96 protein-coding genes and 3 pseudogenes are annotated in these 103933 nt (G+C 60.3%); 44 read left to right on the top strand and 55 right to left on the bottom strand.

What is annotated here, in order from left to right; all coding sequences use genetic code 11:
- Positions 1–114: 114 nt before the first annotated feature.
- Entirely contained in the window at positions 115–1056 is a 942-nt protein-coding gene (locus tag ACIPIZ_RS13650) for a class I SAM-dependent methyltransferase (RefSeq protein ID WP_253482891.1), read from the bottom strand.
- Between the two features lie 199 nt (positions 1057–1255).
- On the opposite strand from ACIPIZ_RS13650, the gene ACIPIZ_RS13645 reads away from it, so the two are divergent.
- Positions 1256–1669 carry a response regulator gene (locus ACIPIZ_RS13645; RefSeq protein WP_064390613.1) on the top strand — a complete coding sequence of 138 codons (414 nt, stop codon included), beginning with the start codon at positions 1256–1258 and terminating at the stop codon, positions 1667–1669.
- A 69-nt stretch (positions 1670–1738) separates the two neighbouring features.
- The gene (locus ACIPIZ_RS13640) at positions 1739–2407 is read left to right on the top strand and encodes an HAD family hydrolase (RefSeq protein WP_401165702.1); all 669 of its coding nucleotides are present in this window, start codon (positions 1739–1741) and stop codon (positions 2405–2407) included.
- 122 nt (positions 2408–2529) lie between these two features.
- On the opposite strand, the gene ACIPIZ_RS13635 is transcribed toward ACIPIZ_RS13640, so the two are convergent.
- Positions 2530–3189, bottom strand: coding sequence for a methyltransferase family protein (locus ACIPIZ_RS13635; protein WP_401165700.1), 660 nt, complete (start codon positions 3187–3189; stop codon positions 2530–2532).
- 172 nt (positions 3190–3361) lie between these two features.
- The gene (locus tag ACIPIZ_RS13630) at positions 3362–4258 is read right to left on the bottom strand and encodes a LysR substrate-binding domain-containing protein (protein ID WP_401165698.1); all 897 of its coding nucleotides are present in this window, start codon (positions 4256–4258) and stop codon (positions 3362–3364) included.
- A 113-nt stretch (positions 4259–4371) separates the two neighbouring features.
- Between ACIPIZ_RS13630 and ACIPIZ_RS13625 the strand changes: the two genes are divergently transcribed.
- From ACIPIZ_RS13625 to ACIPIZ_RS13615, 3 genes are read left to right on the top strand one after another with little or no spacing between them, the layout of a single operon-like run.
- Complete coding sequence (locus ACIPIZ_RS13625) at positions 4372–5424, top strand: aldo/keto reductase (RefSeq protein WP_401165696.1); 1053 nt, start codon at positions 4372–4374, stop codon at positions 5422–5424.
- Positions 5421–6218 carry an SDR family NAD(P)-dependent oxidoreductase gene (locus ACIPIZ_RS13620; RefSeq protein ID WP_401165694.1) on the top strand — a complete coding sequence of 266 codons (798 nt, stop codon included), beginning with the start codon at positions 5421–5423 and terminating at the stop codon, positions 6216–6218. The genes ACIPIZ_RS13625 and ACIPIZ_RS13620 overlap by 4 nt, the downstream gene beginning before the upstream one ends.
- A 23-nt stretch (positions 6219–6241) precedes the next feature.
- Positions 6242–6652, top strand: a complete 411-nt coding sequence (locus ACIPIZ_RS13615; RefSeq protein ID WP_105708726.1) for an SRPBCC family protein — start codon at positions 6242–6244, stop codon at positions 6650–6652.
- A 127-nt stretch (positions 6653–6779) separates the two neighbouring features.
- On the opposite strand, the gene ACIPIZ_RS13610 is transcribed toward ACIPIZ_RS13615, so the two are convergent.
- A complete protein-coding gene (locus ACIPIZ_RS13610) occupies positions 6780–8174 on the bottom strand; it encodes a HAMP domain-containing sensor histidine kinase (protein ID WP_064390606.1) in 1395 nt (464 codons plus the stop codon).
- On the bottom strand, positions 8152–8835 hold the full coding sequence (locus tag ACIPIZ_RS13605) for a response regulator transcription factor (RefSeq protein WP_064120914.1): 684 nt from the start codon (positions 8833–8835) through the stop codon (positions 8152–8154). Before ACIPIZ_RS13605 ends, ACIPIZ_RS13610 begins: the two co-directional genes overlap by 23 nt.
- Before the next feature lie 307 nt (positions 8836–9142).
- On the opposite strand from ACIPIZ_RS13605, the gene ACIPIZ_RS13600 reads away from it, so the two are divergent.
- The 5 genes from ACIPIZ_RS13600 to hcnC all read left to right on the top strand — a co-directional run bounded on the left by ACIPIZ_RS13600 (position 9143) and on the right by hcnC (position 14054).
- Positions 9143–10072, top strand: a complete 930-nt coding sequence (locus ACIPIZ_RS13600; RefSeq protein ID WP_401165691.1) for a hypothetical protein — start codon at positions 9143–9145, stop codon at positions 10070–10072.
- Positions 10073–10298: 226 nt separating this feature from the next.
- The gene (locus ACIPIZ_RS13595; protein ID WP_064390604.1) at positions 10299–10838 is read left to right on the top strand and encodes a hypothetical protein; all 540 of its coding nucleotides are present in this window, start codon (positions 10299–10301) and stop codon (positions 10836–10838) included.
- Between the two features lie 243 nt (positions 10839–11081).
- Positions 11082–11396: a (2Fe-2S)-binding protein gene (locus ACIPIZ_RS13590; protein ID WP_064390603.1), complete on the top strand. Its 315-nt coding sequence runs from the start codon at positions 11082–11084 to the stop codon at positions 11394–11396.
- Entirely contained in the window at positions 11393–12802 is a 1410-nt protein-coding gene (gene hcnB / locus ACIPIZ_RS13585) for a cyanide-forming glycine dehydrogenase subunit HcnB (protein WP_122660804.1), read from the top strand. Before ACIPIZ_RS13590 ends, hcnB begins: the two co-directional genes overlap by 4 nt.
- Entirely contained in the window at positions 12795–14054 is a 1260-nt protein-coding gene (gene hcnC / locus ACIPIZ_RS13580; RefSeq protein ID WP_401165688.1) for a cyanide-forming glycine dehydrogenase subunit HcnC, read from the top strand. The genes hcnB and hcnC overlap by 8 nt, the downstream gene beginning before the upstream one ends.
- 135 nt (positions 14055–14189) lie before the next feature.
- Here hcnC and ACIPIZ_RS13575 read toward each other — a convergent pair whose 3' ends face one another.
- Entirely contained in the window at positions 14190–15998 is a 1809-nt protein-coding gene (locus tag ACIPIZ_RS13575) for a monovalent cation:proton antiporter-2 (CPA2) family protein (RefSeq protein ID WP_253482919.1), read from the bottom strand.
- Between the two features lie 262 nt (positions 15999–16260).
- Here ACIPIZ_RS13575 and ACIPIZ_RS13570 point away from each other — a divergent pair, with 262 nt between their 5' ends.
- Complete coding sequence (locus ACIPIZ_RS13570) at positions 16261–17175, top strand: LysR family transcriptional regulator (RefSeq protein ID WP_105708732.1); 915 nt, start codon at positions 16261–16263, stop codon at positions 17173–17175.
- Here the strand turns inward: ACIPIZ_RS13570 and ACIPIZ_RS13565 are convergent.
- Positions 17165–17932 (bottom strand): substrate-binding domain-containing protein, encoded by a 768-nt coding sequence (locus ACIPIZ_RS13565; protein WP_105708733.1) that lies wholly within the window; start codon positions 17930–17932, stop codon positions 17165–17167. The genes ACIPIZ_RS13570 and ACIPIZ_RS13565 overlap by 11 nt on opposite strands.
- Positions 17933–17944: 12 nt before the next feature.
- Positions 17945–19237 (bottom strand): MFS transporter, encoded by a 1293-nt coding sequence (locus ACIPIZ_RS13560; protein WP_105708734.1) that lies wholly within the window; start codon positions 19235–19237, stop codon positions 17945–17947.
- 427 nt (positions 19238–19664) lie between these two features.
- Here ACIPIZ_RS13560 and ACIPIZ_RS13555 point away from each other — a divergent pair, with 427 nt between their 5' ends.
- Positions 19665–19970, top strand: a complete 306-nt coding sequence (locus tag ACIPIZ_RS13555) for an RcnB family protein (RefSeq protein WP_105708736.1) — start codon at positions 19665–19667, stop codon at positions 19968–19970.
- 587 nt (positions 19971–20557) lie between these two features.
- Here the strand turns inward: ACIPIZ_RS13555 and ACIPIZ_RS13550 are convergent.
- A pseudogene (locus ACIPIZ_RS13550) lies at positions 20558–20752 on the bottom strand (diguanylate cyclase); the annotation flags it as partial.
- Positions 20753–20915: 163 nt separating this feature from the next.
- Between ACIPIZ_RS13550 and ACIPIZ_RS13545 the strand changes: the two are divergent.
- Together ACIPIZ_RS13545 and ACIPIZ_RS13540 are read left to right on the top strand one after the other, a co-directional pair.
- A complete protein-coding gene (locus tag ACIPIZ_RS13545; protein WP_401165684.1) occupies positions 20916–21254 on the top strand; it encodes an FKBP-type peptidyl-prolyl cis-trans isomerase in 339 nt (112 codons plus the stop codon).
- A 30-nt stretch (positions 21255–21284) separates the two neighbouring features.
- Complete coding sequence (locus ACIPIZ_RS13540; protein WP_064390592.1) at positions 21285–21695, top strand: hypothetical protein; 411 nt, start codon at positions 21285–21287, stop codon at positions 21693–21695.
- 217 nt (positions 21696–21912) lie between these two features.
- Here the strand turns inward: ACIPIZ_RS13540 and ACIPIZ_RS13535 are convergent, their stop codons facing one another.
- Complete coding sequence (locus ACIPIZ_RS13535) at positions 21913–22290, bottom strand: DUF6124 family protein (RefSeq protein WP_401165682.1); 378 nt, start codon at positions 22288–22290, stop codon at positions 21913–21915.
- Between the two features lie 589 nt (positions 22291–22879).
- On the opposite strand from ACIPIZ_RS13535, the gene ACIPIZ_RS13530 reads away from it, so the two are divergent.
- Together ACIPIZ_RS13530 and dmeF are read left to right on the top strand one after the other, a co-directional pair.
- A complete protein-coding gene (locus tag ACIPIZ_RS13530; RefSeq protein WP_064390590.1) occupies positions 22880–23155 on the top strand; it encodes a metal/formaldehyde-sensitive transcriptional repressor in 276 nt (91 codons plus the stop codon).
- A gap of 12 nt (positions 23156–23167) precedes the next feature.
- Positions 23168–24084, top strand: a pseudogene (gene dmeF / locus ACIPIZ_RS13525) (CDF family Co(II)/Ni(II) efflux transporter DmeF).
- Here dmeF and ACIPIZ_RS13520 read toward each other — a convergent pair.
- Positions 24081–25184: a cytochrome P450 gene (locus ACIPIZ_RS13520; RefSeq protein ID WP_401165680.1), complete on the bottom strand. Its 1104-nt coding sequence runs from the start codon at positions 25182–25184 to the stop codon at positions 24081–24083. The pseudogene dmeF and the gene ACIPIZ_RS13520 sit on opposite strands and share 4 nt — an antisense overlap.
- A 78-nt stretch (positions 25185–25262) precedes the next feature.
- Between ACIPIZ_RS13520 and ACIPIZ_RS13515 the strand changes: the two genes are divergently transcribed.
- From ACIPIZ_RS13515 to ACIPIZ_RS13505, 3 genes are all read left to right on the top strand, one after another.
- Positions 25263–26024 (top strand): helix-turn-helix transcriptional regulator, encoded by a 762-nt coding sequence (locus ACIPIZ_RS13515; protein ID WP_150648387.1) that lies wholly within the window; start codon positions 25263–25265, stop codon positions 26022–26024.
- 162 nt (positions 26025–26186) lie between these two features.
- Positions 26187–27407 carry a putative DNA modification/repair radical SAM protein gene (locus ACIPIZ_RS13510; protein WP_401165678.1) on the top strand — a complete coding sequence of 407 codons (1221 nt, stop codon included), beginning with the start codon at positions 26187–26189 and terminating at the stop codon, positions 27405–27407.
- Complete coding sequence (locus tag ACIPIZ_RS13505; RefSeq protein ID WP_401165675.1) at positions 27404–28228, top strand: TIGR03915 family putative DNA repair protein; 825 nt, start codon at positions 27404–27406, stop codon at positions 28226–28228. The genes ACIPIZ_RS13510 and ACIPIZ_RS13505 overlap by 4 nt, the downstream gene beginning before the upstream one ends.
- Before the next feature lie 284 nt (positions 28229–28512).
- On the opposite strand, the gene ACIPIZ_RS13500 is transcribed toward ACIPIZ_RS13505, so the two are convergent.
- From ACIPIZ_RS13500 to ACIPIZ_RS13480, 5 genes are all read right to left on the bottom strand, one after another.
- Complete coding sequence (locus ACIPIZ_RS13500; protein ID WP_008086978.1) at positions 28513–29532, bottom strand: branched-chain amino acid aminotransferase; 1020 nt, start codon at positions 29530–29532, stop codon at positions 28513–28515.
- Between the two features lie 233 nt (positions 29533–29765).
- The gene (lpdA, locus tag ACIPIZ_RS13495; RefSeq protein WP_401165673.1) at positions 29766–31139 is read right to left on the bottom strand and encodes a dihydrolipoyl dehydrogenase; all 1374 of its coding nucleotides are present in this window, start codon (positions 31137–31139) and stop codon (positions 29766–29768) included.
- Between the two features lie 7 nt (positions 31140–31146).
- A complete protein-coding gene (locus ACIPIZ_RS13490) occupies positions 31147–32418 on the bottom strand; it encodes a dihydrolipoamide acetyltransferase family protein (RefSeq protein ID WP_150648391.1) in 1272 nt (423 codons plus the stop codon).
- Positions 32419–33477 (bottom strand): alpha-ketoacid dehydrogenase subunit beta, encoded by a 1059-nt coding sequence (locus tag ACIPIZ_RS13485; protein WP_064390582.1) that lies wholly within the window; start codon positions 33475–33477, stop codon positions 32419–32421. It abuts the gene before it with no gap.
- A 1-nt stretch (position 33478) separates the two neighbouring features.
- Positions 33479–34714, bottom strand: a complete 1236-nt coding sequence (locus ACIPIZ_RS13480) for a 3-methyl-2-oxobutanoate dehydrogenase (2-methylpropanoyl-transferring) subunit alpha (RefSeq protein WP_064120886.1) — start codon at positions 34712–34714, stop codon at positions 33479–33481.
- A gap of 185 nt (positions 34715–34899) precedes the next feature.
- Here ACIPIZ_RS13480 and bkdR point away from each other — a divergent pair, with 185 nt between their 5' ends.
- Entirely contained in the window at positions 34900–35388 is a 489-nt protein-coding gene (gene bkdR / locus ACIPIZ_RS13475; protein WP_008059350.1) for a Bkd operon transcriptional regulator BkdR, read from the top strand.
- A gap of 87 nt (positions 35389–35475) precedes the next feature.
- On the opposite strand, the gene ACIPIZ_RS13470 is transcribed toward bkdR, so the two are convergent.
- Positions 35476–36339, bottom strand: a complete 864-nt coding sequence (locus ACIPIZ_RS13470) for an MBL fold metallo-hydrolase (RefSeq protein ID WP_401165670.1) — start codon at positions 36337–36339, stop codon at positions 35476–35478.
- Positions 36340–36430: 91 nt separating this feature from the next.
- Here ACIPIZ_RS13470 and ACIPIZ_RS13465 point away from each other — a divergent pair, with 91 nt between their 5' ends.
- The 3 genes from ACIPIZ_RS13465 to ACIPIZ_RS13455 all read left to right on the top strand — a co-directional run bounded on the left by ACIPIZ_RS13465 (position 36431) and on the right by ACIPIZ_RS13455 (position 38996).
- Positions 36431–36772 carry a helix-turn-helix transcriptional regulator gene (locus ACIPIZ_RS13465; protein ID WP_016775194.1) on the top strand — a complete coding sequence of 114 codons (342 nt, stop codon included), beginning with the start codon at positions 36431–36433 and terminating at the stop codon, positions 36770–36772.
- Between the two features lie 169 nt (positions 36773–36941).
- Positions 36942–38186, top strand: coding sequence for an FAD-dependent oxidoreductase (locus tag ACIPIZ_RS13460; RefSeq protein ID WP_401165667.1), 1245 nt, complete (start codon positions 36942–36944; stop codon positions 38184–38186).
- Between the two features lie 9 nt (positions 38187–38195).
- Positions 38196–38996: a sulfite exporter TauE/SafE family protein gene (locus ACIPIZ_RS13455; RefSeq protein ID WP_105708747.1), complete on the top strand. Its 801-nt coding sequence runs from the start codon at positions 38196–38198 to the stop codon at positions 38994–38996.
- Positions 38997–39112: 116 nt separating this feature from the next.
- Here the strand turns inward: ACIPIZ_RS13455 and ACIPIZ_RS13450 are convergent, their stop codons facing one another.
- The 7 genes from ACIPIZ_RS13450 to ACIPIZ_RS13420 all read right to left on the bottom strand — a co-directional run bounded on the left by ACIPIZ_RS13450 (position 39113) and on the right by ACIPIZ_RS13420 (position 45478).
- Positions 39113–40393, bottom strand: coding sequence for a TRAP transporter large permease (locus ACIPIZ_RS13450; RefSeq protein WP_064390576.1), 1281 nt, complete (start codon positions 40391–40393; stop codon positions 39113–39115).
- Positions 40393–40920, bottom strand: coding sequence for a TRAP transporter small permease (locus tag ACIPIZ_RS13445; RefSeq protein ID WP_105708748.1), 528 nt, complete (start codon positions 40918–40920; stop codon positions 40393–40395). The genes ACIPIZ_RS13450 and ACIPIZ_RS13445 overlap by 1 nt, the downstream gene beginning before the upstream one ends.
- Positions 40921–40995: 75 nt before the next feature.
- Positions 40996–41967, bottom strand: a complete 972-nt coding sequence (locus tag ACIPIZ_RS13440; RefSeq protein ID WP_064390574.1) for a TRAP transporter substrate-binding protein — start codon at positions 41965–41967, stop codon at positions 40996–40998.
- Between the two features lie 60 nt (positions 41968–42027).
- Complete coding sequence (locus tag ACIPIZ_RS13435) at positions 42028–42921, bottom strand: SMP-30/gluconolactonase/LRE family protein (protein ID WP_401165664.1); 894 nt, start codon at positions 42919–42921, stop codon at positions 42028–42030.
- A gap of 30 nt (positions 42922–42951) precedes the next feature.
- Positions 42952–43776, bottom strand: coding sequence for an NAD(P)-dependent oxidoreductase (locus tag ACIPIZ_RS13430; protein ID WP_105708750.1), 825 nt, complete (start codon positions 43774–43776; stop codon positions 42952–42954).
- A gap of 200 nt (positions 43777–43976) precedes the next feature.
- Positions 43977–44126, bottom strand: coding sequence for a hypothetical protein (locus ACIPIZ_RS13425; protein ID WP_162531853.1), 150 nt, complete (start codon positions 44124–44126; stop codon positions 43977–43979).
- Positions 44127–44191: 65 nt separating this feature from the next.
- Complete coding sequence (locus tag ACIPIZ_RS13420; RefSeq protein ID WP_064390571.1) at positions 44192–45478, bottom strand: OprD family porin; 1287 nt, start codon at positions 45476–45478, stop codon at positions 44192–44194.
- 316 nt (positions 45479–45794) lie between these two features.
- On the opposite strand from ACIPIZ_RS13420, the gene ACIPIZ_RS13415 reads away from it, so the two are divergent.
- Both ACIPIZ_RS13415 and ACIPIZ_RS13410 read left to right on the top strand, forming a co-directional pair.
- Positions 45795–47450, top strand: a complete 1656-nt coding sequence (locus ACIPIZ_RS13415; protein ID WP_064390570.1) for an MFS transporter — start codon at positions 45795–45797, stop codon at positions 47448–47450.
- Positions 47447–48589 carry an HlyD family secretion protein gene (locus ACIPIZ_RS13410; protein WP_064390569.1) on the top strand — a complete coding sequence of 381 codons (1143 nt, stop codon included), beginning with the start codon at positions 47447–47449 and terminating at the stop codon, positions 48587–48589. The genes ACIPIZ_RS13415 and ACIPIZ_RS13410 overlap by 4 nt, the downstream gene beginning before the upstream one ends.
- A 115-nt stretch (positions 48590–48704) precedes the next feature.
- Here ACIPIZ_RS13410 and copD read toward each other — a convergent pair whose 3' ends face one another.
- Positions 48705–49562, bottom strand: coding sequence for a copper homeostasis membrane protein CopD (copD, locus tag ACIPIZ_RS13405; protein ID WP_401165660.1), 858 nt, complete (start codon positions 49560–49562; stop codon positions 48705–48707).
- A gap of 3 nt (positions 49563–49565) precedes the next feature.
- Positions 49566–49928 (bottom strand): copper homeostasis periplasmic binding protein CopC, encoded by a 363-nt coding sequence (gene copC / locus ACIPIZ_RS13400; protein ID WP_122660788.1) that lies wholly within the window; start codon positions 49926–49928, stop codon positions 49566–49568.
- A 138-nt stretch (positions 49929–50066) separates the two neighbouring features.
- Here copC and ACIPIZ_RS13395 point away from each other — a divergent pair, with 138 nt between their 5' ends.
- The gene (locus tag ACIPIZ_RS13395; RefSeq protein WP_038365564.1) at positions 50067–50687 is read left to right on the top strand and encodes a TetR/AcrR family transcriptional regulator; all 621 of its coding nucleotides are present in this window, start codon (positions 50067–50069) and stop codon (positions 50685–50687) included.
- A 444-nt stretch (positions 50688–51131) separates the two neighbouring features.
- Here ACIPIZ_RS13395 and preA read toward each other — a convergent pair whose 3' ends face one another.
- The 3 genes from preA to hydA form a co-directional block, all read right to left on the bottom strand.
- Positions 51132–52406 carry an NAD-dependent dihydropyrimidine dehydrogenase subunit PreA gene (gene preA / locus ACIPIZ_RS13390; RefSeq protein ID WP_223027691.1) on the bottom strand — a complete coding sequence of 425 codons (1275 nt, stop codon included), beginning with the start codon at positions 52404–52406 and terminating at the stop codon, positions 51132–51134.
- On the bottom strand, positions 52407–53774 hold the full coding sequence (locus ACIPIZ_RS13385) for an NAD(P)-dependent oxidoreductase (RefSeq protein WP_401165658.1): 1368 nt from the start codon (positions 53772–53774) through the stop codon (positions 52407–52409). It abuts the gene before it with no gap.
- A 159-nt stretch (positions 53775–53933) separates the two neighbouring features.
- Positions 53934–55373: a dihydropyrimidinase gene (hydA, locus tag ACIPIZ_RS13380; RefSeq protein ID WP_401165656.1), complete on the bottom strand. Its 1440-nt coding sequence runs from the start codon at positions 55371–55373 to the stop codon at positions 53934–53936.
- Positions 55374–55999: 626 nt separating this feature from the next.
- On the opposite strand from hydA, the gene ACIPIZ_RS13375 reads away from it, so the two are divergent.
- Both ACIPIZ_RS13375 and ACIPIZ_RS13370 read left to right on the top strand, forming a co-directional pair.
- Positions 56000–57484, top strand: a complete 1485-nt coding sequence (locus ACIPIZ_RS13375; RefSeq protein WP_105709145.1) for an NCS1 family nucleobase:cation symporter-1 — start codon at positions 56000–56002, stop codon at positions 57482–57484.
- Between the two features lie 136 nt (positions 57485–57620).
- Entirely contained in the window at positions 57621–58904 is a 1284-nt protein-coding gene (locus tag ACIPIZ_RS13370) for a Zn-dependent hydrolase (protein WP_401165654.1), read from the top strand.
- Between the two features lie 133 nt (positions 58905–59037).
- On the opposite strand, the gene ACIPIZ_RS13365 is transcribed toward ACIPIZ_RS13370, so the two are convergent.
- The 9 genes from ACIPIZ_RS13365 to ACIPIZ_RS13325 all read right to left on the bottom strand — a co-directional run bounded on the left by ACIPIZ_RS13365 (position 59038) and on the right by ACIPIZ_RS13325 (position 69020).
- Entirely contained in the window at positions 59038–59247 is a 210-nt protein-coding gene (locus ACIPIZ_RS13365) for a hypothetical protein (RefSeq protein ID WP_064390561.1), read from the bottom strand.
- Between the two features lie 205 nt (positions 59248–59452).
- Positions 59453–60841 carry an amidohydrolase family protein gene (locus tag ACIPIZ_RS13360; RefSeq protein WP_401165652.1) on the bottom strand — a complete coding sequence of 463 codons (1389 nt, stop codon included), beginning with the start codon at positions 60839–60841 and terminating at the stop codon, positions 59453–59455.
- A 13-nt stretch (positions 60842–60854) separates the two neighbouring features.
- On the bottom strand, positions 60855–62222 hold the full coding sequence (locus ACIPIZ_RS13355) for a nucleobase:cation symporter-2 family protein (protein WP_401165650.1): 1368 nt from the start codon (positions 62220–62222) through the stop codon (positions 60855–60857).
- 228 nt (positions 62223–62450) lie between these two features.
- Positions 62451–63512, bottom strand: coding sequence for a CobW family GTP-binding protein (locus ACIPIZ_RS13350; protein ID WP_401165648.1), 1062 nt, complete (start codon positions 63510–63512; stop codon positions 62451–62453).
- 104 nt (positions 63513–63616) lie between these two features.
- Positions 63617–64240, bottom strand: a complete 624-nt coding sequence (locus ACIPIZ_RS13345; RefSeq protein WP_122854554.1) for a UbiX family flavin prenyltransferase — start codon at positions 64238–64240, stop codon at positions 63617–63619.
- The gene (locus ACIPIZ_RS13340; RefSeq protein ID WP_401165646.1) at positions 64237–65622 is read right to left on the bottom strand and encodes a UbiD family decarboxylase; all 1386 of its coding nucleotides are present in this window, start codon (positions 65620–65622) and stop codon (positions 64237–64239) included. The genes ACIPIZ_RS13345 and ACIPIZ_RS13340 overlap by 4 nt, the downstream gene beginning before the upstream one ends.
- A gap of 246 nt (positions 65623–65868) precedes the next feature.
- Positions 65869–66774, bottom strand: a complete 906-nt coding sequence (locus ACIPIZ_RS13335; protein ID WP_064390555.1) for an amidohydrolase family protein — start codon at positions 66772–66774, stop codon at positions 65869–65871.
- 4 nt (positions 66775–66778) lie between these two features.
- On the bottom strand, positions 66779–67708 hold the full coding sequence (locus tag ACIPIZ_RS13330) for an amidohydrolase family protein (protein ID WP_008081962.1): 930 nt from the start codon (positions 67706–67708) through the stop codon (positions 66779–66781).
- A 406-nt stretch (positions 67709–68114) separates the two neighbouring features.
- On the bottom strand, positions 68115–69020 hold the full coding sequence (locus ACIPIZ_RS13325; protein WP_401165643.1) for a LysR substrate-binding domain-containing protein: 906 nt from the start codon (positions 69018–69020) through the stop codon (positions 68115–68117).
- Positions 69021–69138: 118 nt separating this feature from the next.
- Here ACIPIZ_RS13325 and ACIPIZ_RS13320 point away from each other — a divergent pair, with 118 nt between their 5' ends.
- The 7 genes from ACIPIZ_RS13320 to ACIPIZ_RS13290 all read left to right on the top strand — a co-directional run bounded on the left by ACIPIZ_RS13320 (position 69139) and on the right by ACIPIZ_RS13290 (position 75371).
- Positions 69139–69603: a (2Fe-2S)-binding protein gene (locus tag ACIPIZ_RS13320; RefSeq protein WP_064119992.1), complete on the top strand. Its 465-nt coding sequence runs from the start codon at positions 69139–69141 to the stop codon at positions 69601–69603.
- Positions 69603–71816, top strand: a complete 2214-nt coding sequence (locus tag ACIPIZ_RS13315; protein ID WP_401165641.1) for a molybdopterin cofactor-binding domain-containing protein — start codon at positions 69603–69605, stop codon at positions 71814–71816. The genes ACIPIZ_RS13320 and ACIPIZ_RS13315 overlap by 1 nt, the downstream gene beginning before the upstream one ends.
- Before the next feature lie 6 nt (positions 71817–71822).
- Positions 71823–72713, top strand: a complete 891-nt coding sequence (locus ACIPIZ_RS13310; protein ID WP_064390552.1) for a LysR substrate-binding domain-containing protein — start codon at positions 71823–71825, stop codon at positions 72711–72713.
- 197 nt (positions 72714–72910) lie between these two features.
- On the top strand, positions 72911–74407 hold the full coding sequence (locus tag ACIPIZ_RS13305; RefSeq protein ID WP_064390551.1) for a helix-turn-helix transcriptional regulator: 1497 nt from the start codon (positions 72911–72913) through the stop codon (positions 74405–74407).
- A gap of 137 nt (positions 74408–74544) precedes the next feature.
- Entirely contained in the window at positions 74545–74802 is a 258-nt protein-coding gene (locus ACIPIZ_RS13300) for a DUF1652 domain-containing protein (protein WP_064390550.1), read from the top strand.
- A 177-nt stretch (positions 74803–74979) separates the two neighbouring features.
- On the top strand, positions 74980–75192 hold the full coding sequence (locus ACIPIZ_RS13295) for a hypothetical protein (protein WP_146117574.1): 213 nt from the start codon (positions 74980–74982) through the stop codon (positions 75190–75192).
- A gap of 35 nt (positions 75193–75227) precedes the next feature.
- Positions 75228–75371, top strand: a complete 144-nt coding sequence (locus tag ACIPIZ_RS13290) for a hypothetical protein (protein ID WP_177430999.1) — start codon at positions 75228–75230, stop codon at positions 75369–75371.
- A 3-nt stretch (positions 75372–75374) separates the two neighbouring features.
- Here the strand turns inward: ACIPIZ_RS13290 and ACIPIZ_RS13285 are convergent, their stop codons facing one another.
- The 3 genes from ACIPIZ_RS13285 to ACIPIZ_RS13275 form a co-directional block, all read right to left on the bottom strand.
- The gene (locus ACIPIZ_RS13285) at positions 75375–76481 is read right to left on the bottom strand and encodes a Gfo/Idh/MocA family protein (RefSeq protein ID WP_105709158.1); all 1107 of its coding nucleotides are present in this window, start codon (positions 76479–76481) and stop codon (positions 75375–75377) included.
- A gap of 218 nt (positions 76482–76699) precedes the next feature.
- Entirely contained in the window at positions 76700–77467 is a 768-nt protein-coding gene (locus ACIPIZ_RS13280; RefSeq protein ID WP_253482979.1) for an SDR family oxidoreductase, read from the bottom strand.
- A gap of 23 nt (positions 77468–77490) precedes the next feature.
- Entirely contained in the window at positions 77491–78558 is a 1068-nt protein-coding gene (locus ACIPIZ_RS13275; RefSeq protein WP_116031230.1) for a phosphotransferase family protein, read from the bottom strand.
- Between the two features lie 190 nt (positions 78559–78748).
- Here ACIPIZ_RS13275 and ACIPIZ_RS13270 point away from each other — a divergent pair, with 190 nt between their 5' ends.
- On the top strand, positions 78749–79144 hold the full coding sequence (locus ACIPIZ_RS13270) for a DUF4280 domain-containing protein (protein WP_064390546.1): 396 nt from the start codon (positions 78749–78751) through the stop codon (positions 79142–79144).
- A 233-nt stretch (positions 79145–79377) separates the two neighbouring features.
- Here the strand turns inward: ACIPIZ_RS13270 and ACIPIZ_RS13265 are convergent, their stop codons facing one another.
- The 10 genes from ACIPIZ_RS13265 to tssB all read right to left on the bottom strand — a co-directional run bounded on the left by ACIPIZ_RS13265 (position 79378) and on the right by tssB (position 91041).
- Complete coding sequence (locus ACIPIZ_RS13265; protein ID WP_064390545.1) at positions 79378–79920, bottom strand: toxin-antitoxin system YwqK family antitoxin; 543 nt, start codon at positions 79918–79920, stop codon at positions 79378–79380.
- A gap of 12 nt (positions 79921–79932) precedes the next feature.
- Positions 79933–81942 (bottom strand): type VI secretion system tip protein VgrG, encoded by a 2010-nt coding sequence (gene tssI / locus ACIPIZ_RS13260; protein ID WP_064390544.1) that lies wholly within the window; start codon positions 81940–81942, stop codon positions 79933–79935.
- Between the two features lie 55 nt (positions 81943–81997).
- Positions 81998–82561 carry a hypothetical protein gene (locus ACIPIZ_RS13255; protein ID WP_401165637.1) on the bottom strand — a complete coding sequence of 188 codons (564 nt, stop codon included), beginning with the start codon at positions 82559–82561 and terminating at the stop codon, positions 81998–82000.
- A 58-nt stretch (positions 82562–82619) separates the two neighbouring features.
- Positions 82620–85160 carry a type VI secretion system ATPase TssH gene (tssH, locus tag ACIPIZ_RS13250; RefSeq protein ID WP_401165635.1) on the bottom strand — a complete coding sequence of 847 codons (2541 nt, stop codon included), beginning with the start codon at positions 85158–85160 and terminating at the stop codon, positions 82620–82622.
- Position 85161: 1 nt separating this feature from the next.
- Positions 85162–86187 (bottom strand): type VI secretion system baseplate subunit TssG, encoded by a 1026-nt coding sequence (tssG, locus tag ACIPIZ_RS13245; protein ID WP_122854544.1) that lies wholly within the window; start codon positions 86185–86187, stop codon positions 85162–85164.
- Positions 86151–87944, bottom strand: coding sequence for a type VI secretion system baseplate subunit TssF (gene tssF, locus ACIPIZ_RS13240; RefSeq protein ID WP_105709166.1), 1794 nt, complete (start codon positions 87942–87944; stop codon positions 86151–86153). Before tssF ends, tssG begins: the two co-directional genes overlap by 37 nt.
- Positions 87928–88371 carry a type VI secretion system baseplate subunit TssE gene (gene tssE / locus ACIPIZ_RS13235; protein WP_105709167.1) on the bottom strand — a complete coding sequence of 148 codons (444 nt, stop codon included), beginning with the start codon at positions 88369–88371 and terminating at the stop codon, positions 87928–87930. The genes tssF and tssE overlap by 17 nt, the downstream gene beginning before the upstream one ends.
- Before the next feature lie 15 nt (positions 88372–88386).
- Positions 88387–88884, bottom strand: a complete 498-nt coding sequence (locus tag ACIPIZ_RS13230) for an Hcp family type VI secretion system effector (protein WP_064390538.1) — start codon at positions 88882–88884, stop codon at positions 88387–88389.
- Between the two features lie 102 nt (positions 88885–88986).
- Positions 88987–90468: a type VI secretion system contractile sheath large subunit gene (tssC, locus tag ACIPIZ_RS13225; RefSeq protein ID WP_064390537.1), complete on the bottom strand. Its 1482-nt coding sequence runs from the start codon at positions 90466–90468 to the stop codon at positions 88987–88989.
- A gap of 30 nt (positions 90469–90498) precedes the next feature.
- A complete protein-coding gene (tssB, locus tag ACIPIZ_RS13220; RefSeq protein ID WP_064390536.1) occupies positions 90499–91041 on the bottom strand; it encodes a type VI secretion system contractile sheath small subunit in 543 nt (180 codons plus the stop codon).
- A gap of 226 nt (positions 91042–91267) precedes the next feature.
- Between tssB and ACIPIZ_RS13215 the strand changes: the two genes are divergently transcribed.
- Genes ACIPIZ_RS13215 through tssA form a run of 5 tightly spaced genes read left to right on the top strand, consistent with a single transcriptional unit; the run spans position 91268 to position 98775 of the window.
- Complete coding sequence (locus ACIPIZ_RS13215; RefSeq protein ID WP_038366227.1) at positions 91268–91717, top strand: hypothetical protein; 450 nt, start codon at positions 91268–91270, stop codon at positions 91715–91717.
- 46 nt (positions 91718–91763) lie between these two features.
- Complete coding sequence (tssK, locus tag ACIPIZ_RS13210) at positions 91764–93095, top strand: type VI secretion system baseplate subunit TssK (RefSeq protein ID WP_122854607.1); 1332 nt, start codon at positions 91764–91766, stop codon at positions 93093–93095.
- Positions 93096–93113: 18 nt separating this feature from the next.
- Positions 93114–93878, top strand: a complete 765-nt coding sequence (locus ACIPIZ_RS13205; RefSeq protein WP_064390534.1) for a DotU/TssL family secretion system protein — start codon at positions 93114–93116, stop codon at positions 93876–93878.
- The gene (locus ACIPIZ_RS13200) at positions 93875–97696 is read left to right on the top strand and encodes a type VI secretion system protein (protein WP_401165631.1); all 3822 of its coding nucleotides are present in this window, start codon (positions 93875–93877) and stop codon (positions 97694–97696) included. The genes ACIPIZ_RS13205 and ACIPIZ_RS13200 overlap by 4 nt, the downstream gene beginning before the upstream one ends.
- The gene (gene tssA / locus ACIPIZ_RS13195) at positions 97693–98775 is read left to right on the top strand and encodes a type VI secretion system protein TssA (RefSeq protein ID WP_064390532.1); all 1083 of its coding nucleotides are present in this window, start codon (positions 97693–97695) and stop codon (positions 98773–98775) included. Before ACIPIZ_RS13200 ends, tssA begins: the two co-directional genes overlap by 4 nt.
- Here tssA and ACIPIZ_RS13190 read toward each other — a convergent pair.
- The 3 genes from ACIPIZ_RS13190 to ACIPIZ_RS13180 all read right to left on the bottom strand — a co-directional run bounded on the left by ACIPIZ_RS13190 (position 98772) and on the right by ACIPIZ_RS13180 (position 101010).
- Positions 98772–99740 carry a 2-hydroxyacid dehydrogenase gene (locus ACIPIZ_RS13190; protein WP_401165628.1) on the bottom strand — a complete coding sequence of 323 codons (969 nt, stop codon included), beginning with the start codon at positions 99738–99740 and terminating at the stop codon, positions 98772–98774. The genes tssA and ACIPIZ_RS13190 overlap by 4 nt on opposite strands.
- 139 nt (positions 99741–99879) lie before the next feature.
- Positions 99880–100404: a cysteine hydrolase family protein gene (locus ACIPIZ_RS13185; protein ID WP_253483000.1), complete on the bottom strand. Its 525-nt coding sequence runs from the start codon at positions 100402–100404 to the stop codon at positions 99880–99882.
- Positions 100405–100626: 222 nt separating this feature from the next.
- The gene (locus ACIPIZ_RS13180; protein ID WP_401165626.1) at positions 100627–101010 is read right to left on the bottom strand and encodes a tautomerase family protein; all 384 of its coding nucleotides are present in this window, start codon (positions 101008–101010) and stop codon (positions 100627–100629) included.
- Between the two features lie 248 nt (positions 101011–101258).
- Between ACIPIZ_RS13180 and ACIPIZ_RS13175 the strand changes: the two genes are divergently transcribed.
- The 3 genes from ACIPIZ_RS13175 to ACIPIZ_RS13165 all read left to right on the top strand — a co-directional run bounded on the left by ACIPIZ_RS13175 (position 101259) and on the right by ACIPIZ_RS13165 (position 103218).
- Complete coding sequence (locus tag ACIPIZ_RS13175) at positions 101259–101411, top strand: hypothetical protein (RefSeq protein WP_401165624.1); 153 nt, start codon at positions 101259–101261, stop codon at positions 101409–101411.
- A gap of 110 nt (positions 101412–101521) precedes the next feature.
- Complete coding sequence (locus ACIPIZ_RS13170) at positions 101522–101704, top strand: hypothetical protein (protein WP_064390528.1); 183 nt, start codon at positions 101522–101524, stop codon at positions 101702–101704.
- A gap of 233 nt (positions 101705–101937) precedes the next feature.
- Positions 101938–103218, top strand: coding sequence for an HAAAP family serine/threonine permease (locus ACIPIZ_RS13165; RefSeq protein ID WP_064390527.1), 1281 nt, complete (start codon positions 101938–101940; stop codon positions 103216–103218).
- A gap of 219 nt (positions 103219–103437) precedes the next feature.
- Here the strand turns inward: ACIPIZ_RS13165 and ACIPIZ_RS13160 are convergent.
- Positions 103438–103933, bottom strand: a pseudogene (locus tag ACIPIZ_RS13160) (aconitase family protein); the annotation flags it as partial.

The following is a 103933-nucleotide window of genomic DNA, read 5'->3' as shown; positions in this document are numbered from 1 at the left end:
CAACCCCCTGGTTGGTTTGAGCCTGCTCGCGATTGCGGTCTATCAGTCAAATAAGTGCTAACTGACACACCGCTATCGCGAGCAGGCTCACTCCTACAAGGGATCTTCGGGGTGTCAGGGAGTGCGGTGGAAGATCAGGGCCTTGAGTCCGCTTTCAGGATCGACATCCGCAAACTCCGGCGGATTCTGCAGCCGCTGCTCAAAGCGCAACCCCGGCGCTTCCTGCGTCACGCCATCAATCAGAAAGTCCGAACCGAACGCCGGGTCGTTCATGCAGGCCAGCACGGTGCCTTGCGCCGTCAGCAATTCCGGCAAGCGGCGCAGCACGCGCTGGTAATCCTTGGTCAGTAGAAAACTGCCTTTCTGGAACGACGGCGGGTCGATGATCACCAGATCGTACGGGCCGCTGTTGATCACTTTGCCCCAGGATTTGAACAGGTCGTGGCCGAGGAAACTGACCTTGCTCAAGTCGTGGCCGTTCAAACGGTGATTGTCGCGCCCGCGACTCAAGGCTGCGCGGGACATGTCCAGATTGACCACATGATCGGCGCCGCCCTCGATCGCGGCCACGGAAAATCCGCAGGTGTAGGCGAACAGGTTCAACACACGCTTGCCGTTGGCCTGCTCGCGCACCCAGTTGCGACCGTAGCGCATGTCGAGAAACAAACCGGTGTTTTGTTTGAGGCCCAGATCGATCCGGTACTGCAGACCTCCCTCGACGATAGTCATTTCGTCGATCTCGGCGCCCAGCAGCCATTCAGCCGTGCTTTGCGGCAAGTAACGATGCTGGATCAACAACGTGTGCGCGCCGCACTGCTGCCACTCCGGTGAACGGCTGATCTCCAGCAGCAAGCGCTTGAGGTCGTCCAGTTGCTCGGGCAGCGGTTCCTTGAACAACGACACCAGCACCACGCCTTGCAGCCAGTCCACGGTCAACTGCTCCAGCCCCGGCCAGCAACGTCCGCGCCCGTGAAACAGGCGACGGGTTTCGCTCGGTGCCGCCGCAAGCGCAGGCAACAGATGGGCGTGGAGGGTGGCGAGGGCTTCAGGGTTCATCGGTCAGGGTCGGCAAACAAAAGGGCCGGCATTTTAACCACAAATGCGCCGTTGCGAACGATTGCCGCTGACGGGCAAAAGCGCCGTTTCGCAAAAGACCTGTATCAAAAATGAATTTCTGTAGAGCCCGCTGCTCATACCAGATAAGCAGCGGATTCAAGCCGCTAAATCGTTAATGCAATTCAGGGAGTGCAGTTTCATGTGCCCAACACCGACGGCGGACGCGCACCTTCCTGACGGATTGATTCTGGTGGTTGAGGATGATCCGTTGATTCTGGAGTTTCTCTGCGAAATTCTTCAGGAGGAAGGTTTCAAGGTCGAGCCGCACACCAGTGCTGACGCCGCATCGCTTTATCTGGAGCAACACGCCCAGCAAGTGGCGTTATTGCTCACCGATATCACCATGCCCGGCACCCTCAATGGCGCCGATCTGGCCAACCTGGTCGGTGACCGCTGGCCGGACAAGCCGGTGATGGTCATGTCCGGCTATGAAACGCCGGAGACCTCCGGGGTCAAGCATTCGGTGGCGTTTATCAAAAAGCCTTGGGCTATCGGCCAGTTGCTCGACTGTGTGGACAGCGCGTTCAAGTCCAAGGCCCCGCGCCTGCACTGACACGTTGGGTGAATCGGCCCGGCAAGTGCTACATTGCTGGCCCGGTTTCTAGCCAAAGGATGCGACGTTTTGTCTGCTCACGATTCTGTTTTCGATCGCGCATTCGGCGCGTTCCTGTTCGACATGGACGGCACCGTCCTCAACTCCATCGCCGCTGCCGAGCGCATCTGGTCCGCTTGGGCGGTGCGTCATGGCGTCGATGTGCAGACGTTCCTGCCGACCATCCATGGTGCGCGTGCCATCGACACGATCAATCGCCTGAACCTGCCCGGCGTTGATGCCGAGGCGCAAGCGGCGTTCATTACCCAAGCGGAAATCGAAGACGTTGAAGGCATTGTCGAGATTCCCGGCGCAGCGGCGTTTCTCGACAGCTTGCCGAAAGAACGCTGGGCGATGGTGACCTCGGCGCCACGGGATCTGGCCTTGCGGCGCATGGCGGCAGCGGGGATTCCTGCGCCTGCGGTGATGATCACTGCGGAAGATGTGCAGGCGGGCAAGCCTGATCCGGCCGGCTATTTACTGGCTGCCAAACGTCTTGGCCTGGAAGCGCGTGATTGCCTGATTTTCGAAGACGCCACGGTCGGCATTCAGGCTGCCGAAGCGGCCGGTGCACCGCTGATGATCATCACCACCACGCATCAGCATGCGCTGGAAACGGTGCATGCGACGTTGGCCAGTTATGCTGCGGTCAGCGTCAAGATCGATAGCGACGGTCAGCTCCACCTGCAAAAAAACTGACACAACACAATCCCTTGTAGGAGTGAGCCTGCTCGCGATAGCGGTGTGTCAGACACACAGATTTGACTGACACATCGCTATCGCGAGCAGGCTCACTCCTACAGGGTGACGGTGTTCGCAAATCAATAAACCCCAGGCACCAAACGCCAACTCCTCGCGCAATAAGCGTCGTACTCAACCCCAAACTGCGCACGCAGCAGCGCCTCTTCGGAACGAATCCGGGCAATCAGCGGAATCAAGGTCAGCGCCGCCAGCAACAGCCCGACCACCGAACGAAACGCCAGCGCCCAGCCCACGGCATTGATCACCAATCCCAGATAACTCGGGTTACGCAGGTGCTGATAAATGCCCTCGGTGACCAACCGATGCCCCGGCTGAATCGCCACCAAGCCACTGAAACGCCGCCCCAGCACAAACACCGGCCACAATCGCAGCGCGCCGCCGACGATAAACAGCAAAGCGCCGAGCCAGCGCACGCCTTCACCACCGAAGGTCCAGACATTCACCCGGTCGCAGTAGGCCGGCAAGAATCCGCTGACCAGACCAATCACGCCAAAGGCCGGAATCACCCAGCGATTGGCCCGGTCTTCACGCTCGCCAGCACTAAGGTTGACCTCGCTGAACAGTGAAGCGATCACCATGGCCATCGTCGCCAGTGCCACGATCACCAACGAACCGTGGGAAAAGAACATCGCCACACCGCCAATGCCCCACACCGCCAGACCCAGCCAAGCGAGGGTGGCGAGGACTGCGACGACGGTCATTTGCGCAGACATTTTCATGGTCAACTCTCGGCTGGGTGCGTATCCGTTGAGTGTAGAACGCCCGAGGGCAATGGTTGTGGCTGCTGGCCTCATCGCGGGCAAGCCCGCTCCCACAGGGATTTGCGGCGTACACAAAGTTCAGGCTCACCCATGAACCTGTGGGAGCGGGCTTGCCCGCGATGAGGCCCGTTCAGTCAGCGGAAATCTCATTACCTGTCAAAACGGTGCGGAAAGTCTCGACCAACGGCCGCAAATTGACCCGGTGCCACGCCGCCCACAATGGCGTGGTCAATGTCAGCCACGGCACCTCACGCAACACCACTCCCGGCGGTGCGTTATGGCTCAAACCTTTCTGGATCATCGCAATCCCCAACCCCGACGCCACCAGCCCCAGCGCGGTAAACGGCTCGGTCGCCTGCATGCGCACATCCGGATTGAAGCCCGCGCGGATGCACGCGCTGACAAACTCATCGTTGGCATCCTGACGCGGCTGCACGCCGATCCATTCCTGCTCGGCCAGATCCTCGGGGCTCAGCACGCTCTGCTGGGCTAACCGATGATGCTCCGGCAACGCCAGCAGCATCGGATCATCCAGCACCTGAAGGCTCAGCAGATCAGGATCGTCATCGGTCGGCGGCTCACTCACCAAGGCGATATCGAGACTACGCTGTCGCAAGCCTTCCAGTTGCTCGGCGGAACTGAGGTTGTACAACGCGACGTGCACATTCGGCCGATCGGCGCGCAGCACGCGCAAGGCATTAGGCAAAACTCCGGCGTGCATGGCGTTCTCGATATAGCCGATGCACAGGCCGCCTTCTTCACCGCGACCGAGGCGTTTGCCGAGGGATTCCAGGCGATTGGCGTGGGTCAGCAGGGCGCGGGTTTCAGCGAGGAAGGTCTGGCCGTCGCGGGTCAGGCGAATGCGTTGCTGGCTGCGCTCGAACAGGGTCAGCCCGAGGCGCTCCTCGAGCTGGGCGATTTGTCGGCTCAGCGGCGACTGGGAAATATGCAGCCGTTCGGCGGCGCGGCCGACGTGTTCTTCCTCGGCGACTACAACGAAGTAGCGCAATTGGCGGATGTCGATCATGTCAGACCTATAGGGACTCAAGTGCTGCAGATTATGTCTTGGACGGTCTCGGTGCCGCAATCTAGGATCTGCTCAACGGTCACGCAGACCCAGAACCTATCGAGGAAAAACCCATGAGCTTGAAAGACAAATTGCCCGGCCAACTGGGCTTCGGCACCGCCCCGTTGGGCAACATGTTCCGCGCCATTCCGGAAGCGGAAGCGCAAGCCACCGTGCATGCGGCCTGGGATGCCGGCGTGCGTTACTTCGACACTGCGCCGTTTTACGGATCCGGCCTGTCGGAGATCCGCCTCGGCGAAGCACTGAAGCAATACAAGCGCGACGACTACGTGCTCAGCAGCAAAGTCGGTCGGGTCATTCTCGATGAAATCGAGGATGCCGCCGCCCGCGATCTCGGCGAAAAAAGTGGTGTATTCGAACACGGTCGCCCGAACAAGATCGTCAACGACTACAGCGCCGACGCGACCCTGCGCTCCATTGAAGACAGCCTCAAGCGCCTGCAAACCGATCGCCTCGACATCGTCTGGGTGCACGACATCGCTCAGGACTTCTACGGCGATCAATGGCTGGAATACTTCAACCAGGCGCGTACCGGCGCGTTCAAAGTGCTGACCCGCTTGCGCGAAGAAGGCGTGATCAAGGGCTGGGGCCTGGGTGTGAACAAAGTCGAGCCGTGTGAACTGACCCTCGATCTCACTGAAGCGCAACCGGATGGTTTCCTGTTGGCCGGTCGCTACACGCTGCTCGACCACGAACGTCCGTTGCAACGCCTGATGGATGCGGCGCTGGCCCAGAACGTTGAAATCGTCGTCGGTGGCCCTTATAGCTCAGGCATCCTCGCCGGTGGCGCGCACTTCGAATACCAGAAGGCCAGCCCTGAGATCATCGCCAGGGTGGAACAGATCAAGCGCATCGCCGCGGTCTATAACGTCGATGTAAAAGCTGCTGCACTACAGTTTTCGCTGGCCAACCCAGCGGTCGCGGCGGTGATTCCCGGTGCAAGCAAACCGGGGCGGATTGCTGAAGATGTCGCGGCGTTGTCGGCGGTCATTCCTGCCGGTTTCTGGCAGGCATTGCGTGAAGCGAAACTGGTTTCTGAACGGGCGCCGTTGCCGGATCAAAAGATCGCAGCCTTCGGCAGCTCCTACATGGGGGGTGTGCAATGAAGATTGACTTGGGTGGCAAACTGGCGATTGTCAGTGGCAGTACGGCGGGCATTGGTCTGGGTATCAGTCAGTCATTGGCTGAGGCGGGGGCTACGGTGGTCGTCATTGGCCGCGACACCGGCAAGGTCGAACAGGCGCTGGCGAGCATTCGCGAGAAAGTCCCTGGCGCGCAATTGCGTGGGTTGGCTGCCGATCTGGGCACTGCAGAGGGCGCGCAGAAACTGTTCGCCGCCGAATCGCGCGCGGACATTCTGGTGAACAATCTTGGCATCTTCGACGCTGTCGATTTCTTCGAAGCGCCGGACAGCGAGTGGACGCGTTTCTATGAAGTCAACGTGATTTCCGGCGTGCGCCTGGCGCGGCATTACGTGCCGGCGATGGTCGAGCAGGGTTGGGGCCGGGTGATTTTCCTGTCCTCGGAATCCGGTGTGGCAACGCCTGCCGACATGATCAATTACGGCGTGACCAAAAGCGCCAATCTGGCGGTATCCCACGGTTTGGCCAAACGTCTGGCTGGCACCGGTGTAACGGTCAATGCGATCCTGCCGGGGCCAACCTTCACCGATGGCCTGCAAGACATGCTCAAGGATGCCGCTGCCGAGTCCGGGCGCAACCTGCGCGATGAAGCCGACGCCTTTGTACGCAAGGCCCGCCCGACCTCGATCATCCAGCGTGTCGCGGACGTTGAAGAAGTTGCGCACCTGGTCACCTACATTGCTTCGCCGCTGTCCTCAGCCACCACCGGCGCAGCCTTGCGCGTCGATGGCGGCGTGGTCGACAGCCTGACGATCTGAATTCCCGAGAGAGACGTTTATTTATGCCTACAGCATCCGCAACCATCGATATTCCGGCTTCGGCCGATCAGGTCTGGCAATTGATCGGCGGCTTCAACACGCTGCCCGATTGGCTGCCCTTTATTCCCAACAGTGAACTGAGCGACGGCGGCCGCGTGCGCACGCTGCAAACCGCTGACGGCGGCGTGGTGGTCGAGCGTCTGCAAGCGTTCGATAACGCGGCGAAGACTTACAGCTATTCGATTGAACAGGCGCCGTTCCCGGCGACGGATTATCTGGCGACGATCAAGGTTGAAGCCCAAGGGCAGGGCGCACGGGTGACGTGGTCGGGGCGGTTCAACGCCAAAGGTGTGAGCGATGAGGAAGTGGTGGCGCTGTTCAGCGGCATCTATCAGGGTGGCCTCGAGGCACTGCGCGCCAATTACCCAGCCTGAGCTGATGATCGTTCCCACGCTCTGCGTGGGAATGCAGCCCGGGACGCTCTGCGTCCCTTTCAGAGCCGAACGCGGAGCGTCCGTTGAGGCATTCCCACGCAGAGCGTGGGAACGATCATGTCGAGGATCAGGAGTTCTCGATCAGGCTCTGCCGGCAATCGAGCAGCAGTTTCGCTCCACCGAGATCACTGCTGCCGACTTCCAGACTGAAGCCGTGCAAGCTGACAATCGCGGCGACAATCGACAGCCCCAAACCAAAGCCCCCTTGCGGCTGCCCACCCTCGGCGCGATAAAACCGCTGGAACACCGCCTCACGCTCAGCCTCGGGAATCCCCGGCCCGGAGTCGTGCACTTCAATCCGCGTCTGCCCACCCGCGTTTACACCACGCAACATCACCGTGCCGCCCGGCGGGGTGAACTTGATCGAGTTGCTCAACAAATTCGCCAACGCTTCGAACAACAGCGCCCGATCACCATTCAGCGCTGGCAACGTCTCCGGCATGTTCAAGTCGAAACGCAGTTCGCCTTCCTCGGCCAGCGGCAGGTAAAACTCGTGCAGCTCTTCCAGCAATTGCACCGGATCGAGTTCGACAAAACCTGAGCGGCGCTGCCGGTCCTCCAGCTCGGAAATCCGCAGCAACCCGCGAAACCGCGCCATCAGCGTGTCAGCTTCGGCCAGCACCAGATCCAGTTGCGCCGCTTCCTGCGAGCCTTCGCCGGCCTGTTGCTGCATGCGGTAAAGCTGCGCGCGCAGGCGGGTCAGTGGCGTGCGCAAGTCATGGGCGATGTTGTCGCAGACGCCTTTGACTTCATTCATCAAGCGCTCGATGCGTTCGAGCATGGCGTTGACAATGGCGGCGAGCATGTCCAGTTCATCGCGGCGATTGGACAGCGGCAAGCGGTGCGTCAGATCGCCGGCAACAATCGCCTGCGCGCTGGCCTGAATCGCGCGAATCCGCCGCAACGGCCGGCGTCGCAGCAAATGCCAACCGGCAATCCCCGGCAGAATCGTCAGCGATACGCCCCAGAACAACGCGTGCAAAATGATCCGCGTCACCGCGAACAGCGAGCCGTTGTCGCGCAACAACACCAGCCAGCGACCGTCGCGGGTTTGTGTGGCGACGGCGTCGCAGCTGTCATTGGGCAGGGTCGGGTCGTCGGAGTTGGCGCAATCGGCGAGCATGTGGATCTTGCCGTCCAGCGGCAGCCCCTCGGGGATCTGCTGCAACGCGCCGCCGAGGTAAACGCCGTCGGCATCGAACAAGCCATAGGCGTCGATGCCGCGAATGTCGAAAGTCATGCTGGCGGCGAGGGCGTCTTCCAGCTGTGCGCCGCGAAAGTGCGAAAACAGGTGCTGACGTTGCATCAGCGAGTGTTTGGCGAGGTTGTCGAGGTAGCCGGAGACCTCGTAATACATGACCCCCATGAGGATCGCGCTCCACGCCACGAACAGCGAACTGTACAGCGCCAGCAAGCGGCTGCTGGAAGAGCGCCAACCGTCAGACGGGTTCGGCAATGACATAACCCGAGCCCCGTACCGTGCGGATCAGCGGAACATTGCCCGCCGCGTCGATTTTCTTGCGCAGGCGACCAATGTGCACGTCGATCAGGTTGGTGCCGGGGTCGAAGTGATAGCCCCAGACTTCTTCGAAAATCATCATCCGCGAGAGAATCTGGCCGCTGTTGCGCATCAGGAATTCCAGCAGTTTGTATTCGGTCGGCAGCAGCGTCAGGACTTGCTCGGCACGCCGCGCCTCATGGCTGATCAAGTCGAGTTCAAGGTCGGCCACCTGCAACGTTGTCGCTTGAGTGGCGCCGCTGTTCTGTCGACGCAGCAAGACTTCAACCCGTGCGGCCATTTCATCGGTGGCGAACGGTTTGGTCAGGTAATCATCGCCGCCGGCCCGCAAACCACGTACACGCTCGTCGACATCGGAAAGGGCGCTGATCATCAGAATCGGGGTGGCCACGCCCATGGTGCGCAGGGTGGTGACGATGGCCAGGCCATCGAGTTCGGGCAACATGCGATCAAGGGTGATCAGGTCGTAGTTGCCGCTGACAGCGCGGTCGAGGCCTTCGCGGCCATTGTCGACCCAGTCGACGTCGAGCCCGTGGCTGCTCAGTTCGGCGACGATTTCCCGGGCGGTCACGGCGTCGTCTTCGATGGTCAAGATACGAGTCATAGGCAGGCCTGTTGATCGGTTCAAACGGAATGGCTGCATTTTGCCAAGAAAATCCGTTGACGCTTTAAATTAACTTTCATGTTCACCTGTCACAAACGCAAATTTCGAGCGTGATGGGTATTCGAGGCCAATGCATAAAACCCGCTGTTATCCGGCAGTTGTTGCAATTTGCAAGGTTTTCGGAAGTTCATTCTTTATAACTAGCTGAAATTAAACGACTTATTTAATTCTCGCGACTGGCACGGTCACTGCAATTCCTCTGATGACGAGTTGTAACACCATTTTTCATGCCTGGAGCAGAACAACAATGAATAGATCCCCTGATGGGTTTTATCCCGCCGTTGAAGAGTCGAGCAGCGTTTCGGGCGTGTCCTGGGGCGCGATTTTCGCAGGTGCTGCGGCTGCCGCAGCCCTGTCGATGATTTTGGTCCTGCTCGGTTTCGGTTTGGGTTTCTCTGCCGTTTCACCGTGGGCCGGAGAGGGCGTCAGCGCCAAGGGCCTGGGCATTTCAACGATTGTCTGGTTGGCGGCGACGCAGATCATCGCTTCCGGTATGGGCGGCTACATCGCCGGTCGCCTGCGGGTGAAGTGGGCGAACATGCACGGTGACGAGGTGTATTTCCGCGACACCGCGCACGGCTTCCTCGCCTGGTGTGTGGCGACGCTGGTCACCGCAGTGCTGGTGGTCGGCTCGGTCAGCAGCGTCATCAGTGGTGGTGTGCAGGCCGGTGCCAGTCTGGCTGGCGGTGCAGCCGGTGCCATGACCCAAGCGGCCGGTACTGCTGCGGCGAACACCGACAGCAATCAGTACGGTTACTACATCGACAGCCTGTTTCGCGATGACCGTCCGGCCTCCGTCAGCGATGACGCTGCGCATGGCGCCGTGGCCCGGATCTTCGCGCAAAGCCTGGCCAACGGTCAGCTCAGCGCCGAAGACCGTACCTACCTCGCGCAGTTGGTTGCCCAACGCACCAACCTGACTCAGGCCGACGCCGAACGTCGTGTCGATGAAATCTACGCGCGTACTCAGAAAGCCCTGGCCGACGCCAAGCTGAAAGCTCAGCAAGCCGCCGACACCGCTGCGAAAGTCGCTGCCTGGACCTCGCTGTGGATGTTCATCTCGTTGCTGGCCGGCGCGTTCTTCGCCAGTTTCGCGGCTACTTTCGGCGGTCGTCGTCGCGATGCGGTCGAGTACGTTGAAGTCGACACCTACACCACGACCACTCCAGTCCGTTAAACAAGGAGCATCACCATGCGCTCACTACTGCTGTTTTTCCTCGGCGTACCGATCCCGATCATTATCCTGATCGCCCTGTTCGTGCACTGATTGCTCCATTGAGGCCCATGCCTCGGCCGCTTCCACCTTCGGGTGGAAGCGGCTTTTTGCTTTCTGACGGGCAACAAGGCGAGAATCCGCGTCGGCAACGGGTCGGCCGTTGTGCGCATGTTTAAGGATGAATACGTTGGACAGGCAAGCAATCAAACGACGAGTCGTCGAAATGCTCGAGGGCGGGCATTCCAGGAGCGAAACCTTCAAGGCGCTGTCGGGCGGCAAGGTCAAGGATCGAGTGCTGGCAGGCTGGATCGGCGGGCGTCGCGATCCCGTCCTCAGAAAACGCCACGCCGTTAAAGTCAATATCCTGGTCGCGCTGATGGGCATCTGGGGACTGCTCGGGGGGATAGCCGGGCTTGTGCAAATCAATGACGGCGGCATCGTTATGGCGGTGGCCATGGTGTTGATTGTCGGCGTGATTCCGCTGTTGTTTGCATGGGGCTTTTATCAGGGCATCGCGGTGGTTTACACAATCTACATCACCTTCACGATCAGCCAGATTCCTCGAGAGTTGGCAGGCTTCAGTGAAGAACCCGTGTCGACTCTGCTCGGCGTGGCTTTCATTCTGGCCATGGTGTTCTACGCCGCCTGGGTCAAATCGCTGCTGTTCCCGGACCTCGCTATGATCGGCCCGAAGAAGATCAAAGGGCAGTTCGTCTTCGCCAATTGATCGTTGGACAATCCAACCGCTTTCACTGGCCTGGATCAATATTTCGTCCGGCGATATCGCCTACCGTAAATGATCCAAGCCTTTGCCGCGGTATCGACTACATTGCCTGTACGCGCACCAGGTTGCGCTGACGGAGTACCGCAGTCAGACCCTCAAAATGCATTAGAACAACGGGTCGGCACGGTGTAGTGCAGCAAGGAGCTGGCGCAAAACTCCACTGAAATTTTCACGGAAGATCATTCAATGCACTGCCAAGAAAGAACCTTCGATATCCAGCCCTTGGCGCAGGCGGATATGACTGTCCACATCAACGGTCAAGCGGTCAGCGCTGCTATCGGCGAAACCGTCCTGAGCGTCATTCAATCCCTCGGCGTACGCCAGATTGCCCGCAACGATCATGACCAGATCAGCGGCGCCTATTGCGGTATGGGCGTGTGCCAATGCTGCCTGGTGAAAATCAACGGCCGGCACAAGCGCCGCGCCTGTCAGACCGTGGTACGCGACGGCATGCGCATCGAAACCCAGGTCAACCGCATCGTTGCGCAGGAGGTCGTATGAACCTGCAACCGGTGATTGTCGGCGGTGGCCCGGCGGGAATGGCAGCCGCCATCGAGCTGGCACGCCACGGTGTGCGCAGCACCTTGCTTGAAGAGGCTTCGCGCCTCGGCGGGGTGGTCTATCGCGGGCCACTGCGTGACGGTGTGCAACTGGATTACCTCGGTCCGCGTTACTCCGAAGCGCTGGGCAAACTGCACGGTGAGTTTCAGGAACAGTCGGGACTGATCGACGTGCGCCTCAACCATCGGGTGGTCGGCGCCGAAGGTACTCGCGCCCTGGTAGTGCTGGACGGTGACGAGCAACTGCGCGAGATCGAATATCCGCAATTGCTGCTAGCCGCCGGTTGCCACGAACGCAGTGTGCCGTTCCCCGGCTGGACGCTGCCGGGCGTCATCATGCTTGGCGGTCTGCAACTGCAAATCAAAAGCGGCGTGGTCAAGCCGCAAGGGCCGGTGATCATCGCCGGCACCGGGCCGTTGTTGCCGTTGGTGGCGACGCAGTTGCATGCCTCGGGCGTCAGCGTCGCGGGCGTGTATGAGGCGTGTGCGTTCGGCAAGATCGCCCGTGAGAGCCTGGCGTTGCTGAACAAACCGCAGTTGTTCCTCGACGGCTTGAGCATGCTTGCCTACCTGAAATTGCACGGCATCCCGATGAATTACGGCTGGGGCGTGGTTGAAGCCCATGGCGAGGACGAACTGAAAAGCGTCAGCGTCGCGCCGTACTCGGCCACGTGGGAACCGGACATGAGCCGCGTCGAGCGTTTCGAGGCCAAGACCCTCGCGGTCGGTTACGGCTTTATTCCGCGCACCCAACTGAGTCAGCAGATGGGCCTGGATCACGGCTTCAGTGACGACGGTTATCTGCGCGCCAACGCCAACCTCTGGCAGCAAAGCAACGAGCCGCACGTGCATTTGGCCGGTGACATGGGTGGGATTCGCGGCGGTGAAGCGGCGATGCTTGCCGGCAAGATCGCGGCGACTTCGATCCTGCTGCAACGCGGTGTCCTCGAAGAAGAACTGGCCCGCGTGCGCCGCGACCGTTATCTGGGCAAACTCAGAGCCATCGTGCGTTTTCGCGCCGCCGTTGATCGCTATACCGAGCGCGGTGTCGGCCAGACCGCTTTGCCCGCCGCCGACACGGTGATCTGCCGTTGCGAACACGCCACCCGTGCCGACATCGATCTGGCGCTGGAGCAGGGCGTGCAAGACATCGCCAGCCTGAAAATGCGCACCCGCGTAAGCATGGGCGATTGCCAGGGGCGCATGTGCGTCGGCTATTGCAGCGACCGGTTACGCCAGGCCACCGGGCGCAAGGATGTCGGTTGGCTGCGCCCGCGTTTCCCGATTGATCCGATTCCTTTTTCCGCGTTCCAGTCCGTCGGCACGGAGGCCGCTGCCCATGAGTAAGTTCTATGACGTGATCATCGCCGGTGGCGGCGTGATCGGGGCGTCCTGCGCCTATCAATTGTCCAAGCGCAAAAACCTCAAGGTCGCGCTGATCGATGCCAAGCGCCCCGGCAACGCGACGCGTGCTTCGGCCGGTGGTTTGTGGGCGATCGGTGAATCGGTCGGCCTCGGCTGCGGGGTGATTTTTTTCCGCATGATGTCAGCCAACCGCAAGCGTGAAGCCCAGGGCGCGGCGGTGGCGGTGGACGCGAGCACGCCACACATTCTGCCGGAGTCATTCTTTGATTTTGCTCTGCAGTCCAACGCCCTGTACTCGGGGTTGCACCGCGAGCTTAAAGAACAGCACGGGATGGATTTCAAGTTCGAAAAGACCGGGCTGAAATTCGTCATTTATGACGATGAAGACCGGCTCTACGCCGAGCACATCGTCGGCTGCATTCCGCACCTGGCCGATCAGGTGCGCTGGCTCGATCAGGCGGCGTTGCGCGAGTCTGAACCGAGCGTCAGCCATGAAGCACGCGGGGCGCTGGAGTTTCTCTGTGATCACCAGGTCAGCCCGTTTCGCCTCGCCGACGCCTACATGGAAGGCGCGCGGCAGAACGGCGTCGACATTTTCGTCAACACCAACGTCACCGGCGTGTTGCACCATGGCAGCCGCGTCACTGGAGTGCAGACGGCCGAGGAGGGCGTGTTCCACTGCAAGACCCTCATCAACGCGGCGGGCGCGTGGGCGGCGGATCTGAGCGAGTGGGCCAGCGGCATTCGCATTCCGGTCAAACCGGTCAAGGGCCAGATTCTGTTGACCGAGCGCCTGCCGAAAATCCTCAACGGCTGCCTGACCACCAGCGACTGTTACGTGGCGCAGAAGGACAACGGCGAAATCCTGATCGGCAGCACCACCGAAGACAAAGGCTTCGACGTCACCACCACTTACCCGGAAATCACCGGGCTGGTGCAGGGCGCGGTGCGCTGCCTGCCGGAACTCAAGGATGTGAATCTCAAACGCACGTGGGCGGGGTTGCGTCCGGGTTCGCCGGATGAATTGCCGATACTCGGGCCGATGCGTGGGGTGGAGGGTTACCTGAATGCCTGCGGCCACTTCCGTACCGGGATTCTGACTTCGGCGATTACTGGCGTGCTGCTGGATAAGCTGGTCAACGATGAGCCGCTGCCGCTGGATATCACGCCGTTTTTGGCGGATCGGTTTGAGGTGGCGCCGGTCAAACAGGAGCTGGAACTGGAACTGGTCTGACCTTGGCAAGATGATCGTTCCCACGCTCCGCGTGGGAATGCCTCAAGGGACGCTCCGCGTTCCAGCTTGCGAATTGGAACGCAGAGCGTCCCGGGCTGTATTCCCACGCGGAGCGTGGGAACAATCGGGTGTGGCTCAGGTGTTGCGTGATTCTTCTTCCAGTTGATCGGATTCGAACAACCGCGCCAGTTCCGCCCGGGCTTCCTGGGCGGTTTGCAGGACTTTCGCCGCATCGTCGTAAATCGCGTGTTGCGCCTCCAGCACCTGTTCGTCGTGGTGTTTGAAACGCTTGATCCGCGCATCGGCCTGGGCCTGGGTCAAACCGAGGCCAACCAATGTGCGTCGGCTCATTTCCAGACTTGAGTAATACGTTTCCCGAATCGCTTCAGCGCCCACATCGACCAACCGATGCACATGCTGACGGTTACGGGCCCGAGCGATGATCTTCATGTGCGGATAAAGCTTGCGCACCACCTCGGCCGTTTTGATATTGGTCTCCGGATCATCCGTGGCAATCACGAAATATTCCGCCTCGCCGACCTTGGCCGCGTTGAGGATTTCCGGGCGCATCGGGTCGCCGTAGAACACCGGCACACCGCCGAAACTGCGCGACAGTTCGATGGTTTCCACCGAGGTGTCCAGCGCGACGAACTTGATGTTCTGCGCCCGCAGGATACGCGCGACGATCTGGCCCATCCGGCCCATGCCGGCAATCACCACGCGTGGGGCTTCGGTGTCGATCTCACGGTATTTTTCCGGCACTTCCACCGGCTGCACTTTCGGGCTGACCAGTCGCGCGCAGATCAGCAGCAACAACGGCGTCAGCGCCATCGACAGGGTGATGGTCAGCACCAGCAAGTCGTACAGACGCGGCTCGAACAGGCCTTGATCGCGACCGATCTTGAACACCACAAAAGCAAACTCACCGCCGGCCGCCAACACGATGCCAAGGCGAATTGCACTGACCTTGTTCAAGCCACCCGCCAGGCGTCCGACGACAAACAACAGCGGCAATTTCAGCCCGATCAGCAGCAGTGTCAGCCCCAACACGGTGATCGGCGCACTCAGCAGCAGACTGAGATTCGCACCCATGCCCACGCTGATGAAAAACAGCCCGAGCAGCAGGCCCTTGAACGGTTCGATCTGCGCTTCCAGTTCATGGCGATATTCCGAATCCGCCAACAGCAAACCGGCAAGAAACGCCCCCAACGCCATCGACACGCCGACCAGATCCATCAGCCACGCCGTGCCGATCACCACCAGCAACGCGGTGGCCGTGGAGACTTCCGGCAGACCGGTTTTCGCCACCACGCGGAACACCGGACGCAACAGATAACGTCCACCAACCACCACCACGGCGATGCCGCCGAGCACTTGCAAGGCGTGATTCAGATCTTCGGCGGTGCTGGTGGTGTGATTGCCACCCGCGAGCATCGGCACCAAAGCAATCAACGGGATCGCGGCGATGTCCTGGAACAGCAGAATCGCAAATGCCAGACGTCCATGGGGGCTGGTCAGCTCTTTTCGTTCGGCGAGGCTTTGCAGACCGAACGCCGTGGACGACAAGGCGAGTCCGAGGCCGAGCACAATCGCGCTGTTCAACGGTTGGCCGAACACCGACAACGCCAGCACGCCGATCACCGAAGCGGTCAGCAGCACCTGCGCCAGACCGACGCCGAATACCGATTTGCGCATCACCCACAAGCGTCGCGGCGACAGTTCCAGACCGATGATGAACAGCAGCAACACCACGCCGAGTTCGGAAATGTGCGCAACGCTCTGTGGATTGCCGATCAGGCCCAGCACCGACGGGCCGATGATCACCCCGGCAAACAGGTAACCGAGCACCGCGCCCAGTTGCAGACGTTTGGCCAAAGGCACGGTGAGCACGGCCGCGAACAGAAACACGACGGCGGCTTGCAACAGATTGCCTTCATGGGGCATGGGGGAACTCCTGACAACGGTACGGCGGGGGGTGACAAGGATAAGGGCTACAGCGACTTTTCATCCACCGAAGATCCCCTGTAGGAGCTGTCGAGTGCAACGAGGCTGCGATCTTTTGATCTTGCTTTTGCCTTCGAAGAAGCAAGATCAGAAGATCGCAGCCTGCAGCAGCTCCTACAGGGAATTTTCGTTGTTTCTGTGATAATTGGCATCAATTGGTTACATTTATAACCCCTGCGTATCAATTTTTCTGAGTCCCGCCATGGCCATCAACTTCGACCTCAACGACTTGCAAGCCTTCCGCGCCGTGGTCGAGCAGGGCAGTTTTCGCAAGGCTGCCGACACCGTGCGCCTGTCGCAACCGGCGCTGAGCCGGCGCATCGAAAAACTCGAAGACGCCCTCGGCGTGAAGCTGTTCGAGCGCACCACACGCAAGGTCAGCCTGACCCAGGCCGGACGCGGTTTCATGCCGAGTGTCGAGCGCTTGCTGGATGATCTCGATATCGCCCTGCTGGGGATCAGCGAGGTGGCATCGACGCGGCTGGGCCACGTCACCGTCGCCTGCGTGCCTTCGGCGGCGTACTACTTCATGCCGCGGGTGGTCGCCCGCTATCACCAGCAATTCCCGCGGATCAAGGTCAAAGTCCTCGATTCCAGCGCCCACGATGTCTTGAGCGCGGTGGTCAATGGCGAGGCGGATTTCGGTTTGAGTTTCTTGGGTACGCAGGATGCCAAAGTCGATTTCGAAGCGCTTGTGCAGGAGTGCTATGTCGTCGCCTGTCGCCGCGATCACCCGTTGGCCGGGCGCAACAGCGTGACGTGGGACGAGTTCTATCAGCAGGATTACATCTCGCTGGACAAGACCTCAGGCAACCGCTTTTTGCTCGATCAGGCCTTGAGCACCGTGGTGCCGCAGCGGCAGAGCATCTGCGAAACCAAACATGTGACGACGATGATTGGTCTGGTCGAGGCGGGATTGGGAGTGGCGGCAGTGCCGTTAATGGCGATGCCGGGGCCGGATCATCCGATCCTGACACGTATTCCGCTGACCGATCCGCAAGTGATGCGCAGTGTCGGCATCATCAAGCGCCGGGGCCGTACGTTGACCCCGGCGGCACTGGAACTGGAGCGGCTGGTGGTGGAAATGAAAGTCCAGCCGCCAACGATCAACGCTTGACCGAATCCAGCCCGGTGGCCTGCACGTCAGGTTGCGCAGCCGGTGCGGCGAGGTAGGCGAGCAGGGCTTTCGCCTCTTCCGGATGTTGCGCGCCGACCGGAATGCCGGCAGCAAAACGCGTCACTGACTGCACCGATTCCGGAATCTTCGCGACGAAGCTCACGCCCGGCACCGGTAGCAGTTCGCTGACCTGCTGGAAGCCCAGTTGATAGTCACCGGTGGCAACCACCGAGCCCACCGGGACTTTCGCAATCATCTTGGCCTTCGGTTTCAGTTGATCTTCGATGCCCAGTTTCTTGAACAACTGCTGCTCGATGTACACGCCGCTGGCGCTGTCGGAGTAGGCCACCGACTGCGCGTCGAGTAAGGTTTTCTTTAGATTGTCGACGCTGCTGATGTCCGGTTTCGGCGCACCTTCGCGCACCACCAGGCCGATCCGCGAATCCGCCAGTTCTACACGAGAAGCCGGGTCGACCTTGCCTTGCTTGATCAAATCATCGAGGGCGTAGCCGACCATGATTACCACGTCGGCGTGTTCACCGCGTGCGAGGCGATTGGGGATCGCTTCCGGTGCCTTGCCCATCGACGGACCGAGTTGGGTGTCGAGGGTGTTGCCGGTGGCGGCAGCGAATTTCGGCCCGAGGATTTTGTAGGCGGCGGTGAAGCCACCCGACGTCATCACGTTCAGCTGTTCAGCGTGTGCCAGGGTGCTGAAAGCGCAGAGGGCGATGGCGGCGAAGTTAAAGAGTTTTTTCATGGTCATGGTTCCTTATGCTGCGACCGGTTGCAGACGGCCGCCTGCGCGGCGATAGAGGTACAGCGTGGCGCACAACGCGCACAGCGCACCGATGCTCATCCAGTAACCCGGCGCGGCTTTGTCGCCGGTGTACTGAATCAGGAAGGTCGACATTGCCGGGGTGAAACCGCCGAAAATCGCCGTCGCCAGGCTGTACGCGAGGGAGAAACCGGCCACGCGCACTTCCACCGGCATGATCTCGGTCAGCGCCGGAATCATCGCGCCGTTGTACAGGCCGTAGATGAACGACAGCCACAGCAGCGACAGCAACATGTGGCTGAAGCTCGGGGCCTGCACCAGGTACGACAGCGCCGGATAGGTGGTGGCCAGTGCCAGCAGCGACATCGCGATCAGCACCGGACGACGACCGATGCGATCAGACAACATGCCGCCAATCGGCAACCAGAAGAAGTTCGACACACCCACCAGCAAGGTCACCAGCAGCGCATCGGACGTGCTCAGGTGCAGCACGGTTTTACCGAAGGTCGGCGCATACACGGTGATCAGGTAAAACGCGGTGGTGGTCAGGGCGACCATCAGCATGCCGCCAAGCACCACGGCCCAGTTCTGACCGAGGGTGCGGAACACTTCGCCCATGCTCGGACGGTGTTTGCGCGCGGCGAATTCTTCGGTTTCCGCCAGATTGCGACGCAGAAAGAAGATGAACGGCACGATCATGCAGCCGACGAAAAACGGAATCCGCCAGCCCCAATCGGCAATTACGTCCGGCGCCATCCACGCGTTCAATGCGTAGCCCAGCGCAGCGGCAACGATGATCGCCACTTGCTGACTGGCTGACTGCCAAGCGGTGAAGAAGCCTTTACGGCCCGGGGTGGCGATCTCGGACAGATACACCGAAACCCCGCCCAATTCGGCACCAGCGGAGAAGCCTTGCAGCAGGCGCCCGATCAGCACCAGCGCTGGCGCAAAGAGGCCGATGCTTTCGTATCCGGGCACCAGCACAATCAATATCGTACCGCTGGCCATGATCGACAGCGTAACGATCAAGCCCTTGCGGCGGCCGACATCATCGATGTACGCGCCGAGCACGATGGCTCCCAGTGGACGCATCAAAAAGCCTGCGCCGAACACCGCAAAGGTCATCATCAGGGAAGCGAACTCACTGCTCGCCGGAAAGAACACCGCCGCGATCTGCGTGGCGTAAAAACCAAACAGAAAGAAGTCGAACTGTTCGAGGAAGTTACCCGAGGTGACCCGGAAAATGGCACCGGCCCGCGAGCCGCCGTGTGGGATTGAGGCTGTCATAACAAAGGACTCCACCGCTTTTATGACGTGCGCCACGGAGAGGCAGCGCACGGTTCTTATTGAGGCGGATGGTGGCCCAGCTGTAACAGGATGTTAATTGCATTATTGGCATGCATTGATGTGCAAAGCGGATCAATGTGCTCGACGCATGCTTTTTGTAGGAGCCGAGCTTGCTCGCGAAAGCGGCGGGTCAGGCAATGACGAGGTTGAATGTATCGGCCCTATCGCTGGCAAGCCAGCTCCCACAGGTTTTCGGGGTGCCCGCAACTTTCGCTAACACCCTGGCCCCTCGTGGGAGCTGGCTTGCCAGCGATGGCGGCCTGACTGACGACTACAATCCCCGAGCCCTCCCAGGCAAAAAAACAAGGAATGATTCCCGAACCATACAGTCCGAGTTCAGGTATCACACATCAATGGAGGTTCACCGATGAACAGCAAAACCCTAATCGCCAGCCTGGCCCTCGTTGCCGGCATTGCCGGGATCAGCCCACTTGTTCAAGCGGCGCAAACCTCAAGCGAGCCCACCGTTCAATCCCCGGTCAGCGACCGCGAACTCAAGGTCAACGACCGCGCCCCAGACATTTATCAACGCAGCGAAAAAGCCATCGACTGGAAAACCAAAGGCCTGAAAAAACCGGTTGATCAGGCGCAGTGGGTGCAGATCAATGACCAGTACGTCATGGTGATGATCACCAACGGGACCATTGTCGAGATGCAACCGGTTCCGCGTTGAGTCTCCAGCGCTAATTGGCCATGGACGGATGATTGCAATCGAGCGCCGTTCGGGTAAAACCCTTGGGGCGTTTCGAGTGGCTGCAAGTCAGGAGCAATCGGTTGGACAAGAAACCGCTTTATCGCAAAGTAAACACGCGCACTTGGGGTGTTCGACGTAATGAATCGGTCGCGCATTATCGCGATCAGCGCAATACCAAGACCGAGAGTCGCCGCGAAGCATCGCGAGGTTCAATGCATCCAGGCAAACGATACGGGCTGGATTACACGCCGCTGTTCCGGTTCTTGTTGTCCCGGGTGGGTGGCCATTGGGATCGGATTTTCAGTGAAGCGGTGTCTCGCCTCGATCATCCCGATCCACTGTTCTGGATGGTTGCCATTCGGGAAGATGAGCGCAAGGACATCGTCCGATTGGGCGAGTCGAGCTACTTCAGTGGCCTGTACGTCGATGAAAAGAACCATCTGCAAATCGTCAATCCCGACTTGAAGGCCGAGAACATGACGCCGGGTTGCCTGTGCTGCACTCACACCTTCAACGGCGTTCCATTTGGCCAGCCTGCGAATTGAACGGGCCATTCCAACCGCTGTGCGGGCAAAATACTGGCTGCGCTTGAACCGCTCGGCGTCAGCATCCTGATGAATATTCCGACCTTCAGCGGCGCGGCTCAACAATTCGCGGTATTCGGCGAGTTGCCGGCGCAAACCGCGTTCGCGCCAAACCAGTAGGGCAATCACGGCCAGCATGATCGTACCGGCGGCAAGGCCGATCCAGAGCTGAATCATTTAGGCGCTGCCTGCATGGCGAATCGATCCGTGAAGTAGTGGCGGTTGGCTATGTTAATGCTTCATCACTCAAAGCGGATACAGCGTTGATCTGCGCGTGCGGGTTGCCAATGACCGGCAATTCTGGGAAAACGGCGGCCTGCTGAACAATAGAGTGAATGTTATGAATGATGAACTGCAGGTAATCGATCTTCAGGTGGGCGAAGGCAAAGCCGCGGTCAAAGGCGCGCTGATCACCACCCAATACACCGGCTGGCTGGAAGACGGCAGCGAGTTCGATTCTTCCTACAGCCGAGGCAAACCTTTTCAGTGCGTGATTGGCACTGGCCGGGTCATCAAAGGTTGGGATCAAGGGCTGATGGGCATGCAGGTGGGCGGCAAACGCAAACTGCTGGTGCCGGCGCATCTGGGCTATGGCGAGCGAACGATGGGCAAGATTCTGCCGAATTCGAATCTGCTGTTCGAGATTGAGTTGCTGGAGGTTTTGACGCGGGAGGATTGATCACCAGGATATCGTTCGGGAGCCGGGTAAATGGATGTTGATCAGATTATTTACAAGGCAGTCGCGTGGCTGAGTCTGGAGCATGAAGGGCGGCGAGGTCCGATTCACAACATAGAAATCCTGTTGATGGGGCTCGGCTGTATTTTCGCAATGTTCGTATCGAAAAGTGCCCTGGCAAAACGCAAAGCTTTCACGGCCAGCACTGCACAGACCTTGAAAGTGGCAACCCTGAAGGCGACGTCCTTTACCGAGAAAAGTGGACGGCAGGTCAAAATTTCAGGCGTATTGCTTGAGGAAAGTGACGCCTACATCGTCAAAGTGACGCATGAGGATGAGGAGGGTGAAATCGAATCATCCAGTGATTCACTCTCTACGCTGGAAGACGTCGAAGCTTATCTCAGGGCCCATACGCCGTTCATCCTGGCGGATTTTCGGCGGTGAATGCGCAACTGCTTTCGCGAGCAGGCTCGCTCCCACATTGGCATGGCGGTGTACTCAAATGCTGTGAGCAACCGCGAAGCTGTGGGAGCGAGCCTGCTCGCGAAGAACGATTACGCGGTCGATCAGGCTGCGTGCGCCATTTCGGCCAGTTCATCGAGTTGGGCGAGGGCGGTGACGGCGCAGGCGACAACCTGTGCATCTGTTTTGTTGGTCATGGTCATTGCCTCGGGTCGGGTTCGAGTTTGTCGAGGGCGCGGTTGACCGCGAGCTCGCCGAGCATGACCACTTGCTGGATGCCTAGCAGGGTGTTGCGGTAGGGCGTTTCGAGCAGGCCGGCGAAGTCGCTGAGCATGATGCTGGCCGAGGCCATGGATTCGCAGGCGTGGGCCAGCAGGGATTCGGTGTCCATGTCCGGGGCGACGAGGAACATGGTGCTGGGCGTTCGCTGGGGTGGGGCGGGAGGTTTGAGGTAGTGGTCGAGGGCACGTTCGGCGGCCTCGTTGAGTTTTGTCGGGTCGAGCGTGGAGTAGGGGGATACTGGATCTGATTCGGTTGTGGCATCCGCTTCTGGCGGATTTGGCGTTACTTTTAACATTTCGGAGGTTTCCAAAGTGATGCTGACACCACCTCGCGACTAAACCAGAAGGTGGCAGCTATGCACAGGTTAGTCGACCGGAAACCCACCCAAACCGGCGCACCCGAAGGCGCCCTGCGCACAGCTACCATTGAGTGAGGTACCGAAATACCTACTGTCTGGAATGTTATGCAGTTTGAATAGATTACCGAGCGACTAAACCCGATCACTGAACATTCAGTGACGCGAACCAAGCTACCGGCAGCCCTCAAACCGCACAAGCCGGCGGATTCTGGCGTAGTTGTAGGCAAAGGCGCAAGGCGCTGTAGCCCGCACGATGATGCCGAAATGATGCTGCGTTTTTCCGGCCGCCAGCGCCGACCCCATAACTTTTCGACACCACAAATACCTGTGGGAGCGGGCTTGACCGCGAAGTGGCCGGCACATCCAGCAACTCTGCAGTCAGGTACGCCGCCTTCGCGGGCAAGCCCGCTCCCACAGGGGGGGAGTTGTTCCCAAAACCGCTTCCAACCCTGAACACCTGACCGGTCTTGCCATTGTCGAAGCCATCGATGATCATTCTCGCCATATAGGGGTAAGGGGTATAGGTATGTCGCACATTCACCAACACAAAGACGAACTGCTCAACCGCGTACGGCGGATAGCCGGGCAGGTGCAGGCGGTCGAGAAAGCGCTGGAGGGTGATGCCGATTGCGCCAAGACGCTGCATCTGGTCGCGGCAATTCGCGGTGCGGTCAATGGGCTGATGGAGCAATTCATCGAGGCCCACGCCCGCGAACACGTTGCCCTTGCGGGCCTGCGCGACGACGAACGCGCACAGGGCGTTGAAGAATTGCTGCAAGCCATCCGCCGTTACTCCAAATAGAGCGCAGACATCATGACTCTGACTCCGAAAGCTGAACACTTCAGTCACGACCACCAGTTTCTCGGCGCTTCTCACGATGAAAATGGCCGCCGCACCTTGTGGGTCGTCGTGCTGACATTCGTGATGATGATTGCCGAGATCGCCGCCGGTTACGTCACCGGTTCGATGGCGCTGCTGGCCGACGGTTTCCACATGGCCACCCACGCTGGCGCGTTGGGCATTGCCGCGGCGGCGTACGGCTTCGCCCGGCGCAACGCTACAGTTTCGGCACCGGCAAGGTCGGCGATCTGGCCGGTTTTGCCTCGGCGATGATTTTGGGGCTGGTCTCGTTGGGCATTGCCGGTGAGTCCGTTTTGCGTTTGTTCCAGCCCACCACGGTGGCGTTTGGCGAGGCTACGGTGATCGCGATTGTGGGCCTGGCGGTGAACCTGATCAGTGCCTTCCTGCTGATGGGGCCTCACGGTCATGACCACGGCCACGCGCATGCTCATGGCCACGATCATCATCACCATCACGACAACAACCTGCGTTCGGCCTACGTCCATGTACTGGCCGATGCCTTGACCTCGGTGCTGGCGATTGCCGCGTTGCTGGCCGGGCGTTATCTGGGTTGGGTGTGGCTGGACCCGGTGATGGGGATTGTCGGTGCCATCGTCATTGCCAAGTGGGCGTACAACCTGATGCGCGACAGTGCTGCGGTGTTGCTCGACGCCACCGATGAGCCGGTGGCTGCAGAGATTCGCCAGCTGCTGGAATCCTCCAACGACGTGCGCATCAGCGACCTGCACGTCTGGCAAGTCGGCCCGCAGGCGCGGGCGGCGATCGTCAGTGTGGTCGCGGCAGCGGATGTCACGGCGCAAGCGATTCGCGAGCGGTTGGCGCCAGTGCATGAGCTGGCGCATCTGACCATCGAGCTGCGTAACGCTTAAGCCGTGGCTTCGCTGAACATCGGGATGCGCCCGTTGAGAGACGGGCGGTACTGCCAGTGCAGCCGGTTCGGGTCGACGCCGTGAGCGAGGAGTTCGCTGACCGTCGCACTGGCGATACTCATCGCCAGCAACTGCCCCGGGCAATGATGCCGGCCACTGCCAAAACTGAAACTGCGCCGATTCGTGCGCTCCAGCAAAAACGCGTCGGGCTGTTGATTGAGCGCCGGATCGCGATTGGCCGAGGCCAGCAGCACCAGAATCACATCTCCAGCCTCGACCCGAACGCCATCAATCTCACAAGCCTGAGCCACAAACCGTCGGGTGTTTTGCACTGGCGGGTCGAAACGCTGCACTTCGGCCAACAACGCCTGCGTCGGTGCGTCGCGCAACTCAGGTTGCCGTCGCAACGCCAGCAGCGCGTTGCCGATCAATCCCGCAGTGGCTTCGTGAGTCTGTGAACAAAGCCCGATCAGATTGGCAATCAACGTTTCTTCAGCGCCGTCAAATCGCTGCTTGATCACCGTCAGCAACGCGCTATCCGCTTGCGCCAGCAACTCGATGAAATAATCGCGCAACCGCTCCGCCGCCGAATGTGCGGCCATCAGTTGCAGGTCATTGCTCAATGGCGACAGGCAGGTGACGAAGTCGGCGGTCAGCTCACTGACGGCTCGACCCTGTGCCGGGGTGAAGCCGAGTAGCGCCGCAACCACGCACACCGGGCCGCGAAACATGGCTTTATACAGGCCGTCGGTGTTTACAGTGATCAGTCGCGCGGCTACCAATGCTCGTACTTGGGCCTCATCAATCAACTCAAGCGCAGGCTCGATCGCCGAACGCGGGCAGCGCTGACGCTCGCCATCATTCATCCGCATCAATTGCCCGAACACCTCGCCCGCCATGCCCGAAGCAATCGCCGTGGGCACCGGTTCCTGCGCCGGACGCACCCGGCAATCGGTATGCGCCAGCACCGCACACACCGCCCGGGCACTGCTGGCGACCCACAGTCTCAGTTCGTGATGAAACGTGAATCCGCCCTGAGCACGCAGTCCGGCGTAATAAGGATAGGGGTCGGCATGAGTCGCAGCGCTGATCGGGTCCATGGTTCGCAGCCTTGTCGTCGAGAAAGTGATGCGAGTATCGTCAGTGCTCAGCGGCGATGATTCGTCGGGGAGCGAAATATGCACGCAGAACATCAAGACATCGGCGTCTCGCAGGTGGCTGCCGCCATCGCGGAGCCGGCGCGAACGAAAATCCTCTGCTCGCTGATGGACGGCCACGCGCGCACCAGCACCGAGTTGGCGGCCATCGCCGAAGTCAGCGCGTCTACCGCCAGCGCGCACCTGGCCAAGCTCAAGGATCTGGCGTTGGTGCGCCTGCACGTGCAGGGTCGTCATCGTTATTACAGCCTGGCCGACCAACGCGTGGCCCAGGCGCTGGAAGCGTTGATGGTGATCGGCCAGAGCGCCACACCGACCTTCAAACCGCACACGCCGGATCGCCTGCAATTCGCCCGCACGTGCTACGACCACATGGCGGGGACGCTGGCGGTGTTGCTGCATGACCGTTTGCTCGAGGCGGGGTGGCTGGACGAGTCGGACGAGCAAGCGTATTGCTTGAGCGACAGTGGCGCGGCGTTGTTCGAAGGCTTGGGCATTGAAGTGCGGGATTTGACTACGTTGCGGCGCAAGTTTGCCTGCCCGTGCCTGGACTGGAGCATGCGCCGCCCGCATCTCGGCGGATCGCTGGGGGCGGCGCTGTTGCAAACCGCGTTGAAGCGCAAGTGGCTGACGCAGGATCTGGACAGTCGGGCGTTGGCGTTGACCGTGGTGGGGCGCAGGGAAATCGCCGTGCGGTTTGGCGTTGAGTTGGCGAATGAAAATGGCCAGATCAAAAGATCGCAGTCTGCGGCAGCTCCTACAGGGCGGGTGTACACCCGATGAAAATCGGGTGCATCCGATAAATCCCGATCCCGAATCTACGTAGGAGCTGCGGGACGCTGCGATCTTTTGATCTTCGCTCTAAGCCGACGAGGGGTCGTGCCCAACCTTGTGCCCACGTTCGTGACGCTATACTGTATATCCAAACAGTAAAGAGCCCGCGCCATGCAAATCATCGACAAGCTGAGCATCCTCGCCGACGCCGCCAAGTACGACGCGTCCTGTGCGAGTAGTGGCGCGCCCAAGCGCAGCTCCGAGGGCAAGAGCGGGCTGGGCTCGACCGATGGCATGGGCATCTGCCACAGCTACACGCCGGACGGGCGTTGCGTGTCGTTGTTGAAAATTCTGCTGACCAATTTCTGCCTTTACGATTGCCAGTACTGCGTCAATCGCCGCTCCAGCGACGTACCGCGGGCCCGCTTCACACCCGAAGAGGTGGTGACGCTGACCCTGGATTTCTACCGGCGCAACTGTGTCAGCGGGCTGTTCCTCAGCTCCGGGATCATCCGCTCGGCGGACTACACCATGGAGCAACTGGTGCGGGTGGCGAAGCTGTTGCGCGAAGAACATGAGTTTCGCGGCTACATCCATCTCAAGACCATTCCCGACGCCGACCCTGCACTGATTGAGGAGGCGGGGCGTTACGCCGATCGGCTGAGCGTGAACATCGAACTGCCCACCGATGCCAGTTTGCAAACCCTGGCTCCGGAGAAAGACATCGCTTCGATCAAGCAAGCGATGAACACAATTTACACCGGTGTGCAGACCGTTTTGAACGAACCGCGTTCGGCGAAGTTCGCCCCTGCCGGGCAGAGCACGCAACTGATTGTGGGCGCCGATGACACTGACGACAGCACGATCTTGCACAGTGCTCAGTCGTTGTACGGCAACTACCGCTTGCGTCGCGTTTACTATTCGGCCTTCAGTCCGATCCCCGACAGCCCGAAAAGCGTGCCACTGGCCGCGCCGCCGCTGATGCGCGAGCACCGTTTGTACCAGGCCGATTTCCTCCTGCGCAGCTACGGTTACCGTGCCGACGAACTGTTCAAGGGGCCGGGCAATCTGGCCTTGGACATCGACCCGAAACTGGCGTGGGCGTTGCAGAATCGCGAGGTGTTCCCACTGGATCTGAACCGCGCCGAGGCGTCATTGATCGCGCGTATTCCCGGCATTGGTTTGCGCACCACCGAACGTCTGGTCGAGCTGCGCCGACAACGCAAGATCCGCTACGAAGATGTCGCACGCATGCGCTGCGTCCTGGCCAAGGCCAAACCCTTCATCATTACAAGCGACTACCATCCGCAGCAGGCCGAGGTCACCAGCCACTTGCTCTATCAACAATTACGCGACCGGCCGATGCCGCAACAGATGGGATTGTGGGGATGATCAATCTCGACTGCGACGATATGTTCGACACCTGGCGTCAGCAGGCACGCTGGCTGCTCAGCCATGAAGTCGATCCGAGCCTGGTGAGCTGGGCCTCGGAAGGCGTGGGCGATCTGTTTGCCAGTGATGCCCCTGTGCCTGAAGGGCAAGGTCCATTTATGGCGAAGATCCCGCGTGTACTGCTCGAAACGCTGGAGCACGCCGCGCAATACCGTGGTGATCAACGCTGGAGTCTGTTGTACGAAGTGTTGTGGCGCGTCAGCCACGGTGATCGCACGGCAATGATGGCCGGTGACAAGCTGGGCAGCGAGTTGCAGCGGCGAATCAAACAAGTGCGCCGCGAAGCTCATCACCTGCATGCGTTTGTGCGCTTCATTGAACGGCCGAAAAACAGCCAAGGCCCGCAATACGTGGCGTGGCACGAACCGGCTCACGACATCCTGCTCAGCGCCAGCGAGCATTTCGTCGGGCGCATGGGCCAGCATCGCTGGCTGATCGCCACGCCGCGTGACGGGGTTTATTACGATGGCGAACAACTGATCCATCAGCGTCAATGCCCGCTGGAATGGCAGCAACTGGCGCAGAACGTCGACGATCCTCACGGTGATCTGTGGCTGACTTATTACAGCCACATCTTCAATCCGGCGCGGTTGAACGAGAAGGTCATGCAGGGGCATTTGCCGGCGCGGTTCTGGAAAAATCTGCCGGAGGGGGAGTTGATTCCGGGGTTGATTACGCAGGCGCGGATGGGCAAGCAGCAGAATGGGCAGGCGAGCGGGATTGCCAACCGTGCAGGCAAACGGATTGCCTTTAAGAGCTAAAAGCATACCCTCACCCCAGCCCTCCCGAAACGTCGGACCGCCCATAGGGAGAGGGGGCCGACCGAGGTGTTCTCGCGTACTACATTGACCTGAACGATCAAGTCGAACTCAGGTTTTGAAAAGCACAAAAATCGGCTCCCTTTCCCCCTCGCCCCTCTGGGGGAGAGGGCTGGGGTGAGGGGGAAAGGATCGCCAGCACGCCACACATATCCCGCCAAACGCCACAAAAAAAGCCCCCCACCAATCACTCGGTGGAGGGCTTTTCTACATCAGCAGCCGTCAGATCAAACCTTGACGATCCAGCCCGCTGGCGCTTCGATGTCGCCGGTCTGCACGCCCGTCAGCTCTTTGTAGAGCTTCTGGGTCACTGGGCCGACTTCGGTTTCGCTGTGGAACACGTGCAGATGGTCGTTGTAGCTGATGCCACCGATCGGAGTGATCACTGCCGCAGTACCACAGGCACCGGCTTCCTTGAAGTCCGACAGCTTGTCGATCAGCACGTCGCCTTCAACCACTTCCAGACCCAGACGGGACTTGGCCAGTTCGATCAGCGACAGGCGGGTGATGCCTGGCAGAACCGACGGCGAGTTCGGGGTGATGAACTTGTTGTCGTGGGTGATCCCGAAGAAGTTGGCCGAACCGACTTCTTCGATCTTGGTGTGGGTCATCGGGTCCAGGTAGATCGCGTCGGCGAAGTTGGCTTTCTTCGCTTTCGAGCCCGGCATCAGGCTGGCGGCGTAGTTGCCACCGACCTTGGCGGCGCCGGTGCCTTGTGGGGCGGCGCGGTCGTAGCTGGAGATCTGGAAGTTGTGCGGGGTCAGGCCGCCCTTGAAGTAGGCGCCGACCGGAATGCAGAAGATCGAGAAGATGAACTCGGGTGCAGTGCGCACGCCGATGTTGTCACCCACGCCGATCACGAACGGACGCAGATACAGCGCGCCGCCGGTGCCGTATGGTGGAATGAAGCGCTCGTTGGCGCGAACCACGGCTTTGCACGCTTCGATGAACTGCTCGGTGTCGACCGTCGGCATCAGCAGACGCGCGCAGCTGCGCTGCATGCGCAGGGCGTTCTGGTCCGGGCGGAACAGGTTGATCGAGCCGTCCTTGCAACGATAGGCCTTCATGCCTTCGAAGCACTGCTGGCCATAGTGAAGGGCAGTCGAGCCTTCGCTGATGTGCAGCACGTTATCTTCGGTCAGGGTGCCTTTGTCCCACTCGCCATCGCGAAAGTACGACAGATAGCGTTTGTCGGTCTTGATGTAGTCAAAACCCAGCTTGTCCCAATTGATGCTTTCGTTACCCATGACACCCTCTATCACTGAACAACCGTCGAAACGGTTCAAGGCTTCTGACGTTTTTTGGATGGGCACAACAATACTTCATTCTTGAGCGGTTTCGCAGCCCGGACTATCGGATGACAGGCAGATAAATCGCGTTGTTCTCAAGAAATCGCGAGCAGGCTCACTCCTACAAGGGAATGCATTCCAAAATGTAGGAGTGAGCCTGCTCGCGATGGGGCCATCATTGCCACCCTCACTCACAGGTGGAGTGCATGGCCAAGGGCACGCAACGCCGCTTCCTGCACCGCTTCACCCAAAGTCGGATGCGCATGAATGGTGCCGCCGATGTCTTCCAGCCGTGCGCCCATTTCCAGGCTCTGCGCAAACGCCGTCGACAATTCGGAAACACCCACGCCAACCGCTTGCCAGCCGACAATCACATGGTTATCCCGACGAGCGACCACGCGCACGAAGCCGCTTTTCGACTCCAGCGTCATCGCCCGGCCATTCGCCGCGAACGGGAAACTGGAAACAATGCAGTCCAGCCCCGCAGCTTTTGCCTCGTCCGGTGTCTTGCCGACCACCACCAGTTCCGGGTCGGTGAAGCACACCGCAGCAATGGCAGTCGGGTTGAATTCACGGGTTTTGCCGCTGATCAACTCGGCAACCATTTCGCCTTGGGCCATGGCGCGGTGGGCCAGCATCGGCTCGCCGCTCAGATCGCCGATGGCGTAGACGTTGCGCATGCTGGTCTGGCAGCGGCTGTCGATCTTGATCGCCGAGCCGTTCATGTCCAGATTCAACGCTTCAAGGTTCCAGCCCTGGGTATTCGGTTTGCGACCGACGGCGACCAGTACCTGATCGGTTTCCAGGTTCAGGGTTTCGCCCTCTGGGTCGCGCACCTGCAACGTGCCGTCGAAACCCAGCACACTGTGTTTGAGGTACAGCTTCACGCCCAGTTGCTTCAGCGCGTCATGCACCGGTTGCGTCAGTTCAGCGTCGTAAGCCGGCAGGATACGATCCTGCGCCTCGACCACGCTGACCTCTGCGCCGAGCTTGCGATAGGCAATGCCCAGCTCCAGACCGATGTAACCACCGCCCACCACCACCAGACGTTTTGGCACGGATGTCGGCGCCAACGCTTCGGTGGAGGAGATGACCGGCCCGCCAATCGGCAGGATCGGCAGATTGACGCTGGTCGAACCGGTAGCGAGTACCAGGTGCTCGCACTGGATGCGCGTGTCGCCGACATCAACGGTTTTGCCGTCGATGACTTTGGCCCAGCCATTGATGACCTGAACCTTGTTCTTCTTCAACAGTGCAGCGACGCCGGTGGTCAGGCGATCAACGATGCCGTCCTTCCACTCGACGCTTTTAGTGATGTCGAGCGTCGGCGCGGAAACGCTGATGCCCAGTGCCGAATGCTGACTGTGATGCCGGGTCTGGTGAAACTGCTCAGCGACATGGATCAGCGCTTTCGACGGGATGCAGCCGATGTTCAGGCACGTACCGCCCAGCGATTGGCCTTCGACCAGAATGGTTGGAATGCCCAGTTGCCCGGCGCGGATCGCCGTCACATAACCGCCGGGGCCGCCGCCGATGATCAGCAGCGTAGTGTTCAGAGATTGCATGCGCGCCTTACTCCACAAACAAAGTGGCAGGTTGTTCGATCAGGCCGCGAATGGCCTGGATGAAGAGTGCCGCGTCCATGCCGTCGACCACGCGGTGATCGAACGAGCTGGAGAGGTTCATCATCTTGCGGATCACCACCTGGCCTTTGACGACCATCGGCCGTTCGACGATTTTGTTGACGCCGACAATCGCCACTTCCGGCAGATTCAGCACCGGCGTGCTGACGATGCCGCCCAGTGCACCGAGGCTGGTCAGGGTGATGGTCGAGCCGGACAGCTCATCGCGACTGGCCTTGCCATTGCGTGCGGCGCTGGCCAAACGGGAAATCTCGGCGGCGCTGTCCCACAGGCTGCGCGCCTCGGCGTGACGCACCACCGGCACCATCAGGCCGACATCGCTTTGCGTGGCGACGCCGACATGCACCGCGCCGAGGCGGGTGATGACTTGGGCTTCGTCGTCGTAACGGGCGTTCATTTGCGGGAAGTCGCGCAGGGCGACGACCAAAGCGCGGACGAGGAACGGCAGCAAGGTCAACTTGCCACGGCTGGCGCCGTGTTTTTCGTTCAGGTGTGTGCGCAATTCTTCAATCGCAGTGACGTCGATTTCTTCGACATAACTGAAGTGCGCGGCACGCTGGGTAGCGTCCTGCATGCGCTGGGCGATCTTGCGGCGCATGCCGATGACTTGAATCTGTTCTTCGTCGTTGCGCTGGGCGTAAGCAGCGGCCACCGGCGCCGAGGCGTTCGACTGACCTTGCGCCAGATAGGCTTCAAGGTCTTCGTGCAACACCCGACCGGCCGGGCCGGAACCGCGCACCAGACGCAACTGAATACCCAGATCCAGCGCATGTTTGCGCACGGCCGGCGAGGCGAGCGGACGTTCGTCTGCTTCGCGGGCAACCATCGGGCCTTGGCAAACCGCAGCCGGACGCAACGCGGCTGGAGCAGGTTTGCTCTCAACAACGGTTTCAACTTTCGGCGCAACCAATGCTTCTTTAGCCGGCGCAGGTGCGGCGGACTCTTTCAGATTACCGGCACCTTCAACCTCAATGCTGATCAGCACACTGCCAACCGCCATCACTTCACCCGGCTGGCCGCCGAGGGCAATCACTTTGCCGTGCACCGGCGAGGGAATATCGACCATCGCCTTGTCGGTCATCACGTCTGCCAGCACCTGATCTTCAACGACCAGATCGCCCACTTTGACGTGCCACTGCGACAGTTCTACTTCTGCGATGCCTTCGCCGATGTCCGGCATCTTGATAACGTGCGTGCCCATTCAGACCTCCATAACCCGTTTCAACGCCGCGCCCACTCGGGACGGCCCTGGGAAATACGCCCACTCTTGCGCGTGCGGGTAGGGGGTGTCCCAACCGGTGACGCGCTCGATCGGCGCTTCCAGGTGATGGAAGCAATGCTCTTGCACCAACGACACCAGTTCGGCGCCGAAACCGCAGGTGCGGGTGGCTTCGTGAACCACCACGCAGCGGCCGGTTTTCTTCACCGACTTGACGATGGTGTCCAGGTCCAGCGGCCACAGGCTGCGCAGGTCGATGACTTCAGCGTCGACACCGGATTCTTCGGCAGCGACTTGCGAGACGTACACGGTGGTGCCGTAAGTCAGCACGGTCACGTCCTTGCCCGGCCGCGTGATCGCGGCAACGTCCAGCGGCACGGTGTAGTAACCGTCCGGAACCTGCGCTTGCGGGTGTTTCGACCACGGCGTTACCGGGCGGTCGTGGTGGCCGTCGAACGGGCCGTTGTACAGGCGTTTCGGCTCAAGAAAGATCACCGGGTCATCGTTTTCGATGGAGGCGATCAGCAGGCCTTTGGCGTCATACGGGTTGGATGGCATCACGGTGCGCAAGCCGCACACCTGAGTGAACATCGCCTCGATGCTCTGGCTGTGGGTCTGACCGCCATAGATGCCGCCACCGCAAGGCATGCGCAGGGTCATTGGCGCGGTGAACTCGCCGGCCGAGCGATAGCGCAGGCGCGCCGCTTCGGAAATGATCTGGTCGGAAGCCGGGTAGACGTAGTCGGCGAACTGAATCTCGGCGACCGGACGCAAACCGTAGGCGCCCATGCCGACGGCCACACCGACGATGCCGCTTTCCGAGATTGGTGCGTCGAACACCCGCGAGGTGCCGTACTTGGTCTGCAGGCCTTCGGTGCAACGGAACACGCCGCCGAAATAGCCGACGTCCTGACCGAACACCACCACGTTGTCATCACGCTCAAGCATCACATCCATGGCCGAGCGCAGGGCCTGGATCATGGTCATGGTGGTCGTGGTCATGGCGGTTTCCAACTGAATATTGTTGTTGTGGTCGTTCATGTCAGATCCCCAACTGCTGACGCTGGCGCTTCAAGTGCTCCGGCATCTCTTTGTAGACGTCTTCGAACATGGTCGCGGCGCTTGGAATCTGGCCACCGGCGAGGGTGCCGTACTGTTCGGCCTGTTTCTGCGCGGCAATCACTTCGGCTTCGAGTTCGGCGCTGACGGCGGTGTGTTCTTCTTCCGACCAGTGACCGACCTTGATCAGGTGCTGTTTCAGGCGCGCAATCGGGTCGCCGAGCGGGAAGTGGCTCCAATCATCGGCCGGACGATATTTCGACGGATCGTCGGAGGTCGAGTGCGGGCCGGCGCGGTAGGTGACCCATTCGATCATGGTCGGGCCGAGGTTGCGGCGGGCGCGTTCGGCAGCCCAGGCGGATGCCGCGTAAACCGCGTAGAAATCGTTGCCGTCAACGCGCAGCGAAGCGATGCCGCAGCCGACGCCGCGTCCGGCGAAGGTGGTGGCTTCACCACCAGCGATAGCCTGGAAGGTCGAAATCGCCCATTGGTTGTTGACTACGTTGAGGATCACCGGCGCGCGATAAACGTGAGCGAAGGTGAGGGCGGTGTGGAAGTCCGATTCGGCGGTAGCGCCGTCGCCGATCCACGCCGAGGCGATTTTGGTGTCGCCCTTGATTGCCGAGGCCATGCCCCAGCCCACGCCCTGAATGAACTGCGTGGCGAGGTTGCCGGAAATGGTAAAGAAACCGGCGTCCTTGACCGAATACATGATCGGCAACTGACGGCCCTTGAGCGGATCGCGCTCGTTGGACAGCAGTTGGCAGATCAGGTCGACCAGTGGCACTTCGCGGGCCATCAGAATGCTTTGCTGACGGTAGGTCGGGAAGCACATGTCGTCGATGTTCAGGGCCAGGGCCTGAGCGCTGCCGATGGCTTCTTCGCCAAGGCTCTGCATGTAGAACGACATTTTCTTCTGACGCTGGGCGACCACCATGCGGTTGTCGTAGATGCGCGTCTTGAGCATGGCGCGCATGCCTTTACGGAGGATCTCGACCGGCACGTTCTCAGCCCATGGGCCGAGGGCGTTGCCCTGATCGTCAAGCACGCGAATCAGCCCACGCGCCAGGTCGGCGGTGTCGGCAGGTTCTACATCGACGGGAGGTTTGCGCACCGTACCGGCATCGGTCAGATGCAGGTAGGAAAAATCGGTTTTGCAGCCTGGACGGCCCGAGGGTTCAGGGACGTGCAGACGCAGCGGTTCATACGCTTGGGTCATGGCTTCTACGCTCGATCTTGTGAATTTCTTGTAGTGAGCTGGCAGTCATTCTTCGGTAGAAGAAATCTTGTCCTACAACAATCATAGGCCCGGGCAAGAAGAATATTTATCTCTGTTTCGTTGCGCTGGAGACGATTTGCAGATAGAAATTCTGCATAAACATAAAAAACAGGTGGTTTTGTCTCATGCGCAAACTGGACCGTACCGATATCGGCATTCTCAACAGCCTTCAGGAGAACGCGCGCATTACCAACGCCGACCTCGCGCGCTCGGTGAATCTGTCGCCGACACCATGCTTCAACCGGGTCAAGGCGATGGAAGAATTGGGGCTGATTCGCGAGCAGGTCACGCTGCTGGATGCCGACCTGCTGGGGCTGCACGTCAACGTGTTCATTCACGTCAGCCTGGAAAAGCAGGTCGAGGAAGCGCTGCAGCATTTTGAGGAAGCGATTTCCGATCGCCCCGAGGTGATGGAGTGCTACCTGATGGCCGGCGACCCGGATTACCTCATCCGGGTCCTGGTACCGACGATTCAGTCGCTCGAACGCTTCATGATGGACTTCCTGACCAAAGTCCCGGGTGTGGCGAACATCCGTTCCAGCTTTGCGCTGAAGCAGGTGAGATACAAAACTGCATTGCCGCTGCCGGCAAACGGTTTGACGTTGGGGACGTGAAGATCAAAAGATCGCAGCCTGCGGCAGCTCCTATAGGGAAAACGCGTTCCAACTGTAGGAGCTGCCGCAGGCTGCGATCTTTTGACGTTAAAGCTTGTTGATCGGGATTTTCAGATAAACCACGCCGTTGTCTTCCGCCGCCGGCAGATTCCCCGCGCGCACATTGACCTGAATCGCCGGCAGCAGCAGCGTCGGCATACCCAGCCCGGCATCTCGCTTGGTGCGCATTTCGACAAACGCTGCCTCATCGATCCCGTCATGCACATGAATATTGCTTTTGCGCTGCTCGCCGACCGTGGTCTGGCACTGCGAGGCGCGACCCTCGGGCGGATAATCGTGGCAAACGTAGAGTTTTACGCTGGCGGGGAAGGCCAGCAGTTTGTGGATCGAGGCAAACAGCTGATGGGCATTGCCGCCGGGAAAGTCGCAGCGCGCCGTGCCGACATCGGGCATGAACAGCGTGTCACCGACCAGAATCTGCTCGCCATCGATCAAATAAGCCATGTCCGCCGGAGTGTGGCCGGGGACGTGCAGAGCGGTGGCTTTAAGGTTGCCGATGCGGAACGACTCGTTCGGCGCGAACAGGTGGTCGAACTGCGAGCCGTCGACGCAAAACTCCGGCTCCAGATTGAACAGCGCCTTGAACACGTGCTGCACTTTGCTGATCGATTCACCAATGGCGATCTTGCCACCCAGTTCCCGGCGCAGATAGGGCGCGGCGGACAGGTGATCGGCATGCGCGTGGGTTTCCAGCAACCACTGCACCTGCAGATTGTGTGCGCGAACGAAGGCGATGATCTTGTCGGCCTGGGCGGTGCAGGTACGTCCGGCGGCACCGTCGTAGTCGAGTACCGGATCGACGATTGCACATTGCCCGCCGTCGGCTTCATAGACCACATAGCTGTAGGTCGAGGAGGCGGAGTCGAGGAAAGCTTCAATCTGTGCGGACATGGACACCAACCTGAACATGGAAAATGGGTTGCAACACTTTATCTAAAAACATAATGTTCGCAGCTTAAGTGACGTTGAAGGCATCGTGCAAATGCAATCCAGTCTGACCGAATGTGAAGTCGCGCAACTGCGTGCCTCGGCCTCCAAGGCCTGCGCGCTGCTCAAGGCCTTGGCCAATGAAGATCGCTTGCTGATCCTCTGTCAACTGACCCAGGGCGAACGCAATGTCGGCGAACTGGAGAAAATGACCGGTGTGCGCCAGCCGACCCTGTCTCAGCAATTGGGCATCCTGCGTGATGAAGGGCTGGTCGCGACCCGGCGTGAGGGCAAGTACATTTTCTACGGGCTCGCCAGTCACGAAGTGATTCAAGTGATGAAGACCCTGTCGGGGCTTTATTGCGGTGCCGTCCTCAAAAGCTGGGAACAGCCATAAATGCCAGCCTTCACACCATCCCCCCTGTAGGAGTGAGCCTGCTCGCGATAGCGGTGGGTCAGCCAACATATTTATCGACTGATACACCGCTATCGCGAGCAGGCTCACTCCTACAATGGATCTGTGTGATGGCTGACGAAATCCTTGCGTGCAGCAAAAGGAACAAGCAATGAACGATCAACACTGGGGCCCATCCATCAGTGCGGACATCGTGGTCATCGGCGGTGGTACGGCCGGCATCGGTTTTGTCGCCAGTCTGCTCAAGCGTGATCCAGGGCTGAGTATCACGGTCATCGAGCCGAGTACTCACCATTACTACCAACCGGCGTGGACGCTGGTCGGCGGTGGCGCCTATGACGTGAAAAACACCGCCAGACCGATGAGCAAGGTCATGCCCCGGCAAGCGAACTGGTTACAAGCGGCGGTCACCGCGATCGACCCGGACCAGCGCCTGCTCACCCTCAACGATCAGCGCACCGTCAGCTATCAAAACCTGATCGTCTGCCCCGGCCTGCGTCTGGCCTGGGAGAAAATCGAAGGTTTGCAGGAAAGCCTCGGCCACCACGGCGTCACCTCCAACTACAGCTATCAACACGCGCAATACACTTGGGATCAGGTGCAGAAACTGCGCGGCGGCAAAGCCCTGTTCACCCAGCCGGCGATGCCGATCAAATGCGCCGGCGCGCCGCAAAAGGCGTTGTATCTGTCCTGTGATCACTGGCGCAAAGCCGCTGTGCTGAACAACATCAATGTCGAATTCAATCTGGCCGGCGCCGCGCTGTTTGGGGTGGCGACGTTCGTGCCGCCACTGATGAAGTACATCGAGAAATACAACGCGCAACTGGCGTTCAATTCGAACCTGGTCAAGGTTGACGGCCCGGCGAAAACCGCGTGGTTCGAGATCAAGGATGCCGACGGCAACCTCACTCGCGTGGCGAAAATCTTCGACCTGCTGCACGTGGTGCCACCGCAGGTTTCGCCCGACTTCATCGCGCAAAGTCCGCTGGCCGACGCAGCCGGCTGGTGCGAAGTCAACCCGCACAGCCTGCAACATCCGCGTTATCCCGAGGTGTTCGCACTCGGTGATATCTGCGGTACCAGCAATGCGAAAACCGCCGCAGCGGTGCGCAAACAAGTGGTCGTGGTCGCGGAAAACCTGCTGGCCCTGCGTCAGCAATTACCGCTGCCGCTGAAGTACGACGGCTACGGCTCGTGCCCGCTGACAGTGGAGAAGGGCAAGGTGATCCTCGCCGAGTTCGGTTACGCCGGCAAGTTGCTGCCGACCTTCCCGATGGACCCGACCGTGGCGCGGCGTTCCGCGTGGTTTCTCAAGGCGACGCTGCTGCCGTGGTTCTACTGGAACGGCATGCTCAAAGGCCGCGAGTGGCTGACAGGTCTGTCAAAGGTCGACTGAGAAAACCCTATGTTGCTGGCAAGTCTGTTTGGTGTGGTGATGGGATTGCTCCTCGGTTTGACCGGGGCCGGCGGTGGGATTCTTGCGGTGCCGGCACTGGTGCTCGGCCTTGGCTGGACGATGACGCAAGCCGCGCCGGTGGCGTTGTTTGCGGTGGGCAGTGCGGCGGCGGTCGGCGCTATCGACGGCCTGCGTCATGGTCTGGTGCGCTATCGCGCGGCGTTGTTGATTGCGGCGTTGGGCGCAGTGTTTTCGCCGTTGGGGATCTACTTCGCGCATCAGTTGCCGGAGAAGATTCTGATGATTCTGTTCAGTCTGCTGATGGTCATGGTGGCTTGGCGCATGCTGCGCCGCGAGCGTCAGCAGGAAGGGCCGAGTGATCACGGTCACGCCAGTTGGGGTCAGAAGAATTGCATGCTCAATGAAGAAACCGGGCGCTTTGACTGGACGGCCAAATGCACCGCGACCCTGGCGGCTTTGGGCGCGATCACCGGGGTTGTTTCCGGATTGCTCGGTGTCGGTGGCGGCTTTTTGATTGTACCGGCGTTCAAGCAACTGACCGATGTGCAAATGCGCGGGATTGTTGCGACGTCATTGATGGTGATCAGCCTGATTTCGGCGATTGGCGTGATCGGATCGTTTCACGCCGGTGTGCGAATCGACGGGCAGGGCGCGGCGTTCATCGTCGCCAGCATTGTCGGCATGATCATCGGCCGCAAGCTCTGTGCACGGGTGCCGGCGCGGGCGTTGCAGGTGGGGTTTGCCAGTGTCTGTCTGGTGGTGGCGGGGTATATGTTGTTGCGGGCGTGAGTATTGGAAGATCAAAAGATCGTCCGATCGCGGCCCGAGCCTTCGGCAGCTCCTACAGGGATTGCGTTTCCCTGTAGGAGCTGTCGAGTGAAACGAGGCTGCGATCTTTCAGGTTGTTACAACACCAGATGCGGCAACCACAGCGAAAGTGCCGGCACGTAAGTCACCAACATCAACACCAGGAACAGCACGGCATAGAACGGCAGCAGCGCTTTCACGGTGCTCTCGATACTGACCTTGCCCACCGCTGAACCGACAAACAGCACCGCACCCACCGGCGGCGTTATCAGTCCGATCCCCAGATTCACCAGCATGATCATGCCGAACTGCACCGGGTCCACACCGATGCCGAGAATCACCGGCATCAGGATCGGCGTCAGGATCAGGATCAGTGGCGCCATGTCCATCACCGTGCCGAGCAACAGCAGCATGACGTTGATGCACATCAGGATCACGTAGCGGTTGTCCGACAGGGTCAGGAACAGCGTGGTGATTTTCGCCGGGATCTGCATCAGGGTCATGATGTAGCCGAAGCTCGCGGCGAAACCGATCAGGATCATCACGATCGAAATCGTCCGCACCGTGCGGTGCATCAGTTTCGGCAGCTCGCGCCACTTGTAGTCGCGATAGATGAACATGGTGACGAAGAATGCCCAGAGCACGGCGATCGCCGCCGACTCGGTCGCGGTGAAGATACCGGACAGGATGCCGCCGAGGATGATCACCATCGCCATCAGGCCCCAGAGGGCTTCGCCGACGATTTTCAACGCCTGGCGCATCGGGATCACTTCACCCTTGGGATAATCGCGCTTTCTCGCGAAAATCAGACACAGCACCATCAGGCAGGCGCTCATCAGCAAGCCCGGCACGATGCCCGCCATGAACAGCGAGGCAATCGAAACCGTGCCACCGGCGGCCAGGGAGTAAAGCACCGAGTTATGGCTGGGCGGGGTCAGCAGGGCTTGCACCGAACCGCTGACGGTCACGGCGGTGGAGAAGTCCCGTGGGTAGCCCTTGCGTTCCATTTCCGGAATCAGCACCGAACCCACCGACGCCGTGTCGGCCACCGACGAACCGGAGATCGCGCCGAAAAAGGTCGACGCGACGATGTTGACCAGCGACAGACCGCCGCGGACAAAACCCACCAGCACCCCGGCACACGCCACCAATCGACGGGACATGCCACCCTCGGCCATGATCGCACCGGCGAGTACGAAGAACGGAATGGCCAGCAGCGAGAATTTGTTCACCCCCGAAGCGACCTGGATCATCACCGCCTGGAACGGAATGTCGATCCACCATGCACCGATCAGCGCGGCGGCGCCCAGCGCGTAGGCGACTGGCATACCGATCAGGATCAATACGATAAAACTGCCCAGCAGTATCAGAGCGTCCATTAAGCGGCACCTTCACTTTCTTCAACCAGGTCGAACTGCACGACGCGTCGTTTGCTCTGGTCACCGAGCAAGAGTTTTTCCACAACGAAAATCAGCGTGAGCAAACCGCCCAGTGGAATCGGCAAATAGGTCACGCCAACCCGCAGGTCGGGCAGGGCGGCCATGAACTGGTTCCAGGTGGACATGCACAGCTTGGCGCCCCAGATCGTCATGAAAATGCAGATCGCCGCCATGAGTAACTGGGAAAAAATCGCCGCTGCGGATTTCAGTTGCGGCGGCATGCGGTCGGTGAGCATCGCCACCGCCATGTGCGCGCCAGCGCGATAACTGGCGGCAGCACCGATAAAAGTGAACACCATCATCAGCAGAATCGCTGTGGGTTCCGGCCAGCTCGAGCCGGTGCCCAGGACGTAGCGGGCAAACACGCCCCAAGGGATCATCAGGGAAATCGCCAGGACGGAAAGGCCGGCGACCCAGATGCACGTCATGTAAATCTTGTCGTTGATACGCAGCAGCAAATTCTTCATCGGGTTCCACCGTAACCGGACGCGCCTCAAACATCGGGCGCGTCGGGCCTTTTCATGAGTATGGAGTGGGAGGCGTTACTGAACGGCTTCGATCTTTTTGATCAGATCGGCATACGGCGCGCCGTATTTCTCCCGAACCGAGGCGGTGGCGTCGTAGAAGGGTTTCTTGTCGACGGTGATGAATTCGACGCCGGCAGCCTTGAGTTTTTCTTCGCTGGCAGCGGATTTCTTGTCCCACAGCACGCGTTCTTCAGCCTGGGCAGCCTTGGCGGCTGTTTTGACTAGCGCCTGTTGATCCGGGGTGAGTTTTTCCCAAGTGATTTTCGACATCACGATCGGCTCGGGCAGGATCAGGTGACCGGTCAGGCTATAGAATTTGGCGTTCTGGAAGTGGTTGTGTTCAAGCAGGGTCGGCGGGTTGTTTTCCGCGCCATCGATCACGCCGGTCTGCAGGGCGCTGAAGATCTCGCCGGTGTCCATGGCGATGCCGTTACCGCCCATGGCGTTCATCATGTCGATGAACATCGGGTTGCCCTGGACACGGATTTTCATGCCCTTGAGGTCTTCGAGTTTGCGTACCGGTTTCTTGGTGTAAATGCTGCGTGTGCCGCCGTCCATCCACGCCAGGGCCACCAGGCCGAATTCGGAGTTGGTGATTTTGCCGAGGATTTCGTCGCCTACCGGGCCATCGATGACGTCACGCATGTGTTTCTGGTCGCGGAAGATGAACGGCATGTTGAACACGTTCACGTCCGGCACTACTGGGCCGACGATACCCAGGCTGACGCGCGACAGCTGCACCGCGCCGACCTGCATCTGCTCGATGACTTCCTTTTCCGAACCGAGCACACCGCCGGGGAAGTACTTGAAGGTCAGCTCGCCGTTGGATTCTTTGGTCAGGGTCTTGCCCATGCTTTCTTCGGCTACGACGGTCGGGTAACCGGCGGGGTGAATGTCAGCGAATTTGAGTTCCAGCGCCTGAGCGGCACCGGCAAAGGTGAACATCAGTGGAAGTGCAGCGGCGAGCAAGGTGCGTTTGAAGTTCATGGGGGTGAGTCTCCAGTCTTGTTATTGTTGTGTTCAAGGCGCAGCGGTGCAGCAGAGGGTTTAAAGCCAATCGTTGAACAAGGGTTCCGGAAGGCCTTTGACGCCTGGCTTCAAGGCGAACACGCCGCCGGCCAGAGATTGCGGATCGTGGTCATCGCCGGGACGGATCGAGGCGACGAACAAGGTGTCCATCCCGCTGCCACCGAAGGCGCACATGGTGGGTTTTTTCACCGGTACGGGCAGCGAGTAGTCAAGGCGCCCATCCGGCGTGAAGCGATGGACGAGGCCGGCGTCGTTGGCGCAGATCCAGTAGCAACCTTCGGCGTCCACGGCGGCGCCATCGGGGCGACCGGGGAAATTGTTCATGTCGACGAAGACGCGTCGGTTCGACGGTGTGCCAGTGTCCGTGTCGTAATCGAACGCCCAGATCAGTTGCACGTCGGGATGCGAATCGGACAGGTACATCGTCTTGCCGTCGGGGCTGAAACCGAGGCCGTTGGGCACGATGAAGCCGTCGAGTTGCGCTTCGACCACCCCAGACTGCCCGGCGCCGTAACGATAGAGCCGGCCTTCGGGAGCATTCAGGCCCATGTTCAACACCATGCTGCCAGCCCAGAACCGGCCCTGACGGTCGCAGCGACCATCGTTCAGACGCATGTCTTGGCGGCTGTGCTCGACGCTGGCCAACAACTCACTGTCGAGGCTGCCGTCGCTGTGCGGGTGCAGATGGAAGAATCCGCTTTCCATGCCGGCCACCCAGCCGCCACGGCTATGGCGGGCAATGCAGGCGAGCATTTGCGGGGCTTTCCAGGCATGCACATGCCCAGTGTCGGCGCTCCAGCGTTGCAGGCCGCCGTTGGGAATATCGACCCAGTACAGCGCATTTTCCTCTGCCACCCACACCGGGCTTTCGCCGACGGCGTTGCGGGCATCGACGATCAATTCGGCTTGCATACTCATTCCTTTGCGTCGTTGTCAGGGTGATCAGTCGCCGAACGGACCTGCCGCGACAAACGCGCCGCCCTGATAGATCCGCGCCGGGTCATCGGCGGCCGGCATCGGTTGCGCTTCGACTTTTTCACGGAACACTTCCGAGCTGTCCTTCGCTTCAAAACCGAGGTGGCTGGCGAAGCGGTTGTCCCACCAGACGTCCTTGTTGTCGGACATGCCGTAGACAATCGTGTGACCGACGTTCGGCGTGTACAGCGAGTGTTCGAGCAATTGCGTGAGGTCGTCGAAGCTCAGCCAGGTGTGCATCATTCGACGGTTTTGCGGCTCGGGGAACGAGGAGCCGATGCGGATGCTGACGGTCTCGATGCCGTAGCGATCGAAGTAGAAACTGGCCATGTCTTCGCCGTAAGACTTGGACAATCCGTAGTAGCCATCGGGGCGGCGGGCGGAGCTGGCATCGAGCGGCTCGTCCTGTTTATAGAAGCCGATCACATGGTTGGAGCTGGCGAAGATCACCCGCTTCACGCCATGTCGGCGCGCGGCTTCATAGATGTGAAAGACGCCGCAAATGTTAGCGCCGAGGATTTCTTCGAACGGGCGCTCAACGGAGACGCCACCAAAGTGCAGGATTGCATCGACGCCTTCGACCAATTGGTGCACGGCGTGTTTGTCGGCGAGGTCGCAGACGACGATTTCTTCGCGCTCATCGCTAGCCGGAGCGAGGGCGGCGATGTCGGACAGACGCAGCACATTGGCATAAGGGCGCAGGCGTTCGCGCAGAACTTTGCCCAGGCCACCGGCAGCGCCGGTCAGCAGCAGGCGATTGAATGGAGCGCGGGGAGTAGAGGTAGACGTCATGGCAATCCCTGGACATATTGTTATTAGGGTTGTTGTAGGTTGTCGTATGACTGCGCTGAAGTATCGGTAGGGTTTCCGGAACTTGTCAACGCGACTTTTGGTGTAGATGACGGAAGGCCCGGTTGTCTTTTCGATCACCACCGTTCCGTATTTGCAATGCAATCCCATGTGGGAGCGAGCCTGCTCGCGAAAGCGGTGTGTCAATCAACATCAATGGTGAATCTGCCGCCGCCATCGCTGGCAAGCCAGCTCCCACAGGTATCAGCGTTGTTTTCAATTACTGCATTCACCACAAAATCCTGTGGGAGCTGGCTTGCCAGCGATGAGGCCGGTCCAGGCAACACTTGCATCGACTGACACGCCGCCTTCGCGAGCAGGCTCGCTCCCACAGGGAAACTCGGTGTGGCGACTGGCTTTACAACAACGAAATCGGATAACTGATAAAGATCCGGTTCTCATCGAACTCGTTGGTGCTGAAGTCCCGGCGAATCGTTGCGTTACGCCATTTCACGTTGAGATTCTTCAGCGGCCCGCTCTGCACGGTGTAGGCCAGTTCCGACTCGCGGCCCCATTCCTTGCCGTCAGTAATTGTTCCGGTGTGCACGTTATCGCCGCTGATGTAGCGGTTCATCAGCGTCAGGCCGGGAACGCCGAGGGCGACGAAGTTGTAGTCGTGACGCAACTGCCACGAGCGTTCCTTGGCGTTGTCGTAACTGGCGTTGTAACTGTCGTTGGCGAGGGTGCCGCCGCTGGTGCCGTTGACCCGCATCCACGCGTCGTCGCCGCTGAGTTTTTGCAGGCCGACGTAGAAGGTGTTGCCACCGTATTTGGCCGAAAGCAGGGCGAACGCGGTCTTGTTGTCGAGGTCGCCGGCCTGGGCGCTGCCGTCTTCCTTGCCGGTGAAGAAACCGAGGTTGGCGCCCAGGGTCCAGTCGCCCAACGGCTGGCTGTGGCTGAGGTTGAAATACTGCTGTTGGTAGATGTCGCTGAGTTCGGCGTACCACACGCCGACCAGGGTGCGCTTGTCGTTGAAGGTGTATTCGCCGCCGCCGAAGTTGAAGCGGTCTGATGTGAACGCGCCGCGGCCGTTCATCGACATGTCTTCCATGCTCGCGTCGTTGCGTGGACTGTTGCCGCGGAACTGACCGCCGTAGACGCTCAGGCCATTGATCTCGGTGGAGGTGATCTGGCCGCCGCGAAAGGTCTGCGGCAGGGAGCGGCCATCGTCGGAGCGCAGGATCGGCAGCACCGGCATCCATTCGCCAACCTTCAATTCTGTCTTCGAGACCTTGGCTTTCAACGCCACGCCGAGGCGGCCGAAATTATCCGCCGGACGCCCGTCATCGTGGATCGGCAACAGTTGCGTGCCGCCGGTGCCTTTGCCGCCATCAAGCTTTTGCGAATACATCCCCAGCACATCGAGACCGAAACCGACGGTGCCTTGGGTGAAGCCGGATTTGGCGTCGAGGATGAAGTTCTGCGTCCACTCTTCGGCCTTGCCTTGGGCATTGGCCGGGTTGACGAAGTTGCGGTTGAAGTAGGCGTTGCGCAGGTTCAGCGTGGCTTTGCTGTCTTCGAGAAAGCCTTCGGCATCGGCGCTCATCGGTAGGGCGAGGGCCAGGCTGCTGCAGCCGATCAGGCTCAGGGTGGAGCGGTTGGAGAAGCGAGTTGGGCGGACGGAATTGCGGACAAGTGTGCTCACTGTGACGCTCCCTGTTTCGTTTGTTGTTTTTATTATTTGTCATACGTCGTCGTACAACATGGGTGCGGATATTTCCTAGGTTTTGCGGGAATGTCAACAGCAAGTTATACGATGACTTGCCGTCGCGACGCAGATCACTTTGTAGGAGCTGCGGCACGCTGCGATCTTTTGATCTGGCTTTTTAAAAAAAACAGGATCAAAAGATCGCAGCCTCGTTTCACTCGACAGCTCCTACAAGGATCTGTGTTGTCCATGGGATGTGTGTTGCCGGTGAATTTGCGGCAAACTTCACCCACGTTCCGTACAAGGCCTTTCCATGGATCAATACGCCCCGCGCAACTGGCAGCCCCACGAAAAGCCCAGTCTGCCCGGTTCCCCCTCGACGCCGTTGCACTCCAATCCCAAGCGCCTGGCCTATGCGCTGGTCGGTGTGCTGGTGGCATTGACCGGTGGTTTGGGTAATTCGCTGGTGGTCGCCAACCTGACGTATCTGCAGGGCGCCCTCGGCGCAACCACCGCAGAAATGGCCTGGCTGCCGGCGGCGTATGTGATGACCAACGTGTCGATGAACCTGCTGTTGGTGAAGTTTCGCCAGCAGTTCGGTTTGCGCGCATTCACTGAAGTGTTCCTGGTGCTGTATGCGCTGGTGACCTTCGGCCATCTGTTCGTCAACGATCTGAATTCCGCCGTCGCAGTGCGTGCGGCGCACGGCATGGTGGGCGCGGCGCTGAGTTCGCTGGGCCTGTATTACATGGTCCAGGCATTCCCGGCGAAGTGGCGGATGAAGGCGCTGGTGCTGGGTCTTGGCACCTCGCAACTGGCGTTGCCGCTGGCGCGCTTGTTCTCCGAAGACTTGTTGCAGATTGCCGAATGGCGTGGCTTGTACCTGTTCGAATTGGGCATGGCGCTGCTGTCGCTCGGTTGCGTGTTGATGCTCAAGTTGCCGCCGGGCGATCGTTTCAAAACCTTCGAAAAACTCGATTTTCTGACCTTCGCGATTCTCGCTACGGGCGTGGCGTTGTTGTGCGCGGTGCTGTCGCTGGGGCGGATTGACTGGTGGCTGGAGGCGGACTGGATCGGTGTTGCCCTGGCTTCGTCCATCGCGCTGATTCTCGCCGGCCTGGCCATCGAACATAACCGTAGCAACCCGATGCTGATGACCCGTTGGCTTGGCAGCGGAACGATGATCCGCCTGGCACTGGCGGTGACCCTGATTCGTATGGTCACCTCGGAGCAGTCCACCGGGGCGGTGGGCTTCATGCAAAACCTGAACATGGGCTACGAGCAGTTGCACAGCCTGTACGTGGTCATGCTGATTGGCAGCGTCGCGGGGCTGTTGACCAGTGCACTGACGATCGACCCCAAACACCTGTTGATGCCGTTGATCATCTCCTTGGGTCTGATGGCCACCGGGTCGGTGATGGACAGTTTTTCCAACAACCTGACCCGCCCGCAGAACCTGTATTTCAGCCAGTTCCTGCTGGCCTTCGGCAGCACGTTTTTCCTCGGCCCGACCATGGTTCTCGGCACGCGCAACGTGCTGACCAATCCGCGTAACCTGGTGAGTTTTTCCGTGCTGTTCGGGATCTGCAATAACCTTGGCGGCCTGCTTGGCGCAGCGCTTCTGGGAACTTTCCAGATCGTCCGGGAAAAATTTCATTCCAGTCAAATCGTTGAGCATCTGACGCTGTCTGACCCTTTAGTGGCAGCACGCGTGCAGAGCGGCGGCTCGGCGTACGGTTCGCTGTTGGCCGATCCGAGCCTGCGCAATCTCGCGGGTATTCGCACCCTGTCCAATGCCGCTACCCGTGAGGCCAACGTGCTGGCCTATAACGACGTGTTCATGCTGATCGCCGTGATTGCGGTGCTGACCATGATCTGGCTGTCCATTCGTGCGCTGTGGCTGATGAGCACCACCAAAGCCGTCGCCCCTGCGCCATCCACACCTTCGAGCGGTGCCACTTCTTCATGACCGAACCGACCACCACGACCACCAATGCCATTGCCGCGACGCCCGAGGGTGTGGCGCCGCCGTCATCGCCGAACACCGAGCCACGCTCGCTGCGAGTGCGGATCATCTCTTCGCTGGGCTTCGCCGCGATTGCCATCGTTGGCGTGCTGATCGTGCTTTATGCCTGGCAATTGCCGCCGTTCAGCAGCGCGGTCGAGACCACGGAAAACGCACTGGTGCGCGGGCAGGTAACGATCATCGGCCCGCAGCTCGCCGGCTATGTCTATGAAGTGCCGGTGCAGGATTTCCAGTACGTGAAGGCCGGGGATTTGCTGGTGCGTCTGGACGACCGCATCTATCAGCAGCGCCTCGATCAGTCGTTGGCGCAATTGGCGGTGCAAAAGGCTTCCCTGGCCAACGTGGTGCAGCAACGCAACAGCGCCGAGGCGACGATAAAATTGCGTCAGGCGGTGCAGGCCGACAGCGAAGCGCAATTGCGCAAAAGCGAGGCCGATCTGCGCCGAAATCAGGAATTGGTGCGCGACGGTTCAGTGTCCAAGCGTGAGATGGATGTGGCACTCGCAGCCAATGCGCAAAGCATTGCGGCGGTGGCGCAAGCCAAGGCCAATCTGGAAATCGCCCGGCAGGATCTGCAAACGGTGATCGTCAATCGCGGCTCGCTGGAAGCGGCGGTGGCCAGCGCCGAAGCGGCGGTGCAACTGGCGCGGATCGATCTGTCGAACACGCGCATCGTCGCCCCGCGTGACGGTCAGCTCGGGCAGATCGGCGTGCGCCTTGGCGCCTACGTCAACTCCGGGGCGCAGTTGATGGCGTTGGTGCCAAACCAGAAGTGGGTGATCGCCAACATGAAGGAAACCCAGATGGATAACGTGCGGGTCGGGCAACCGGTGCGCTTCACCGTCGATGCGTTGAACCACCGTAAATTCACCGGGCATGTGCAGCATATTTCGCCGGGCACGGGGTCTGAATTTGCCTTGTTGCAGGCGGATAACGCCACCGGCAACTTTGTGAAAATTGCTCAGCGGGTGCCGGTGCGGATCACTATTGATCCTGATCAGCAGGAAGAGGAACGGTTGCGGCCGGGGATGTCGGTGGTGGTCAGCATCGATACCGCAGCGGGCAACACCCAGCCCCACTGACCCAATGCATAACCTTGTGGGAGCGAGCCTGCTCGCGAAAGCGTCGTATCAGTCACATTTCTTTATCTGACACACCGCTTTCGCGAGCAGGCTCGCTCCCACATTTGAACTGTGTTTATCCAGCGGTCATCGGGGGCAGGGTGCCGAGTAGCGAGACGGCGGCTACGGCGCCAATGCCGAGCAACCATTCAAGCATCACGCTGCGTCGCAGGGTGCCCATTCGTTGTTCGCAGTCATCGATGCGCAAGCGGTTGAACAATGCCAACCCGAGCATCGCCAGCACAATCATTGCCTTGATCAGCAGAATCAGCGCAAACCCACTGAACAACGGCGTCGGCCACCACTGGCCGGTCAACACGCGCACGTTGATCAAACCGGTGATCAGCAGCCCGGCGACCAGCGCATAACCGACCCCGCTGAAACGCCGCAAAATCGCCGGCATCGGCTCCGTCGGCTGACGCAGAATCAGCACCAGCAACAACAGTCCGCCGAGCCACGCGGCCACGCAGGTCAGATGCACGATCTGGTTGAGAATCAGCAATTGCCCACTCAGCCCGTTGAGCATCGCCCCATGCCCGACCGGTGCCAGGGTCGCCAGCAGCAACGCGCTCAAGCCCAATCGCAATGGCGTGCTTGAACGCCAAGGTGTGAACAGCAACGCCAACAGCACAGCATTGATCAGCAGATGCCAACGCCACACCTGACCAAAAAACGTGTGGCCCAGCACCAGCGAAACTGTGTCCGGATCAAACGCCGCCGCTGCCGAACCGGCCATGCTCGCGGTGATCAACAGCGCCCAGGCAATCCCGCTGAGCAGCGCCACAGCGGCCAGCCAACGCGCCAGTAGCGCCAGGTGCCGATCCACTTGCGGCGCTTCATCCTTGAGCAGCAACGGCCTGAACAGCCAGGCCCCGAACAGCATCAACACCACGATGAAATGCACAAAGCGGCACAGCACCAGCGCTTCACTCATGAATTACTGGCCAACCTTGAACTGATAAGCGCCTTCGCTTTTGTGCGTATCGACCGACACCGCGTGCCATTCGACTTTGTATTCGCCAGCGCTCAGCGGTGCGGCCGGGGTGACGATCAGGGTTTTCTTGTCGCCTTCGGTGGTCAGCGGCTTGATCGCGACCGGCGCGCCATCCTTGGTCACGGTGACTTTGGTGAAACTGGCCTCGACACCTTCGGAAAAGGTCAGGCGCAAATCGGCCGGGGCGGCGACGGTGCTGTCGGCGGCCGGGGTCTGGCTTTTCAGGTGAGCGTGGGCGAATACCGAGGATGCGGCGAACAGCGAAGCGAGCAGGGCAGTGGTGGTCAAGACGTTCTTGAACAGCATCGTAGATACCTCTGAGACAGGATCGAAGAGCCTCAGTTTAGCCATCCAGCCGCGTCAGTACGAAGTTTTGTTTACAGCGTTAGCCCGCGCACCAGAGCGGATGCTAGTCTTGGGCAACGCTGTTGTCAGGGAGCCCTCATGGGCAATCACAAGATCGAGATTCGTCGCAGTAACGTCGAAAAAATCCTCCTGGCGGCGGAGAAAGTCTTCGCTGAAAAAGGTTTCGGTGGCACCGCCATGGCCGACATAGCGGCCGAGGTGCAGTTGCCGCGTTCCAATTTGCATTACTACTTCAGCACCAAGAGCGAGCTGTACAGCGCGGTGCTGTTCGACTTGCTGGAAGTGTGGAAACAGGACGCGCTGTGCTTCGAGATGTTCGACGACCCGCGCGTGGTGCTCAGCAGTTACATCCGCGCCAAGATGAACCACTCGCGCAGCCGCCCGTACGGCTCGAAAGTCTGGGCCAACGAAATCATCCACGGCGCGCCGACCTTGGGCGAAGCGCTGGATGTCAGCCTGTATGACTGGGCGAAGATGAAGGAGGCGAAGATTCGGCAGTGGGTCGAGGACAAGCGGATTCTGCCGGTGGAGCCTTCGAGTTTGCTGTACATGATCTGGGCGTCGACACAGCATTACGCCGACTTTGATCATCAGGTGAATATTCTCAACGAGCATCAGCCGCTGTCGGACATGCAGTTTGAGCGGGCGGTGCAGACGGTGACGAGTGTGATCTTGCGTGGGATCGGACTGGAACCCTAGAAGCAGACCCTCACCCCAGCCCTCTCCCGGAGGGAGAGGGAGCCGATCGAGGTGTATTTAGAGGTACATCGACCTGAAAAACCGGGTTGATTATGGATTCAAAGCAGTCCTTGCCAGTTCATGCATCGGTTATGGATTCAAAGCAATCCTTGCCTATGAGTCCTATCGATTATGGATTCAAAGCAATCCTTGCCTGTGAGTCCTGTCGATTATGGATTCAAATCAATCCTTGCCTATGAGTCCTATCGATTATGGATTCAAAGCAATCCTTGCCTATGAGTCCTGTCGATTATGGATTCAAAGCAATCCTTGCCTATGAGTCCTGTCGATTATGGATTCACAGCAGCACTATCAGGTCGGCGGAGTTTCGCAGCATCCCCCAATCAGTCCCCTCTCCCTTTGGGAGAGGGTTAGGGTGAGGGTCTTTCAGGATCAGCCCCCGATTCAGACCGCAACGTGATATGGATTGCGCGGATCATGATTCCAGTCCAGAAACGGCTTGCCAGTCTCCATCGGCACCATCTCGATACAGTCCGCCACCGGGCAGGTGATCTGGCACAAATTGCAGCCCACACACTCGTCATCAATCACTTCATATTTATGCGTGCCGTCCGCCTGCTTCAGACTACCGATCGCCTGGTGTGACGTGTCCTCGCAAGCAATGTGGCAGCGCCCGCAACCAATGCACGCGTCCTGATCAATCTTGGCGATCACCTGATAGTTGATGTCGAGGTACTTCCAGTCCGTGGTATTGCCCACCGCACGCCCGGAAAACTCAGCAATATTGGCGTAACCCTGACTGTCCATCCACCGCGACAACCCGTCCTTCATCTCCTCGACAATCCGGAAACCATGCAGCATTGCCGCCGTGCACACCTGCACCGCACCGCTGCCCAGCGCCATGAACTCCGCCGCATCACGCCAACTGCCGATGCCGCCAATCCCACAGATCGGCAAGCCTTGAGTCTGCGGATCGCGGGCAATCTCGGCGACCATGTTCAGCGCAATCGGCTTCACCGCCGAGCCGCAATAACCGCCATGCGTGCTTTTGCTGCCGACGGTGGGCAGGGCGACCATGTGTTCCAGGTCGACGCTGGTGATCGAGTTGATCGTATTGATCAGCGACACCGCATCGGCGCCGCCGCGATGCGCCGCCCGGGCCGCGACACGAATATCCGTGATGTTCGGCGTCAGTTTGACGATCACCGGCAGCGAGCAATAGGTCTTGCACCAGCGCGTGACTTGTTCGACGTACTCCGGCACCTGACCGACCGCCGCACCCATGCCACGTTCGGGCATGCCGTGCGGGCAACCGAAGTTCAGCTCGATACCGTCAGCGCCGGTGGCTTCCACCAGCGGCAGGATGTGTTTCCACGACTCCTCGACGCACGGCACCATCAGCGACACGATCAACGCGCGATCCGGCCAGTCCTTCTTCACCTGAGTGATTTCACGCAAGTTGATTTCCAGCGAACGGTCAGTGATCAGCTCGATGTTATTGATGCCGAGCACTTCGCGGTTATTGCCGTAATGCGCTGAGTAGCGCGAGGAGACGTTGACCGCCGCCGGATCCTCACCGAGGGTTTTCCAGACCACGCCACCCCAGCCTGCTTCAAAGGCGCGGACGACGTTGTAGGCTTTGTCAGTAGGTGGCGCGGAGGCCAGCCAGAACGGGTTCGGCGCCTTGATGCCAGCGAAGACTATCGAGAGATCGGCCATTTACGCAGCCTCCACGTTGAGCATCAGTTGCGCGTTGATCGCCTCGGCGGCGAGTTTGCCGTGCTGTACGGCTTGCACGGTGAGGTCTTGATCGAGGCTGGTGCAATCGCCGCCGGCATACACGCCGGGGACGCTGGTGCGCAGGTTTTCATCGACGTAGATGCGTTCACCCTGACGCTTGAGCTCACGGGCCAATGGGTCAGCGAGGGCGCTGCCATCGAACGCCTGGCCGATGGCTTTGAAGATGGCATCAGCGGCCAGTTCGAAGGTCTCCCCGGTGGTTTGCAGGCGACCGTCGACCAGATCGGTACGAGCGAAACGCATGCCGCGCACCTGGCCCTGAGCGTCGAGCAGCACCTCTTCCGGTTGCGCCCAGGTCAGCAGGCGCACTTGGTTGGCTTTGGCGATGTCTTGTTCATGGCCGGTGGCGCCCATGTCCGCCGCGCCACGGCGATACACCAGATTCACATCACGGGCGCCGAGGCGGGCCATTTGCACGGCCATGTCGATCGCCGTGTTACCGGCGCCGAGGACGATGCAACGCTCGGCCAGCGGCAGTTGCGTGAGGTCATCGGCCTGACGCAGTTCGCGGATGTAATCGGTGGCAGCGAGCAGACCCGGCGCATCTTCGTGTGCCAGGCCGAGTTGTTTGCTGGCATTGAGGCCGAGGCCGAGGAACACCGCGTCGAACTGCTGATGCAGTTCGCTGAGGGTCAGATTCTCGCCAAGCTTCTGCCCGTGGCGGATTTCGATGCCGCCGATTTGCAGGAGGAAATCCAGTTCCTTCTGCGCGTAGTCGTCGACCAGTTTGTACTTGGCGATCCCGTATTCATTGAGGCCGCCGGCTTTTTCCCGCGCCTCGAAAATCACCACGTCATGACCGTGCATGGCGCTACGGTGCGCACAGGACAAACCGGCAGGACCGGCACCGACCACGGCAATGCGTTTACCGCTGGCGGCGGCACGCTGGAACGGGTGCTCGGTGAAGTTTGCGTTGTCGACGGCATAGCGCTGCAGCAGGCCGATCAACACTGGCGCGCATTCGTGGGCGTTGTTGCGCACGCAGGCTTGCTGACAGAGGATTTCGGTCGGACAGACTCGTGCGCAACTGCCGCCGAGGATGTTGGCCGAAAGGATTTTCTGCGCAGCGCCGGGGACGTTGTCCTGATGGATATTGCGGATGAACGAGGGAATATCGATCTCGCTCGGGCACGCATTCACGCACGGTGCGTCGTAGCAATACAGGCAGCGCGAGGCTTCCAGATGCGCTTGCCGATCGTTGAGCGGTGGCGCCAGATCAGTGAAATGCCCGGCGAGGGCGGCCGCACTTTCGTGCGGGTGGGGGAGATGGTTCAGGGTCTCGATCACGGTTTATGGCCTCACGGTTATTTGAGGTGCTGCCTCTGATGGGCATTGGTTTTTTTGTGTTGCCTGGACTGGCGCCATCGCGAGCAGGCTCACTCCTACATTTGGAATGCGTACACCTGTAGGAGTGAGCCTGCTCGCGATGAGGCCGAAGGCCTCGCTTCAGCGTTTCACGGCAGTGGGCCGGTGCATCTCAGCCCGCTTGCTCAGCAAATCAAACACCGCCGGATACGCCGGCCGTTCGATATACCGCCCGGCACCGCGCTCGGCGCGCAGGTCGCCATCGGCCCAGACCACGCGGCCCTGGCTGACGGTATGGCTCGGCACGCCGCGTACGGTCTTGCCTTCGAAGATGTTGAAGTCCACCTGCTGATGGTGGGTCTTGGCGGAAATGGTGCGCGTACCCTGCGGATCCCACAGCACCAGATCGGCATCGGCGCCAACGCGAATCGCACCTTTGCGCGGATAGAGATTGAAGATTTTCGCGGTGTTGGTGGAGGTAAGCGCGACGAAATCCTGCATCGACAAACGCCCGGAGTTAACCCCCTCATCCCAAAGCAACGCCATGCGGTCTTCAATGCCGGCGGTGCCGTTGGGAATTTTGCTGAAGTCATCACGGCCGGCGGCTTTTTGCTCGGCGCAGAAGCAGCAATGGTCAGTCGCGGTGGTGTGCAGATTGCCGTTTTGCAGACCGTGCCACAGCGCTTCCTGATGACCGCGCGGGCGGAACGGCGGGCTCATCACGTAACCGGCAGCGGTCTGCCAGTCCGGGTGTTGGTAGACGCTGTCGTCGAGCAGCAAATGCCCGGCGAGCACTTCGCCATACACCGGTTGGCCCTTGCTGCGCGCATAGGTGATTTCGTCGAGGGCTTCTTTCGTTGAGACGTGCACCAGGTACAACGGCGTGCCAATGGTTTCAGCGATGCGAATCGCCCGGCTAGCCGCTTCACCTTCAACCTGCGATGGCCGCGACAGCGGATGCGCTTCGGGCCCGGTGATGCCTTGGGCCATCAACTTGCGTTGCAGGTGATAGACCAGCTCGCCGTTTTCCGCATGCACGGTCGGCACTGCGCCGAGTTCCAGGCAACGTTCGAAGCTCGCCACCAGCGTGTCGTCGGCGGCCATGATCGCGTTCTTGTAGGCCATGAAGTGCTTGAAGCTGTTGATCCCGTGATGGCTGACCAGCTCGGCCATTTCCTCACGCACCTGCTCGCTCCACCAGGTGATCGCGACGTGGAAGCCATAGTCGGACGCGGATTTTTCTGCCCAGCCACGCCACTGATGAAACGCTTCCATCAACGACTGCTGCGGATTGGGAATCACAAAGTCGATGATTGATGTGGTGCCACCGGCCAGTCCCGCCGCCGTGCCACTGTAAAAATCTTCACTGGCCACAGTGCCCATGAACGGAAGCTGCATGTGGGTGTGCGGATCGATGCCGCCGGGCATCAGGTATTGGCCACTGCCGTCGAGCACTTCGGCGCCGGCGGGAATATCCAGGTTTTCACCGATGGCTTTGATCACGCCGTCGGCGCAATAGACGTCGGCGCGATAACTTTCATCATGGGTAACAACGGTGGCGCCACGGATCAACAGAGACATTCCGAGTTCCTCGCAGGCATTGACCGACTTGTGTCGGTTCTAGATGTTTTATTGGTGTACAGCGTTACAGGTTGTATTCCTGTCAGCGCTGTCAGGAATAGAAGCTAGTCGCAGATTTGCAATAGATCAAGAATATTTTTTATAAGCTTATTACTCTTTTAACTGATTGAAAGTATTAGATAAAACCGTTGAATCACCAAAATGGTGAGGCCGTTCACCATTTTGACGCACTTGACAGGATGGAAATATGAGCAAGATTTTGTATGTGAAATCAGCCGCTTGAAGTTGAGCTGCGGCTGCTCGCGCACATTGAAAATAAATGCAGTGCACCAGATTGAGTCCTGACAGTTCGAACAACTTGCCCGACGTTTAGCCTGAGCGTTCAGACAAGTTTTCGCGGACTCCCAAGGTGAATAATTAAAACTGATGAATATCAGAAAGTTGCAAAGCGTTTGCAGTACCGCCCGATGCGAAAGCGGGGCACCCGGCACGTTTATTGATGCCGCCGCTGACACCATGGCCGGTGCACGAAAGTTGTCAGTTCCTCCGGCCATCGTCCGGTTTGCACCTGCGAGTGCCAGCCGCCTGATGAGCAAAAAAATAATCAGAAGAACAGTGGAGCGGCCATGCAACAGAACAGATCGCAAGTGACCGAGCGCGACGGCTTGTTCGAACTCGAAGCCGGCAGCGATGTCCTCGACAGTCCCCGTTACAACCACGACATGGCACCGACCAAGGTGCGCGAACGAACCTGGAACAAATGGCACATCACCGCGCTGTGGGTCGGCATGTCGATCTGTGTGCCGACCTATACCCTCGGCGGCGTGCTCACCGCGTACTTCGGCTTGACCGTCGGCGAAGCGCTGCTGGCGATTCTGTTCGCCAACGTCATTGTGCTGATTCCGCTCACGCTGAACGCCTTTCCCGGGACCAAGTACGGCATTCCGTTCCCGGTGCTGCTGCGTTCATCGTTCGGCATTCTCGGCTCCAACGTGCCGTGCCTGATTCGCGCGTTGGTCGCGTGTGGCTGGTTCGGCATTCAGACGATGTTTGGCGGGTTGGCGATCCACCTGTTTCTCGGCTCGGTGTTCGAGGGCTGGAAATCCCTCGGTGGCACCGGGGAGGTGATCGGCTTCATGGTGTTCTGGGCGCTGAACCTGTGGGTGGTGATTCGCGGTGCCGAGTCGATCAAGTGGCTGGAAACCTTGTCGGCGCCGTTGCTGGTAGCGGTCGGCATCGGTCTGCTGGTGTGGGCGATGCCCAATGTGTCGATGACTGAACTGCTGGCGATCCCGCCAAAACGTCCGGAAGGCGCCAGTGTGGTGAGTTACTTTGCCGCCGGGTTGACGGCGATGGTCGGTTTCTGGGCGACGTTGTCGCTGAACATTCCCGACTTCAGTCGTTACGCCAAGAGCCAGAAGGATCAGATCCTCGGACAGATTTTCGGCCTGCCGCTGACCATGTTTCTGTTCGCTTCGCTGGGCGTAATCATGACTGCGGCGTCGGTGAAACTGGTCGGCGTGACGGTGTCTGATCCGGTCAGTCTGATCGGCCATATCCAGAGCCCGGTGTGGGTCGCGGTGGCGATGGCATTGATCATCATCGCCACGTTGTCGACCAACACCGCCGCGAACATTGTCTCGCCGACCAACGACTTTCAGAACATCGCGCCCAAAGTGATCAACCGCACCAAAGCGGTGTTGCTGACCGGGTTGGTCGGGCTGTTGCTGATGGGCCATGAGTTGCTGAAAAAGCTTGGTTTGATTGTCTCCGATGTCAGCCTGGAAACCGTTTATTCCAATTGGCTGCTCGGGTATTCAAGCCTGCTCGGACCGATCGCCGGGATCATGGTGGTGGATTACTTCTTGATCAAGAAACAGCAACTGGACCTGGCTGGGCTGTACCGCGATGACGTCTATCCGGCGTGGAACTGGGCGGGGTTTCTTGCGTTCGGGGTGCCGGTTGTACTGACCTTGTTGTCGCTGGGCAGCGATGCGTTCAGCTGGTTCTACAGCTATGGCTGGTTCACCGGCTCGGCGCTGGGCGGGATTATTTATTACGGGTTGTGCGTGATGCGTGCGCAGCCCTCTGCCGTGAAAACAGCGGTGTAAGTCATGATCGTTCCCACGCTCTGCGTGGGAATGCAGCACGGGACGCTCTGCGTCCCAACAGCGGACGCAGAGCGTCCATGGATGAGTGCCCACGCAGAGCGTGGGAACTATCGGTATCAGCACTGAGGAGATCCCCATGAACGCAGCCGTAGACGTTCTGCAATCGACCCATCAGCACATCAACCGCGACCGCTTATGGGCGTCGCTCATGGAGCTGGCCAAACTCGGCGCCACGGTCAAGGGCGGGGTCTGTCGTCTGGCCCTGACCGATCTCGACCGCCAGGCCCGCGACCTGTTTGTGCAATGGTGCAAGGACGCCGGATGCAGCGTCACGGTCGATGAAGTCGGCAACATCTTCGCCCGTCGCCCGGGGCGCAATCCCGACCTGCCGCCAGTGATGACCGGCAGCCACATCGACACCCAACCCACCGGCGGCAAGTTCGACGGCTGCTTCGGTGTACTCGCCGGTGTCGAGGTGCTGCGTACCCTCAACGACCTCAAGGTGGAAACCGAAGCGCCACTGGAGGTGGTGGTCTGGACCAACGAAGAAGGCTCGCGCTTTGCGCCGTGCATGATGGGCTCCGGCGTGTTTGCTGAAAAATTCACCCTCGAAGAAACCCTCGCCAAGGTCGATGCCGAGGGCGTCACGGTCGGCGAAGCGCTGAACGCCATCGGCTACGCCGGTTCGCGCAAGGTCAGCGGACATAAAGTTGGCGCTTACTTCGAAGCGCACATAGAACAAGGCCCGATCCTCGAAGACGAGCAGAAAACCATCGGCGTGGTGCTCGGCGCGCTGGGGCAGAAGTGGTTCGACCTCAAGCTGCGCGGCGTCGAGGCTCATGCCGGACCAACCCCGATGCACCTGCGCAAAGATGCCTTGGTCGGCGCCTCGGTTGTCGTCGGCGCCGTCAACCGCGCAGCCCTCGGCCATCAACCGCACGCCTGCGGCACGGTCGGTTGCCTGCAAGCCTATCCCGGCTCGCGCAACGTCATCCCCGGCGAAGTGCGCATGACCCTCGACTTCCGGCATCTGGAACCGGCGCGGCTGAATTCGATGATCGCCGAGGTCAAACAAGTCATTGAAGCGACCTGTGAGGAACATGGACTGACTTATGAACTGACACCTACCGCCGACTTCCCGCCGCTGTACTTCGAAAAAGGCTGCGTGGAAGCGGTACGCGGCGCGGCCAAGGGCCTGGGCCTGTCGCACATGGACATCGTCAGCGGCGCCGGTCACGACGCAATCTTCCTCGCCGAACTTGGTCCAGCGGGGATGATATTCGTGCCATGCGAAGGCGGCATCAGCCACAACGAAATCGAGAATGCCGCGCCGGATGATCTGGCGGCGGGGTGCGCGGTGTTGTTGCGGGCGATGCTGGCGGCGTCGGCGGCGGTGGCAGCCGGACAGCGTGCTGCCTGAAGACACGGCATAATCTGTGGGAGCTGGCTTGCCAGCGATGGCGGTGGATCAGTCGACTCTGTATCAACTGAAAATCCGTTATCGCTGGCAAGCCAGCTCCCACAGGATTCATTTACTCAGGTGAGTGAGGCGATCAGCCGGAACGGTCGTTTTTGCTTGCGGCACTCGTGCGCCGGTCATTGCCATTCGGATTGCCGATATCCAGCAACCGTCTTTCCACCAGCACATTCTCCAACGCCTGACGCTCAAACGGCGCCATTTGGTGTTCGCGCTTTTTCAGCTCCAGCAGAATGGGGCTGGACCAGGTGCGATAGGTCTGTTCGATCGTGCGACGCGACGTCATCAGTCTCTCCTTGATCAAGAGCCCTGGGGCTCAGTCCGATGAGGGAGTAACGTTAGTCGACAAACCCGGAAGGCGCGAATACACCGCGATCCCCTGTAGGAGTGAGCCTGCTCGCGATAGCGGTCTGTCAGCCACGTTAACTCTGACTGATACACCGCTATCGCGAGCAGGCTCACTCCTACAAGGGTTTTGTGGTGGGTTTTGATCAGTCGTCGACGTTCATCAATTGCTGCACGCCTTCCCACGCTTCGGCGCGCATGCGTTCGATGTCCAGGCCCGGAATCACGCCGTTGTCGACGACGATCCGGCCGCCCACCAGGCTGTATTTCACCGTGATCGGTTCGCCCGCGACCACAGGCGCGACGGCGCTGTCGTGGAAGCCATAGAACCGAGGATGATCGAGGCTGTAGACCACCAGGTCCGCCGCTTGCCCGACTTCCAGCGTGCCGACGGCGCCAAGCCCCAGCACCTGCGCGCCGCCCGCCGTGCCCCAGTGAATGACGTCTTCAGCAGTGGTCGCCGAGGCGCCTTGTTCGGCGCGATGGATCAGCCATGCGGTGTTGGCTTCGCCGACCATGCTTCCGGATTCGTTGGAGGCGACACCGTCGACACCGAGGGAGATCGGCACGCCGGCCTCGTACATTTGTGGGATCGGCGCGACGCCGCTGCCCAGCCGGGCGTTGCTCACCGGGCAGTGGGACACGCCGGTGCCGGTCTGCGCGAGCATGCGGATTTCTCCCGGTTGCAGGTGTACGGCGTGGGCGAACCAGACGTCGGGGCCGAGCCATTCGTGTTCGGCGACGAATTCCACCGGCAGGCAGTTGTATTTTTCCCGGCAGAAATTCACGTAGTTCTGCGTTTCCGACAGGTGCGTGTGCAGGCGCAGGCCGAGGCCGCGCGCGGTATGGGCGAGTTCGCGCAGCAGGGTTGGCGGCAAGGAAAACGTCGGTGTGGTCGGGGCGACGACCACGCGGCGCATCGCGTCTGGGGTGTTCTGGTGATACAGCGATTTCAGCCGTTCGATATCGCCGACCATTTGTTCGAGGCTTTCTGGTTGCAGCGCAGTTTTCGAGAAGCCGGGATGCGCGCTGGCCGACTCCAGCGCGCCGCCACGGCACAGCACAAAGCGCAGGCCAAATTCATCGGCCATGTCGAACAGCAAGTCGCCGGTCTCGGTGCTGCCGTGGGCGTGGTAGAGGTAGTGGTGATCGGCGCAGGTGGTGACGCCGGACAGCAGCAACTCGACCATGCCCAGGCGTGCGGCGATCCGCGCCAGTTGTGGGGTGAAGCGGTTGAGGCGCGGGTAGGGCACGCTCGCCAGCCAGCCTTGCAGATCCTGATTCAGTCCTTCGGGCACGGCTTTGAGCAGGTTCTGGAACAGGTGATGGTGGGTGTTGATCCAGCCTGGATAGACCACGCTGTTGCGCGCGTCGATCAGCCGTTCGCCGGGTTGTGGTTCAAGGTTCGCGGCCATTTCAGCGATGCGACCGTTGACCACGCGAATGTCCACGGCGCCGGCCCGCGCGCGAGGGCCGCGCAGGCCGGTCATCACCGCGACCGGGTTCTTGATCAGGATGTTCTGAAGTTGAGTCATGGGCAGCTCCAAACTAAAGGATGTGCGAGGCGGATTTGCTGGCGGTGGTTTGCGCCACGCTGACGCCATTCAGCGCGGCATTGAGCAGCACCGACACCAGGCAAGCGATAACCACGCTGCTGTGCAGGAACGGCTGCGACCACTCGGGAAGTTGCTTGAACAAGGTGGGGGCGAGCACCGGCACCAGCGCGGCGGCGAGGGTGAAACCGACGATCATCACGTTGTAGCGATTGCGCTCGTAATCGACTTTGGCGAGGGTTTGAATGCCCGCCGCCGCGACCACGCCGAACATGGCAATACCGGCACCACCGAGGGCGGCGGTCGGCATCGAGGCGATGATCGCGCCGGCCTTCGGCACCAAGGCAATCGAGCACATCAGCAAGCCGCTGACCGCGACCACCCAACGGCTGCGCACGCCGGTAAGAATCACCAGGCCGACGTTTTCCATGAAGGCGATAAACGGGAATGCGGCGAACATGCCGGCGATGGTGCTGGCCAGGCCATTGGCGCGCAGGCCGTTGATCACCTGTTTGTCTTCCGCCGGTTTTTCGACGATATCGCCGATGGCCACAAACAGCCCCATCGATTCGACCATCTGCACGATCATCACCACGACCATGGTCGCGATGGGAATCAGGCTGAAAGTCGGCAGCCCGAAATAGAACGGGTAGGGCACGGTCAGCCACGGCGCTTCTTCGACGCTGTGAAAACTGCCCATGCCCAGACCGTAGGCCAGAGCGGCACCGATCAACATGCCGATCAGCACCGCCATATTGCGCAGCAACGGGCTGCCGTAGCGGTTGACCAGCAGAATCGTCAGCAACACCACCACCGCGACGCCGAGAAACGTCGGGGCGCCGAAGTTGCTCGCATTGCGCCCGCCACCGACCCATTCATAAGCAATCGGGAACAGCTGCAAGCCGATCACCGTGACGATGCAACCGGTCACCACCGGCGGAAAAAATCGCCGCAATCGACCGACGAACGGCGCCATCAGCATGGTGAACAATCCTGCGCCGATGACCGCGCCGCAGACCCCGGCGAATCCCACTTCCGGGTTGCTGCCGATGGCGATCACAGGTCCCACGCTACTGAACGCCACGCCTTGCAGAATCGGCAGACGCACGCCGAATTTCCAGAAGCCGACGGTTTGCAGAAGGGTGGCGATGCCTGAGCAGAACAGCGTGGTGCTGATCAGCACCACCGTGTCGGCGTGGGACATTTTCAGGGCGCTGGCGACAATCAACGGCACGGCGATGGCGCCGATGTACGAGACGGCCATGTGCTGCAGGCCGAGGGTGAGCATCTGTCGCACCGGCAAAACGCGGTCGACGGGGTGCACGGTGGATGCGCTTTTTGATGGGGATGTGGCTGACGACATGGGGAAACACCTCTGGCTGTTTTTATGCGGTAGAGAGGGGTATTCGTCTGATGCCTGCTGCAGATCCCCTGTAGGAGTGAGCCTGCTCGCGATAGCGGTGAATCAGTCACCATCATTGCTCAATGACACACCGCTATCGCGAACAGGCTCACTCCTACAGGTTTTGTGGCATCAGTCATTCGTACACATGTGCCCGAAGCCGCCATCCACCGGCTCCGATGCCTTGTTTCAGCCTGCCAGGCAGGCGGCGAAGCCCTGGTTCAGCGCCGCGCGGTCCAGGTCGCGACCAATGAACACGATCTTGCTCGAGCGCGGTTCCGTGCCCCACGCGGTCGAGGCGCGAAATTCCACCAGGCTGTGCACGCCTTGCAGCACGTAGCGCTGATCTTCGTTGGCGACCGCGAGCACGCCTTTCATGCGGTACAGGTTGTCGGCCTGGGAAGAACGCAGTTCGCTGACCCAGCGGTGGAACGCCATCAGGTTGACCGCGCCGTCCACGGCGATGCCCACCGATGACACGCTTGGGTCGTGTTGGTGGTCCTGCTCTTCAGTAGAGTGCTCAGCGTGATGCTCATGGTCGTGATCATGGTGATCGTGCTGATCCGCGCCGATTTCCATCAGTTTCTGCGTGCATTCAAACGCGCCGATGCCGAGGATTTTCGTCAGGTCGATCTGCGCATGGGTCGAGGTCACCAGATCCGCCGTGGCGTTCAAGCCACGGATCTTGCCGCGCAGGGTTTCAACTTCTGCAGGGCTGACCAGATCGACCTTGTTGATGACGATCCGGTCGGCGCAAACAATCTGATCCACCGCCTGATTGTCGACGCCGTCGAGTTGCAGATCCTCCAGATGCTGGGCGATGTGTTTGGCGTCGACCATGGTCACGATCGCGTCGAGTTCCACTTCCTCGGCAATCGGGTCATTGATGAAAAAGCTCTGCGCCACCGGGTAAGGATCGGCCAGACCGCTGGTCTCGATGAGGATGTGATCGAGGCGCACCGGGCGCGCCACCAGTTCGCGGACGATGCGTACCAAGTCCTCGCGAACCTCGGCGGTGCAGCACACGCAGCCGTTGACCATCTCGTAGATTTCTTCGGTCTCGGAACTGAGGACGAGGTCGCCGTCAATGCCGACTTCACCGAATTCGTTTTCGATCACGGCGATTTTACGACCGTGGTTTTCCTTGAGGATGTAGTTGAGCAGGGTGGTTTTACCGGCACCGAGGAAACCGGTGAGGATGGTCACGGGGATTTTGGTGTTGCGGGTTGGGGCGTTGAAGGGGGTGTTCATGGTGAGGCTCCTTTGTACTGTTTAACCGGTGCACACTGAATTCGGGTGGTGCTGCTTTTCTGTAGGCCTTCGCCTGCTCGCGATAGCGGTGTATCAACTGAGATTTACTTCACTGACACTCCGCTATCGCGAGCAGGCTCACTCCTACAGGGAACTATGTGTTCTTGATCTCTCCAGCGGGTGGCGACGCCGGCATCGAGGCCGAACAGGTCGAGCACGCGGCCGAGGCTGTGGTCGACCATTTGCCCGAGGCTTTCCGGGCGGGCGTAGAACGCCGGTACCGGCGGGGCGATGATCCCGCCCATCTCGGTAACGGCGGTCATGTTGCGCAGGTGCGCGAGGGTCAGCGGCGTTTCGCGGGCCATCAGCACCAGGGTGCGGCGCTCCTTGAGCGTGACGTCGGCGGCGCGGCCGATCAGCCCTGATGAGGTGCCGGTGGCAATCTCTGCCAATGTGCGCATCGAACACGGCGCCACCACCATGCCGAGGCAGCGAAACGATCCGCTGGCGATCCCGGCGGCGACGTCATCGGCGCGGTGGTAGTGGCTGGCCAGCGCGGTGACGTCGGCGAGTTTGTAGTCGGTTTCGTGGGCCATGGTCAGCAGCGCCGCGCGGCTGATGATCAGGTGGCTTTCGATGTCCAGCTCGGCGAGCAATTGCAGCAAGCGCACGCCATAGATGAAGCCGGACGCACCGCTGATGCCGACCACCAGCCGTTGCCGGTTCACGAATCAAGCCCTTTGAGCAAAACCCGGGCGCGCTCCAGTACATCCTGATCGAGCTGCGCCTTGATCCCGTCAAATCCTGAACCGCGAGTCGCATCCAGGCCCATCCGCGACGTCGTGCCATTGACCGACGACGATGGATCCAGCGGACTCCCGGGCAAACCATCAATGGTGAAAATATCCAGGTGCGGCTGAAAGTGCGTGGCCAGCGCCCACAACACCTGGCTGTCATCGCTGATGTCGATATCGCTGTCCACCGCGATCACGGTTTTCAGATACGGATCCCAGCCGAGCAAGGCCAGCATGATCTGCCGCGCCTCGCCGTCACGGCTCTGATCCAGCGCCACATAGCAGTGAAAATGCGTGCCGGAATTCGGGTAATGCACGGCGGTGACGGCGGGGAAACGCGCCTTGAGTTTTTCGCTCATCTCGGCTTCGCGGGGCAGGCGGGCGAGGGTCAGGTGTTCGGCGTAGCGGCCGCCCATCACGTCAACCAGCCAGGCATCTTTGCGCTTTAACAGGGTGTCAACGCGCAGCACATTGTTGGTCGAGCGATCCGAGGAATAACCGCTGAACTCGCCGAACGGACCTTCTTCGGCGTAGGCCGCCGGGTCGATGGCGCCCTCTAAAACAAACTCCGCGTACGCCGGTACACCGATGCCGTAGCGCGGGGTTTTCACCAGCTCCAGCGGCGCCCCGAACAGGCCGCCAGCGACGGCGCGTTCATCGCTGCCGTACGGCAGGCGTGCAGCGGCGGCGAGCATGAACAGCGGATGCGCACCGACCACCATGGCCACGCGCAATTCTTCGCCACGTTCGCGGGCGGTCTGCAGCATCCGCCACAGGTGACCGCGTGAATGCAGGCTGGTGGCGAGGGCCTGACGGGCGTGGCGCATCGAGCGGTGGTAGCTCATGTTGGCCATGCCGGTCAGCGGGTCTTCGGCAACGATGACCGCGTTGGTGATGTACGGACCGCGATCACTGTCGAAATGCTTGAGCATCGGCAGCAGCGCGAGATCCAGCGCTTCGCCTTCGAAGACTTCATCAAGGATCGGACCGGTCTCCACATAACGCGGTGCGATGGGCTGGTTGGCGCGGGTCTGGAAGGTTTCGTGCAGTTGCGCCGGAGTGACGCCAAACAACCGGGCGATGCGGGTGCGGGAGGCGAACAGATTGGTCGCCACCGGTACGCCGAGGTTGCCAACGTTTTCGCAGATCAGCAGCGGATCGCGGCCCTGAGCGGCGAGGGCGTCGACCAGGGCGGTGACGTCCTGGTCGGCGGAAATCGGTTGGGTGACGGTCAGCACATCGTCCGGGTACTCACGGCGATAGGCGTCGATGAACACGTGAAAGTCCTGAGAATCGCCGAGCGTCGAACGGGTCATGGTGTCACCTCGTAAAAAGCAGGCACGCAGGGGGGAGAGGCGTTCGCGCGGCCAGCCGTTGGCCTGCCGGGCGAGCGAAACGCCGGGTCATCTTCGTGCCTGTAAAGTCGCTGTGTGCTCTGTGTTGAACACCGCTCCCCCGTAGGAGTGAGCCTGCTCGCGATAGCGGTGTGTCAGTCACTATCACCGCTAAATGACACACCGCTATCGCGAGCAGGCTCACTCCTACAATGAGATTGGCGTTAGCTAGAGATAAGTGGTGGTCAGGCGAATGTCGGCCTCGGCCAGATCTTTGGGGGGTGGTGTCGGTTCGATCCCGCACAACCGGGCGATGTTATTGCCCAGGTAATCCTCGAGATGATCCTCATCAATCCCCAAACCCTGCGGTGCCGGTGAGCACAACACCTCAAGTTCCCTCAGCCACATCCCCGGCTCATTCGGCGGTGAATCGGTGCCGAACACGATCTTGTTGCGCGGCAGTTCCTTGGCGAACTCGACGATCCGCGACTGGAAGCACCAGCCCGATTCGCAGTACACGTTCGGCGTGTCCATCGCCATCCAGAACGCTTCGAACGAGTAGTTGCCGCCGGTCTGGATACCGAAGTGGCCGATGATGAAATTGACCATCGGGAACTCGCGGATGATCGGGTAGAACATCGTCGGAATGGTGTACGGGCCGTCGCCGGTGTGGATCAGCACGACGATGTTGTACTTGGCGCAGACCTTCATCGCCGGACGCAGCCAGTCGAGCGCGCGATCCGGGCGATAGCCGTGCATGTTGGCGTGCAGCTTGAGCATCTTGAAGCCGTATTCCTTGATGTGGAATTCCAGCTCCGCCGCACCGTTTTCCGGTCCCCAGCGCGGGTTGAAGTTGAAGTTGCCGATGAAGCGATCCGGGTACTTCACACAGAGTTCGGCGATGTACGACATGTAGTCGCGCACGCCCTCGCGGCCGCGGCGGTTGCCGTCGCGATAGCCGGTGTTGCCCGGTGGCGGCTGGATGAAACCCATGTCGATGCGGCGAGGTTTGCCGTTGATCATGTACGGGCCGTCCATCAGCTTGAGCATGCGCTCGCCGGTGAATGGTTCGCCAGTGTGGCGCCAGGCCTCGTCGACCAGGTTGGTGGGGTGCAGATGGGTGTCGATGATCATCGGTTCAGCTCCTGGCCAATTGAGTGGTGACGGGACGCTTGAGTTGCGCCTCTGCTTCGGAAACGGAACGCGGTGGCGGCGTTGGCTCGAGACCGATCATCCGCGCGGTGTTGTTGCCCAGGTAGTCTTCGAGGGTGTCCTCGTCAAGGTTCAAGCCTTGTGGCGGCTCGTGACAGAGCACTTCGAGCAGGCGCAACCACATGCCCGGTTCGTTCGGGGGCGTGTCGGTGCCGAAGAGAATTTTGTGCGTCGGCAGAACCTTGGCGAATTCGACGATCCGCGATTGCAGGCACCAGCCGGATTCGCAGTAGACGTTGGGCAATTCCATCGCCCATTGCATCGGTTCAAACACGTAGACGCCGCCGGTCTGCACGCCGAAGTGGGCCATGATGAAATTGACGTTGGGGAATTCCTTGATCATCGGCACCCATTCCGACGGGATGCTGTAAGGCCCGTCGCCGGTGTGCAGCTTGACCGGAATGCCCAGCTCGGCGCATTTCTCGAAACATGGGCGCACCCAGTCGAGTGCGCGGTCAGGACGGTAGGCATGCATGTTGGCCTGCATCTGCACCATGCCGAAACCGTGTTCCTTGACGTAGCGCTCGATTGCCTCGACGCCGTTTTCCACACCGCAGCGCGGGTTGTAGACGAAGCAGCCGATGAAGCGGTCCGGGTAGGTCTGGACCATTTTCAGGGTGTAGGCCATGTAGGCGTCGATGGATTCACGGCCGGTCAGGTCGCCGTCGGTCCAGGTGTAAATCGTGTTGCCTTGCGGTGGCTGGATGAAGGCTTTGTCGATACGGCGCGGCTTGCCGTTGACCATGTACGGGCCATCCATCATCTCCAGCAGACGCTCGCCGGTGAACGGGTCACCGTCATGCCTCCAGGCGAGGTCCACGAGATCCGTGGGATAGCAGCTGATATCGATGATCATTGCAGTCGATCTCCTGATAGCGGGGAAGGGAGCCTTGCGGCTCTCGGCATCCACGTCCCGGGCAATCGGCCGTTGCTATGCGCAGGATTCGCGCATTCCCTCGCCTGTTCGCATCCGGCCCGGGTGGGTGGCTGCTGAGGGCGAGTATTGGAAAGGGGGGAGGGGTTCGTACAATATTAATTGGGCGGGGTGGTGATATGCGTTCGATATGGGCAGATCAGGAGCTACCCTCACCCCAGCCCTCTCCCGGAGGGAGAGGGGGCCGACCGAGGTGTTTTTCGCGATGCATCGACCTGAAAGTTCGAGTCGATTATGGATTCAAAGCTGATCTCTCAAGTCGGCGTAAGTCGTCAATATCCCACGATCAGTCCCCTCTACCTTTGGGCGGTCCGACGTTTCGGGAGGGCTAGGGTGAGGGCTGGATTTCAAGTGTCCGCAGGGCCAACAGTTTGATCGCTTCAACCACCGGCGCCACACGCTCCGCCTGCCCAGGCGGCCACACCGCGTAAAGGTTGTAATGCGCGGCAATCTGCGCCTCGTTCAGCGCCACCAAGCGCCCACTGCGCAGCGCATCAGCCGCCAGTAATCCACGCACCAACCCTGCGCCAACGCCAGCTTCTGCAGCGGCGATAAGGTTGGCCGCGTTATCAAAAATCACCCGCGCCGGTGGTTCGCTCGGGGTCATGCCGGCGGCATCCAGCCACGGAATCCATGAACGCCGCGTATACCCCAACAACGGTAATTGGAGAATCTGCGCCGGGCTCAACGGCACCTGCAAACCATAGCGTTCCAGCAGATCAGGCGAAGCCACGGCCAGCACCCGATCGCCACAAATCTGCGTCATCTCGCAGTCGTCCCAATCGCCATAGCCATAGCGCAACGCCAGATCCACGCGCTCGAACGTGCTGCGATCACTGCGCGGCATCGACAGCAGCGTCACCTCGTAATCCGGCAGCCCGTCGAGCAACTGCGGCAGGCGCGGATTGAGCCAGCTCTGGGCTAGTTCGCTGTCGACATCGAGCGTCAACCGTTGCGCGACGCTGCGGTTTTTCACCGACGAGATCGCCCGATCAATCTGCGCCAGACCGTCCGACAAGACACTGGCAAACAACTGCCCGGCATCGGTCAGGTTGCTGCCGCCACCTTCACGTACGAACAGCGGCTGGCCGATGAAATCTTCCAGCGCACGAATCTGCTGGCTGATCGCGCTGTGGGTCAGATCGAGTTTGCGCGCAGCGCTGGAGAAACTGCCGCTGCGCGCGGCGTGGATAAACGCGCTCATGGACTGCACCGACGGGTATCGCTTGTACATGTTGTTAGTCCTGCTTACAGCGGTTGGCAGAAATCGTCGCTGGCCGGGTGTTGCTCAGGGTTCCAATAATCGGTCACCAGGCCCGCACAAAGACGGGCCGCTCTTTTGGAGCCTGACAATGATTGCATTCACGGTTAACGGCGAACGACGCGAGCTGGATGAAGCGTCCTCCTCCATGCCCTTGTTATGGGTACTGCGTGATCAACTGAAACTCACCGGCACCAAGTTCGGTTGCGGCATGGGCCTGTGCGGTGCCTGCACCGTGCACCTGGACGGCGTTGCGGTGCGTTCCTGCCAATTGCCGGCGGCCGCCGTCGCGGGCCACAGCATCACCACCATCGAAGGCTTGTCGCCAACGCAAAACCATCCGTTGCAACTGGCCTGGGTCGCCGAAGATGTGCCGCAATGCGGCTACTGTCAATCCGGACAGATCATGTCCGCCGCCGCGCTGCTCAACACCGGTGCGGCGGTGACCGACGATTCGATCCGCAATGCGATGTCCGGAAATATCTGCCGCTGCGGCACTTACGGACGTATCAACAAAGCGATCAAACGTGCGGCGAATGCGCCGAAGGAGGCGTGATGAGCCCCATTGACGACAGCCGCATTGAACTGCCGCGGCGGGTTTTTCTCAAGCAAGCGGCGACCATCGCTTCAGGTTTGGCAATTGCCCTGTATCTGCCGAGCGCAATAGCGGCGACTGACCCGAAAGCCCCGGCTCCGGCCAGCGAGTTCGAACCGAATGCCTGGGTGCGGATCTTTCCCGACGGCACGGTGAAACTGGTGGTGCACAAGCACGATTCCGGCACTGGCACGCAAACGGCATTGGCCGCGTGCGTGGCGGAAGAGCTGGATGTCAACCCGCTGACCGTGCAGGTGATCACCCCGGAAGATCCGTTCTTCGAAACCTACATTCATCCGGTCTGGAAAGTCTTCTCCACCGGCGGCAGCACCAGCGTTTCTCTGGAATACGATCGCCTGCGCATGGCCGGCGCCACGGCGCGGGCGCTATTGATCACCGCTGCCGCGAAACAGTGGAAAGTCAGCCCCGACAGTTGCACCACCGAGGAAGGTCGAGTGATGCACACGGCGAGCAAACGTAGCCTCGGTTACGCCGAACTGGTCGGCGTCGCGGCGAATCTGCCCGCCCCGACCAACGTCACGCTGAAGGATCCGGCGCAGTTCAAATACATCGGCAAGCTGCGCCACAAACGTGATGCGGCGGCCAAGGTGTGCGGGCGTTTCAAGTACAGCATCGACGTGCAATTGCCGGGCATGCTGGTGGCGGTGATCCTGCGTGCGCCGGTGGTCGGGGCGAAGGTTGTCAGCGTCGATTCGGCGGCGGCCCTGCAAGTGCCGGGCGTGCGTAAAGTGCTGGCGATTCCGGGCCGCCCCGATGTGCTCGGCGGCAATCTGGAAGGCGTCGCGGTACTGGCGGACACGTTCTGGGCCGCGCAGCAGGGCCGCAAAGCGCTGGAGATCCAGTGGAGTGACTCGCCGCTGGCCGGGTTCGACAGCGAGCAGCTATTCAGCGCTCAAGCCAAGGCCATCGGCGATCCGCAAGCACAAACCGTCAAAGCCATGACCCAAGGTGATGTCGCCGGGCAATGGGCGGGCGCGGCGCAGCTGATCGAAGCCGATTACACCATGCCCTACAAGGTGCAAAACCCGCTGGAACCGATCTGCATCACCGCGCAGGTCAAGGACAAGGCGATCACTTATTGGGGCGGCGTGCAGGTGCCGTCCTCGGCGCTGGAAGCGGCGCAAACCGTGTGCGGGATCGACAAGGCCAACGTGACCATTCATGAGTTGGTCTCCGGCGGCAGTTTCGGTGCGCGGGAGGCCAAATACTGGTTGTTTGAAGTCGCGTATCTGGCGCAGAAAACCGGCGTGCCGGTGAAACTGCTCAACAGCCGTGAAGATGAAATGCACGCGCTGTTCTATCATCCGGCGACGCTGCATCGGGTCAAAGGCGCGCTCGACGCCCAAGGCAAACTCAGCGCGCTGCAACTGCACGCGGTGTCGCCGGCCTCGCCGGAGCAGTGGGAGCCGGGGTACTTCGAACGTCCAGACAAGATGGATTACAGCACCACCGAAGCGATCACCGCGTGGGACTTCGCCTATCGCCCGCCGCATCTGCAGCTGAATTGGGTCAAGCACGAAAGCAACGTGCCAAGCGGTTGGTATCGTTCGGTGAGCTTTATCCCCAACGTGTTTGCCGTCGAGAGCTTCATGGATGAGCTGGCGCATGCGGCCGGTGCAGATCCATTGGCGTTCAGGCTGGCCAACATGCAGGAAAGACCCCGCCATGTGGCGGTACTCAAACAAGCCGCCGAACGTGCCGGTTGGGGTAAACCATTGCCGCCGGGCACAGCGCTGGGGATCGCGACCAATCAGGGCTACACCAGTTTCATCGCGGTGGTCGCGCGCGTGGCGACGGTTGACGGCAAGCCGAAAGTCGAGAAGCTCACCTGCGTGGTCGATTGCGGTTTGGCGGTGTCGCCCGGCGGCGTTGAAGAGCAGATCTACGGCGGTTTGATGTGGGGTTTCGGCCACGCGTTGTTCGATCGGCTCGATATCAAGCAGGGCCGGGTGGTGCAGAGCAATTTCCACGACTATCGCGTCACGCGCATGTCCGACATGCCGGCCACCGACATCCTCGTGCTCGACGGTGAGCCGAGCAAACCCGGTGGTGTCGGCGAATTGGGCAGCCCTTCGGTGGTGCCGGCCATCGCCAATGCGTTGTTCGCGCTGACCGGCGTGCGCCAGCGTTCGACACCGCTGAGTCTGGGGTAAGCCGCCATGGACTTGCGTCTGCTCCGCTACTTCATGGCGTTGGCCGATGAGCTGCACTTCGGTCGAGCCGCCGAACGCCTGCACATCTGCCAGCCACCGCTGAGCCAGCAGATTCGTTTGCTGGAGGAAGAACTCGGCACGCCGCTGTTCGAGCGCAGCCATCATCGGGTTGAACTGACCGCAGCGGGGCAGATGCTCAAGGAGCAGGCGCCGCTGGTGTTCGAACAGCTCGAACGGGCGCTGGACCTGACGCGACAGACCGGGCGCGGGCAATTGGGCGAGCTGGAAATCGGCATGATCAGTTCGGTGATGGTCGGCGTGCTGCCCAAGGCCTTGCACCTGTTTCGAGAGCGCTATCCGCAGGTCAACTGGCGCTTGCATGAGATGACCCCGGCAGCGCAGGTCAAGGCGTTGAAGGAGAAACGTATCGATGCCTGCGTGTTTCGCGTCGGCTATGACGACCCGTTGTTACGCAATGAGTTGCTGATCTACGAGCCAATTCATGTGGTGATGCCGACGGACCATCCGCTGGCGCAGCGCGAGGTGCTGGCCCCGGCGGATCTGGCGCAGGAGCCGTTTGTGGCGCTGGAATTGAAGCAGTCGCGGTTCGCCAATTTTCTCTATCAGTGCTGCATTCAGGCCGGGTTCACGCCGCAGATCCGTCAGCAGGTGATCGAGGTACAGACCTTGCTCAGCCTGGTGCGCGCCGGGTTTGGCGTGGCGCTGTTGCCGGCGTCCATCGAGCAATTGGCGCCGGCGGGGCTGGTTTTTCGGCGGCTGACGCCGGCGTTGCCGGAGGTGCCGTTGTATGCCACTTATCGCGCCGACGATGCTTCGCCAGTGCTCAAGCTGTTTCTTGACACGCTACGGGAACTCAAGACGCAAAATTCGAACTGAAATCCAATCCCTTGTAGGAGTGAGCCTGCTCGCGATAGCGATGTGTCATTCAACGGCTCTGCTGGCTGACACACCGCTATCGCGAGCAGGCTCACTCCTACAAAGGGATTTGTGCCGTTGCGAACATTTATGCTCGGCACGATCAGAGGGCGCTGCGGTCGTACTCTTCACATGGGCGTATCACTTGTGGAGATCCAATGAGCCAGGAAGTCCTGACCACCGAAACCAACCGCCGCCAGTTGCAGCAGATCATCGCCGGGCTGTCCGACGGGGTGATTCTGCTGGAGCTGGATCAGAGCATTCTCTGGGCCAACGAAGCCGCGCTGTCCATGCACGGTGTCGGCCGGATCACCGATCTGGGCCACAATGCCGACGAATACGCCAAGAAATTCAACTTGCGCTATCGCAATAATCACTCGATCACCGCCGAAAACTACCCGATCAGCCGGGTAGCGCGCTGTGAGAGTTTCAATGACGTACTGATCGAAGTGTCGCCGACCGATGATCCGGAACGTATCTGGGTGCACAGTGTGCGCAGCATGATCCTCACCGATCGCGAAGGGCAGCCCGAATCGCTGGTGCTGATCATGAGCGACGTCACCGACTGGGCCAACGCTGAGCAACGCTTCGAAAAGACTTTCAACGCCAACCCGGCGCCGGCGGTGATTTGCCGTCTCAGCGACCTGCGCTACATCAAGGTCAATCTCGGCTTTCTCGAAATGACCGGCTATACCCGCGAACAAGTGATCGGCACCTCGGCCTATGAGATCGACATCTTCGAACAGGCCGAGAAAAAGGATCTGGCGATTCAGCGTCTGCGCGATATCGCGACCATTCCGCAGATGCAGTCCGAATTGCGCCTGCCTGATGGCGGCAGCAAGCAAGTGATCGTGGCCGGCCAGCCGCTGACGCTCAACGATGAGGATTGCATGCTGTTTTCCTTCGTCGACATGGAGCCGAGGCACAAGGCCGAGGTGGCGCTGCGTCAGAGCGAGGAGCGTTTTGCCAAGGCCTTTCGCCTGACGCCGGTGCCGATCCTGATTTGCAGTGCCGATGAGCAGCAGGTGATCGACGTCAATCAGGCCTTTCTCGAAACTCTGGCCTACGACAGCGAAGACGTGCTCGGCAAAACCGTGACGCAGCTGGATTTCATCGATGACAGCGGTGCGCGCACGCGTTTGCTGACCGCTCTGGCGAAAAACGGTCGAGTGGATCGGGTGGATGTGCGGGTGCGCAAGAAGGATTCGGAACTGCTTGAGTGTGCGCTGTCGGCCGATACCGTGAATATTCAGGACACACCGTGTTATTTGCTGGTGTTGATGGACATCACCGAGCGCAAACGCACCGAGCTTGAACTGGTGGCGGCGATTGAAGAGGTGATGAAGGATGCTTCCTGGTTCAGTCGTACGCTGATCGAGAAGCTGGCCAATGTGAAGAAGGTCAATTCGCCGCAACTGCCAAGCGTGTCGTTCACCGATCTGACGGCGCGTGAGCGCGATGTGCTGGGGTTGATCTGTGAAGGGCTGGCGGACAAGGAGATCGCGGCGCGGCTGAAACTGGCGCCGAATACCGTGCGTAATCATGTGGCCACGGTGTATTCCAAGCTGGATGTGCATAGCCGCAGTGAGGCGATTGTCTGGGCGCGGGAGCGTGGTTTGTTTTCTGGGGAGCCGGGTGGCAAGGGGCAGCGATAGGGTGCAAATGCACTAGTTGATCTGGTGCAATTTGAGGTGTTGGTGTCGGGTGGCTGTTCTTAGTCTGTTGGGGTGCGGCGCGAGCCTTTTGAGGTTTGTGGTCGCGTCCCTTCGAAGTTGCTAAAGGAACCGCCGTAATGATGAATCTTGCGCAGTTACGCGCACAGCTTGAGCGCAGTTTTTCGCCGCTGGCATGTGAATGTCTGGTGGATGGTGATCATTCGCTGACCGTGAAGTTATATCACCCAGTGTCGGGGCAGGTGGATCTGGTGATCAGTGGGCTGAAACTCGATGCGCTGCGCACGCCGGAGTCGGTGGAGGCGTTGATCGACGAATTACGCTACGAGCTCGAAAGCAACTCCCTGCGCTCCTCACGGGACCCCGACCTGGCATAACCCGTGTACGCGCTGCCCGTGAAATCAGCGGCGTGCGTAAAATCGACAGCCCTGGCAGGCTGATCAGGCGTCTTTACTGGCGCTTGCGGTGACCTCGGCTATAAAGAATGAGTGGTCAGGTCTTGCGTGGCCGGTCGGGGCGCGCAAGTAGGTCTTCAATTTACCGCGGGTCGTCCTATGAACAATCCTGGGAATCGCGTGTTGCCGTTGGCTTTTTTTGCCGTGCTGCTGGCAGGCTGTGCCAGTCCGCCGCCACCGCCACCCGTCACGCCACCTCCACCGCCGGAACGTACTTGCCAGGTTCTCGAAAATACTGAGGTCGCCGGCGACATGTACGTCGACGGGCAAGTGACTCGACACATCACCACCACCCGTTGCGTCACTCAGTAACGTCGGCGGGGCAAAAGTCCCGGGTTGAGCGGATCGTGCTGATCGCCGATCTGCTCGGCACGGCAGTGTTTGCTGTGGCGGGGGCCATTGCGGCGTTGCTGGCAGGCGCAGCGTGTTTGCTGCTGCGCCTGTTGTCAGTGCATTTTGGCTGGCAGTTGCCGAAAGTCATGGGTGCCTGAAGCTTAAACTTCTTCGAGCCAGACCCAACGCCGCTCGTGTGCGGCGAGGCGAATTGCCGTGGCCAGACGCTCGACCGCCCAGGCCTGTTCGAAGTCGGTGCCACCCTGATGGGAGCCGGCCAGTGCCATCAATAGGTCATGTACCTCTAGCGTCTTCAGTTCGTTGTAGCCCAGTTGGTGGCCCGGGGCCGGGCTGAAGGCGGCGTAGCCCGGCAGGTCAGGACCGGCAAGCAGGCGCTGGAAGCCGTCTTGTCCGGCGCGGAACAGACGCAGTTCGTTCAAACGCTCCTGATCGAACGTCAGGGTGCCGCGCGTGCCGCTGATTTCAAAACTCAGGTGATTCTTGTAGCCATGTTTGAGCCAACTGCTGCTGAACGTGCCGCGTGCGCCGTTGGCGAAACGCAGCAAGGCATGTACCTGATCGTCGACGTTGATCGGTTTTTGCGTGGTCCCGGCCGGGCGTTGGGTATGCACGGTCTGGGTGTCGGCGCAGACGGCTTCGATGTCACCCAGCAGATAGCGCGCCATTGCCAGCAGGTGACTGCCGAGATCGGCCAATGCGCCGCCAGCATGGTCCGGGTCGCAGCGCCATGACCACGGCGAGTCGGGGTTGGCCATGAAGTCTTCGCTGAACTCGCCCTGAAAGCTGATGATCTCGCCGAGTTCGCCGTCGCGTATCAAGTCGTGCGCCAGGGTGATCATCGGATTGTGCTGATAGTTGTAGCCGACCCGGGTGACTACGCCGGCGTCTCTGGCGGCCTGGCACATCGCGCTGGCTTGTTCGAGATTCACCGCCAGGGGTTTTTCGCAGTACACCGCTTTGCCGGCAGCCAGGGCGGCCATGGCCATCGGGTAGTGCAGGTGATTAGGGGTAGTGATGGCGACCAGATTGACCTTGGGATCATCGATCAATTGTTGCCAGTCGCTATGATGGCCGGCAAAACCCCAGGCTTCGGCACAGTGGCGGGCACGCTGCGGGTCGGCGTCGGCGAGGGCGGCGAGGGTGAGTCTGAACGGCAGTTCGAACACTGCACTGACATTGCGAAACGCCAAGGCATGGGCACGCCCCATGAAACCTGTGCCGATGAGACCGATACCGAGTTCGCGCATAGCCGTCTTCCTTTGGATTTTTATTTTCAGGAAGGCTATTTATGGAATAAAAATTCCGTTAATGCAAATGTCAGAATAAATATTCAGGCCGTGCAGGGGCTGCCGAAGGCTGCAACCCTTGATCTTGTCTCTAACAACAAAATCAAAAGATCGCAGCCGTCGGCAGCTCCTGCATGGGTCAGTCGTGATCCGCGATCAGCACATGGGGTGGCAGGAGGTCAGGAGAGGAAACCGCCGTCCACGTTCAGCGCTACGCCGGTGGTGTAGCTCGATGCATCACTGGCCAGATACAACACGGCGCCAGCCATTTCACTCGGATCGGCCACGCGCTTGAGCGGGATCTGCGTCAGCGCCTGCTTGAGGATCGCATCGTTCTTTACCAGTGCCGAGGCGAATTTGGTGTCGGTCAGGCCCGGCAACAGGGCATTGCAACGGATGCCGAACTGCGCGCATTCCTTGGCGAAAACTTTGGTCATGTTGATTACCGCCGCTTTGGTCACCGAGTAGATGCCCTGGAAAATCCCCGGCGAAATGCCGTTGATCGACGCGACGTTGATGATGCTGCCGCCACCGTTTTCGCGCATCAGCTTGCCGGCTTCGACCGACATGAAGAAGTAGCCGCGAATGTTTACGTCAACGGTCTTCTGGAACGCGCTCAGGTCAGTATCCAGCACGTTGCAGAACTGTGGGTTGGTCGCGGCGTTGTTGACCAGAATGTCGAGGCGGCCGAACTGTTCCTTGATCCCGGCGAATACTTGGGCAATCTGCTCCATTTCACCGATGTGGCAAGCCACGGCTGTGGCTTTGCCGCCAGCAGCGACGATCGCGTCGGCAACGTGCTGGCAGCCATCGAGTTTGCGGCTCGAAACGATCACGTGGGCGCCTTGCTGGGCCAGCAGTTTGGCGATGGCTTCACCGATGCCACGGCTGGCGCCGGAAACGAAAGCGATTTTGCCGTCGAGGTCGAACAACTGGGTCTTGGACATAGGGGGTTCCTTGGTGTGGGCCGTCAGAGGCTCGATTTCGCGATGACTTGCAGGCTCATCTGCTCCAGCAGTTTGTTCATGTGAATGAACTGCGCGAAGCGTTTGTCCTGGGTCTGGCCGTGGTAGAAGCGGTAGTAGATCTGCTGCACGATGCCGGCCAGGCGGAACAGGCCGTAGGTGTAGTAGAAGTCGAAATTGTCGATCTGGATGCCCGAACGTTCGGCGTAGTAATCGACGAACTCGCGGCGGGTGAGCATGCCCGGCGCATGGCTCGGCTGGCGGCGCATCAGTTGCACCGGTGCCGGGTCATCGGCCTGAATCCAGTAGGCGAGGGTGTTGCCCAGATCCATCAACGGGTCGCCGAGGGTGGTCAGTTCCCAATCCAGAACACCAATGATCTGCATCGGATTCTGCGGATCGAGGATGACGTTGTCGAAGCGGTAGTCGTTGTGGACGATGCTCGAGGTCGGGTGGTCGGCCGGCATCTTGTCGTTGAGCCAGGCTTTGACCTTTTCCCAGTGTGGCGCGTCGGGGGTCAGGGCTTTTTCGTAGCGTTCGCTCCAGCCTTTGATCTGGCGCGCGACGTAGCCTTCCGGTTTGCCGAGGTCGCCGAGCCCGCAGGCGTTGTAATCGACGCGGTGCAGTTCAACGAAACGGTCGATGAAACTCTTGCACAGCGCTTCGGTCTTTGCCGAATCGAGGCCCAGTTCCGGCGGCAGCTCCGAGCGCAGGATGATGCCGTTGACCCGTTCCATCACATAGAACTCGGCGCCGATCACTGATTCGTCGGTGCAGTGCACATAAGCTTTCGGGCAATACGGGAAGCCGTCGCGCAATTGATTGAGGATGCGGAATTCGCGGCCCATGTCGTGGGCGGATTTGGCCTTGTGGCCGAACGGCGGACGGCGCAGAACGAATTCCTGCTCCGGGTATTCCAGCAGGTAGGTCAGGTTCGACGCACCGCCGGGAAACTGGCTGATCGCAGGTGTGCCGCTGAGGCCCGGAATGTGCGCCTTGAGGTACGGATCGATCAGGCTGGCATCGAGTTCTTCGCCGGAGCGGATACGGGTGGACTGGTCAGTAAGCGCCATGCTTATCCCTTCTGCTTATTTTGGAGGCCAGACATCATTGGCTAATCTAATGGTGCGCTCGGGCGGTCACAAGCGCGGGGCGGTCTTATAGGTTAGCGTGTTGCCGGATAATCACCTTTGAGAATGTGCGCGAAGGGCCGCGGCAGACTAAGGTTTAGCGGGTATGCCATGGTCGAAAAGGAGCTTTGAAATGGGCTGCCCACAAGTCTGTGCCTCGGCCACGCTGCAGTGCAGCTTCGGCGCTGCGCCGTCGATGCTCAACGTGTTGCCGGTCAACCGCACGCTGACCGGCGGGATGCCGGCGGCGAACATCATGGATCACATCCCGCTGGTCAACATCTTGCCGTTCGGCGTGTGCATGAGCCTGGCCAATCCGATGGTCGCTGCTGCGACGGCTGCTGCGCTCGGGGTGTTGACGCCGATGCCGTGCATCCCGGCGACGGCCACGCCTTGGATTCCTGGCGGGGCGCCGACGTTGTTGCTGGGCGGGATGCCGGCGATCGATGCCAACTCGACGTTGATGTGCAACTGGGCGGGGGTGATCAAGATTGTGGTGCCGGGGCAGATGCAGATGCTCATCCCTTGAGTTTTGTGCTCGGCGTGAAATCCAAACCCCTCACCCCAGCCCTCTCCCAGGGGGAGAGGGAGCCGATTGGGGGATATTGATGAGCTACGCCGACGTGAAAATCTAGCTGTGAATCCATAATCGACTCGGTCTTGCAGGTCGATGTATGAAGCAAGACAGCTCGGTCGGTCCCCTCTCCCTCTGGGCGGTCCGACGTTTCGGGAGGGCTAGGGTGAGGGGCTCTTCCGGGGTTTTCAGGCCTGCTGCGGATCCGCCCACTGCCGATACCACCAGCGCACCCGCGAAATCGGCTTGCCATCGGCGCCCAGCGGCCGCCCGTCCTCGGCATAGCCTTGCTCCGGTTCCATCAATTGCCCGTTCAGATAACGCGCTTCCACCGCCGGTTTGCCATTTGGATGAAAGCGCTGATAACGCCCCTCACGTACGCCATCGCGATAAAACTCCGCCTCCGCCACTTGCCCATCCGCGAAGTAATTGAACGCTTCGCCATGCAGCAAGCCTCGCCGATACGTCGCCTTGCGCTGTAAAAAACCCTCGGGTGCGTAAAAACTCGCGACCCCTTGCAGCTTGTCGTGCACAAACGGCATTTGCGCCGAGACCTTGCCATTGGGGTGATACAGCAGTGACGTGCCCTGCAGCTCGCCCTCGCGGTAATGCAGATCGGCCTGCTTGCGCCCGTCATCCTTGATGTTCAGCGGTCCATCAAGCTGGCCGTCCTGCAAACGGCCCTTGAGCTGCTTGTCAGCCTGCTGCAGATCCAGCGGTGTGATTGCCATGGCTTCTCCTTGTCAATTGACCTGCACCAGACCGCCCTTGATGGTCAGCATGCCGCCACCGTCGACGGTCTGCGAGGCAGCGCCCTTGTTGGTCAGACTGATGCCGGCGTCGTTGGTCAGCGTCGTGCCGGCCTTGTTGTCCAGCGAAGTTCCGGCCTGATTGGTCATCGCGGTGCCGGCTTTCTGTGTGATTGAAGTGCTCGCCGACGTCGCCAGATCAGCGCCGCTCTTGATCGTGAAGCTGCCGCCACTTTGCAGGGTGAGGGTGCCGCTGACCTTGATGGTCAGGTTGCCATCCACGGTCAGGCTGTAATCACCGGTGACTTTGTCGGTGTAGTTGCCGCCGGTGCTGTGGTTCTGATCAGCACCGACTTTCACCGTACGGCTGTCTTTCACATCGAGGCTGTCGCTGCCGGTCTGGATCGTGACGCTGCGCTTGCCTTTTTCCAGCGTGACGGTTTCGTCGCCGTCCTTCACCGTGCGCGTGCGGGCGTTTTGTACGGTGAGGGTTTCGTCGTGGCCAACGATGGCGGTGGCGTCGTTGAGCACGTTGATGTTCAGATCTTTTTGCGCCTGCAAGAACACTTCTTCAGCGTCCTTTTTGTCTTCGAAGCGCAGCTCGTTGAAACCGCCGCCACCCTTGGATGACTGGGTCTTGATTCCCGATTGTGTCTGATTGGCCGGGAGGGCATAGGGCAGGGCGTTGTCGCCGTTGTAGACGCAGCCAGTGACCAGTGGACGATCCGGATCGCCGTCGATAAACGTCACGATGACTTCCTGGCCGATGCGCGGGATGAACTGCATGCCGAACCCTTTGCCACTCCACGGCAACACCACGCGCACCCAGCAGGAGCTGGTTTCGTCATTCTTGCCATCGCGATCCCACGGAAACTGCAACTTGATCCGGCCGTATTCGTCGGTCCAGATTTCTTCACCGGATTTGCCCACGACGATCGCTGTTTGCGGATGCATGCGTGGTTTCGGCGTGGTGCGCTGCGGGCGAAACGCGGTGCTTTTGGGGATCGCTTCGAAGCGGTTGCGATAGCTCTCGTGGCTGGCGTCGTGAGTGACGCGGGTCACCACCCAATCGATGTTCAGGCTGCTGTCGTCATGCCCGTCGAGGGTGAACCAATGCCCGGGAATCAGCCAGCGACAGTCACTCTCGCCAACAAAACGCTTCTCCTCGCTGCGCAAGCCATCCACCCGTTGCTTGGTCAGGGTATCGCCGCGCGCCTTGGCGTTGTAACCACCCGGATGCGCATAGATCGAAAGTGGCCCGGCTACGGCTTCTGCCTGTCCATAAAGAGAAGTTGTTGGGGTGGTGAATTCATAATCCGTCGCCCGGTACACTCCGGACACGGCCTGTAAACTGACTTGGCCGCAACGGATGCCGTGCAATTCTCGTTCGCCCAATCCTTGACCCAGGTACTTGACCGTCGGCCCGTTGGGGATCTGTACGAAAGCGTCGTTACTGTCGCCGAGCACCAGCGTGTGCGTGCCGGCGTCATGGGTAAAAAACCAGAAAATCCCGTCCTCCTCCAACAAGCGCGAGACGAAAGCGAAATCCGTTTCACCGTACTGCACGCAGTACTCGCGCGGCGTGTAACTGCCGGTCAGCGACAGCTTGAAGTCAGTGAAACCGTAAGCCTTGAAAATGGTCGTGACGATGTCCGCTGTCGCGAGGTTCTGGAACACTCGGTTGTTGCTGGCCAGAGTCAGCCACCAGAGCCACGGCCTGAGTACAAGCTGATAGCGTTCAGCCGTGGCGTCGGCGGGGAGTTGTCGGATCTCGGCGACCAAGGCGTCAAAGGGGCGTTGTTGGGCATCGTTGTGCAGGGTGGTGGTGACGTGTGTAGCGACGGCCGAAGTCAGGGTGAGGGGCGCGCCGTCATTGAGCCCGTTGAGGGTTTGCACGCCCAGCATATTGAGCGCTTCGTTACCGGAAAGGGATTCAGGGTAAAGCGCCGACAGCGAGGCGGCGGTGAGGGAGAGGGTGGTGGCGCTGTCGGAGGAGCGGGGCATCGAAAATACTCACGTGATAATCAATATTCAGTGCCAACATTGAATAATCAACGAACTAGTTGATTGGATCCGCTTGATGTCGTGAAACCAAGTGCGCGAACGCGGTTATATGTTCGGATGCGTTGAACTGCTGTCGTGCTTCTGCGTTATTTATAGGGTCCACAGGGCCGGGGTGCGGAAACTGCAATCTGAACTGTTGTAAGATCCAATCGATAAGCGCCGCCAGATTGGTCAAGTCAGGAACTGGTGCTGCATTCATGTCGAGTAAAAGCACGTCTCCGGTACCTTCCTGGTAACTGGGCATGCCTGCCTGAGCAACAGACAGCACTGCCGCGGGGTAATAATGGAAACCCGTGGCGTAATAGTAAATATAGTGAACGGCGCCCACTTTGGTAGTCCAGAGGAGTTTGAAAACAGCCGAATCGAGCTCAACTTTTCTGTGGGATTCCTCGGTAGCCTCTTTGGCGCAAGTCACGTAAGTATTGTCATCATCATCGTTTCCGCCAAAAACACTAGGGAACCCCGCACAATATGCGGCGCCCCCGGTATAGGGGTTGAGCAGGGACTTTACACCCCAATAAGCAACGCCATTGCTAACAGGGAAAACGTAAACTTTCATTTTAATACTCCATTTCAAAATGTTGATTAAAATTTACTGCGCAAGACGCTGACACTGCTCATTCCAACACCCACTCCGCCAGCTTTCCCGTCACCTGCGTCATCAACACATTCTCGACATCCCGTGCACCCGCTGCGCTGCACTTGGCGAGTACGGCTTTGACGATTCCTGAATCAAACTCGAACTGTTTGCCCGTTGCCGCCTTGTAACGTCCGCGCAATTTCTCCAGCTTGGCCAACACGATGCCTTCCAGCGTTGCCTCGTCCAGCGGTCGATAGGCAACCACGGTCATGCGCGCCAGAAACGCGGGACGGAAGGCTTGTAGCAGGACGTTGTGCAGGGCTTCGTTGAAGGCTTCCGTGCCGAGTTGTGCCACCGGCGTATCAAGTAAAAGCTCAGCGCCGACGTTGCTGGTGGCGAGCATCACGGTGTTCTTGAAGTCCACCACCAACCCGGTGCCGTCCTCCATCAGGCCCTTGTCGAAGACGTTGTAAAACGCCTCCAGCACATCCGGGTGCGCCTTCTCGATTTCATCCAGCAACACCACCGAATAAGGTTTGCGCCGTACTGCTTCGGTGAGTACACCACCACTGCCATAACCGACGTAACCGGGCGGTGCGCCCTTGAGTTGGCTGACGGTGTGCGCCTCCTGGTATTCCGAAAGATTGATACTGATCAGGTTGCGTTCGCCGCCGTATAACGCGTCGGCCAGCGCGTAAGCGGTTTCGGTCTTGCCCACACCCGTGGGCCCGACCAACAGGAATACACCGACCGGTTTTTGCGGGTCGGTGAGGCCGGCACGATAAGCCTGCAAACGCTGAGCGATGGTATTGAGCGCGAGGCTCTGGCCCATGACCCGTTGGCCCATGCGCTGGCCGAGTGTGCGCACGGCGTGCGCTTCGTCGGCGAGCATCTTGCCGACTGGGATGCCGGTCCAGCCGGCGATCACGGCGGCGACGGTTTTGGTGTCGACCTGCTCCGGCACCAGTGGATCGTCCTGGCGAATCGCGTCGAGCCCGGCTTCCAGACGCAGCAGTTCGGCGGCCAGATAATCGATGCGACTGTCGGTGTCCTCATCGGGTTTATCGTTGTCGGCGCGCTCACTCAACTCGAGCAATTCGCGGCGCGTGTCGAGCAATTCGCGCACGGCTACGCGCTCCTCACCCCAGCGGGTTTCCAGCTCGCGAATCGCTTGCACGTTGCTGCTCGATTCGCTTTCCAGCAGGGTGATGCGCTCGCGATGATCCAGCCCCGTGGCTTGTTCGCGACGCAGGCGTTCGACTTCATCCTTCAAGCTGTTCTGCCGATGGCGCAGGCTTTCCAGTAGCGGCGGTACGTCGTGCTGACCGAGGGCGACGCGGGCGCAGGCAGTGTCGAGGACGCTGATGGCTTTGTCCGGTAGTTGCCGGCCGGAGATGTAGCGGTGCGAGAGTTTGACGGCTTCATGGATCGCTGCGTCGAGGACCTGCACGCCATGATGCTGTTCGAGTTTGGCGGCCACGCCACGGAGCATTTCCACGGCCGTGATCTCGTCCGGCTCTTCAACCTGCACCAGTTGGAAGCGACGGGCCAGGGCCGGATCCTTCTCGAAGTATTTTTTGTATTCCATCCAGGTCGTGGCCGCGAGGGTGCGCAACTCGCCACGCGCCAGCGCGGGCTTGAGCAGGTTGGCCGCATCGCTGCCGCCTTCGGCACCGCCAGCACCGATCAGCGTGTGGGCTTCGTCGATGAACAGGATGATCGGTTTGTCGGCGCTGCGCACCGCGTCGATCACGCCTTTCAAACGTTGTTCGAATTCGCCTTTGACGCCGGCGCCAGCCTGCAACAAACCGAGGTCGAGCACGCGCAGGCTGACTTCCTGCAATGACGGCGGTACATCGCCGGCCGCGATGCGCAGGGCCAGACCTTCGACCACGGCGGTTTTGCCGACACCGGGAGCGCCGACCAGAATCGGGTTGTTCTGCCGACGCCGCAACAGAATGTCGATGCACTGGCGGATCTCGCCGTCGCGCCCGACAATCGGATCGATACGTCCGGCGTGGGCGTCGGCGGTCAGATCCTGAGTGTACTGATCCAGCACCGAGTCTTGCCGTGGCGTCGGGTTGCCAGCGCAGGCACTGCGCGCGCCGACATGCTCGCGAGAGTTTTCCGTCCACTCCAGCAGGTGGGCGCGCAGGACTTCCTTAGGGATTCTCAGCAGCGACGATGCACTGTTGAGCAGCAGGCTGCGACGCTCATCACGATCAATCAACGCCAGTAACAACAACCCTGAACGAATACTGTCGATACCCAGCACGCTGGCCTGCACCACCGCGTCCTCCAGCAGTCCCAAGGTGTGCGCAGACAACGCCGGCGTGCGGGTACTGCCAGCCTTGAACAGATCCAGTGCCTTGTTGATTTCGGCCGTCAACGCATCACGTTCAAGACCGAAACGCGGCAGCAGGAAAGCCAGGTCGCCGCCTTCGATGTCGAGCAGTTCGAGGAGTAAATGTTCGATCTCGACAAAGTGGTGACCGCGTTGCAAACACCGTTGCGCTGCACGTTCGAGCGCACGGCGGTTATCCGGGTTGAGGCGTCCGATCAGGCTGGCCAGTTCCATTTCAGGTGATCTCCAGCTGACGCAGACGGGTTTCGATCGTTTGTACCGCGAGGCTGGCCTGCCGTTGCAAACCACCGTTCCAGCTGAGCAGGGACGGCGCCTGGCGCCCCAGCCTCATCGGCCCGGCACCGCGCACCAGCAGCACCAGCTTGACGTCCAGGTCCGGACCGAAATACAAGGCGGCGAGGCTGGCCAGGGCTGGATGTGCTTCGCCGTCCGGCAAAAAACGCCCGGCTTGCGCGGCGGGCAACGGCCCCAGCGTCAAGCGGATACCGGCGTGTTCATCCCAGACCCGTGTTCCCGCCACGGCTGTGCGACCGAGTTGCAGGTTGCGCCCGCCAGCCTTCATCAAACTGCGGCTGGCCCGCGGAATTTCGCGCCATGCACCTTCGTAGGCACTGAGTTCAACCGGCACCGCGAATTGCTCGCGGACGATCGCCGCAAACCCGGCCAACGAACGACGCCCGTCGGCAAACAGCGCGGTACAGGCCAGCACCGCACAATCGGGAACGGCCTGGCGCTCCTGCAGGGATTTGGGCAGCAACCCGGTCAGTGCGCGCAATTGTGCCTGCACGGGCGAAGCACCGGGCGTGACAAAACCCAAGGCGATTCGATGCTTGCGCATCACCTTGTAGAGCAGACTGAGCAGGCGATGCTGGAACAGATCAAGAAATTCTGCGGGTGCATGATCCTTGACCCGTGCCCGCTGTTGCAGCCATTCCTGGTAGGCATAGGGCAGGGGGCCGTCGGGCCCGCCAAGACCGAAGACCGGCGTGTCGATGGTCAACGGCTCGCCGGGTTCTTCGCGCAGATCTTCGATCTGGCTGGCGGCAAACATCGGCGTCAACGGCCCGCGCAGTTTCAGTGCTTCCGCCTGGGGCGCTGTGCCGCTGCCGAGCGATTCGGCTTGCGGCTGTTCGCGCTCCAGCAGCAGCAACGCCTGCAGCAATTCAAACGCCTGCGGATCGCGGCGCAGACGCTGGCTCAAGGTCAGAGCGACAGCGGCATGCCGGCTTGGGGTTGCCATACCTTGACCTCCTTGTCGGCCTGCATGAGCACTGTGCGCACAAAGCGATTGGCTGTGGCGTACACCGAGAAAAACTGCGCCAGCACGGCGGAAAACAACACCGCGCTGCTGCCGACAAAATGCTGTGGATCAAGCTGCAATTGCACCTCCAGACCGTTGCGCCAGCCACGCCAGGCGTCGGCGCCGACATGGCCGATCACCCGCTCGCAACTGAGGCTCAGCAGGCCTTCGATCTGGCGGATTGCACTGGCCTCATCGCGCAGGTTGTGCAGGTGCAGAATCTCCTTCAGCGCATCCAGCGCTTGGGGGCCTTCGACCAGCGACAGGTGATTGAGGGTCAGTTGCGACACCAGTCGCCAGCGCGAATCGCCGTCCAGCCGCGGCAGGCTTTGTGGGCTCGGCGGATTGCGCAGGCGCGCCCAGGCCACCGGGCCGGGACGCTCGAAACCCAAAGGTGTGCCGGCGGGCAAACTCTGCGCCAGATGACGATTGGTGCAGAGCAATTCGGCGGTGAGGCTGTAATCGGGCAGATCGGTCAGTGGGTCGAATCGGGTGTCGACTACGCTCAGCAAAAGATCGCTGCCGAGGCGGTTCGGGGTCATCCCGCTGACGCGCCGCGCATGCCAGTAACGCTGTTGATCGCCGCCGCTGTGCTGACTGCCGTAATACGCCGGCAGCCTTTGCACGCCGGCGCTGGAACTGGCGCGCACGCTGCGAATACTGTGGATCTCGACACTGTTTTCGCGGTGGCTGTCGGCGATCAGCCGGTATTCGCTGCGCGTGCCATCGGGACGCAACGGTTCGGAAGTACGCGGGAAGAGGTTGATCACTGGCGCACAGCCGAGCGCGATATCACTGGCCTGCAAATGCACGCGGCTGGCGGGTGCACGGTCGAAGACGATGTACAGATACAAGGTCTGGCTGTCGCTGCTGACGCCGCTCAGCGGCAGGTCGAAGAAATGGAATTTGTCCGCGAACGCAAAGTATTCGGCCAGCAGACGCATGCCCGGGTGCACGCCATCTTCATCGGGCAACAGCACTTCGTCATCGCTGAAACCGACGATTTTCGGCAAGCCCTGCACGCTCGTCGGCACACTGCCCGGCGAACCCGCGAGCACCTGCACGGCATGGGCGCCAAGCAAGTCATACAGGCAGGCGTTGATCACCGGCGAGGCGGCCAAGTGAATGCGCAATCGTTCGATGCTCAACTCGCACCACTGGCTTTCACCCAGGCAACTGAGACTCAGGCGCAATGCTGAACGTGATTGCGCCACGCCAGTCAATGCCTGCGCTTCATCGCTGCCCAGCAACAGCGCTTCGGTCACTGCCACCGGCCACAGGCACACCGCGGCAGAGGTGCGAAAGTGCAGGCTGTCGCCCTTGTGAGTGGTGACGAACAGCGGAGTGTCGCGGGGCAGGGGATAGCCTTCATTGAGGTTGCCTTTGCTGGGGTCCGGCTCGAACTGGACGATGGCGCAGGACGGCAGGGGGCGCATTGCCAACGGATAGAGTTGTTCGAGCAGGGCATCGCTGAACTCGGCATAGTCGTCATCCAGGCGCCGCTGCAGCCGTGCGGCAAGCAGAGCAAAACCTTCCAGCAAACGCTCGACATGCGGATCGGGGCATTCACCGGGGGACAATTCCAGGCGCCGCGCGACTTTCGGATAACGCTCGGCGAACTGGCCGCCAGCGTGCCGTAGCCAGGTCAGTTCGCGCTGGTAATAATCGAGCAGTTGCGGGTCAATCGAGTCGCTCATGGCGCACCTCCAGTCCTTGTCCACCGGGCTCGATGACAAACGCGACCGGCCAGTGCTGCTGGCCGCTGCGCAACTCGCCGATCAGGCGAATGCTCATCTGCTGCGGTTGCTCGGGCACGGGGTTGACCTGAACGTCGCCCAGGCGCAGGCGCGGTTCGAAATGGTTGATGGCTTCGCGGATGTCCCTTGCCAATCGACGCCGGTCGTCGCTGCGCTGCTGTTGCAGGGCACTCCAGTCGGCGATGCCGTAGTCGATCACGCTGGGAGGCTGGGTCAGCGTGTGCGGGCCCCGGCGCGTATTGAACAGGCGCCCGAGCTCGGCGTGCACCGAGTCGAGCAGATCCTGTCGACCGAATTCCCGCGTATCGTGCGTCTCGCTGGAGGCGAGGCGTTCGAACAACGGAGGGCGCATGCCGCTGCCTGCCATGGCCGGGACGCCGGGTTAGCTGACAAGCTTGTTGGCGGCCATGTCCCACGTCGACGCGGCGGTGCCTTCCTTGGTGCCGTCGTCTTTCTGCGCGGTGAGTTCCCATTTGATCTTGGTGAAGTTCAGTGACACGGTTTCTACCGGTTTACCGCCGGTGCCGCCGCTGACACTGACGTTGGACAGCACCACGTTGGTGAGGGTGTAGACGATAAAGGGCATCAACTGCCCGCTGCCTTCGGCGGCGTTGCGACCGATGGTGATGATGGCTTCGGGGATCGGTTTGCCGGCGCAGCAGTATTCGTTGAGTGACGGTGTCGAACTGTCGACGAATTTGGTCAGGGTGAACTCGCCGATATGCGGTTTGCCGGAGGTGCGCTCCGAGTTGCTGACATCGTTGGTGACTTGCATGGCGACGTTGTGGCTGTAGGACATGACTTCGATCTTGTCCGCAAAACCTTCGAGCAGGCTGTCGCCTTTGATATCGCCGCCGAGGTCGAGAATGATTGCATCCATCGCTTGAAACTCCTGAAGAAAATCACATTAGGCAAATGGGCTGAACACGAAACCCGTGGCGAGGGGATAAATCCTCCCGCCATCAGGGTTTTCTCTGGGGCTTTAAGCGGCAACCGGCGGCGGTAAGGTCGCCACCAGGCGGATCGACGCCGTCAGCTCCTCAAGCTGGAAGTGCGGCCGCAGGAACACCGTCGCGCGATAAGCGCCCGGCTTGCCGGCCACCTCGGTGACGTCCACGCGGGCCTCACGCAACGGGTACTGCGCCTTGATTTCCTGTGGCGCGTTGTCGTTGATCAGCACGTAATCGGCGATCCAGTTATTGAGGTAGGTCTGCACGTTGTCGCGGGTCATGAAACTGCCGACCTTGTCGCGCATGATCACCTTCAGGTAATGGGCGAATCGCGAAGCGGCGAGCACGTACGGCAACATCGCCGAGATCCGTGCGTTGGCGTTGGCCTCGTTGGTGTTGTAGACCTTGGATTTGTTAGTGGTCTGGCCGCCGAAGAACACTGCGACATCGCTGTTCTTCTTGTGGCACAGGGCGATGAAACCGAGGTCGTTCAGCTCTTTTTCGCGGCGATCGGTGATCGCCACCTCGGTCGGACATTTCAACGACAAATCGCCGGAGCTGGTACGGAACGTATGCGCTGGCAGACCTTCCACCGCGCCACCTCCTTCAGCGCCACGAATCGCCGCGCACCAGCCGTACTTGGCGAACGCCTCGGTGATGCGTTGTGACAGCGCCCACGCGGCGTTGCCCCACAGGTATTTGCTGTGGTCGGTGCCGTTGACGTCTTCGACGTAATTGATGCCTTCCACCGGCGATGTGTCCGGGCCGTAGGGCAGGCGCAGGAGGAAGTGCGGCAGCACCAGAGAGACGTAGCGCGAATCTTCGCTCTCGCGGAACGAGCGCCACTTGATCAGCTCTTGGCTCTCGAAGACTTTCGACAGATCACGCGGCACGGCCAGTTCGGTGAAGCTGTTCATGTCGAACAGGCGCGGGCTGGCGGCGGCAATGAACGGTGCATGTGCAGCGGCGGCAACGTTCGAGAGTTTTTCCAGCAGGCCGATGTCCTGCGGGTGACGGCCGAAGGTGTAGTCACCGACCAGCAAGCTGAACGGATGGCCACCGAAGGTGCCGTATTCCTCTTCGTAGATCTTCTTGAACAGTGCGCTCTGGTCAAATTCGACGGCCTTTTCCAGGTCGTTCTGCAGCTCTTTCTGCGTCACGTTGAGCAGGCGCAGTTTCAGCCGGGTGCTGGTCTCGGTGTTCTGCACCAGCATGTGCAGGCCACGCCACGAGGCCTCGAGTTTTTGCAGGTCGGGGTGGTGCAGCACCTCGTTGAGCTGGGCGCTGATCAGCTCGTCGATCTGGCTGATGCGGTCGTTGATCATCGCCACGGTGTCCTTGTCGATGGCCATGCCTTCGTCAAGTACCTGAGTGGCGAATTCCGCGAGCATGTCGCGGGCGTAATCCTGCTGACTGTCATCGTGGGCCATGCGGCCCTCGAGAATGATCTGGTCGAGCAGGGATAAAGTCTGGTTCGTACCTTCACTGGCTTGTTGCTGGGCGGCGGCTGGCATGACGAATTCTCCCTCGATTCAAGTGGACGATCAGGCTTGCGGTTCGGCCGGGGCCTCGGCGTCAGCGGCCGGGGTAGCGGTGTCTGGGCGGGCCGATTTGATTTCCTGCAGGCCTTCGGTATTGGCGATGACATCGCGCAACAGCTTGTCCAGGTCATCGTTGCCGTCGAGCTTGGTCAGCAGATCGCGCAGGCGCTGGCGGGCCTCGAACAAACGGCGCAGCGGCGTGACTTGCTCCACCACTTTGACCGGGTCGAAATCGTCGATGTGTTTGAAATTGAGTTCGATATTGAGCTTGCTGTCGTCGCCGCTGAGGGTGTTGTTGACCTGCAGCGTGGCGCGCGGGCTGATCGAGGCGAGCACTTCGTTGAAGTTGTCGCGGTCGATTTCGGTAAAACGCCGTTCAGTCAGTTTTGCCAATGGTTCAAGCGGCTTGCCCGACAGATCGGCGAGAATTCCGACGACCAGCGGCAATTCTTTTTTCTCGATGGCGTTGCCGATTTCGACGTCGTAGGTGATTTGTACACGGGGCGGACGCACCCGGTCGAGCTTGTGCTGAGTACTTTCTGCCATGACGGCGGACTCCGATGCGATGGGCGGGCGCAATGCATCGGGAGGCCCGTTCATCGCTTTCCCTTACTGGACCGTAGGTTAGAAAGGGGAGCAGATGACCTGTCGTTCCTTTGACAAACCTTCCTCATTCGACAGTGCCTGTCGAACTACCCAAGACGCTAGAACAGGTCTATAAAAAAGCAAGCAAAAACATTTTTGGACAGGTTCGTGAAAAGGAAAATTCATTTTGCGTACACGACTTTTTCTAACGCTGATATTGGTGACTCTGGCCGGTTGCTCGTTCTTCGGGCCGAAAGTGGACCTCGACAGCCTGACCCTCGACGTCGCCCCGAAAGCCAACGACGACACGCCGATTGCCGTGGACTTCATTGCGGTCGCCGACCCCGACCTGCTCAAGCAATTGTCGGGCATCAGTGCCAGCCAGTGGTTCGCCGGGCGCGAGCAGTATCAGCGCGACTATCGTCAGTTGATGAGCGTGTGGGGGCTGGAGCTGGTGCCGGGGCAATTCATCGACCGCCAACCGTTCCCTTTGGGTGGCAAGAAGGCGGCTGGACTTTTGGTCTTCGCCAGCTATAACACTCCCGGAGCGCACCGCTTGCGGCTCGATGATCAGAGCGAAGCGTGGCTGAAATTCGACAGCCGCGAGATGAGTCTGGTCAACGCCACCGAGCACTGAAATGCCACCGCTGCCGCCGGATCGCGGCCTTGTCGAAGGGAGTCGTATGAGTCTGCTACCTGACGCGGTTTGCTGGCACGAAGGCATGCAATTGCTGCCGCAGCATTTTCAGTTGCAAGGGCTGCGCGCCGAAGCGCTCGGCGCACATCTGGCGCTGGCATGTAATCCTTGGTTCTGGGGCGTCAGCCACATGGAGTTCGATCCATCGGCGCTGAGTGCCGGGGTAGTACGGGTGTTGTCGCTGCAGGGCACCATGCCCGACGGTTTGCCGGTGGACTTGCAGGCCGGGGTCGGACCGACACTGGAGCTGGATGTCAGCGCGGCGATCGATGCTACCGACGATGCGACGGTCATCGTGTACCTGGCGATCAGCCCGATGTGGCGGGCCGGTCAGTTGCTGCCGCTCAAGGGCCGCTTGCAGTCGGTGGTCGGCGAGGCGTTGCCGGATCTCACCAGCGGCGAGTTCCCGGAGTCGATCACCGTCTGGCGACCCAACCCGCGGTTATGTACGCAACTGAACAAGGCCGATTCGATCTGCTTGCCGCTGCTGAAAATCCGCAAGGAGGGCGGCGGTTTCCTGCCGCTGTCTTACACCGCGCCGACGCCGACCCTGTTACCGGAATCGGCGCTCGGTCGACGCATCGCCGGCCTCTGTGCGCGGGCACGGGAAAAGTGCCTGTTTCTCGGTGGTCGTTTGCGTCAGGCACAACAGGCCGGCAATCAGGACGATGCGCTGGAAATCCGTCGTCAGTTGACCGCGTTATGGCTGCGCCTGCCGGAAATCGAAGGCCTGCTGAACAGCCGCATCGCGCAGCCGCAGATCCTCTACGTGCAATTGCTCGGGCTGGCTGGTGCGTGGTCGGCGCTCGATCCGCTGGCCGGTGTGCCGGCGTTTGCGCCGCTGGATTTTCTTGAGTTGCAACGCGGTTACGACGCCGTGCTGCAATGGCTGGAAACCACCCTCGAACTGATCCGCGCCGGCTACCGCAGCTTGCCGTTCGAGCGTGGTGAACAGAGCTTTTCGATTCAATTGCCGGACGAGCAGCCGAGTCAGCGTCTGGTCATTGGTCTGCGCATGCCCAACGGTGCCAGCGAGCAAGCCGCGATCGACTGGTTGCGCGGCGCGATCATCGCTTCGGCGCCGCACATCGCGTTGCTCAGTCGTCAACGCATGAGCGGTTTGAGCCATCAGGCCATGAGCCGCAGCGAACAGGTGGCCTACAGCGTCGGCGAGGACACGCGGCTGTTTGTGCTGACGGCCGAAGGCGCGTGGTTCGACGCGCAACTGCCGCTGATGATCGCCGCACCGGCGGCGAAGCTGACCAGCAGTCCGTGGCAAGTGGTGCTGTTTGTCGCCCAGAACAGTGAAAGCGCCTGATCACACAAGGAACGCCGTATGTCGCAAGGAAGTGCCGCAAGCCTTGGGTTGCAGGACGCACCGTTGAGCAGCGCGTTCCGCCAGACGTGGCAGCAATGGCAACAGGACTGGGTGCAATTGCCCAAGGACAGCGAGGACGAAGCGGCGTTGGTGGAGACCGTTGTCGAACTTTCGACACAGGCTTCGCAGCGATTGTGGCGCACCGCTTATGCGCGGGTCGGCGATTCGGCGACCGAGCAGGTCAAGGCGCTGGTGTATGCATTCGTCGCGCTGGTCGATGAAACCCTGCTGTTCACGCCATGGCCCGGACAAGCGGCGTGGCAGGACAAACCCTTGGAGTCGCGGCTGTACGCCAGCCGGCAGGCCGGTGAGCAAGTACCGGCGGCGATTCAGACACTGCTCGACGAGCAGCAGCCGACCACCCGCGATCTGGCCAATGTCTATCTGCAGTGCCTGATCCTCGGCTTTCATGGGCGTCTGCGTGGCGAACACAGCCAGGCGCAATTGGAGAAGTGGCGGTTGGCGCTCTACACCTTTGCCTGGCAGGACGAAGCGAGTTATGGCGGAGTCAGTCAGCGCTTGGTGCAGCCGTCGCTGACCACTCCATTGCAACTGCCGGTGCGCACGGCGCTGCCGGATGGCTTTCGCCTGGCGCTGGGGATTCTGGCGATGCTGCTGTTGCTGACCGGGCTTGGTCAGTTCCTCTGGCGTGACATTCAGTCGGAGCTGGACCCGGTGCTGCAGATCATCGACTCGATGGCGCCAGCGGAGCAAGACTCATGAGTACCCTGACGATAGTCGCGTGGATTGTCGCGTTGCTGCTGGTCGTGGTGATCATCGCCGTGGCGGTGTGGTGGTTGCGCACCCAGAGCGGCGCCGCGATCCGCAGTTTTTATGCGGCCGTGCGGCAAATGGAGCAGGAGCAGGGCAGTCACGACCGCTATCAGATGCCATGGCTGTTGATGCTAGGCGACGAAAACCAGGGCACGCAACTGGTCAGTGAATGGCGTCTGCAACCGACCGACAAACCGGCTTGGTTCGGCCGCTGGTGGTCAGATCCCGAAGGCGCTGTGCTGGTGGTGCCGCAGGCGCTGTTTCTGCCCGACGACGGCATGCATTTGCAGCGCGGCGGCTGGTGGCGTTTGCTGGGTTTGATCTTGCGGATGCGCAGCAAGCGGCCGCTGGACGGGGTGGTCTGGCTGGTGCCGGTCAGTCGCCTGAGCAATCTGGAACAGGCCGCCAGCCTCGGTCTGGCCGCGCGCCGGCGCTTCATCGATCTGCTGCAACGTTTTGGTCTGAGTGTGCCGGTGTACGTGATCATCACCGGACTTGAAGAATTGCCGGGGTTCCAGGAACTGATCAGTGCGCTGCCCGACGAGGCCCGCGAACGTACCCTGGGCTGGTCCTCTCCATATTCCCGCGATGCGGTTTGGCAAGGGCAGTGGAGCGATCAGGCGCTCGATCGCATCCATCGCGCGGTAGCGGAAGCCATTATCGAAATCGGCACGTTGTCCGGCCAGTTGAGCGCCGATCTGTACGCCTTGCCGGAGCGTCTGGAAACGTTGCGGCGTGGTTTGCAGAGTGTTCTGGAACCGGTGTTTCAAGGTAACGCCCAGGGTGAAGCACCGTGTTTTCGCGGTGTCTATTTCAGCGCCAGTCAGGCCTCGGAGGATGCCAAAGACGGATTTTCCGCCGACGACAGCGGCTTGCAGCAAAGCGTGTTCGTGCGCCAGTTGTGGCGCCAGCGCCTGATCGGCGAACGCGGGTTGGCGCAAGGCGTGCCGCGCCTGCTGCGTTTGCGTCAGCGTTGGCAGCGGCTGACGGCCGGCGTGGCGCTGGTGGTCGGGGTAATCTGGGCGGTGGCGATGCTTTGGGTCTGGCAGGTGTCGGTCAAGGATGCCCACGAACTGGCGCGGCAGATGCAAGGCGCGCAAAAAGGCTACGTGGCGATCAGCGACGAGGCGCAGCGGGTCGACTCGACTCGACGCAATGTGCAGACCTTTTGGCGTGTGCTGGAGCGTGCGCCGCACTGGAACTACGTTTCTCTGGTGTTTCCGACGTCGTGGTTTTCCTCGCTCGACAATCAACTCGAACAGCAAGTGTTGCAGTCCACCCAGCGCCATATGATGGTGCCGCTGCATGATCTGTTGAGCGCGCAACTGGCGCAGATCAAGGCGATCCGCAGCACCGACCGACGCAGCAGTGTCGAAAGCGACGACCCGGCGCAGTGGCAGAACTATCTGAAGGCGAACGATCTGGTGGATCGGGCCTTGCGTCTGGAACAGCAGAACCAGTTGTTCAATCAAGTGCAGAACAACCCGCGCGCCCCGCTAGACGACCTGGTGCAACTGAGCAACAACGCGCTGTCGCTGAACCTCAACACGGGCACCTTACCCTATGCATCTTTCTACAATCGGCTGCTCGTGGCCGGAGAAGACGGCAGCTTGCAGGCGCTGGATCTGAGCGTCGACCGACCGCAGATCGTCAGCAATTTTTCCGGGTTGATGCAGCGCTGGCTGGATCAATATTTCCTCGCCGACAACTTTGTCAGCAAGGCTGGCTACCTCAAATTGCATCTGGATCAACTGCAAGCTGGCAGCGGCAACAGCCTGCGGGAGCTGGAAGACCTGACCGCGCTGGTCGACGATCTGCAAGCGGCGATCGCCCTGACCAATTCGACGTGGAGTCGCGGCAAGGGCCAGGAGCTGGTGCCGGGTTATGGTGACTTCCTCATCAAAGTGGGCAAGAGCACATTGTTGGGCGCGCAAGTCCAACAAGACCTCGACACGCAAGCGTCACGCTTGCAGCAGAGTTTCCGCGATCAATGGATCGCACAGGTCGGCTCGCGGGACAATTTGCTGGTACAGCAAGTCAGCGGGCAATTGGCGTTGCAAGAGCAAGTGGTGAAACTCGATAACGCGATACAGGCACTGTTCAAGCGCGACTTCGTTTCGGTCGCCCTGCGTGCCAGCGAAGACAACGTCAATATGCAAGGCCAGACCGTGGACGGTGATGACCTCAATGAATCGCTGAAATATTTCGCCGACTACAACAGCTACATCGCCGAAGAACTGCCACGCATTCCACCGGACTATCGCGTTGCGGTGCTCAAAGCCGCCGAGCATGCCGCCGCCCAGGCGATGTGGTTGAGCCTCAAGGATCACAACGATCAGGCGCATCCTTACGCGGTGTTCAATGTGCAGGCCGAGCAAGCCATGGCCCTGCAAAAGGCTTTCGTCGAGGTGCACCGCGCGGATCTCTCCACCCGCCTGCAAGCGGCGCTCAATCGCCGCGCCATGGCGCAGCTTATTGGTGGTCTGGATGAAATCACCGCGCAACCGCTGTTCGGCGGACGGGCCGAAATCAGCCAGTGGGACGGCTCGAAAAACCTCGGACTGGAACTGTTCGGCGCCAGCGACGTGCAGGATCTCAAACTGAGCCTCAAGCAGCAGTTCAACACCATGCTCGGCATCACTGAGCGGCGGACGTCATCGTTGCAGTGGCTGACAACGCAGCAAGCCAATCTGTCGGCACTGGATTACGAACGCGTGACGCAGTTCAGTGCGCTCAACGACGAACTGCGCAAATACAAAGAGGCCAACCCGGCCAGTTCGCCGGCACAGATCGAGCAACTGGTCAGCCGCGATTTCGTCGAGATGGACGTCAATTCCTGCCTGCAAATGTTGCAGACCGCCAACGTCGCCGGCGGGCGCGGCACGTTGGCGATGCGCGCGGTGGAGTTGCAGCAGGAGGCCATGCAGCGTTGCCAGATGCTGCAAGTGCAACAGGCCGCTGCGGCGTGGAATGAGCTGGCCAACTACTTCAATCAATATCTGGCGGATCGCTTTCCGTTCGCTAACGGCGTGCAGATGCAGGACGCCGATCCGGCGCGGGTTGAATATTTTCTGCAACTGATCGACAAAAAACTGCCGGTCGCGCAGGCCGGCCTTGCCACCAACCAGACCCCGGAGCGCCTGGCCGCGGCGGATTTTCTCAACCGCTTGAAGCAGGCGAGCACTTGGCTGACGCCGCTGTTCGTGCGTGACAAGAGCGGCATCCTTGGCGTCGAGCTGGACGTTCGCTGGCGCACCGATCGCGATGATGAGCTGGGCGCCGATCAGGTGATTGCCTGGGGCTTGCTCGCCGGCAATCAGCAAATCAACTATCCGGCAGCCGAGCAACCGAACCTGCGCTGGATGGTCGGCCAGCCTGTCCGCCTGACCCTGCGCTGGGCGCGTAACGGCAAGGAGCGGCCGGTCAATGATCCACAGCAACCGAATCTGGTGGTGCGTGATCTGGAGGCCGGTTGGGAGTACGGCGGGCCATGGTCGCTGCTGCGGATGATGCGTGCGCACTTCTCGGTGCAGCGTCAGCCAAACGTGGATTACACCGATTTCCCGCTGACGTTGCGTTTACCTGTAACCGGGGCGCCGGACAGCGTCACCAGCGAATTCACGCGGATGTTCGTGCGTCTATCGTTGATGAGCCAAGGTTCGAAACTGCCGCTGTCGATTGCACCGTTGCCGACGCGCGCACCACGCTCGCCGTTTCAGTTGAGCAGTAGCACCGCCGCCATTGAATCGCAGAAGGAGAGCTTGTGAGCCTGCCATCGACCGCACTGCCGGACCTGATTGATCAGTTGCTCGCGCCGATCAGCATGGACACGCCCTGCGGCGTCGATTTGCGCTATGAACGCGAGTTCGACCAACTGCGCGACCTGCGCCGCGAGGATGACGCCAGTCTGCCGACCGGGGTCTGGCAGTCGACGTTGAAACGGGCGAACTGGCCAGAGGTGGAGAAACTCACCACCACGCTGTTGCTGGAGCGCAGCAAGGACTTGATGCTCAGCGCCTGGCTCGGTGAAGCCTGGCTGCACCTGCAAGCGCTGGACGGATTGCCCGGCAGCCTTGCGCTGATCGCCGGTTTGTGTGAGCGCTTTCCTGAGCACCTGCACCCGCAGGCCGAGGACGGTGATCAGTCGTGGCGGGTGATTCCGCTGGAATGGCTGGTGCGTCGCTACAGTGAAATATTGCTCACGCGGGTGCCGCTGTTCGGTGCTCGCAACAGCGATTTCGAGCATTACACGCTTGAAGTCTGGCGCCGTTTGCAGATTCAGCAGGTGCAGACCAACGACAGTAAAAATGCCAAGACCTCAGCAGAATCCGCCCGCAGCGAACAGAAGAAAATCAACGAACAGATTCGTGCGACCCCCCTGGCATTCTGGTTACGCACCCAAGGCAATCTGCTGTTGAGCCTGCAACACTTGCAACGGCTGGAGCGCTGGAGCGATGCCTTTCTGGGTGATCAGGCACCGGGGTTGCGTCCATTGCACGAAACCATTCAAGCGCTGCTGACGCTGGTTCAGGAGTTTATCGCCATGCATCCACAACAACCGGCGCCGCCAGCGCCCGTCATCGAAACGCCTGTCGTGGTGGCGCAGCCTGAAGAGCAAGCGCCGACCGCATCGCTGTTTCGTGAGCCGGCCAACCGTGAAGAGGCCTATCGGCAATTGTTGTTGATCGCCGAATACCTGGCCCGCACCGAACCCCACAGTCCGGTGCCGTACCTGATCCGGCGCGGGGTCGAATGGGGCAATAAACCGCTCAGTGAATTGCTCGGTGAGTTGATTTCTGCCGACGCCGAATCGCGACGCTTGTGGACGCTGCTCGGGGTGCTTTAGTGCACCCGCTGATTGCTGATTTTTGGCGGCAAGGCGATGGGCGTCAGCACTGGTTGTCCGGAGAAGAACGCCATCAGGTTTTTCCCTACCAGCTCCACCGTGCCTTGCATGGCTTCCGGTGACAGGCCCGCGACGTGCGGGGTCAGCAGCACATTGCCGAGCGCTTTCAGGGCGTCCGGCACTTGCGGTTCGTGGTCGAACACGTCGAGTGCGGCACCGGCAATGCGGCGTTGCTCAAGGGCGCTGATCAGGTCTGCGGTGGCGATCACGCTGGCGCGGGCAATGTTGACGATGAACCCGTTCGGGCCGAGCGCATCGAGCACCGGGCGCGTTACCAGATGCTGCGTGCCGATCCCGCCTGGCGTAGCGACGATGAGAAAATCCGAAGCCCGCGCTAATTCAGTCGGCGTCGAGCAGAACGCGTAAGGCACATCGCTGCGCAACTGACGGCTGTGATAGCTGATGTCCATGTCGAAGCCCAGGTTCGCCCGTTTTGCAATCGCCATGCCCACCGCCCCCAACCCGAGAATACCCAGGCGCTTGCCGGCCAGCGACGGGCGCATGATTTTCGGCCATTCCCCCCGACGCACCGCGGCATCGCAACGTGGAATGTCGCGCACCAACGCCAATAGCATCGCCATGGCATGGTCAGCCACCGACGAGGCGTTGACTCCGGCGCCGTTGGTCACGGTGATCCCGCGATCGCTGGCCGCTTGCAGATCGACCTGCTCGTAACCGGCACCGATCACCGTGATGATTTTCAACGCGGGCAGGGCGGCGATTTCCTCGGCGGTCAGGCCCAGCGGGCCACGGGTCAGCACCGCGTCGATTCGCGCGCCGTGGGTGGCGATGGCTTGTGCTCGTTCGGCCGGTGTCGGCGCCAGGATCAGGTGAAAGCCCTGATGTTCGAGAATCGGCAAATAGTCATTGATGGTTTCAACCAGTACCAGAACGGTTGCGGGCATTGCGCGGCTCCTGTGAACGTCGGCGGATTGTTCGCGAAAGTCGTTTCAGAGTGCTGATTCCAGAGCGGTTTGGCAATGGTGGCCGCTACCCCGTATCAGCCAGTGTAGGAGCTGAAACGGGGCGCGCGCGGGCGCTTCGTCAGAACGTCACGTCGGCGCTGTTGATCAATCGGGCGAACGCAGCGCCAAGGGTTGCGTTGTGGTGATCGATGATGGCTTGCGCGGGCAACGCCGCAGTGTCCATACAGGTGTGGGCGTCGGCCACCAGCAGCGGTTTGAAGCCCAGGTCAGCAGCGGCGCGGCAGGTGCTGTCGATGCAGAACTGGCTTTTCATCCCGACGATATAAAGGTCGTCGATCTGTGCGGCACTGAGTTGCTGCGCCAGTTCTGTACCGTGGAACGCGTTGGGGCGGGATTTGTTGAAGAGGGTATCGATTTCAGCATCCAGGCCAAGTTCAGGCAGCAATTGCCAGAATGAACTGCCGGCGGCAATCGGCGAACCCTCCGGGCCGGTATGGCGCACGGCGAACACCGGGACTTTTTTCAGCCGCGCTTTCTTGATCAGCCGCTGAATGTTGGCGAGGGCGTGTTCGCCTTCGTAAGGTTTTTCCGGGCCATGGAACAAGCCGACCTGCATATCGATGATCAACAGTGCTGCGGGCATGGTGTTACTCCTTGGGTGCTGCAGATGCCGCACGGACGGGAGAAACAACCAGGCCCCGTCCATTGCTGGCGGGGCCTTGGGTTTGCTGCGCTGGGTTTACCTCACGCACAAACACCACGACCCGCCGGTGGCGGTCGTCGTGGTGGTGCGGGTGAGGTGCAGCGCGCGAAGGTTCATGAGGCCGATCATGCTGGCGCCGGTAGCTGGCTGTCAATTGCGGGGTCAGGTGACGTACTGAGCAATACCATTGCCGAATGACCAGTTCTCTTTTTTCACCTCGATCAGGTTGATGAACACATCTTGCGGGCGTACCGCCAACTGCTTGTGCATGCTTTCTGCGATGGTTTTGAACAGCAACTGTTTTTTCTCCACCGTGCGCCCTTCACTGATGGTGATCTGAATGAACACTACGCCTTCGCTGCGCTGGATCCCCAGATATTGCGGATCGTAAACGAGGTGCTGGCCCTCGTGCTCGGTGAGGATCTGAAAGTTGTCGTGCTCGGGCACATCGATACAACTGCGCAGGGCTGCGTAGATCTGTTCGCCGATGCGTTTGGCGAAGGTGGGGTCGGGGTTTTGTTTGATGTCGACGCGAACGAGAGGCATGGGCAGAGACTCCGGGAGGGGACTCATTCACGCTAGAACATATCAACCACATTGAAAGTGTGGGGTGATGACCTCGCGACTGTTTTTGTATGAGGCTACCTACGAAACTCGCGGATTTTACCTACGCATTTGGCAGAGCCATCTGCTATCGGGCAGACGGTTAACGCGAAATCATGGGGCAGCAATGGGAAGTGGTCCAGGATGGAAAAGCTTCCCGAGCGTTAAATGTCAGCAGCCAAGGAAGGTTCATGCATCTTGATGACCACAAAAATGTGGAGCTCGAAAGGCTACAAACGGAAACCCAAAAGCTCGGCGCGCAGAGGCGCAAGCTTTTGGCGGAGGAAGCACAACTGAAACTTGAGACTTTTTTGTATCCCCTTGTGTGGGGGCTGGGGCATTAACTGCAATTGCCACCGCCGTTGGGCTTTATTTGAAGCTGTAAGAGAGCGCAGCAGGTTGCCGTTGCGCATGCGTGTTGATTCAGAGCACCAAAAAAAGGGAAGGGGGCAGTATGAGCACAGAGGAAAGCAGAGCCAGGATAGACCGACTGTATCAAGAGGAGTTTGAGTTCAGAGAAGCCATGAAGCCCTTTCGCAAAGCCGAAAGGCGTGAAACGGTTTTGCTGTTTAGCCTTGGAATGTTGATGGGCGCGGTGGGGATCGCTTTCGTGATGGTGTTGGCTCGAACCATCTGAATACCCTTGCATGTGCCTGTTAACGACATCATGAATACCTGTTTACGACAGATAATTTCCCAAAAACGACGCCCCGCTGATCTGCTCCGCACAACCATTCCTCAGCTAAGTCTTTGCTTCTGCTCATTTATCGCGGAGAATCGCGCCCCTGTTTCGGCCGGAGCATGTCTGTCGGTTTTTTCCGACGCGTCCTGACCGAGTGGCAAGTGACCGGAATGCGGAGATCCGACCGGATGAATGATCAGGCCAATAGCGTCGAAGAGCGCTTTGATGCAGCAGCACCCGCTGAACTTTCGAGCTGGAATCGCCAGGACACCACCTGGATGTTGGGACTGTTTGGGACGGCCATCGGCGCCGGCACCCTGTTTTTGCCGATCAACGCAGGTCTGGGTGGCTTCTGGCCGCTGGTGATCCTTGCGCTGCTGGCCTTCCCGATGACGTTCTACGCGCACCGTGGCCTGACCCGCTTCGTGCTGTCCGGTCGTGAGGGCGCCGATATCACGGAAGTGGTCGAGCAGCATTTCGGCATCAAGGCTGGTGCGTTGATCACCCTGCTGTACTTCTTCGCGATCTTCCCGATTCTGCTGATCTATAGCGTCGGCCTGACCAACACAGTCGCGAGTTTCCTCGAACATCAATTGCACATCACGCCGCCACCGCGCGCGCTGCTGTCGTTCGTGCTGATCCTCGGTTTGCTGGCGGTGGTGCGATGCGGCGAGCAGGCGATCGTCAAGGCGATGAGCCTGATGGTGTACCCGTTTATCGTTGCGCTGCTGTTTCTGGCGGTGTACCTGATTCCGCACTGGAACGGCGGCATTCTCGCCACCGCTTCGCATGTGCCGGCCCCGTCTGCACTGCTGCATACACTGTGGTTGGCGATTCCGGTGATGGTGTTCTCGTTCAACCATTCGCCGATCATCTCGGCGTTCGCCGTGGACCAGAAGCGTCGCTACGGCGTCCATGCTGAAGAGCGCAGTTCACAGATCCTGTCCCGTGCGCACCTGTTGATGGTGGCAATGGTGCTGTTCTTCGTATTCAGCTGTGTGCTGACCCTGTCGCCGGAGCAACTGGCTGAAGCGAAAGCGCAGAACCTGTCGATCCTGTCGTACCTGGCCAACCATTTCAGCAATCCGACTATCGCCTTCGCGGCGCCGTTGATCGCGTTCGTGGCGATTTCCAAGTCGTTCCTCGGCCACTACATTGGTGCCAGCGAAGGTCTTAAAGGCCTGATCATCAAGAGCGGCAAGCGTCCGGGTGCCAAGGCACTGGACCGTATTGTGGCGGCGTTCATGCTGGTCGTGTGCTGGATCGTGGCGACCCTGAATCCGAGCATTCTGGGCATGATCGAAACCGTCGGCGGCCCGGTGATTGCGGCGATTCTGTTCCTGATGCCGATGTATGCCATCCGTAAAGTGCCGGCGATGGCGCGTTATCGGGGTCAGGCGTCCAATGTGTTTGTCACCGCGGTTGGTCTGGTGGCGATCTCAGCGCTGATCTATTCGCTGACGGCTTAAAGACCGCAGCAACAAGAGACCGCTGCACTCGATGGGTGCAGCGGTTTTTTTTTCGTCTGTTTGAAAGCGAGTTCTATGAAGGTGACAGGGACGCAGAGCGCCCCGGGCTGCATTCCCACGCAGAGCGTGGGAACGATCAAACAGGCAAGCATCATTCTGCAGGTATAAAAAAACGCCGCACATCTGACGATGGGCGGCGTTTTTCAGTGCGTTGTAACGTTAGGCTTGAACGACCGGAATGTTGGCGTTCGCAGCAGCTTCACGGAACTCGGCGATCTGGTCGAAGGACAGGTAGCGGTAGATATCGGCCGCCATGCTGTCGATCTTGCCAGCGTATTCCATGTACTCCTCGACGGTCGGCAGGCGACCCAGGATCGAAGCCACGGACGCCAGCTCGGCCGAAGCCAGGTAGACGTTCGCGCCGTCGCCCAGACGGTTCGGGAAGTTACGGGTCGAAGTCGACACAACAGTCGCGTTCGGCTCTACACGTGCCTGGTTACCCATGCACAGCGAGCAGCCCGGCATTTCCATGCGTGCGCCAGCCTTGCCGTAGATGCCGTAGTAGCCTTCTTCGGTCAGTTGGTGAGCGTCCATCTTGGTCGGCGGCGACAGCCACAGACGGGTTGGCAGCTGACCCTTGACATGATCCAGCTATTTACCGGCAGCGCGTAAGTGACCTTTGTTGGTCATGCACGAACCGATGAACACTTCGTCG

The sequence above is a fragment of the Pseudomonas sp. NPDC087690 genome (genome assembly GCF_044743175.1).
Taxonomy (GTDB): Bacteria; Pseudomonadota; Gammaproteobacteria; order Pseudomonadales; family Pseudomonadaceae; genus Aquipseudomonas.
Note: the sequence above shows the minus strand (reverse complement) of the source record. Positions and strands in the feature narration are given on the sequence as shown.

What these genes read in the sequence shown, in the direction of transcription:
- ACIPIZ_RS13565 (WP_105708733.1), bottom strand. Translation starts at nt 17,932, where the DNA reads ATGAAAAAACTCTTTAACTTCGCCGCCATCGCCCTCTGCGCTTTCAGC.
- tssK (WP_122854607.1), top strand. Translation starts at nt 91,764, where the DNA reads ATGAGTCTGCTACCTGACGCGGTTTGCTGGCACGAAGGCATGCAATTG.
- ACIPIZ_RS13465 (WP_016775194.1), top strand. Translation starts at nt 36,431, where the DNA reads ATGCAATCCAGTCTGACCGAATGTGAAGTCGCGCAACTGCGTGCCTCG.
- ACIPIZ_RS13530 (WP_064390590.1), top strand. Translation starts at nt 22,880, where the DNA reads ATGTCGCACATTCACCAACACAAAGACGAACTGCTCAACCGCGTACGG.
- preA (WP_223027691.1), bottom strand. Translation starts at nt 52,406, where the DNA reads ATGGCCGATCTCTCGATAGTCTTCGCTGGCATCAAGGCGCCGAACCCG.
- ACIPIZ_RS13255 (WP_401165637.1), bottom strand. Translation starts at nt 82,561, where the DNA reads ATGAAAGTTTACGTTTTCCCTGTTAGCAATGGCGTTGCTTATTGGGGT.
- ACIPIZ_RS13510 (WP_401165678.1), top strand. Translation starts at nt 26,187, where the DNA reads ATGCAAATCATCGACAAGCTGAGCATCCTCGCCGACGCCGCCAAGTAC.
- ACIPIZ_RS13520 (WP_401165680.1), bottom strand. Translation starts at nt 25,184, where the DNA reads ATGGACCCGATCAGCGCTGCGACTCATGCCGACCCCTATCCTTATTAC.
- ACIPIZ_RS13340 (WP_401165646.1), bottom strand. Translation starts at nt 65,622, where the DNA reads ATGACCCGTTCGACGCTCGGCGATTCTCAGGACTTTCACGTGTTCATC.
- ACIPIZ_RS13205 (WP_064390534.1), top strand. Translation starts at nt 93,114, where the DNA reads ATGTCGCAAGGAAGTGCCGCAAGCCTTGGGTTGCAGGACGCACCGTTG.
- lpdA (WP_401165673.1), bottom strand. Translation starts at nt 31,139, where the DNA reads ATGCAATCTCTGAACACTACGCTGCTGATCATCGGCGGCGGCCCCGGC.
- ACIPIZ_RS13175 (WP_401165624.1), top strand. Translation starts at nt 101,259, where the DNA reads ATGCATCTTGATGACCACAAAAATGTGGAGCTCGAAAGGCTACAAACG.
- tssB (WP_064390536.1), bottom strand. Translation starts at nt 91,041, where the DNA reads ATGGCAGAAAGTACTCAGCACAAGCTCGACCGGGTGCGTCCGCCCCGT.
- ACIPIZ_RS13610 (WP_064390606.1), bottom strand. Translation starts at nt 8,174, where the DNA reads ATGTCATTGCCGAACCCGTCTGACGGTTGGCGCTCTTCCAGCAGCCGC.
- ACIPIZ_RS13490 (WP_150648391.1), bottom strand. Translation starts at nt 32,418, where the DNA reads ATGGGCACGCACGTTATCAAGATGCCGGACATCGGCGAAGGCATCGCA.
- ACIPIZ_RS13180 (WP_401165626.1), bottom strand. Translation starts at nt 101,010, where the DNA reads ATGCCTCTCGTTCGCGTCGACATCAAACAAAACCCCGACCCCACCTTC.
- ACIPIZ_RS13600 (WP_401165691.1), top strand. Translation starts at nt 9,143, where the DNA reads ATGAATAGATCCCCTGATGGGTTTTATCCCGCCGTTGAAGAGTCGAGC.
- ACIPIZ_RS13545 (WP_401165684.1), top strand. Translation starts at nt 20,916, where the DNA reads ATGAATGATGAACTGCAGGTAATCGATCTTCAGGTGGGCGAAGGCAAA.
- ACIPIZ_RS13645 (WP_064390613.1), top strand. Translation starts at nt 1,256, where the DNA reads ATGTGCCCAACACCGACGGCGGACGCGCACCTTCCTGACGGATTGATT.
- ACIPIZ_RS13425 (WP_162531853.1), bottom strand. Translation starts at nt 44,126, where the DNA reads ATGCAAGTGTTGCCTGGACCGGCCTCATCGCTGGCAAGCCAGCTCCCA.
- ACIPIZ_RS13450 (WP_064390576.1), bottom strand. Translation starts at nt 40,393, where the DNA reads ATGGACGCTCTGATACTGCTGGGCAGTTTTATCGTATTGATCCTGATC.
- ACIPIZ_RS13335 (WP_064390555.1), bottom strand. Translation starts at nt 66,774, where the DNA reads ATGATCATCGACACCCATCTGCACCCCACCAACCTGGTCGACGAGGCC.
- ACIPIZ_RS13575 (WP_253482919.1), bottom strand. Translation starts at nt 15,998, where the DNA reads ATGCCCCATGAAGGCAATCTGTTGCAAGCCGCCGTCGTGTTTCTGTTC.
- ACIPIZ_RS13440 (WP_064390574.1), bottom strand. Translation starts at nt 41,967, where the DNA reads ATGAACTTCAAACGCACCTTGCTCGCCGCTGCACTTCCACTGATGTTC.
- ACIPIZ_RS13165 (WP_064390527.1), top strand. Translation starts at nt 101,938, where the DNA reads ATGAATGATCAGGCCAATAGCGTCGAAGAGCGCTTTGATGCAGCAGCA.
- ACIPIZ_RS13230 (WP_064390538.1), bottom strand. Translation starts at nt 88,884, where the DNA reads ATGGATGCAATCATTCTCGACCTCGGCGGCGATATCAAAGGCGACAGC.
- ACIPIZ_RS13395 (WP_038365564.1), top strand. Translation starts at nt 50,067, where the DNA reads ATGGGCAATCACAAGATCGAGATTCGTCGCAGTAACGTCGAAAAAATC.
- ACIPIZ_RS13625 (WP_401165696.1), top strand. Translation starts at nt 4,372, where the DNA reads ATGAGCTTGAAAGACAAATTGCCCGGCCAACTGGGCTTCGGCACCGCC.
- ACIPIZ_RS13415 (WP_064390570.1), top strand. Translation starts at nt 45,795, where the DNA reads ATGGATCAATACGCCCCGCGCAACTGGCAGCCCCACGAAAAGCCCAGT.
- ACIPIZ_RS13170 (WP_064390528.1), top strand. Translation starts at nt 101,522, where the DNA reads ATGAGCACAGAGGAAAGCAGAGCCAGGATAGACCGACTGTATCAAGAG.
- ACIPIZ_RS13630 (WP_401165698.1), bottom strand. Translation starts at nt 4,258, where the DNA reads ATGATCGACATCCGCCAATTGCGCTACTTCGTTGTAGTCGCCGAGGAA.
- ACIPIZ_RS13270 (WP_064390546.1), top strand. Translation starts at nt 78,749, where the DNA reads ATGGGCTGCCCACAAGTCTGTGCCTCGGCCACGCTGCAGTGCAGCTTC.
- ACIPIZ_RS13470 (WP_401165670.1), bottom strand. Translation starts at nt 36,339, where the DNA reads ATGTCCGCACAGATTGAAGCTTTCCTCGACTCCGCCTCCTCGACCTAC.
- ACIPIZ_RS13455 (WP_105708747.1), top strand. Translation starts at nt 38,196, where the DNA reads ATGTTGCTGGCAAGTCTGTTTGGTGTGGTGATGGGATTGCTCCTCGGT.
- ACIPIZ_RS13295 (WP_146117574.1), top strand. Translation starts at nt 74,980, where the DNA reads ATGAACAATCCTGGGAATCGCGTGTTGCCGTTGGCTTTTTTTGCCGTG.
- ACIPIZ_RS13620 (WP_401165694.1), top strand. Translation starts at nt 5,421, where the DNA reads ATGAAGATTGACTTGGGTGGCAAACTGGCGATTGTCAGTGGCAGTACG.
- ACIPIZ_RS13300 (WP_064390550.1), top strand. Translation starts at nt 74,545, where the DNA reads ATGATGAATCTTGCGCAGTTACGCGCACAGCTTGAGCGCAGTTTTTCG.
- ACIPIZ_RS13320 (WP_064119992.1), top strand. Translation starts at nt 69,139, where the DNA reads ATGATTGCATTCACGGTTAACGGCGAACGACGCGAGCTGGATGAAGCG.
- ACIPIZ_RS13275 (WP_116031230.1), bottom strand. Translation starts at nt 78,558, where the DNA reads ATGGCGCTTACTGACCAGTCCACCCGTATCCGCTCCGGCGAAGAACTC.
- ACIPIZ_RS13410 (WP_064390569.1), top strand. Translation starts at nt 47,447, where the DNA reads ATGACCGAACCGACCACCACGACCACCAATGCCATTGCCGCGACGCCC.
- tssI (WP_064390544.1), bottom strand. Translation starts at nt 81,942, where the DNA reads ATGCCCCGCTCCTCCGACAGCGCCACCACCCTCTCCCTCACCGCCGCC.
- tssC (WP_064390537.1), bottom strand. Translation starts at nt 90,468, where the DNA reads ATGCCAGCCGCCGCCCAGCAACAAGCCAGTGAAGGTACGAACCAGACT.
- copD (WP_401165660.1), bottom strand. Translation starts at nt 49,562, where the DNA reads ATGAGTGAAGCGCTGGTGCTGTGCCGCTTTGTGCATTTCATCGTGGTG.
- ACIPIZ_RS13350 (WP_401165648.1), bottom strand. Translation starts at nt 63,512, where the DNA reads ATGAACACCCCCTTCAACGCCCCAACCCGCAACACCAAAATCCCCGTG.
- ACIPIZ_RS13460 (WP_401165667.1), top strand. Translation starts at nt 36,942, where the DNA reads ATGAACGATCAACACTGGGGCCCATCCATCAGTGCGGACATCGTGGTC.
- ACIPIZ_RS13500 (WP_008086978.1), bottom strand. Translation starts at nt 29,532, where the DNA reads ATGGGTAACGAAAGCATCAATTGGGACAAGCTGGGTTTTGACTACATC.
- ACIPIZ_RS13605 (WP_064120914.1), bottom strand. Translation starts at nt 8,835, where the DNA reads ATGACTCGTATCTTGACCATCGAAGACGACGCCGTGACCGCCCGGGAA.
- ACIPIZ_RS13200 (WP_401165631.1), top strand. Translation starts at nt 93,875, where the DNA reads ATGAGTACCCTGACGATAGTCGCGTGGATTGTCGCGTTGCTGCTGGTC.
- ACIPIZ_RS13325 (WP_401165643.1), bottom strand. Translation starts at nt 69,020, where the DNA reads ATGTACAAGCGATACCCGTCGGTGCAGTCCATGAGCGCGTTTATCCAC.
- ACIPIZ_RS13435 (WP_401165664.1), bottom strand. Translation starts at nt 42,921, where the DNA reads ATGCAAGCCGAATTGATCGTCGATGCCCGCAACGCCGTCGGCGAAAGC.
- ACIPIZ_RS13555 (WP_105708736.1), top strand. Translation starts at nt 19,665, where the DNA reads ATGAACAGCAAAACCCTAATCGCCAGCCTGGCCCTCGTTGCCGGCATT.
- ACIPIZ_RS13650 (WP_253482891.1), bottom strand. Translation starts at nt 1,056, where the DNA reads ATGAACCCTGAAGCCCTCGCCACCCTCCACGCCCATCTGTTGCCTGCG.
- tssF (WP_105709166.1), bottom strand. Translation starts at nt 87,944, where the DNA reads ATGAGCGACTCGATTGACCCGCAACTGCTCGATTATTACCAGCGCGAA.
- ACIPIZ_RS13285 (WP_105709158.1), bottom strand. Translation starts at nt 76,481, where the DNA reads ATGCGCGAACTCGGTATCGGTCTCATCGGCACAGGTTTCATGGGGCGT.
- ACIPIZ_RS13615 (WP_105708726.1), top strand. Translation starts at nt 6,242, where the DNA reads ATGCCTACAGCATCCGCAACCATCGATATTCCGGCTTCGGCCGATCAG.
- ACIPIZ_RS13535 (WP_401165682.1), bottom strand. Translation starts at nt 22,290, where the DNA reads ATGTTAAAAGTAACGCCAAATCCGCCAGAAGCGGATGCCACAACCGAA.
- ACIPIZ_RS13365 (WP_064390561.1), bottom strand. Translation starts at nt 59,247, where the DNA reads ATGACGTCGCGTCGCACGATCGAACAGACCTATCGCACCTGGTCCAGC.
- ACIPIZ_RS13355 (WP_401165650.1), bottom strand. Translation starts at nt 62,222, where the DNA reads ATGTCGTCAGCCACATCCCCATCAAAAAGCGCATCCACCGTGCACCCC.
- ACIPIZ_RS13485 (WP_064390582.1), bottom strand. Translation starts at nt 33,477, where the DNA reads ATGAACGACCACAACAACAATATTCAGTTGGAAACCGCCATGACCACG.
- ACIPIZ_RS13360 (WP_401165652.1), bottom strand. Translation starts at nt 60,841, where the DNA reads ATGACTCAACTTCAGAACATCCTGATCAAGAACCCGGTCGCGGTGATG.
- ACIPIZ_RS13540 (WP_064390592.1), top strand. Translation starts at nt 21,285, where the DNA reads ATGGATGTTGATCAGATTATTTACAAGGCAGTCGCGTGGCTGAGTCTG.
- hydA (WP_401165656.1), bottom strand. Translation starts at nt 55,373, where the DNA reads ATGTCTCTGTTGATCCGTGGCGCCACCGTTGTTACCCATGATGAAAGT.
- ACIPIZ_RS13310 (WP_064390552.1), top strand. Translation starts at nt 71,823, where the DNA reads ATGGACTTGCGTCTGCTCCGCTACTTCATGGCGTTGGCCGATGAGCTG.
- ACIPIZ_RS13515 (WP_150648387.1), top strand. Translation starts at nt 25,263, where the DNA reads ATGCACGCAGAACATCAAGACATCGGCGTCTCGCAGGTGGCTGCCGCC.
- ACIPIZ_RS13590 (WP_064390603.1), top strand. Translation starts at nt 11,082, where the DNA reads ATGCACTGCCAAGAAAGAACCTTCGATATCCAGCCCTTGGCGCAGGCG.
- ACIPIZ_RS13480 (WP_064120886.1), bottom strand. Translation starts at nt 34,714, where the DNA reads ATGACCCAAGCGTATGAACCGCTGCGTCTGCACGTCCCTGAACCCTCG.
- ACIPIZ_RS13305 (WP_064390551.1), top strand. Translation starts at nt 72,911, where the DNA reads ATGAGCCAGGAAGTCCTGACCACCGAAACCAACCGCCGCCAGTTGCAG.
- hcnC (WP_401165688.1), top strand. Translation starts at nt 12,795, where the DNA reads ATGAGTAAGTTCTATGACGTGATCATCGCCGGTGGCGGCGTGATCGGG.
- ACIPIZ_RS13280 (WP_253482979.1), bottom strand. Translation starts at nt 77,467, where the DNA reads ATGTCCAAGACCCAGTTGTTCGACCTCGACGGCAAAATCGCTTTCGTT.
- ACIPIZ_RS13375 (WP_105709145.1), top strand. Translation starts at nt 56,000, where the DNA reads ATGCAACAGAACAGATCGCAAGTGACCGAGCGCGACGGCTTGTTCGAA.
- ACIPIZ_RS13560 (WP_105708734.1), bottom strand. Translation starts at nt 19,237, where the DNA reads ATGACAGCCTCAATCCCACACGGCGGCTCGCGGGCCGGTGCCATTTTC.
- copC (WP_122660788.1), bottom strand. Translation starts at nt 49,928, where the DNA reads ATGCTGTTCAAGAACGTCTTGACCACCACTGCCCTGCTCGCTTCGCTG.
- hcnB (WP_122660804.1), top strand. Translation starts at nt 11,393, where the DNA reads ATGAACCTGCAACCGGTGATTGTCGGCGGTGGCCCGGCGGGAATGGCA.
- ACIPIZ_RS13430 (WP_105708750.1), bottom strand. Translation starts at nt 43,776, where the DNA reads ATGACGTCTACCTCTACTCCCCGCGCTCCATTCAATCGCCTGCTGCTG.
- bkdR (WP_008059350.1), top strand. Translation starts at nt 34,900, where the DNA reads ATGCGCAAACTGGACCGTACCGATATCGGCATTCTCAACAGCCTTCAG.
- ACIPIZ_RS13190 (WP_401165628.1), bottom strand. Translation starts at nt 99,740, where the DNA reads ATGCCCGCAACCGTTCTGGTACTGGTTGAAACCATCAATGACTATTTG.
- ACIPIZ_RS13330 (WP_008081962.1), bottom strand. Translation starts at nt 67,708, where the DNA reads ATGATCATCGATATCAGCTGCTATCCCACGGATCTCGTGGACCTCGCC.
- ACIPIZ_RS13570 (WP_105708732.1), top strand. Translation starts at nt 16,261, where the DNA reads ATGGCCATCAACTTCGACCTCAACGACTTGCAAGCCTTCCGCGCCGTG.
- ACIPIZ_RS13505 (WP_401165675.1), top strand. Translation starts at nt 27,404, where the DNA reads ATGATCAATCTCGACTGCGACGATATGTTCGACACCTGGCGTCAGCAG.
- ACIPIZ_RS13445 (WP_105708748.1), bottom strand. Translation starts at nt 40,920, where the DNA reads ATGAAGAATTTGCTGCTGCGTATCAACGACAAGATTTACATGACGTGC.
- tssH (WP_401165635.1), bottom strand. Translation starts at nt 85,160, where the DNA reads ATGGAACTGGCCAGCCTGATCGGACGCCTCAACCCGGATAACCGCCGT.
- ACIPIZ_RS13635 (WP_401165700.1), bottom strand. Translation starts at nt 3,189, where the DNA reads ATGAAAATGTCTGCGCAAATGACCGTCGTCGCAGTCCTCGCCACCCTC.
- ACIPIZ_RS13265 (WP_064390545.1), bottom strand. Translation starts at nt 79,920, where the DNA reads ATGGCAATCACACCGCTGGATCTGCAGCAGGCTGACAAGCAGCTCAAG.
- ACIPIZ_RS13315 (WP_401165641.1), top strand. Translation starts at nt 69,603, where the DNA reads ATGAGCCCCATTGACGACAGCCGCATTGAACTGCCGCGGCGGGTTTTT.
- ACIPIZ_RS13370 (WP_401165654.1), top strand. Translation starts at nt 57,621, where the DNA reads ATGAACGCAGCCGTAGACGTTCTGCAATCGACCCATCAGCACATCAAC.
- ACIPIZ_RS13185 (WP_253483000.1), bottom strand. Translation starts at nt 100,404, where the DNA reads ATGCCCGCAGCACTGTTGATCATCGATATGCAGGTCGGCTTGTTCCAT.
- tssE (WP_105709167.1), bottom strand. Translation starts at nt 88,371, where the DNA reads ATGGCAGGCAGCGGCATGCGCCCTCCGTTGTTCGAACGCCTCGCCTCC.
- tssG (WP_122854544.1), bottom strand. Translation starts at nt 86,187, where the DNA reads ATGGCAACCCCAAGCCGGCATGCCGCTGTCGCTCTGACCTTGAGCCAG.